Source organism: Peribacillus sp. FSL R5-0717, assembly GCF_038002945.1.
GTDB lineage: Bacteria > Bacillota > Bacilli > Bacillales > DSM-1321 > Peribacillus > Peribacillus frigoritolerans.
In genome coordinates this window covers 2,880,001-2,995,343 of the sequence record NZ_JBBOOF010000001.1, presented here as the reverse complement: position 1 = coordinate 2,995,343, position 115,343 = coordinate 2,880,001, and the positions used below count along the sequence as shown (strand labels likewise).

General features: G+C 38.0%; 91 protein-coding genes and 5 pseudogenes (2 of these 96 only partly in view). 27 read left to right on the top strand and 69 right to left on the bottom strand.

Translation table 11 applies throughout. The features are described 5' to 3' along the window. The 7 genes from NYE65_RS14635 to pbp4b all read right to left on the bottom strand — a co-directional run. A protein-coding gene (locus NYE65_RS14635; protein WP_340861135.1) for a hypothetical protein crosses the window boundary here: on the bottom strand, window positions 1-178 show its 5' portion. 83 nt of this gene lie to the left of the window's left edge; the window shows 178 of its 261 coding nt (coding positions 1-178); the start codon lies at window positions 176-178; the stop codon falls past the left edge of the window. A gap of 715 nt (window positions 179-893) precedes the next feature. Then, window positions 894-2,621 (bottom strand): glycine betaine ABC transporter substrate-binding protein, encoded by a 1,728-nt coding sequence (locus tag NYE65_RS14630; protein ID WP_340861134.1) that lies wholly within the window; start codon window positions 2,619-2,621, stop codon window positions 894-896. Window positions 2,622-2,625: 4 nt separating this feature from the next. Next, complete coding sequence (locus tag NYE65_RS14625; protein WP_340861133.1) at window positions 2,626-3,831, bottom strand: quaternary amine ABC transporter ATP-binding protein; 1,206 nt, start codon at window positions 3,829-3,831, stop codon at window positions 2,626-2,628. A gap of 993 nt (window positions 3,832-4,824) precedes the next feature. Further along, entirely contained in the window at window positions 4,825-6,222 is a 1,398-nt protein-coding gene (locus NYE65_RS14620; RefSeq protein ID WP_082196652.1) for an amino acid permease, read from the bottom strand. Window positions 6,223-6,546: 324 nt separating this feature from the next. Continuing rightward, complete coding sequence (hutH, locus tag NYE65_RS14615; protein ID WP_034306584.1) at window positions 6,547-8,064, bottom strand: histidine ammonia-lyase; 1,518 nt, start codon at window positions 8,062-8,064, stop codon at window positions 6,547-6,549. Window positions 8,065-8,179: 115 nt separating this feature from the next. After that, complete coding sequence (gene hutP, locus NYE65_RS14610) at window positions 8,180-8,629, bottom strand: hut operon transcriptional regulator HutP (protein ID WP_328178528.1); 450 nt, start codon at window positions 8,627-8,629, stop codon at window positions 8,180-8,182. 449 nt (window positions 8,630-9,078) lie between these two features. After that, the gene (gene pbp4b / locus NYE65_RS14605; protein WP_340862131.1) at window positions 9,079-10,452 is read right to left on the bottom strand and encodes a penicillin binding protein PBP4B; all 1,374 of its coding nucleotides are present in this window, start codon (window positions 10,450-10,452) and stop codon (window positions 9,079-9,081) included. A 681-nt stretch (window positions 10,453-11,133) separates the two neighbouring features. On the opposite strand from pbp4b, the gene NYE65_RS14600 reads away from it, so the two are divergent. The 3 genes from NYE65_RS14600 to NYE65_RS14590 are packed head-to-tail and all read left to right on the top strand — an operon-like array spanning window position 11,134 to window position 15,048. Further along, a complete protein-coding gene (locus tag NYE65_RS14600) occupies window positions 11,134-12,708 on the top strand; it encodes a spore germination protein (RefSeq protein WP_187050396.1) in 1,575 nt (524 codons plus the stop codon). Between the two features lie 26 nt (window positions 12,709-12,734). After that, a complete protein-coding gene (locus tag NYE65_RS14595) occupies window positions 12,735-13,838 on the top strand; it encodes a spore germination protein (protein ID WP_340861132.1) in 1,104 nt (367 codons plus the stop codon). Next, window positions 13,822-15,048, top strand: coding sequence for a Ger(x)C family spore germination protein (locus NYE65_RS14590; protein ID WP_340861131.1), 1,227 nt, complete (start codon window positions 13,822-13,824; stop codon window positions 15,046-15,048). Before NYE65_RS14595 ends, NYE65_RS14590 begins: the two co-directional genes overlap by 17 nt. Before the next feature lie 347 nt (window positions 15,049-15,395). On the opposite strand, the gene NYE65_RS14585 is transcribed toward NYE65_RS14590, so the two are convergent. The 6 genes from NYE65_RS14585 to NYE65_RS14560 form a co-directional block, all read right to left on the bottom strand. Next, window positions 15,396-18,581 (bottom strand): biotin/lipoyl-containing protein, encoded by a 3,186-nt coding sequence (locus NYE65_RS14585; RefSeq protein WP_340861130.1) that lies wholly within the window; start codon window positions 18,579-18,581, stop codon window positions 15,396-15,398. 37 nt (window positions 18,582-18,618) lie between these two features. Next, complete coding sequence (locus NYE65_RS14580; RefSeq protein WP_328178675.1) at window positions 18,619-19,311, bottom strand: hypothetical protein; 693 nt, start codon at window positions 19,309-19,311, stop codon at window positions 18,619-18,621. A 1,634-nt stretch (window positions 19,312-20,945) separates the two neighbouring features. Further along, a complete protein-coding gene (gene gnd / locus NYE65_RS14575) occupies window positions 20,946-22,349 on the bottom strand; it encodes a decarboxylating NADP(+)-dependent phosphogluconate dehydrogenase (RefSeq protein WP_340861129.1) in 1,404 nt (467 codons plus the stop codon). A gap of 77 nt (window positions 22,350-22,426) precedes the next feature. After that, the gene (locus NYE65_RS14570) at window positions 22,427-23,773 is read right to left on the bottom strand and encodes a GntP family permease (protein ID WP_328177460.1); all 1,347 of its coding nucleotides are present in this window, start codon (window positions 23,771-23,773) and stop codon (window positions 22,427-22,429) included. Between the two features lie 18 nt (window positions 23,774-23,791). Continuing rightward, on the bottom strand, window positions 23,792-25,336 hold the full coding sequence (gene gntK, locus NYE65_RS14565; protein ID WP_340861128.1) for a gluconokinase: 1,545 nt from the start codon (window positions 25,334-25,336) through the stop codon (window positions 23,792-23,794). Then, window positions 25,329-26,060, bottom strand: a complete 732-nt coding sequence (locus NYE65_RS14560; RefSeq protein WP_098185601.1) for a GntR family transcriptional regulator — start codon at window positions 26,058-26,060, stop codon at window positions 25,329-25,331. Before NYE65_RS14560 ends, gntK begins: the two co-directional genes overlap by 8 nt. Window positions 26,061-27,451: 1,391 nt before the next feature. Here NYE65_RS14560 and NYE65_RS14555 point away from each other — a divergent pair. Both NYE65_RS14555 and NYE65_RS14550 read left to right on the top strand, forming a co-directional pair. Beyond that, on the top strand, window positions 27,452-28,378 hold the full coding sequence (locus NYE65_RS14555) for a cation diffusion facilitator family transporter (protein ID WP_340861127.1): 927 nt from the start codon (window positions 27,452-27,454) through the stop codon (window positions 28,376-28,378). Window positions 28,379-28,498: 120 nt separating this feature from the next. Continuing rightward, a pseudogene (locus tag NYE65_RS14550) lies at window positions 28,499-28,876 on the top strand (substrate-binding domain-containing protein); the annotation flags it as partial. Between the two features lie 370 nt (window positions 28,877-29,246). Here the strand turns inward: NYE65_RS14550 and NYE65_RS14545 are convergent. The 5 genes from NYE65_RS14545 to NYE65_RS14525 all read right to left on the bottom strand — a co-directional run bounded on the left by NYE65_RS14545 (window position 29,247) and on the right by NYE65_RS14525 (window position 33,667). Further along, window positions 29,247-30,800, bottom strand: coding sequence for a YndJ family protein (locus tag NYE65_RS14545; protein ID WP_340861126.1), 1,554 nt, complete (start codon window positions 30,798-30,800; stop codon window positions 29,247-29,249). After that, window positions 30,769-31,380: a DUF4166 domain-containing protein gene (locus tag NYE65_RS14540; protein WP_328177456.1), complete on the bottom strand. Its 612-nt coding sequence runs from the start codon at window positions 31,378-31,380 to the stop codon at window positions 30,769-30,771. Before NYE65_RS14540 ends, NYE65_RS14545 begins: the two co-directional genes overlap by 32 nt. Continuing rightward, the gene (locus NYE65_RS14535) at window positions 31,380-32,294 is read right to left on the bottom strand and encodes a DoxX-like family protein (protein ID WP_340861125.1); all 915 of its coding nucleotides are present in this window, start codon (window positions 32,292-32,294) and stop codon (window positions 31,380-31,382) included. Before NYE65_RS14535 ends, NYE65_RS14540 begins: the two co-directional genes overlap by 1 nt. 384 nt (window positions 32,295-32,678) lie before the next feature. Then, window positions 32,679-32,816: a hypothetical protein gene (locus NYE65_RS14530; RefSeq protein WP_328097986.1), complete on the bottom strand. Its 138-nt coding sequence runs from the start codon at window positions 32,814-32,816 to the stop codon at window positions 32,679-32,681. Next, complete coding sequence (locus tag NYE65_RS14525; RefSeq protein WP_328177454.1) at window positions 32,816-33,667, bottom strand: SDR family NAD(P)-dependent oxidoreductase; 852 nt, start codon at window positions 33,665-33,667, stop codon at window positions 32,816-32,818. Before NYE65_RS14525 ends, NYE65_RS14530 begins: the two co-directional genes overlap by 1 nt. Before the next feature lie 291 nt (window positions 33,668-33,958). Between NYE65_RS14525 and NYE65_RS14520 the strand changes: the two genes are divergently transcribed. Next, complete coding sequence (locus tag NYE65_RS14520) at window positions 33,959-34,609, top strand: TetR/AcrR family transcriptional regulator (RefSeq protein ID WP_328177453.1); 651 nt, start codon at window positions 33,959-33,961, stop codon at window positions 34,607-34,609. 271 nt (window positions 34,610-34,880) lie between these two features. Here the strand turns inward: NYE65_RS14520 and NYE65_RS14515 are convergent, their stop codons facing one another. From NYE65_RS14515 to NYE65_RS14505, 3 genes are all read right to left on the bottom strand, one after another. After that, a complete protein-coding gene (locus NYE65_RS14515) occupies window positions 34,881-35,066 on the bottom strand; it encodes a hypothetical protein (protein WP_034306238.1) in 186 nt (61 codons plus the stop codon). Window positions 35,067-35,554: 488 nt separating this feature from the next. Beyond that, window positions 35,555-35,890 carry an SDR family oxidoreductase gene (locus tag NYE65_RS14510; RefSeq protein ID WP_340862130.1) on the bottom strand — a complete coding sequence of 112 codons (336 nt, stop codon included), beginning with the start codon at window positions 35,888-35,890 and terminating at the stop codon, window positions 35,555-35,557. A gap of 297 nt (window positions 35,891-36,187) precedes the next feature. Beyond that, entirely contained in the window at window positions 36,188-36,637 is a 450-nt protein-coding gene (locus tag NYE65_RS14505; protein WP_328177452.1) for a CBO0543 family protein, read from the bottom strand. A 507-nt stretch (window positions 36,638-37,144) separates the two neighbouring features. On the opposite strand from NYE65_RS14505, the gene NYE65_RS14500 reads away from it, so the two are divergent. Next, complete coding sequence (locus NYE65_RS14500; protein ID WP_340861124.1) at window positions 37,145-38,530, top strand: cytochrome P450; 1,386 nt, start codon at window positions 37,145-37,147, stop codon at window positions 38,528-38,530. A 730-nt stretch (window positions 38,531-39,260) separates the two neighbouring features. Here the strand turns inward: NYE65_RS14500 and NYE65_RS14495 are convergent. From NYE65_RS14495 to NYE65_RS14480, 4 genes and pseudogenes are all read right to left on the bottom strand, one after another. Continuing rightward, window positions 39,261-39,695 (bottom strand): CoxG family protein, encoded by a 435-nt coding sequence (locus tag NYE65_RS14495; protein ID WP_225989259.1) that lies wholly within the window; start codon window positions 39,693-39,695, stop codon window positions 39,261-39,263. A gap of 803 nt (window positions 39,696-40,498) precedes the next feature. Then, window positions 40,499-40,648: a hypothetical protein gene (locus NYE65_RS14490; RefSeq protein ID WP_034306261.1), complete on the bottom strand. Its 150-nt coding sequence runs from the start codon at window positions 40,646-40,648 to the stop codon at window positions 40,499-40,501. 677 nt (window positions 40,649-41,325) lie between these two features. Continuing rightward, entirely contained in the window at window positions 41,326-41,823 is a 498-nt protein-coding gene (locus NYE65_RS14485; protein ID WP_340861123.1) for an LURP-one-related/scramblase family protein, read from the bottom strand. A gap of 86 nt (window positions 41,824-41,909) precedes the next feature. Further along, window positions 41,910-42,206 (bottom strand): annotated as a pseudogene (locus NYE65_RS14480) (penicillin-binding protein); the annotation flags it as partial. A 3-nt stretch (window positions 42,207-42,209) separates the two neighbouring features. On the opposite strand from NYE65_RS14480, the pseudogene NYE65_RS14475 reads away from it, so the two are divergent. Together NYE65_RS14475 and brnQ are read left to right on the top strand one after the other, a co-directional pair. Then, window positions 42,210-42,891, top strand: a pseudogene (locus NYE65_RS14475) (response regulator transcription factor); the annotation flags it as partial. 1,150 nt (window positions 42,892-44,041) lie between these two features. Further along, window positions 44,042-45,406: a branched-chain amino acid transport system II carrier protein gene (gene brnQ / locus NYE65_RS14470; RefSeq protein WP_328177449.1), complete on the top strand. Its 1,365-nt coding sequence runs from the start codon at window positions 44,042-44,044 to the stop codon at window positions 45,404-45,406. 742 nt (window positions 45,407-46,148) lie between these two features. Here brnQ and NYE65_RS14465 read toward each other — a convergent pair. After that, window positions 46,149-46,451: a hypothetical protein gene (locus tag NYE65_RS14465; protein ID WP_340861121.1), complete on the bottom strand. Its 303-nt coding sequence runs from the start codon at window positions 46,449-46,451 to the stop codon at window positions 46,149-46,151. Between the two features lie 239 nt (window positions 46,452-46,690). Here NYE65_RS14465 and NYE65_RS27255 point away from each other — a divergent pair. Then, window positions 46,691-46,779: pseudogene (locus NYE65_RS27255) on the top strand (carboxypeptidase); the annotation flags it as partial. A 90-nt stretch (window positions 46,780-46,869) separates the two neighbouring features. Beyond that, complete coding sequence (locus NYE65_RS14460) at window positions 46,870-47,409, top strand: VanZ family protein (RefSeq protein ID WP_340861120.1); 540 nt, start codon at window positions 46,870-46,872, stop codon at window positions 47,407-47,409. 244 nt (window positions 47,410-47,653) lie between these two features. On the opposite strand, the gene NYE65_RS14455 is transcribed toward NYE65_RS14460, so the two are convergent. The 11 genes from NYE65_RS14455 to NYE65_RS14405 all read right to left on the bottom strand — a co-directional run bounded on the left by NYE65_RS14455 (window position 47,654) and on the right by NYE65_RS14405 (window position 55,485). Beyond that, window positions 47,654-47,878, bottom strand: coding sequence for a helix-turn-helix domain-containing protein (locus NYE65_RS14455; RefSeq protein ID WP_328177447.1), 225 nt, complete (start codon window positions 47,876-47,878; stop codon window positions 47,654-47,656). 10 nt (window positions 47,879-47,888) lie between these two features. After that, window positions 47,889-48,380, bottom strand: coding sequence for a DUF2975 domain-containing protein (locus NYE65_RS14450; protein WP_063595403.1), 492 nt, complete (start codon window positions 48,378-48,380; stop codon window positions 47,889-47,891). Window positions 48,381-48,488: 108 nt separating this feature from the next. Further along, complete coding sequence (locus NYE65_RS14445) at window positions 48,489-48,614, bottom strand: hypothetical protein (protein WP_328177446.1); 126 nt, start codon at window positions 48,612-48,614, stop codon at window positions 48,489-48,491. Window positions 48,615-48,748: 134 nt separating this feature from the next. After that, complete coding sequence (gene nikE / locus NYE65_RS14440) at window positions 48,749-49,570, bottom strand: nickel import ATP-binding protein NikE (RefSeq protein ID WP_328177445.1); 822 nt, start codon at window positions 49,568-49,570, stop codon at window positions 48,749-48,751. Window positions 49,571-49,603: 33 nt separating this feature from the next. After that, window positions 49,604-50,431 carry a nickel import ATP-binding protein NikD gene (nikD, locus tag NYE65_RS14435; protein ID WP_098186328.1) on the bottom strand — a complete coding sequence of 276 codons (828 nt, stop codon included), beginning with the start codon at window positions 50,429-50,431 and terminating at the stop codon, window positions 49,604-49,606. Window positions 50,432-50,449: 18 nt separating this feature from the next. Continuing rightward, window positions 50,450-51,280: a nickel ABC transporter permease subunit NikC gene (nikC, locus tag NYE65_RS14430; protein WP_106028493.1), complete on the bottom strand. Its 831-nt coding sequence runs from the start codon at window positions 51,278-51,280 to the stop codon at window positions 50,450-50,452. Beyond that, entirely contained in the window at window positions 51,277-52,221 is a 945-nt protein-coding gene (gene nikB / locus NYE65_RS14425; protein WP_328177444.1) for a nickel ABC transporter permease subunit NikB, read from the bottom strand. Before nikB ends, nikC begins: the two co-directional genes overlap by 4 nt. Before the next feature lie 17 nt (window positions 52,222-52,238). Further along, a complete protein-coding gene (nikA, locus tag NYE65_RS14420) occupies window positions 52,239-53,864 on the bottom strand; it encodes a nickel ABC transporter substrate-binding protein (RefSeq protein WP_328177443.1) in 1,626 nt (541 codons plus the stop codon). An 824-nt stretch (window positions 53,865-54,688) separates the two neighbouring features. Continuing rightward, window positions 54,689-54,907 (bottom strand): hypothetical protein, encoded by a 219-nt coding sequence (locus NYE65_RS14415; protein WP_340861119.1) that lies wholly within the window; start codon window positions 54,905-54,907, stop codon window positions 54,689-54,691. A gap of 153 nt (window positions 54,908-55,060) precedes the next feature. Beyond that, entirely contained in the window at window positions 55,061-55,258 is a 198-nt protein-coding gene (locus NYE65_RS14410; RefSeq protein WP_268563552.1) for a hypothetical protein, read from the bottom strand. Then, on the bottom strand, window positions 55,258-55,485 hold the full coding sequence (locus NYE65_RS14405; RefSeq protein WP_098865398.1) for a DUF2642 domain-containing protein: 228 nt from the start codon (window positions 55,483-55,485) through the stop codon (window positions 55,258-55,260). The genes NYE65_RS14410 and NYE65_RS14405 overlap by 1 nt, the downstream gene beginning before the upstream one ends. 184 nt (window positions 55,486-55,669) lie before the next feature. On the opposite strand from NYE65_RS14405, the gene NYE65_RS14400 reads away from it, so the two are divergent. From NYE65_RS14400 to NYE65_RS14390, 3 genes are read left to right on the top strand one after another with little or no spacing between them, the layout of a single operon-like run. Next, window positions 55,670-56,371: a glycosyltransferase family 2 protein gene (locus NYE65_RS14400; RefSeq protein ID WP_328177441.1), complete on the top strand. Its 702-nt coding sequence runs from the start codon at window positions 55,670-55,672 to the stop codon at window positions 56,369-56,371. Then, window positions 56,368-57,498 (top strand): glycosyltransferase, encoded by a 1,131-nt coding sequence (locus tag NYE65_RS14395; RefSeq protein ID WP_340861118.1) that lies wholly within the window; start codon window positions 56,368-56,370, stop codon window positions 57,496-57,498. Before NYE65_RS14400 ends, NYE65_RS14395 begins: the two co-directional genes overlap by 4 nt. 5 nt (window positions 57,499-57,503) lie before the next feature. Continuing rightward, window positions 57,504-58,562 (top strand): polysaccharide pyruvyl transferase family protein, encoded by a 1,059-nt coding sequence (locus tag NYE65_RS14390; RefSeq protein ID WP_328177439.1) that lies wholly within the window; start codon window positions 57,504-57,506, stop codon window positions 58,560-58,562. A gap of 3,064 nt (window positions 58,563-61,626) precedes the next feature. Here the strand turns inward: NYE65_RS14390 and NYE65_RS14385 are convergent. From NYE65_RS14385 to NYE65_RS14355, 7 genes are all read right to left on the bottom strand, one after another. Further along, entirely contained in the window at window positions 61,627-62,334 is a 708-nt protein-coding gene (locus tag NYE65_RS14385; protein ID WP_328177438.1) for a hypothetical protein, read from the bottom strand. Between the two features lie 667 nt (window positions 62,335-63,001). Continuing rightward, window positions 63,002-64,333, bottom strand: a complete 1,332-nt coding sequence (locus NYE65_RS14380; RefSeq protein WP_268590030.1) for a peptide MFS transporter — start codon at window positions 64,331-64,333, stop codon at window positions 63,002-63,004. Window positions 64,334-64,739: 406 nt separating this feature from the next. Beyond that, a complete protein-coding gene (locus NYE65_RS14375; RefSeq protein WP_328177437.1) occupies window positions 64,740-65,372 on the bottom strand; it encodes a response regulator in 633 nt (210 codons plus the stop codon). Then, window positions 65,369-66,709: a sensor histidine kinase gene (locus NYE65_RS14370; protein WP_340861117.1), complete on the bottom strand. Its 1,341-nt coding sequence runs from the start codon at window positions 66,707-66,709 to the stop codon at window positions 65,369-65,371. The genes NYE65_RS14375 and NYE65_RS14370 overlap by 4 nt, the downstream gene beginning before the upstream one ends. A 461-nt stretch (window positions 66,710-67,170) precedes the next feature. Then, on the bottom strand, window positions 67,171-67,857 hold the full coding sequence (locus NYE65_RS14365) for a TetR/AcrR family transcriptional regulator (RefSeq protein WP_328177435.1): 687 nt from the start codon (window positions 67,855-67,857) through the stop codon (window positions 67,171-67,173). Between the two features lie 300 nt (window positions 67,858-68,157). Then, entirely contained in the window at window positions 68,158-69,450 is a 1,293-nt protein-coding gene (locus NYE65_RS14360; protein ID WP_340861116.1) for an MFS transporter, read from the bottom strand. A 26-nt stretch (window positions 69,451-69,476) separates the two neighbouring features. Next, on the bottom strand, window positions 69,477-71,519 hold the full coding sequence (locus NYE65_RS14355) for a CocE/NonD family hydrolase (protein WP_340861115.1): 2,043 nt from the start codon (window positions 71,517-71,519) through the stop codon (window positions 69,477-69,479). Between the two features lie 427 nt (window positions 71,520-71,946). Here NYE65_RS14355 and NYE65_RS14350 point away from each other — a divergent pair, with 427 nt between their 5' ends. Then, window positions 71,947-72,147 carry a hypothetical protein gene (locus NYE65_RS14350; protein ID WP_328177432.1) on the top strand — a complete coding sequence of 67 codons (201 nt, stop codon included), beginning with the start codon at window positions 71,947-71,949 and terminating at the stop codon, window positions 72,145-72,147. A 161-nt stretch (window positions 72,148-72,308) separates the two neighbouring features. Next, window positions 72,309-72,635 (top strand): hypothetical protein, encoded by a 327-nt coding sequence (locus NYE65_RS14345; protein ID WP_340861114.1) that lies wholly within the window; start codon window positions 72,309-72,311, stop codon window positions 72,633-72,635. 105 nt (window positions 72,636-72,740) lie between these two features. Here NYE65_RS14345 and NYE65_RS14340 read toward each other — a convergent pair whose 3' ends face one another. Next, the gene (locus NYE65_RS14340) at window positions 72,741-74,900 is read right to left on the bottom strand and encodes a serine hydrolase domain-containing protein (protein WP_340861113.1); all 2,160 of its coding nucleotides are present in this window, start codon (window positions 74,898-74,900) and stop codon (window positions 72,741-72,743) included. A 293-nt stretch (window positions 74,901-75,193) separates the two neighbouring features. Here NYE65_RS14340 and NYE65_RS14335 point away from each other — a divergent pair, with 293 nt between their 5' ends. Continuing rightward, window positions 75,194-76,987, top strand: coding sequence for a hybrid sensor histidine kinase/response regulator transcription factor (locus NYE65_RS14335; protein WP_340861112.1), 1,794 nt, complete (start codon window positions 75,194-75,196; stop codon window positions 76,985-76,987). A 1,716-nt stretch (window positions 76,988-78,703) separates the two neighbouring features. On the opposite strand, the gene NYE65_RS14330 is transcribed toward NYE65_RS14335, so the two are convergent. From NYE65_RS14330 to NYE65_RS14315, 4 genes are all read right to left on the bottom strand, one after another. Continuing rightward, the gene (locus NYE65_RS14330) at window positions 78,704-79,852 is read right to left on the bottom strand and encodes a serine hydrolase domain-containing protein (RefSeq protein WP_340861111.1); all 1,149 of its coding nucleotides are present in this window, start codon (window positions 79,850-79,852) and stop codon (window positions 78,704-78,706) included. A 595-nt stretch (window positions 79,853-80,447) separates the two neighbouring features. Next, window positions 80,448-81,779, bottom strand: a complete 1,332-nt coding sequence (locus tag NYE65_RS14325; RefSeq protein ID WP_340861110.1) for an erythromycin esterase family protein — start codon at window positions 81,777-81,779, stop codon at window positions 80,448-80,450. Window positions 81,780-82,276: 497 nt separating this feature from the next. Continuing rightward, complete coding sequence (locus NYE65_RS14320) at window positions 82,277-82,561, bottom strand: hypothetical protein (RefSeq protein WP_145507000.1); 285 nt, start codon at window positions 82,559-82,561, stop codon at window positions 82,277-82,279. A gap of 47 nt (window positions 82,562-82,608) precedes the next feature. Further along, window positions 82,609-83,970, bottom strand: a complete 1,362-nt coding sequence (locus NYE65_RS14315; protein WP_340861109.1) for an erythromycin esterase family protein — start codon at window positions 83,968-83,970, stop codon at window positions 82,609-82,611. Between the two features lie 472 nt (window positions 83,971-84,442). Here NYE65_RS14315 and NYE65_RS14310 point away from each other — a divergent pair, with 472 nt between their 5' ends. From NYE65_RS14310 to NYE65_RS14290, 5 genes and pseudogenes are all read left to right on the top strand, one after another. Beyond that, window positions 84,443-85,021 (top strand): sensor domain-containing protein, encoded by a 579-nt coding sequence (locus tag NYE65_RS14310; protein ID WP_098865430.1) that lies wholly within the window; start codon window positions 84,443-84,445, stop codon window positions 85,019-85,021. 118 nt (window positions 85,022-85,139) lie between these two features. Further along, window positions 85,140-86,933, top strand: a complete 1,794-nt coding sequence (locus tag NYE65_RS14305) for a hybrid sensor histidine kinase/response regulator transcription factor (protein ID WP_340861108.1) — start codon at window positions 85,140-85,142, stop codon at window positions 86,931-86,933. 247 nt (window positions 86,934-87,180) lie between these two features. Next, a complete protein-coding gene (locus tag NYE65_RS14300) occupies window positions 87,181-87,489 on the top strand; it encodes a tyrosine-type recombinase/integrase (protein ID WP_340861107.1) in 309 nt (102 codons plus the stop codon). A gap of 291 nt (window positions 87,490-87,780) precedes the next feature. Further along, window positions 87,781-87,927, top strand: coding sequence for a BH0509 family protein (locus NYE65_RS14295; protein ID WP_141554917.1), 147 nt, complete (start codon window positions 87,781-87,783; stop codon window positions 87,925-87,927). Between the two features lie 768 nt (window positions 87,928-88,695). Continuing rightward, a pseudogene (locus tag NYE65_RS14290) lies at window positions 88,696-88,872 on the top strand (tyrosine-type recombinase/integrase); the annotation flags it as partial. 707 nt (window positions 88,873-89,579) lie between these two features. Here NYE65_RS14290 and NYE65_RS14285 read toward each other — a convergent pair. The 14 genes from NYE65_RS14285 to NYE65_RS14225 form a co-directional block, all read right to left on the bottom strand. Then, entirely contained in the window at window positions 89,580-90,752 is a 1,173-nt protein-coding gene (locus NYE65_RS14285) for a hypothetical protein (RefSeq protein ID WP_340861106.1), read from the bottom strand. A 109-nt stretch (window positions 90,753-90,861) separates the two neighbouring features. Further along, window positions 90,862-92,286 (bottom strand): PIN-like domain-containing protein, encoded by a 1,425-nt coding sequence (locus NYE65_RS14280; protein WP_340861105.1) that lies wholly within the window; start codon window positions 92,284-92,286, stop codon window positions 90,862-90,864. Between the two features lie 276 nt (window positions 92,287-92,562). Further along, entirely contained in the window at window positions 92,563-92,628 is a 66-nt protein-coding gene (gene rpsI, locus NYE65_RS27250; protein WP_445670451.1) for a 30S ribosomal protein S9, read from the bottom strand. A 258-nt stretch (window positions 92,629-92,886) separates the two neighbouring features. Continuing rightward, window positions 92,887-93,144, bottom strand: coding sequence for a hypothetical protein (locus tag NYE65_RS14275; protein ID WP_340861104.1), 258 nt, complete (start codon window positions 93,142-93,144; stop codon window positions 92,887-92,889). A 219-nt stretch (window positions 93,145-93,363) separates the two neighbouring features. Continuing rightward, a complete protein-coding gene (locus NYE65_RS14270; RefSeq protein ID WP_340861103.1) occupies window positions 93,364-94,098 on the bottom strand; it encodes a hypothetical protein in 735 nt (244 codons plus the stop codon). A 408-nt stretch (window positions 94,099-94,506) separates the two neighbouring features. Continuing rightward, the gene (locus NYE65_RS14265) at window positions 94,507-95,847 is read right to left on the bottom strand and encodes a phospholipase D family protein (RefSeq protein ID WP_340861102.1); all 1,341 of its coding nucleotides are present in this window, start codon (window positions 95,845-95,847) and stop codon (window positions 94,507-94,509) included. 141 nt (window positions 95,848-95,988) lie between these two features. Next, window positions 95,989-96,924, bottom strand: coding sequence for a hypothetical protein (locus tag NYE65_RS14260; RefSeq protein WP_340861101.1), 936 nt, complete (start codon window positions 96,922-96,924; stop codon window positions 95,989-95,991). A gap of 218 nt (window positions 96,925-97,142) precedes the next feature. Then, window positions 97,143-99,776: a DEAD/DEAH box helicase family protein gene (locus NYE65_RS14255; protein ID WP_340861100.1), complete on the bottom strand. Its 2,634-nt coding sequence runs from the start codon at window positions 99,774-99,776 to the stop codon at window positions 97,143-97,145. Next, window positions 99,769-101,658 carry a site-specific DNA-methyltransferase gene (locus tag NYE65_RS14250; RefSeq protein WP_340861099.1) on the bottom strand — a complete coding sequence of 630 codons (1,890 nt, stop codon included), beginning with the start codon at window positions 101,656-101,658 and terminating at the stop codon, window positions 99,769-99,771. The genes NYE65_RS14255 and NYE65_RS14250 overlap by 8 nt, the downstream gene beginning before the upstream one ends. A 367-nt stretch (window positions 101,659-102,025) precedes the next feature. After that, complete coding sequence (locus NYE65_RS14245; RefSeq protein ID WP_340861098.1) at window positions 102,026-102,478, bottom strand: hypothetical protein; 453 nt, start codon at window positions 102,476-102,478, stop codon at window positions 102,026-102,028. A gap of 3 nt (window positions 102,479-102,481) precedes the next feature. Next, on the bottom strand, window positions 102,482-103,357 hold the full coding sequence (locus tag NYE65_RS14240; RefSeq protein WP_340861097.1) for an ATP-binding protein: 876 nt from the start codon (window positions 103,355-103,357) through the stop codon (window positions 102,482-102,484). A 14-nt stretch (window positions 103,358-103,371) separates the two neighbouring features. After that, entirely contained in the window at window positions 103,372-104,208 is an 837-nt protein-coding gene (locus tag NYE65_RS14235) for a hypothetical protein (RefSeq protein WP_340861096.1), read from the bottom strand. Between the two features lie 42 nt (window positions 104,209-104,250). Further along, on the bottom strand, window positions 104,251-104,553 hold the full coding sequence (locus NYE65_RS14230) for a helix-turn-helix domain-containing protein (RefSeq protein WP_340861095.1): 303 nt from the start codon (window positions 104,551-104,553) through the stop codon (window positions 104,251-104,253). Continuing rightward, window positions 104,553-104,747 (bottom strand): hypothetical protein, encoded by a 195-nt coding sequence (locus NYE65_RS14225; protein WP_340861094.1) that lies wholly within the window; start codon window positions 104,745-104,747, stop codon window positions 104,553-104,555. Before NYE65_RS14225 ends, NYE65_RS14230 begins: the two co-directional genes overlap by 1 nt. Before the next feature lie 229 nt (window positions 104,748-104,976). On the opposite strand from NYE65_RS14225, the gene NYE65_RS14220 reads away from it, so the two are divergent. Then, window positions 104,977-105,936: a hypothetical protein gene (locus NYE65_RS14220; RefSeq protein WP_340861093.1), complete on the top strand. Its 960-nt coding sequence runs from the start codon at window positions 104,977-104,979 to the stop codon at window positions 105,934-105,936. 1 nt (window position 105,937) lies between these two features. Continuing rightward, on the top strand, window positions 105,938-107,101 hold the full coding sequence (locus NYE65_RS14215; protein WP_340861092.1) for a site-specific integrase: 1,164 nt from the start codon (window positions 105,938-105,940) through the stop codon (window positions 107,099-107,101). A 116-nt stretch (window positions 107,102-107,217) separates the two neighbouring features. Here NYE65_RS14215 and groL read toward each other — a convergent pair whose 3' ends face one another. Together groL and groES are read right to left on the bottom strand one after the other, a co-directional pair. Beyond that, entirely contained in the window at window positions 107,218-108,855 is a 1,638-nt protein-coding gene (groL, locus tag NYE65_RS14210) for a chaperonin GroEL (RefSeq protein WP_053533467.1), read from the bottom strand. Between the two features lie 58 nt (window positions 108,856-108,913). After that, a complete protein-coding gene (gene groES / locus NYE65_RS14205; protein ID WP_034306337.1) occupies window positions 108,914-109,198 on the bottom strand; it encodes a co-chaperone GroES in 285 nt (94 codons plus the stop codon). Between the two features lie 333 nt (window positions 109,199-109,531). On the opposite strand from groES, the gene NYE65_RS14200 reads away from it, so the two are divergent. Continuing rightward, window positions 109,532-110,257, top strand: coding sequence for a CPBP family intramembrane glutamic endopeptidase (locus NYE65_RS14200; RefSeq protein ID WP_340861091.1), 726 nt, complete (start codon window positions 109,532-109,534; stop codon window positions 110,255-110,257). Further along, the gene (locus NYE65_RS14195; RefSeq protein WP_034306342.1) at window positions 110,254-110,466 is read left to right on the top strand and encodes a YdiK family protein; all 213 of its coding nucleotides are present in this window, start codon (window positions 110,254-110,256) and stop codon (window positions 110,464-110,466) included. The genes NYE65_RS14200 and NYE65_RS14195 overlap by 4 nt, the downstream gene beginning before the upstream one ends. A gap of 28 nt (window positions 110,467-110,494) precedes the next feature. On the opposite strand, the gene NYE65_RS14190 is transcribed toward NYE65_RS14195, so the two are convergent. Further along, window positions 110,495-111,154, bottom strand: a complete 660-nt coding sequence (locus NYE65_RS14190) for a redox-sensing transcriptional repressor Rex (RefSeq protein ID WP_034306345.1) — start codon at window positions 111,152-111,154, stop codon at window positions 110,495-110,497. 33 nt (window positions 111,155-111,187) lie between these two features. Further along, window positions 111,188-111,694, bottom strand: a complete 507-nt coding sequence (moaC, locus tag NYE65_RS14185; protein WP_034306347.1) for a cyclic pyranopterin monophosphate synthase MoaC — start codon at window positions 111,692-111,694, stop codon at window positions 111,188-111,190. Between the two features lie 133 nt (window positions 111,695-111,827). Here moaC and NYE65_RS14180 point away from each other — a divergent pair, with 133 nt between their 5' ends. Next, window positions 111,828-113,747 carry an ABC transporter ATP-binding protein gene (locus tag NYE65_RS14180; protein ID WP_340861090.1) on the top strand — a complete coding sequence of 640 codons (1,920 nt, stop codon included), beginning with the start codon at window positions 111,828-111,830 and terminating at the stop codon, window positions 113,745-113,747. A gap of 279 nt (window positions 113,748-114,026) precedes the next feature. Here the strand turns inward: NYE65_RS14180 and tsaD are convergent, their stop codons facing one another. Together tsaD and rimI are read right to left on the bottom strand one after the other, a co-directional pair. Then, window positions 114,027-115,040 carry a tRNA (adenosine(37)-N6)-threonylcarbamoyltransferase complex transferase subunit TsaD gene (tsaD, locus tag NYE65_RS14175; RefSeq protein WP_328177416.1) on the bottom strand — a complete coding sequence of 338 codons (1,014 nt, stop codon included), beginning with the start codon at window positions 115,038-115,040 and terminating at the stop codon, window positions 114,027-114,029. Further along, window positions 115,037-115,343, bottom strand: partial view of a ribosomal protein S18-alanine N-acetyltransferase gene (gene rimI / locus NYE65_RS14170; protein WP_053533463.1) — the 3' portion only. 146 nt of this gene lie beyond the right edge of the window; 307 of the gene's 453 nt are visible here — the last part of the coding sequence; its start codon lies beyond the right edge, outside the window; its stop codon occupies window positions 115,037-115,039. The genes tsaD and rimI overlap by 4 nt, the downstream gene beginning before the upstream one ends.

Below are 115,343 nucleotides of genomic sequence, written 5' to 3'. Positions count from 1 at the left end.
CCGTATTTATGATCTTGAACACCCCACAGGTAAATAACCAGGAATATTTGTTTGTACCAGGATTCACGATGTATATTCCATATCGTCCGTAAATTGATCCATATCCGCCGAGCAAACCAAGTACGAATCCGACAATAGTTCCTGAAACAATGGAGAGGAGTAATTTAATAGTCGTCATTCTCTCCGAGACTCTTACCAACAAAGCCGAATAGTTGGCTATTCAGCTCTCCCTCCTTTCTTGACTTACTCTTATTTATATAAGCAAAAACCATGCCAACTAATTTCTCCTGTAAAACCGCTTGTTTTTCACACCCCACACTTTATAAATTCTCAATTTTGCCACCATTCCCCTTAAAAAGACCTTCTCATCAAGCTTGATGCCTTCTCAGAAATGGGAACTATTTTTGCACCTGTAATAAACTCAACTTGTATAAAATGGTTCTTTAACATGTCGGTTAACAAGAATTTCTATTTTCGCTTCGGTTACTGAAATAGGATACATAACAAGTAATGTGTTAACTCTAATGAAAGAAAAAATCGCCCTCAATTTATTTGGGCGATTTAACGTCACTGGTAACTGGATGTATACTGTCGTCCTTCAGTTCAATCCTAAGCCACGTTCAAAATTAAGCTGGATAGGTCTTACATGAAAAGAATTTGCGGCTAACTACTGACGTGCTTACATCACGTTTATCTTCAAAAAGCTTTATTGAACACCTGCTTTTTGCGTATCACTTTTTAAACCAAATCGCTGACGATATGACTAATCCTCCTCCAATTTCAAACGTTTGACTTCTCGCATTAATTCTTTGCCGCTTTTTTTCCATAGAAAAATCCCCTTCCCTTTAAAATAAAAAAAGCGGGAATTTCATTTCTGAAATTCCCGCGTTTCCTTATTTCAAGTCTTCAATCGAATCAATATCGACGTAATCAGGAACGACCAGACCATTCTTTGTTCCCTTTAAGTTTGGTCCAAGATCAACCATTTCAGCTTTGTACTTATTATAGTATTCAAGATGTGTTCCCGGGAGCCATGCGGCCACCATGGCGTCCGCACTTCCGTTTGCAACGCCGGCAAACATTGGCCCTACTTCGACCTGACTCAATGTTACATCATAGCCATTCTGCTCCAGTACCTTGCCAATCACATTCGTACTGGCAATTTCAGTGTCCCAGGCAACATAAACCAGTTTGATTTTTTCACCATTTCCTGATTGTGCACCTTGGGTCCATTTGGACACTTTGTCCTGATTTTCCTTTATCCATTTTTCTGCTGCTTCTGAAGGAGACATTCCTTCAGCAACTTGGACCATTACATTTTCCATATCTTTAGTATCCCAGAAGAATTGATCAAGGATTTTATAAGCGCCAGGGGCATCCTGTTCAAGGCCTTTTCTGGCAATCGAATTAATATTTTCAGCCCCGCCAAAGGATTCATTCGGATCTTTTAGATATTTCAAGTCATATTTCGAGAACATCCAATGTGGAGACCAGCCAGTAACGACGATTGGTTCTTTTTTATCAATTGCTTTTTTCAATTCTGCAACCATCGCTGCAGATGACCCTTCAACCAACTTCCAATCATCCAGCTTATAATCATCTATAGCCGTTTTAGTCAACTTCATCAACCCTGCTCCAGGTTCAATTCCGATGATTTCATAATCGGCTTTGGCAGCAAAACTATTTTTATCCCCGTTCACAGCCGTATCCTTTGTAAAAGCACTGAATAGTGCAGAACCCACAACAAGTAAAGCCAAAATCGTAAAAATGATTTTTCTGCTAACGATATGTTCGTAAGCTGGTTTACGAAGGTTTTGCGTGATACGATCGAGAATGATTGCAATGATTACGATGGATAAACCTGCTTCAAATCCTTGCCCAACATTTATTTGGCTGACAGCCCGGTAGACATCCGCCCCAAGTCCGGGTGCTCCAACCAATGAAGCTGTAACTACCATGGATAGTGCCAGCATGATACTTTGGTTAACTCCTGCCATAATAGTTGGAGTAGCCAACGGTATTTGTACCTTGAATAACTTTTGGCTGCTGGTTGAACCAAAAGCATCAGATGCTTCTATCAAATCATTAGGAACTTCCTGAATCCCAAGATTGGTCATTCGGATTGTCGGTGCAATCGCGAAAATGAATGATGCGATGATTCCAGGCACTACCCCTATTCCAAAGAATAAAATCGAAGGAATCAAATAAACGAAGGCAGGCATCGTTTGCATGAAATCCAAGATCGGGGTAACGATATTGCGCACGGTTTTATTTTGGGCACACCATATTCCGATCGGTATCCCGATCACGATCGTCAAGACTCCTGACAATATAACGATTGCCAGTGTTTGGATGCTTGATTCCCAATAACCTAGATTATCAATCAATAGTAAGCTAATTAATGTAAATAATCCCAATGGCCATCTGCTTGTATAGGTAACCAGAAGGGTAAGGACTATGATTAACACGATGGAAGGTCCAGCACTCATTACATCGACCAGGATATCCAGTAGTCCCTCGATCACATTCGTAATAAGTGTAAATAATCCAGCAAATACAATAGTAATCCAATCCACTAAAGAATCTACCCATGCTCCTAGTGGGATTTTCGGCATATTCATTGAATTATTCACTCTCCATTTCATTCAAGGAATCTTTATTTCCGGCTAAAGCACCGATGACGGCACCGCGAAGAAGAATTCCTTTAATTCTGTTCTGATCATCGATCACTGAGATCGGCAAGCTTGAAGTCGCCATCACATCCATGAGGTTTCCAAGTAATTCATCCTCTTTTACAGTTGGGATATCAGTTGTCATCACTTCAGAAATCGATTGGTTATTACTCATTGCCTGACGTGCCTGTTCAGCAGTCACGGCCCCCAATAACTTCTGCTTCCTATCCACAACGAAAATGCTGGAATACCCTTGTTTGCGCATGATTTCCAAGGCAACCCTCGGGCCTCTGTCCACCGCAATCTTCTCTGGGCGTATCATCACATGAGACGCTGTCAATACTTTTGACAGATCAACATCTTCCACAAACTTCTCGACGAATTCATTGGCTGGATTCATCATGATTTGTTCAGGGGTACCCAATTGAATGACGCTTCCATCTTTCATAAGGGCAATTCTATCCCCGATTCTTAATGCTTCATCAAGATCATGGGTAATGAAAATGATCGTTTTTTTGTACTGATCTTGGATTTGAATCAGTTCATCCTGCATATCCTTACGAATCAATGGATCAAGGGCACTGAAGGCTTCATCCATCAGTAGGATATCCGTATCACTGGCGAGTGCCCGGGCTAACCCAACCCTCTGCTGCATACCGCCGCTAAGCTGTGATGGCAGCTGATTTTCGTAGCCTTTCAATCCAACGGCCTCAAGAGCCTTCATCGCATTTTCATGACGTAACGCTGGATCTACTTTTTGAATTTCGAGCCCAAATTCAGCGTTTTCCAATATCGTTTTATGCGGGAATAAAGCAAAGTTCTGAAATACCATGCTTATTTTCTTTTGTCTGACTTCCCTTAACCGGGCAGCGTTCATCTTCACGATATCTTCGTCATCAATTAAGATTTCACCCAAAGTGGGATCGATCAAACGATTGAACATGCGAATCAAAGTTGATTTCCCGCTTCCGGATAGGCCCATGATGACAAAAATCTCGCCAGGATAAATCTCGAAATTAACATTATTCACTCCGACCGTTTGTCCCGTTTCTTTCAAGATTTCCTTTTTCGATTTGCCTTGCTTCAGTAAGTCTGTTGCTGCTTTTGGAGATTTGCCAAAAATTTTCGAGACATTTCTGACTTCTACATACGGCTTCATCAAGTCACCTCATTCTAATAGTTGCCCATATGATATTCAGTTTTGCTGAATTCCCCCGTTTTATGCGAGTAATGATTATTAATGCACAAGTATCTTGAAATAACCGAAATTCTACCCCTTCAAAAAAGCGGAAGTGACACTTATTTAGTGGCACAGGGTGTACGTGTATAGAAAAATAATCTATATTTATTATTTCCAAGAATCCATTCTTTACTTGGATTATATTTTGTGTGATAAATTGAGCATTTCAAGTAGAAAAAAAGAGGTGCAATCACAACTGAGGAAACTAGCAGGCACAACATATACCAACTGTAATATAAACGATTTCCACTTAGAGTTTTGTCCTGATGATGGACTTACGACTACCCTCTAAAGTACTTCATTTCCTTTACCAGGTGGAATGATACTTGCAGTGCAGTATAACACCAAAACGCATAGAAATATGATTATGGGATTCCCAATAGTCTATTTTAAAGCTTTGCAGGGAAAAGAGGTGCAATACAACTGAGGAAACTAACAGGCACACAGCATATATCAACTGAAATATTATGGTTTTTTATTTTAGGGGTTTTGTTCAGTCCCAACACTTGGAATGAACCTGTATCCCTAAAGTACCTCATTACCTTAACAAAGAATGAATATAAGTTCAAATGATGCGGGACGGAATTCTTGCCTAAAAAGCCCATTTACGCCATCGATTCTAAAGGTTACGGAAGATACCAAAAACCTTGATATACCAACACTTCGGCTTCCTATAATCATAAACTCCCAACATCGGCCACAATTTTTTTTCAGTTTTTTTAATTCTAAAATCATCCAAAAAGTGGGAAAGGTGATTTTTCGCTTAAAAATCACATGGCAAGATTGGGATTTCACACATTTTTTTTAATGGTTATGTTTTATGCAGCCATATAAGGAAATGTGTCATATATACAGAGAAAAACCTTGAAACAACCATTTCATTTCAAGGTTCATGCATATTATCGATACAAACTATTTAGCATTCCTATGTTCATCAAAATCAATTTGGCATTCCTCTAGCGGAGTTACTTTCGTTTTCTTTATGAACTTATAACCAAGCCACATCACCAGGAAAAATGGGATGCCAAGATAGGCAGCGAACACACTGGCCCAGTTAATGTCATCGCCAATAAAGGCTTGATAGTTTTGCGCCAATAATACGAAGAAACAAAGAGCAAAGGAAAATATCGGGCCGAAAGGAAACCACTTGGATTTATAGGGAAGATCATCCAGTGAATACCCTTGAGCAATATAAGCCTTTCTAAAGCGGTAATGGCTTGCCGCTATACCGAGCCAAAATATAAATCCAGTGACTCCAACCGCATTCATAAGCCAAATATAAATGACTCCATCACCGAAAATGGAAGCAAAAAAGGCCAACATCCCTACAAGTGAAGTGACAACCAATCCCCAAATGGGAACGCCGCGTTTGTTAAGTTTGCCAAAAATACGCGGTGCCAGCCCTTCTTTTGCCATGGAGTATAACATTCGGCTTGTCACGTAAAGACTCGAATTACCTGCGGATAATACGGCTGTCAAAATGATGGCATTCATCACGGAAGCAGCGAACGCCAGTCCCACTTTTTCAAACACCATCGTAAATGGGCTAACCATGATCGTGTGTCCCTGCAGACTGCCATTCGTATAAGGAACGATCAATCCGATAACCAATATGGCCAGGATATAAAAGAGGAAGATTCTCCAAAAAATGCTGCGAACTGCACGTGGTACATTTTTTGCCGGGTCTTCACTTTCACCTGCTGCAACACCGACTATTTCTGTACCTTGAAAAGAAAATCCAGCAGCAATGAAAATACCCAATGTTGCCAAAAAACCACCGGCAAACGGAGCGTCACCAACTGTGAAGTTTTTAAAACCAATCGCCTCTCCGTTCATGATCCCGAATATCATCAATATTCCGACAACTATGAAAATGATGATGGTCGCCACTTTGATGAGGGAGAACCAATACTCCCCTTCGCCATACCCTTTAACGGATACGTAATTCAATAAGAATATCAAAACTAAAAACAATGAACTCCATAAAAAAGACGAGCTGTCAGGAAACCAAAACTTCATAACCATCGTTGCGGCAGATAGTTCCGCAGCAAGAGTCATTGCCCAAGTGAACCAATAGTTCCAACCAAGCGCAAACCCTAATGCCGGGTCGATGAAACGCGAAGCATAGGTACTGAAAGCGCCGCTGACCGGCATAAATGATGCCAGTTCTCCAAGGCTTGTCATAATAAAATAAACCATTATGCCAATTACGGTGTAAGCGACCAAAGCACCGCCAGGCCCCGCAGAGTGAATGGCCGGCCCGCTTCCGAGAAACAGCCCTGTTCCAATTGCACCGCCCAGCGAAATCATCGTAAGGTGGCGTGCTTTTAGCTTCCTTTGTAAAGTATTTGACGGCTGGTTTTTTTCATTTATGACAGGTGGTTGCAATTGCCGATTTTCCAAATTAGATTCCCCTCCAAAAATGCATGTTTAATCTAGCACGAATAGGTAAAGTCGATCATTCCATAATAGTCATTTCCTGCATTTATTACTATTTCAAGGTCATTTTCTCTAATGCTTAGACCTTTTTTGGATTTCTGGGATCTTTGTAGCATCTACATAAAGGTGTTAGGCTTAAAGCCCAAGTCAAAGGGCTATAAGCCTAACGTTCATTCGGATATTCCGAGCTTCATATTATGTTGTAGGTAAACTCCTATGAATAAATGAATTCCAGTCAATTTGCAGTAACCAGCTTGCCGTTGCTTCAATATCCTTTGAAAAGATACGATCTTGTGTAATGCTTGGAATGAGCTTTCTTGCTTCCGTATAAAACTCTTTTGTAAACGGGGCCATCTTCTCTATTCCACGGTATTCAACCGCTTGTAAGGCACAAATGAGCTCAATCGCCAATACGCGGCGAACGTTTTGGATGATTTGATGTGCGTGCCGGGAGCCAATCGTTCCCATACTTACATGGTCTTCCTGGTTTGCTGAAGATGGAATGGAATCAACGCTTGCAGGATGTGCGAGTGTTTTATTCTCAGAGACTAGGGAAGCTGCACAATATTGCATGATCATCGCTCCAGACTGCAAGCCAGGTGAAGGGCTCAAGAATGGCGGTAAATCATTGAGCTGAGGATTGACGAGTCGCTCAATCCGGCGCTCTGAAATATTTGCAAGCTCGGCAACAGCGATTTTCATGAAGTCCATCGCAAATGCAATCGGCTGTCCATGGAAGTTCCCTCCTGAAATAACCTTTTCCCCATCGTCAAAAATAAGCGGATTATCCGTCGCTGCATTCATTTCAATTTCCAATTTTTCTTTTACATAATCAAGAGTTTGCCATGATGCCCCATGCACTTGCGGGATGCAGCGAAGGGAATAAGCATCCTGAACCCGCAGTTCTCCTTGCTTGGTGATGAGCTGGCTGCCGCTGATCATGCGGCTAATCCGTTCAGCGACCTCTGTTTGCTGGCGATACCCCCGTGCTAGATGAACATCCGGATCAAAGGCATCTTCAATGCCGCGTAATCCCTCTAAAGTCAGTGAAGCAATCGCTTCAGTTTGATGGGCCAGCTGTTCGGCTTCAATGTAATTTACGAGGCCCATCCCCGTCATGGCCTGTGTTCCGTTAATTAATGCAAGACCTTCTTTTGCTTTAAGTGTCACTGGAAGAATGCCTTCTTTCGATAAAGCTGCGATGGCCTCCATTCGCTCTCCTTTATAAAACACTTCCCCTTCTCCCATCAATACTAGCGCCAAATGCGAAAGCGGCGCCAAGTCCCCGCTTGCCCCAAGAGAACCTTGCTGAGGGATGACCGGGTGGATATGAGCATTCAAAAGATCGATCAAACGTTCAATGACGATAGGACGGACGCCGGAGAACCCTTTTAATAGCGCGTTGGCACGGAGAAGGACCATAGCTCTCGAAACCACCTCTGGAAATGGTTCCCCGACTCCGCACGCATGGGAATGAATCAAATTCCACTGTAGCTGCTCAGCGTCCTCTGCATCAATCAAAACATCGCTGAACTTTCCAAAACCTGTTGTGATGCCATAGACGACTTTCTTTTGTTTCACGATATTTTCAACCGCTTCGCGGCTTTTTTCCACTTTCTTTACACTCTCGGCTGAAGCAGAGACAAATGCTTCTCCATACAATACTTTTTTCGCTTCTTCAATCGTTAAAGTTTGACCCGTTAACATAATCATTTCCTGCACCCCTATTCTTTTTTTTAAACACACAAAAGGAGGCCATATTGACAGACTTATCCAGTCTATCAATACAGCCCCCTATTTCACTAAATAACTATAGGCTTTTAATTATTTAAATGTGGTTAATTCCCAAACCGACGGCTTCATGTTCAAATCCCCGAACCGGTGCTCCAATCGTTCCATACACGGCGACAGCAATCCATTCACCTTCGGCCCCGTTTTTAAACGGCCTGCCCCGAACGATTGCAAACCGAAGGCCCGCAGTCCTCAAAAGACCGCCAAGCTCGACTTGGCCGCGTGTCACTCCTTGGAGTGCTTCGATGATCGCATGATACAGCGCATGCATTTCACGATACATATCGGGATTGACCAATCCAAGTCTTTTCGCAGATGTCTCAATGGCCGCGACTATTTTCTGCAGCTCCATTGAACCGACTTTACCTTTTCCATAAAGCCAATCCATCCGCTTAAGTTCATTCGTCAATACGACTTCTTCCTCTTCGTCCGCAAATGCGTACATGATTGCATGGCGCCCAATTCTTCTGTCGAATTCCTTTGTCATGCAGGTACCTCTTTTACAATTTTCTAAATACACTAATAACTAAATATATTGTAAGCGGATACAGGCTGTTCGGTCAATATATTTTTTAAAATAGTTCTTTTAGGGGGATGATTCATCACTCCCGAAAGCAGTCGAACAACCATGGCAATAACGCCCATACAAAGGTCCAGATCGTCCCGGATAACTAGATTAATGCCTTCATGAAATTGTTCGGTTCCAAGAATTAATGACAATTAAACATGCCGTTCGCATCATCGTTGTATAAAATGGGGAAATCATCGAACAAGGTGCCCATGATAATTTGCTCCATCAAGACGGAGCATATAAAAACCTGATCCTTGCCCAAACTGTATAGAATAAAGCTTCCAGACATTCTGATAGAACAAGAAAAAAGGCCTCCCGACATTAATGGGAGGTCTTAAACTTTATGGAGATATCCGTATATCCGTTTATTCATTCGTTTCCAATGCTGCATAAATCGCAGTTACAACACTTCCATAGCTTCCTGTTTTGAAGAGGTCGCCAAAAAACTGATTGGAATTGGCTACAGGATTGACGAGCGGAGAGTGCTTTTTATTAGTTAGTAAAACGATCCCTAAATCTATTTCCGGATCAATGATCGTGACCGTCCCGGTCCATCCAGTATGACCATAGGCACTGTCGCTTGCGAGAGGACTGAACATCCACTCCATGCTAGCATCGCCATTTCGTCTCCAACCAAGACCATATGTAGGATTCATCTCCGAAGGTGCGACGAATTCATCGATTGTTTCTTGATCAAACAACGTATGTTTACCGTATCCCCCGCCATTCAGCATCACCTGCAGAAGGACGGCCATATCTTTCGTATTGGAGAAAAGGCCGGCATGCCCTGAAACGCCCCCCATCGAATAAAAGGCTTTTTCATCATGCACTTCCCCTTGAAGTGTGTATGTACGAATGTTAGGGAAATCTATCACGCCATCCCGGGTGTTGCCAAGCAATTCGGTTGCGGCAAAATCCCTTGGCTTAAAGCCTTTTCGCAGAGGATTGAACTTAGTATTTTTCAACCCAAGCGGCTTGTACAATTCATTTTCAACATAGACATCAAGCTGCTGACCCGTTATTTCTTCAACAATGGCACCAAGCAGCATATAATCCACATCACTGTAGACATTCTGTGTTCCAGGTACATACGTGAGCGGTGTCTTGGAAATGAACTCGATGGTTTTATCCCGCTCCTGGGAATATAGTTCTTTCGAAACCTTTGGATTATGGTATTGCGGATCGGGTCTAAACCCTGCAGTATGATGTAGAACATCAATAACCCTCAGATTGTCCTTTCCTTTGATCACATCCTCCTCCGTGTCTTTGAATTCAGGAATGTATTGCTGCACTCTTGCCTGGATATTCAGCTTGCCTTCGCTGACTAATTTCTGAATGGCAAAATTGGTTGCATACATCTTCGTGTTTGAAGCAAGGTCAAATAACGTGTCATTTCCCATTTTTTGAAACTTCTTAAGAGGTGTATGTTCATTAAACTTCTGTTTATACCCGTAGCTTTCATTTTTAACGATCTTTCCGTCCTTTATGACAATCAAGGCAGCACCAGGGAAACCGGCTGCCACTTCCATTTCAATGAGCTGATCCACTTTTTCCAGCTTTTCAGACGAAAATCCCGCTTCTTCCGGTTTATTTACTTTCTTTAATATTGGATACTGACTGGCAGTCTCCTTACTCACAGCGGCTTCATGATTTGAGTTTTCATTAGCAAAAGACACGGAAGGTGCTAATAAGGAAAGTGCCAGAATTGAACTCAGTGTGCAGCTTGTCCATATATTCATCATTTTCCACTCCTTTGAAATCACTTTAAAAAATAAAGAACAACTTAACCGAAAGCTAATATTCTCATTCATTCCGTCCTTTTTACACCAGACTTTACAATTTGATAATATGTTCTGGGTTGTGATTTGAATCTCTTATTTCAAGTTGATTAATGCAGAAATTTCCCAAAATCGGGTGATATTTACAATAATTCTCAATTTTCAGTATATGTTATTTCGAACATCATTTCAATTTGATCTTGATATTTTTAAAATTATATTTCAAATCTTGAGCTTAAGTCATTCCCCGTTCTAAGAAGTAAAGCCTATGTTCATTAAAGCTCACTACTATAATCAATGAGTCATTCGGATAAGTCCCATACATCGATTTCGCCTCTTCCTTCTCCTCAATTATATTCAAAATCAATTTTCCCACATAATACATACGAAGTATAAAGTATGTAAATACGGCTAATTGCTTTTAACTTCATTGCATAAGAAACGTGGAAGATATTAATACTATTTGAGAATTAAAGGAATTTTAGCGGCTACTTGAAACAAGTATAGGGTGATGAAAATGTGGAAAACTATTGTTTCCTACCTTCCAGAATGGCAGGTTTTTATACAAGCTTTTATTGTGTTTGTTATTCCGTATTTAATCTCCAAATTGTTTAATCGGCTTCGCAACTCAAAGGATGAGTGATGAAAATGAAAGAGTGGATATCAAAGATCGGTAAAAAAGGAAAAGGTACCGATAAAGACAAACAAGAAGCAAATACCTCCCAAGATTCAACTGATCAGTTTACAGATAATTTTAATTTAAATCTAGAAATGGTTAAGCAAGAAATTGGACATAATTGGGATGTTCATTTTCGAGAATTTAATATCGGCCGTACCGGTATTCGGTCAATTATCATTTATGCGGATGGATTATCAGATAAAGAAATCATTGATAAACATATCATGACATCATTGATGGTTGACTTTTCAGCAGAATATAAACAAGACCTTCCTTACATCAAAGGAAGCATTTCAAAAGAATTCATAAAAAATGAAGTGTTATCTATCAGTGAGGTAGAAGAAGTTGGTTCCATTAAAGAGTTAGCATCAAAAGTATTAACAGGTTCTACAGCGCTTTTAATTGATGGATTAGTGGATGCCCTAATCCTTGGTACAACAAAAATAAAAACAAGAACTGTTGAAGAGCCGGTATCAGAGGCATTAGTCAGAGGTCCACGGATCGGTTTCACTGAATCTTTAGTTGATAATACGTCTTTTTTAAGAAGTAGTGGTGAAATTGAAAATTTATCGTTAGTACAATTCCAAGTAGGTAAGCAGTCAAGAAAAGACTTAGTTGTCGCTTACATTAAAGATATTGTTGATCCCGAATTAGTTCAAGAGGTAGAAAATCGAATTAAGAAAATTGATATTGATAATGTGCCGGAATCTGGTTATGTAGAGCAACTCATCGAGGATAATTACCTTAGTCCTTTTCCTCAGGTACAGAATACAGAGCGTCCTGATCGCGTGATTGCTGCTTTGATGGAAGGCCGGGTGGCCATCTTATTGGATGGGACGCCATTCGCTTTGATCGTTCCAGTTACATTAAGCATGATGTTACAATCACCAGAAGATTATTATGAAAGATGGATTCCTGGCACATTCATACGTTTACTCCGTTATCTCACAGTTGTTTTGGCTCTTTTTACACCGTCTTTATATATAGCTTTCATCTCATTTCATTCAGGGTTGATTCCGACCAAACTGGCCGTCTCCATTATAGGAACCAGGTCCGGGGTTCCGTTTCCGGCACTTATCGAAGCATTATTCATGGAAATATCCATCGAAATTCTGAGGGAAGCAGGACTGCGATTGCCTAAGCCAATTGGTCCGGCAATGGGTATCGTCGGCGGTTTAATCATTGGGGAAGCTGCTGTACAGGCAGGGATCGTTAGCCCTGTTTTGGTGATTGTAGTAGCGTTAACTGCTATATCATCATTTTCCATTCCGCACTATAGTATTGGGATTACATTACGGATTCTGCGTTTTCCAGCTATGATTTGTGCTGCCACATTTGGATTATACGGGGTCATTCTCTTTTTTCTTTTAATGACCAGCCATTTAGTGAAATTAAAAAGCTTTGGTGTACCTTATATGAGTCCAGCCGTTCCTTATCGTTTAAGTGAATGGAAAGACCTGATGGTTCGCATGCCGCTTATGATGATGAAGCGCCGTCCAAAGATGATGCATACAAAAAACCCCATACGTAAAGGATAACCTATCGGTGAAAGGGTGGTTAAAGAATGATTCTCAATCCGAAAGACCAAATCACGACTCCTCAAACAGCTGTCATTATCATCAACTTTATACTCGGTACAGGATTACTCACCCTACCCCGTTCAGCTACGGAGAAGGTGCATACACCAGATGTTTGGATAAGCGTTATAATAGGCGGGATTATCGCGATAATCGCAGGGGTGATCATGGTCAAATTAAGCCAACAGTTTCCCGATAAGACCTTTTATCAATTCATCAATGAAATTTTAGGAAAATGGGTGGGGAGTTTACTCAGTTTAGTTATAATATGTTATTTTCTCACAACTTCCGGATTTCAGATCCGTTCAATGGCTGAAGTTATAAGGTATTTACTTCTGGAGGGTACCCCTACATGGGCAATTATTATGATTTTCATGTGGGTAGGTCTTTATCTCATCATCGGTGGCATTAACCCGATAGCCCGTCTTTTTGAAATTATATTACCTTTGACAGTTATCCTTTTTTTGGTAGTTGCCTTTATGAGCATCAAAATATTTGAGATCGATAATCTGCGTCCGGTATTAGGAGAAGGAATCATTCCTGTACTAAAAGGAGTAAAAACAACGGCTCTCGCTTTTTCAGGCCCTGAAATAATATTACTGCTTCTTCCGTTTATGAATCAGCCCAAAAAAGCAGTAAAAGCCATGCTTGTTGGAGTTTCCATTCCATTGATTTTTTACGTGATAACGGTCGTCATGGTTATCGGGGCATTGTCTATTGATGGAGTGGTCATGAGAACATGGCCAACTCTTGATCTGATACGAAGTTTTGAAATCTCCGGTTTGATCTTTGAACGGTTTGAATCTTTTTTGCTCGTGGTATGGATCATGCAAATATTCGCCACATTTACCATAACCTACTTTGCAGCCTCTTTAGGGCTAGCTCAACTTTCGAAAAAGAGCATTCACCCATTCATGTTTGGCTTGCTTCCGATTCTATACATCATTGCCATGGTTCCGAAAAATATGAATGACCTATTTAAACTAGGGGATTTCGTCGGCAATGTCGCATTGTTTTTATTTGGTTTACTTCCGCTTCTCCTGCTTATCATCTCAAGAATAAAGGGAGGAAAATATGAAACAACCACATAACAATAAGCGTCCCCTCTTCATTTCCCTCTCCGCTCTTTTGTTCTTAACCCTTACAGGATGCTGGAGCAGTCATGAAATTGAAGAGCAAAGTTTAGGTATAGGTATGGCATTCGATAACGCCAAGAAGACCTCCATCGAGAAAGGGTTAAATGAACAAGAGGGGGGATATTTGAAAAAAGACCTGATTACTGCAACCTATCAAGTTATCACTCCACAAGTAGCAAGTTCAACAACGAAACAAGCCGGTCCACAAAGTAAATCTTATATTAATGTTTCTCAAACGGGAGATTCCGTCCTTCAAATGACTCGTGAATTATCATTGAGAAGTGAACAACCCTTAACCGCGAACCATATGAAAGTGATTGTTATCAGTGAAAAGCTTTCAAAATTGTATGGTTTGGAACAATTACTTGATCTTAACTTTCGTGATAATGATTTTAGACCAAGCTGTCTTTTGCTCATCAGTAAAGGAAGAGCGAGCAACACACTGGAAACAAAGACAGCAGGGGAAATTCCAGCGTTACGTCTGGTTGGTATTGTGGAAAATGCCTATCGAACAACAAGGATTTTACCTCCCATGCCGCTTATTAAAGTAGAAAGTAAGCTCAAATCAGAATCTAGCTTTCTGTTGCAAAATGTACTATCAGTGAATGGGGAGGTCAAATTTGCGGGAGCTGCCGTGATTGATGGAAAGACACACAAAATGACTGGTACTTTGAATGAGGAAGAACTGGAGGGCGTCACATGGATAACAGGTAAGGGAAAAGGCGGTGTAGTGAAAAGCTATGATAAAGAGACTGGTCAGCAGATTGTGTATGAGGTCGACTCCATGAAAAGCACTATCATTCCTCGAGTTAAAGGAAACAACATCTCTTTTGATGTAAACATTGAATCAGAGGGAAGGCTGTCTGAGAATTGGGTGGTTTCGGGAAATTCTTTCAAAAATGAATTTCTCAAAAAAGCAGAAAAATCCTCTGAAAAAGAAGTGGAACGCTTGGTGAGAAATGTAGTAGAAAAAATGCAAAAAGAATACCAAGTGGACGTTGCCGGCTTTGGAAATCAATTGAGAATTGAGCACCCCAAAGTATGGAAGAAAGTCAAAAAGGATTGGGGCCAAACATTTAGTGAAACTCCAATCAACTACGATGTAAAGTTAACAATTAATGATTATGGCACATCAGGAGGATTAAAAGGTAAAACCTCAGAATAACACCTAGAGTATCTAGCATTAAACGTTGAAAGTGAAAACTTCTTCCATTGCAAGCACCACGGGAAGCTATTAAACAGTGTCCATGGAAATACAATATATGAGCATGAAAAGGCCTCCCACAGTAAACTGTGGGAGGCTCTAAACTTAAAAGTGAGTTATTTTCCACTCAAGGCGCTTTTTTCATAAAACCTTAACCGATGCAACAGGTGAAGACATCTTATATTCAATTCAATTCAATTCCATTGAATCAATCAACCCACAAATGCCCATACAATTGAATTATCTGTTGTGTGTTCACGAAAATATTTTTTGTTTAAGACATCTTCCTGAATTCACCAACAAAAAGATTAACTTAATTCCACTTTAGTAATTTCACTTAAATAATTCCCGCTTATAATCGAGCCTTCATCTGCAACAACATATTCAATGACATTCGGGCTTATGGTTCGAATATAAACAAAAGCTGAATCATCTACATGCTCAATTCGAAGCTTTTTCCTCTGTGCCTGCTTAATATCAAGCTGGTTGGTACTAGCTTCCGGCAGGCTTGTGTAATAAATCTCAAAATCTTCTTCTGATGCATCAATGAAAAGATGCCATTTGTTATACTCTTCTTCTTGATCAATCATTGTTTTTAATTTCCCTTTTCTCCCGATGCCAAGAAAATACTTGAACTTTGATTCCCCATTCACCATATCGCGGTCAATAACTTTTATACTTCCGCCTTTTCTGCTTTGTACAAGCCCAAAGGCAACGCCTGTTTTTCCTGTAGGGGCTGTTATTATATCCCGGTTAACCACTCTGTTTCTCTCTTCTTGCTTTAAATAAGCGCCTTCTGTCCCCAGTGGCGGGAGAATCTCAAAAAGGGCACTAGACATTTCTCCCCAGTTTTGAGTGTTCTGCACTTCCCTTTCAATCCATTTATTAAATAGATTCATGACGACCGGGGATTTACTTGAATTACCCGCAAGCAGTATATTCACTTTATTAATTTTGCTGTGTTCTGACCGGGCAAAAGCGCGCCGTAGAGACTCAAAGAAATTTTTAATGCCTTTGTCGATTCTTTCCTCAATCAACTGTTCCATTTCATCTTGGTCGATCAATAGTTCCACATTGAGTTTAGCGTGGCCGGCTTTGTCAAATAAATCTGCCCGGATCATGCCTTTTCCAAACTCTTCTTCATACCGTTCATGTCTTTCCCAAAGCGGCCTTAATTTTTCCACCAATTGTTTCGTATTTAAATATGATTCTTGTGACTCATTAATCAGTGTTTCACTTCCGGGAAACTTCACACATTCCGCTGGGAGGGTAAAAGGAATGTTTAGCTCACGCATTGTTCTTTGGTTGTTTTTAAACACTTGGAACGCCAAAAGCTCCAGCATGTTCTCACCGCCTAAATACCGGTCCCCGCCCGCTGCAAAATGCTCAATGACATAATCATATCTGCTTTCTTTCAAGCCCGCTTCACGCCAAATCCCAAAATCAAAATCTGTCGTTCCTCCACCAAAATCAAATACTCCATAGTACGTTTTTTCATCTTCTTCCGGTTCAAACCCGTATTCCTGTAACGCACAAACAGCATAGGCTGCAGGTTCACTCGCCCCAGCGGTGACACGGAACTTTTTCATTAATTCTTCATCCTGCTGAATCGGCATAGGAAGTGTCTTTTTTAAACCACGTTCAAAACACGTTAGAATTTTTTCCCTTACCTCTTTTTCATACGTCACCGGGAAAGAAAGGGTGTAATCGAGGTAAATCCCATTGTTCTGGTTATTGATGTACAAACCGAGGTAGTAGGCGTATAACTCGATTGGGTTGATTTCCTGATCGGTTAAGTCCAAAAAGGAACGCAGTACAACGGCATATCCCCTCTTGTCTTTTAATCGGAGTTCGTTATTCTTTTCTCCAGCCCACTGCTTTAGATTATTCAATATGGAATAATAATGGTCACTCTTTCCATTCATCAAGTTGTTAAGAGCATTGTGGGAAACCGTCACATCTTGCCACCTTGTATCTGGTCTTCCTTCTTTTTCTTGATATAGCTCCAGGAAATGTTCTAAATCAATAAATTCAATCACGGTTGGATTTTCATAATGCCAGTCTTGTACTTCCGTGTTTAGGTAGCCAACCCCAATACGCATGGGAAGAGTAACATCACTTTCTTCTTGATGAACTACAACTGTACTTTTCGTTCCAAAATCAATGCCGACTATGCCGTCCTCCCTAATATCCATTTTAGGGTTTCTGGCCATTATTTCTTCGTTCAGTTTTATCGTTAAAGGTTTTTCATCAGAGTTGACAGTCCATAAATCCCAATGTCCCCGGTTTGGATCTGTTAACATCTTTTCATCATATGTATCAATATCAGCCCTTACTTTTTCAGAGTTTAAAAGCTTCTCATAAAACGTGTTGGAATCGATAGCGATCGATGGCAATTCTTTAAGAAAACTTTCATGATCTAATTCCTTTAATTGATACAATTCCAGCAAATAATCATACTCCTTCTGGCGTTCTGCGCTTAATCCGCTTGGAACTAACCGGTTTTCCAGCCAAAGATGGAGAGCCTTTCGGTCATTGATTTCAAAAGCATTTTCCCCATTTAAACGGAAGACGGGAACGAAAAATCCTTTTCCCAGCAAATTGTTTTTTTGATTTACTACATCGTAGCTTTGAATATCGTACCCGTTGGATTTAAACGCTATCGATTTAGAAGAGTTAGCCGTTTGATTTGCAAATATCCTTGAAATGGAAGGATTTTTACTCGCGGAATAATCGTCTAAAGATAGTATTCTCTTATATACAGGGTGATCGGTTGTATTGAAACTTTTCGCAGCCTCTTCCCGTGTCATGACATCACCTTTAAAATCGGAAACGTCCAGATGCTTTTTGTAGTCAAAATCCTCGTCCATTAATTCATAGTATTTACTATAAGGAAATACCGCTGCGATGTTGTGATCATATATAATATTCCCATCATTCATGTAAACCCATCTGGAACGGAGCATTTTTTTAATGTCTTGAAAGAAGCTCGCCTCATCCTTGAAGAAGGTTTCTTCTGCACTCTGATATAAATGGCTGATTAACGATCTCACTTCTTTATAAGTCATTGAAATGGCAGAGACCTGAACGGTTTGGGAATCCGTTGAGAATAGAATCTGCTCTTCGTTCTTATTCATTAAGTATATGGAACTGTCTATGTTATTTTTTTCGGCTAAGCTTGTTACGTTCTCAATCAGCTCTTCATCTTCCATTGTTTCTTGTTTTTCAACTTCTTTTAATAATTCTTCAGAAATTGCATCACCAGAATCCAAATAACATATCAGGTCACCAATCTTGACTATAGTGTCCTCCGCTACGTTCAATTCTTTAAGGGTACCTTCTTTTTCTGAAAAGAGGTCAAATTCGATGCCCTCACAGCTGAATTTGGCTAAGCTTTCGCCCACCGTAATATAATCGCCTGGCTGTTTATACCATTGCACAAGAAGGATTTTTTCAATGCCTTCTTCAATCTCTGGGATAATAATCGATGTCATTGTATTTCTCCTTTACTATCATTCACTTTTTCGCCTGCTAGATTCTCACAACGGATTTTTTAATGGTTTTACCATTAATGCTTATATATCCTGGCAGCAGGACTTCCATGATGTTCCCGGATATTTTGCTATTGAGGGCCCTTATGTACAAGTCCTCCCTGAAGACCTCATTCATTTTCACTTCCTGTATTTTATATAAAGGGGTATCGTATGTTTTACTGTACTCTTGAAAGAAATACAGAAAAAGGGCGAGCAAAATCTCTCTTTCCTGCTCCCGCCCTTCCATAATCTCGTTTTTGATAAAATCCCACAAAGATGAAATGTTTTCATATTGCACGCCACAGACTATAAATTCCTGCACGGAACCGCCCTTGAAGATTCCTTTCAAGGAACTTTTAGTGGTTTCGGATAATTGTTGAACAGCTTCGTAAAGTTCTTCTGCTTCCCGATAGTCCGCTCTTCTCTTTTGCAATTCATTATAATAGGATTCCATTTTCTCATTCAGATGGTGGATCATTATTTGGTACTCACTAATTTCTGCTTTTTTCGAGGCAAGCTCTTGTTGAAGTTTTGCTATTTCATTTTCTTTTTCTTTCAGCAGCTCCTTATGCTCCCCCAATTGACTATACGAGCCCGCTTCTGCTATTGCTTGTATCTTTTCAATGACTCTTTCGTCTTGTAGGGAAACCATTAATGCCTCAATAAAACCATCATCCCATTCCTTATTCATCTTTACACTCCTTTCAAAAGTGTTAACCAACCATACTCGCTCTGTATATGTATGAAAATTTTTTCCTTTTTTCGCCATAGAAAAATCCCCTCCCAGATAGACTGTTAGGAGAATACAACCATAACTTATATTCCTAGATATCAGTAGTGAGATTACTTATTTTTTATCAAAAATACGTATATAACGTATTAAAGATGTATGAATAATATGATGCTTACTTTCACTTTTCACTATTAAATACTCACAGTGTTCCATCCTTTTTAAGACTTCTTGTAAAACATCCTCTTTTTTACTACTCAATCCTTTTTTTATTTTCTCCCACTTAACATCAGCGTCAAGAGTATAACAAACATGGAATTCCTTTAACAGGTTAATCTTCCCCTTAAATGCTTAGTTTCTTTAACTGTTTTTATTATTTATATCTAATCCGAATTCATATTTTTCCTCAATCCGATATACTACCTTATGAGTACCACTTAATAATATTCGGTATGATCATGTTGTTTAAGTGGGTTGAAATGACTAGGGTAAACCTCCGGATTACTTGATAAGAAAAGGCCTCCCCTCAGTAAACTGTGGGAGGCCTCAGACTGCAGACAAACTCGATGAAAATCGAGTTTGTCTACAGTTTTTTTGCTTGTACAAATTTAGACGTTGATTTCCACTTCAGGCACTCGCTTTCCGCGGGCGGTCCGGGAGCCTCCTCGGCGCACTTGCGCCTGTGGGGTCTCCCATGGACTCGCTATTCCCACAGGAGTCTCGCACCTTCCGTTCCAATCAACTATGTTTAAAAATTTGGATAGAACTCCTTTTGCCTACAGTCTTTTTTGTTTTAAAATAGATCTATTAAAACTTGAGGTGATGAGGATGCTTTCGAAACATCATTCTATTCAACGAGATCAACTTGAAATGATTACATATGCTCCCCATTCATCTTTCAATAAAAACCCGAACAAAAAAAAGCCCTTCTCGTTTGAGATGGCCTTTCATTATGCTGTTCCAGCACACTCGCTTAACTATTAAATCGCACATCTTGATACTAGTGGATTCTTGATGGTTCGCATGCATGTTTGTATGGGAGCTTAAACAAGTTATCCATAACAGCATTAACACAATCTTCACAATAATAATTGACGAACTCTCTACCTTGTTCAAAAATTGGTGTCATCGTATCTATGTCAGCCCATTTAAAACAGTAAATACACATTTGCCTCATGATATATCACTCCTTTTCCACGCGGAAATAATTTGGTAATATCCAAAAGAAGAATATGTGCCACTTGCTGACATTATTCAAGAAACTTTTGCGAACTCCTACTGTAAAATTAAGGTATAAAGGGAATTGAATTCTATAAACCGATATCATTTATATACCACTTAACCTGAGTATTAAACCTCCCCCAAAAATATTATTCGTTGCCCCTCAATCTTTTCCACCAAGACTTTTTCCATTTTGAAGTTCATCCATGGTTCGAAATAACGCAATCAATCTTTTTTCCCTCACTAAAATTCCTTTATCCGCTAGTTTGTTATATAAGAAAAAAGAGCTGCCAAAGCAGCTCTTTTTGAAGTAAAATACCTGTTTCAACTTCATGAACGGTATTACAAATGACTATTTCTTTTGTCACTTTCCATCACTGCCAGTTCGTGTGGAAAACCCCTGCTAAATCACGTCGTTCATAGGTATGCGCACCAAAATAATCACGTTGTGCTTGCAAAAGGTTAGCATTTGAGATTCCTGTTCGATAACTATCGTAATAAGTAAGTGAAGAGCCTAAACATGGAAACGAGATGCCGGAATTTATTCCCTCACAGACTACCTTTCGCAATCCCACCTGGTACTTTGCAACCTTTTCAGCGAAATATGGTGAAATCAATAAATTGGCCAGATTTGGCTGCTCTTGATAGGCTTCGCTAATGACGTTTAAAAATTCTGCCCGAATGATGCAGCCGCCGCGGAAAATAAGCGCAATATCCTTCAAAGGCAAATCCCAGCCGTTAAGTTCAGAACTCATTTTATATTGAGTGAAACCTTGCGCGTATGCACAAATCTTTCCCATATATAAGGCTTGCCTAATATAGTCAATCCACTCATTTTTATCTAATTTTTGCTGAACGTTCTCAGGCCCTGTTAGAATGTTTTCCGCATGAACCCGTTCTTCTTTTAGAGCGGAAATGTAGCGCGCAAACAAAGACTCTGTAATGATTGATGCTGGTATTCCGTTATCAATCGCTTGCATGCTGGTCCATTTTCCTGTGCCTTTTTGTCCTGCTTTGTCGAGAATCATATCGATCAATGGTAAGCCCGTTACTTCATCTTTTTTCCTTAAGATTTCGGCCGTGATTTCGATTAAATAACTTTTCAGTTCGCCTTGATTCCATGTTTCAAAGATGTCAGCAATTTCATTAACCTCTAAATGTAATTTTTCTCTTAAAAATGTATATGCTTCGGCGATTAATTGCATATCTGCATACTCAATCCCGTTATGTACCATTTTCACAAAATGACCTGCCCCTTTTGGACCGATATAGGTACAGCAAGGAGCATCATTTACTTTGGCTGCGATTTTTGTCAGGATTGGAGCTACTTTTTCATAGGCGTCCTTATCTCCTCCTGGCATGATTGAAGGTCCTTTTAACGCACCGACTTCCCCACCGGAAATACCAATTCCTACATAACTGAATCCTTTAGATTTCAATTCACCATATCTGCGTTCAGTATCTTCGTAATGGGAGTTACCGCCGTCCATGATAATATCGCCCGATTCAAGATGAGGAAGTAATGAAGTGATCACCGAGTCGATCGCTTTACCCGCAGTCACCATCAGAAAAATCTTTCTTGGAGTTTCCAGTGACTGAACGAAATCTTGGATTTCGTAATACGGATGGATTGACTGACCGTCCAATTCAGCAACAAGCTGATCTGTTAAATCTCTTGTGTAATTATAGACAGCCACTTTTTCTCCTTTATTAGCCATATTTAACGCGATATTACTGCCCATTACCCCTAAACCAATGACACCAATTGTATTGAACATTATTTCTGCTCCTTCTTATGTAAGAATAATAGGCAGTAAATCCCTGCCATAAGTCGGGGATTTACTGCCGGGAAAGCCTATACAAATAAGCTTAGTAATAGAATGAATCCTAATCCAGCCACTGATATGATCGTCTCAAGCAAAGTCCATGTTGCGAATGTTTCTTTCATGCTTAAGCCAAAATACTCTTTAAACATCCAGAAACCAGCATCGTTAACGTGTGAAGCGATTAAACTTCCCGCTCCTGTAGCAAGTACGACCAGAGCAAGGTTAACGTCCGTCTGACCTAACATCGGAATAACCAAACCAGCTGTCGTCAAGGCAGCAACTGTAGCAGATCCCAATGAAATACGCAGGATTGCAGCGATGATCCAGGCAAGCAGGATTGGTGATAATGATGTTCCTTTGAATAATTCAGCTACATAGTCACCTACACCGCCATCGATCAATACTTGTTTGAAGGCTCCGCCGCCCCCAATGATCAAGAGCATCATTCCGATATTCAGGATCGCTGATGTACAAGATTCCATAATATCCTTCATTGGAATCTTTCTTGCCACTCCCATTGAATAGACCGCAAATAATAAGGAAAGCAACATGGAAGTACCGGCTTCACCAATAAAACGGATAGCGGCCAGTAAACCATTATCTTCAAATCCCATCGTTTTTTGCATCAAAGCGATGATTGTAGCAATTGACATTAATATAACCGGAAGTAATGCAGTAAATACACTGATTCCAAATCCAGGTGTTTCTTCAAGTTTAAATGATTTTTGTTCCCCTAATGAGGCAATGCTGCCTGTTTTCGTAAATGATTCAGGTACTAATTTTTTAGCTATCTTCGTAAATATCGGTCCAGCTAAAATAACGGTTGGAACCGCAATGATGAATCCGTAAAGTAAAACCTGACCAATGTCTGCTCCATATTCACCAGCGATGACGGTTGGTCCTGGGTGCGGCGGTAAGAAACCGTGTGTTACGGATAATGCCGCCACCATTGGAATGCCAAGATACAATATCGAAACTTTTAATTCTCTTGAAATCGCAAATACGATTGGAATCAATAATACTAATCCCACTTCAAAAAATAATGCGATACCGATAATGAATGATGCTGCCACGACTGCCCATTGAATATTCTTTTCACCGAATTTCTTAACAAGGGTCATGGCAATGCGCTGCGCTCCGCCCGAATCTGCGATCAACTTACCTAACATCGCCCCAAGTCCAAAGATTAACGCTAAGTGGCCGAGTGTTCCGCCTAATCCAGCTTCAATGGTTTTAACAATTCCGTCAAGCGGCATCCCAAGTGCTAAAGCCACTCCAAACGATACAATGATCAAGGAAATAAAGGTGTTTAATTTTAAGCCCATTATTAAAATTAATAAAGCGACAATTCCTAAAGCGACAATGACTAATGGCATTGTAATCCCCCCATGTCTTTACTTTGCAGCATTTATTAAGTTTCTTTGATAATTCGCAATCTGTGTATATTCGTTTTCCAATACCCTTGATAGGTTAATGAAAATCGGCAGCAGCTGCCTGTATTCATTTACAGAATCAGCTTTCGGTGTGTGCTTGTGGGTATTGCCTATCATTTCAGAAACCACATCGAAGGAATCAATTTCCCCAGTTGCATATAACCCTAATATACAAGCACCCAGGCACGAACTTTCGTAGCTTTCTGGAACCACAACTTCCGATTCGAAGATATCGGACATCATTTGCCGCCAAACAGCCGACCTTGCGAATCCTCCCGTAGCTTGAATTCGGGTCACGGGACCGTCCATGCATTCGGTTAAGGCCAAAAATACGGTGTATAAATTGTAAATGACTCCCTCTAGAGCCGCTCGAATCATATGTTCTTTCTTATGCGACAGCGTTAATCCGAAAAATGAACCCCTTACGTCCGGATTCCATAATGGTGCACGTTCACCTGCAAGATATGGATGGAATAACAATCCATCAGCGCCCGGTCTTACCCGTTCGGCAATCTTGGTCAATACTTCATAAGCATCGATTCCGAGTCTTTTAGCTGTTTCCACCTCGGAAGAAGCAAATTCATCGCGAATCCAGCGAAGGACCATCCCCCCATTGTTTACCGGCCCGCCAATCACCCAATGCTTTTCCGTTAAGGCATAGCAAAAGATTCTTCCTTTTTCGTCTGTTTTCGGTTCGTCAATAATTGTCCGAATCGCACCGCTTGTCCCGATTGTGACAGCGATTTCACCTTTCTGGATAGCGTTTACACCTAGATTTGAAAGGACACCATCACTTGCCCCAATGACAAATGGCGTTTTTGGGTCAATCCCGATCTGTTTGGCTAAATCCGCGTCACAGTTGTTAAAGGTCTTTGTTGTTGGTACGAGTTCAGATAATTGATCACGCGTTACTCCAGCAATTCTTAGGGCTTCCTCATCCCAATTCAAGTTTTTGAGATTCAACATGCCCATGGATGAAGCAAGGGAATAATCGACAACGTATTGATCAAAGAACTTTTTAAAGATATATTCTTTAATCCCGATATACTTTTTAACATTGGTTGCGATCTCCGGGTGATCATTCACGATCCAGGTAATCTTGGATAATGGTGACATCGGGTGAATCGGTGTTCCGGTTCGCTTGTAAACTTCATGCCCATCTAATTCATCCTTTATTTTATGGGCCCAAGCTTCACTGCGATTATCTGCCCAGGTGATGCAAGCGGTTAGCGGCTGGTCGTTTTCATCCATAGCTATAACACTATGCATCGCACTGCTAAATGAAATAAATGATGGTTTTTTATCTGGATGCTGCTTCGTTATATTTGAAAAGGCTTTCAGAACAGCCTGGAAAATCTCCTCAGGGTCTTGTTCCGCCGTTGTCATATCCGGTGTGTAAAGAGGATAGCCAATATTCTCTTGCTGGATGACATCGCCTTTTTTCGTGAATAATACAGCTTTTGTACTTGTTGTACCGATGTCTACTCCTAACATATAGCTAGTCATTTTCTTGTTCGACTCCTTTTGAAAGCATCTGTTGAGCCATCCATAAGTCTTCAACTTTTCCTTGAACATCATCAAAGTTTTCATGTAACGACTTAATCATGATGTCTCGATCTTTTGTTTTGATCGCATCAATATACAGCTGATGATTATTTATGATCCGTGTAAAGTCTTCATACTTTTCTTTAAAACGGCTGCGCATGGATAGAAGAATCAAACTTTCCATTACAGGTTTTAAATTATCCCAGATCATCAGAATGTAGGAATGATCGATGGAGCGAATGATCGTTTCGTGGAATAGAACATCCTGATAGGAAAACTCATCCGCATCCAGGTATTTTATGGACACTTTCATCATTTCCAATATTTTACTAAGTTCCATTACTAATTCATTCGTGTTCATCCTCACTAGACGTTCAAATACAAACGTTTCAATGAGAATACGTACATCATAAATTTCTGCATACTTTTTTTCTGTTAAACCAATGACAACCGCACCCATTCTTTCTAATCGGATGATATTTTCAGAGGCCAGTATTTTTAACGCTTCACGAACGGGTGAGCGGCTTACACCGAAATCAGCAGCTAGTTTATTTTCAGAAAGGATGGCACCGCTTTCAATCAACCCCGAAATAATACGCATTCTAAGCTCGGATGTAACGCGATCACCAGCTGAAGCTTTTGAAAGCCATTTTACAGGATAAAGAAATTCCTTTGATTCAGCCATAAATTCACCTTCTTATAGAGTTCAAGTACACTTGTATACAAGTATTTTATAATAATAATAATAAATAATGCAAGCTTTTTGAATTCAACCGGATTTTCGCCAATATAATCAAAGTCGAACGTTTTAAAAGTATTTGACTTTAGCGATCGTTGGAATAAAACCTTTTTCATCATAAAAATCCCCGTTCATAAACGTGTACTTTTAATCCACTATTGAACTGAACTAAACAAGACAGAGATTAACCCCCTATTACAAAAAAAAAACACCACTTTTCCTTAACAAGGTGGTGTACATTCTATTTTATCCTCTCAAAAACTTACACAAAGTAATTCTATTTTTATTTAAGGGTGACCTCAGGTAAATATCCTACATGATGTACCGCCAGCATTATACAGAACAACGCCATTAATTATCTATATGGTCATTCTACTTTCTGATGGCCCCATGCCTGTCACCTCTTATTCCGATTAAAAGGTACGTTGTACATAGGAGAATAGAAAAATTAACATAGCCTTCCAACCGATAACGATAGCAAATAAAAAGAAAAATCTCTCTTGTACCACAGCATTAATCCAATTTAGCATTCATAACAATGCAGAATACACCGATCGCTTCAGCATTATCGTCAAAATTGCCCAGGTAAATGTAACCTGATACTCAGAAAATACTCTTTTCATCCACTCCCACATAGTTATTCACAATGATTCAATCTCTTTTTTGAACCTGCCCCGTTATTGCCATATGAAAAGAAAAAGGCTGCATATGCAACCTCTGTTATTAAGAGCACCGCTAATTTGAACAGTTAGTAATATGAAGCTTTTTACTAAAGAATTAAGGACACACGCGCCTACTTAGTTTTAGTTAAATTATTTTAATTTCATTGCCAACTTCAAGATTGCAATCTTGACGATCCTTAACTGGAGTTTGAGTTAAATCAAACTCCATTCATGATACCTTAACTCCTTTTATTAATTCGTCTTTTAATTTCATAGGCTCAGCTAATTCAATGCTCCAAGGCACTTTTTGCATACCATGTACCTTTTAGTCAACCAACTCTTCCACTCTATGTCCACTTATGTAATAATTTGTGTATGACAAATTGGCAATCACTGTTAAATCAATGGTTGCACATCGTTTATCATATTTAAAGTAGTTTTAAGTTATCTCTGTTCGAGGCAAATTAGACTAATCGATTTTTATAAACCAAAAACCAGTCAAGAACACGAAAGTTTTAGGGTGTATAAACTCTGAACCTTAAGACAAAAATGATACTTGAAAGGTTGGGAGATTATATTAAAGAGCAGATAATGGCGATGTTTTCACTTTAAGTAGGCGCCCAGTAGAGGAAACGCTACTACGGCTATTCTGGCGCAATCCTAGGGGGAAAAAAATTGAATACCGAACAAAGAATACTTCGAGTCTCCATTGGCGTTACCATCTTCGTTGCTTGCTTTGGGATCATTTTCGGCCTGCTATCAGGTTCGTTCTCTATCACCTTTGATGGGTTCTATTCTCTGACCGATGCAATCATGAGCGTCTTGGCGCTCATTGTCTCAAAGTTGATTACCTCGTCCACTGCACCGAATAGGCAGAATGGTAAATTGAGTGAACGCTTCACAATGGGATTTTGGCACTTGGAGCCAATCGTCCTTGGTCTCAACGGTGTCATGCTCATGGGGGCGGCCGTTTATGCATTGATTAATGCAATTGGTAGTCTTATGACGGGCGGCCGCAATCTCGAGTTCGGGTTCGCCATCGTCTATGCCGTTGTGACGATGATCGCATGCTGTTTCATGGCGATTTTCGAAACACGCTTAAACAAGACACTTAGCTCGGATTTTGTTGCCCTTGACGCTAAGGCCTGGATGATGACCGGTGGCATAACCGCTGCGCTCTTGATCGCGTTTTGCATCGGATACGCTTTTGAAGGAACGAATTTGGAATGGCTTACACCCTATATTGATCCGGCAGTACTTGTACTAATCTGTTTGGTAATTATTCCGCTGCCGATTTCAACGGTAAAGCGGGCCTTGGCGGATGTCCTGCTGATCACCCCTCACTCACTCAAGCAGCATGTGGGCGAGGTCGCACTGGACTTTGTGAAGCGCTACGGCTTCGTTTCTTACCGAGCTTACGTCGCAAAGGTTGGCCGGGGAAAACAAATTGAACTATACTTTATTGTGCCTGGCGGGTGGCCGGCTAAATGTCTTGAAGAGTGGGACGCAATCCGTGATGAAATCGGTAATGCCATCGGCGAGGAAAGTACTGATCGATGGTTAACAATTGTGTTCACGACCGATGTTGAATGGGCGGACTAAAAATAGGGTAGTGTGCAGGCGACCAGGCCAAATCGCAGCGGCGAGCCTGGCGATTTGCTCGTACGGCGGCAGAATGTTTGTTTAAAGAGCCACGGACCTCATGTGCATTAGGGGTAACCACCAGCAAACTTAAGAAGAAAAGCGTATGAGGATGTTATGAAGGAACAGGGTAGACTTCCAATTACATATGAAGTTTCACCTCTTCAAAGTCATAAAGAAGTAATCTCTAAGCTTTTTGATGAACATCCAGAAGTAGATGGGATCTTTGCAAGTGATGATTTAATCGCGGCATCTGTTATAGCTGAATCTAAAAAACGCGGAAAAGAGATACCAACGCAATTAAAAGTTGTCGGTTATGATGGAACAGAAGCAGTTCAAGTTTTACTGCCAGAATTGACAACCATACAACAACCAATTGATTTAATTGCCAAGTCAGCAATTGATATTTTATTAAAACAAATTGAAGGTGAATTTAAAAATTTTCCGTTAGAGACATAATTTAGAAGGTGGAACGACTTAATTTATTGTATTTATATGATGGGTTTTGAGGTGTCAAAACCGATTTTGTTGCAAATGCAAAGACGAATAGATAAATTATTGTAGATTCGCTCTAAATAGATGGGTATATAAAATAAACTGTTTTAATTGGGGAGTCAGTTCACGTACTTTGTCTGAAAATGTGTACTTTTAAAAAATATATGTAAAACCCCTTAGGTCTCAAGGGGCGATCCTTATTAAAGAATCGCTCCCTATAATGGAATAAGTCGTATCAATGATTGTATAAATAATTAGAAAACTATTATCCTCCAATTCATCCAATTATTGAATTTCACGTCTTTAAATCCCCCCAAATAAGCATTAAACACCATCATTTTTGATTTATGGTGTAATCAATATGTAAGAAAGGCATGCCAAAAATTCGCATTTTGTGATGGGCTGTGAGTATCCCCGCAATTGTTTCATTAATTAAAAAGTGCTCGGATAATGGAAGCTTGAAAAGCGCTTTGCCAGCTGCTAAATAAATACCAGAGTCACTTTCTCCCTCGCTCGAAAGAATAAGAGAGCCATCTATAGCGTCAAGCTGTAAAATACCAATCATTGACGAATAAGGAAGAGGAAGTGCTATATTCATATACGTCCTGCCCTCCGTTTTATGCTGAGAATAAATGGCCACAAATATGGTATTCTCCTTCACCTGGCGAATCCATGCGCGTGGATTTTTCCTCCCATCAAGCGTTTGATCAACTGTACGTATTTTATATGTCATTTCAGTACGTTTACTTGAGATGGGCAGGTTTAATTGCTGTAGTTTTGCACTTATCAATTTATAGCACACCGCAAACGGTATAAACCAAGTTGCCCATTTTACAGAAGCAAATAACCGATACTGATCTGTGTTCTCATAAAAGTGGACGATTGTTTTTGGTAAAGTTTTGATATCAACAAAATCACTTAGCTCATCCACTAGTCCTGGGTGTTGCTTGCCTGCTCCTTTTAACGCACCTCGAATTTGGCTCACTGGGAAATTCCAGACATCCTGCTTCGTTTTAGGAGGCACAAGCAACCAACCTAGTACGCCTAACATGCCAAAAATTAAACAGTTAAATAAGCCATGAAATTTTAGCATAAAATCAATGCTAACAAACCAAAGTCCAAACGAATTATTTGTCGCATAAAGCAATGAAAATAAGATTGTGATGCCTAGTGCACTGAATGATAGCCGTATCAATATCGTCTGCAAGTGTGAAAGGAAGCGTGTTCGGTATGCAAGTACGATTAAGGTGTAAATGGCAAATATGTATAGCAACACAGAGATGAATTCCAGTAACGGCGAAAATGAAATGCCAATGGCGACGAGCATGGGACCCGATAAAATAATAGGCACAATTAAACGATACCATGTTGAATCGTGTAAGCGTCCAAAAAGCCCAAGAGATATGGGCAATAAGAAGGCAGAGTAATGAAAATGAATAGCTGTTAACCAAGTGATTAGTGGACTAAAACCTGTATCAATTCCCGCAATATAAGCAAAGAACCATAGTCCCCCTACAAATAAATACATCATCCCGATATCAATCGATATTTCTGCCCAGTTTGTAAAACCACGCTGAAAAAACCGTTTTAGCCCATAACACGCCACAAAAAAGGTTAAAATCATATAAATGAAAGCGAGTACCATCTGTCCTGTACTTGATGGGATAACTTGCAATAAAAAGATGGAGAGCATAGCAATCCAATTGAAAATAATATGTTTCCTCTTTGTTTCTAATAGTAGCTGGAGCATAAGTGGCACGAAAATCAACTGTGCAGCTGTCAGCATTAACAAATAGGGTTCAGATGTCAAAATGCTGCTTGCTATGAAAAAGAACACACCTGCAATGGTGATTGAACTAAACAGTCTGCTCCTTAAATTCGCCTTCATAAGCCATCAACCTTCCTACGATTCGGTTTCGTATACCGACTTGAATCGTAAATACATCTCGGGCATCATCATACCCTTCCTCAACGTTCACAACTCCTTCTAATAACCGAAGAATTGGAAACTCTAGGTTACCTATAACGATACGTTGAGGCCCAGAGCGAATGTTTATGCGCCCTTCAGGTGTCACCGTAAACTTTAAATCCGAATAAAATAAGCTCGGCTCCCCTAAATAATCCTTCACAACTCTACGCTTTGTATCAACCGTCATAAATGCATTAAAATGCCGAGTAATCTCTTCAAAATAAAAAATACGCTCCCAATATATTTCTGCCTCACCAGTCGGCAATGATCTACAGGTATTTTTGATTGAAAACGGCACATCCTTCCCGTTTTCGGGAAAAAGAAATTTCCAGCGTGTTGCTAATTTAAAAAAGGGTTTTAGCCAGAAAGCCCCCGTTTCAATCTTCGACATCGTTCCGACCCCATTAAACGGTTTATCAATTGGTAGGGCATAACGCTCTTGTAGCTTAGGATGAAGTCTTTGAAAATCCTCACCTAAGAGGTCTTGGTAGATTGTCATTATGATTCACCCTTTCTCGTACGCTTGCAACTTGTTGCCGATGGCAAATCAGTTGCGAGTAAGAAGCTAATAATGGAAAGAACCCACAGACTAGCATTAAATGTAATAGGGTTAAACGGGTGTAATGAGAATGAAGGACTAGCGATCAAGGTACTAATGGTCAATACTGGAAAAACAATCATCTGCAGAACAAGTAAATGTCTTTTCTTACGATAAAGAAGCCATACCACTGCAAATAATATCTCGAGAACGCCTATTATCCCTACACCCTTTACAGCAGCAGTCCCCTCCAAGGAAGTTAAACTAGATAGCATCGATACTTCCTCAGGATGTTTGGCAATCATCTTCGGTATTAGCCCATGATAAAGCCAAACAAAGAAAAAGAGCATTGTTACTATAGTGTTAATAATGAAACGTACATACTGTGATCGTGGCGATTCCCCCTTTTCGATCCAGCGTTTTAGCACATCAAAGCTTAGAGCTGTTGCCCACCCCATGATTGGCCGAAAAAAGATGTCTAAAAGCCGTCCAAATAAACCATAACGTACATCATAGTCATATTGGGTGAGAAATGTGGTTCCGTTATCCGTCGGAATATACTGCCAATATCCTTTACCTTCACAAATTGGCGAAATTTTTTGTTCGGTACCAAAGTGAAGAGAAGATGTCTTAGAACCATCCTTCTTATTATGCGTACCGATACTTTTACCCCAGCCAACGACTTTTACCCAACATCCCAATTTCGTTTCATATAAAAAGGATTGCGGATCATCTTCTGATTTTTTCGGTAAATATGTAATAGAAGAAAAACGCAAATCCCATTGTTCATGTAGTTCAGGCTTTTGAGTCATACGCCATACCTCGTCTATAGTTGCCTGAATTGGAATTTCCACATAGATCGGTTTGTTTTTCATAAATGTCACCTCCATTAATAAAGTAACATAAGTTTCATTACACAATGTTAAAATTTATGAAATCACTGTATGAGTGATAGAGTTTGAAAGACAATCTAATAACTTATTTTATCTCTCAATTATCTGGCCCAATTGCTGAACAGAGGTTAAACATCACTCTCTAACTATCCTGCCCCGTTCGTACAATTGGTTACTCGATGTACTTCCACCTCTTTATCCTACTATTAATTCAATCAAACTCCACCCTCTTTCGAGGTGTAGCTTTTAAATAAAGTTTAATCAAAGATATCTCGCAAACCCACATTTTACGATAAATAAAAAGAATCTATTTTGAAAAAAGATTGATCAAAATAGATTACTATTCAGAATATTCCAGTTCAAGTTTTATAAAATATTTTTATCAATTTCAGTGTATCTAAAGTTTATTCTGCCTTCTCGAATTGAATGTGCCAGCTTTCCATGACTTTCCCGGATGGGTTGATGGACAGAAGCATTAGCTGAAATATTTGCCGATTTAGCCATCAGTGCACCTCCTCGATCATCCATTCTGCAAGATCGGACGGACCGGCCGACTTCTTATTGTTGGCGGAGCCGTCGCGTGGACGAAGCATGCCGCCAACGAGACGAAGTCCCTGTTTCCTCGTCATGAATCGTCCGATCTGCGTACCTATATAATTCTGTGTACCCGGAACGACATACAGTTTCCCGTCCTTCAATGCCCGAAGCGCAACTTCCACTACCCGCTCCGGTGTGTCTTTCTTACCGATGGCGGCTTCTTCCGCGCCTACGACGTTAAAGAAGCCGGTGTCCGTCGCTCCTGGACAAAGCGTGAAAAATTGGACGCCACTGTTGCGGTTTTCCCACCACAAGGCTTGGGTAAACGACAAGACGAAGGCTTTCGTTGCTCCGTATACGGCCATATAGGGAAGGGGCTGAAATCCGGCGGTCGATGCGACATTGATAACGGCCCCGGAGTTTCTACACAACATATCCGGCAGGAACAAGTGCGTCATATCTACAACAGCGGCAACATTGAGCATGACTTCCTCATGCTGGCGCACGCCTGACACTTGTTCAAACAAACCGTGCGTGGCAAAGCCGGCGTTGTTGACTAGCAATTCGATCTCTAAATTCAGAAGTTGACATTGCCGATATAACTCGCCTGGCGCGCCCTCTTTGCCAAGATCGGTAGGAATCACCTCGACCTTGACGCCGTATTTCTTTCTAATCTCCGATGCCAGGTTCTCCAGCTTGTTTTTCGATCGGGCTACGAGTACAAGGTCACCACCCTCTTTGGCCAATTGTCGGGCGAATTGCTCTCCGATGCCGGATGAAGCTCCCGTGACAAGCGCCCAATTTCCTTTTATGTTCATTGTGCAACTCTCCTATCCACTTTTTTATAATTAGGAAACAGTGTTACTTTTTTCTTAAAAATAATTCCTGACTCTCTTAAGAGTCAAGAATTATGATACCTTTCGGTAACACTGTTTCTAATTGAAATCATTGTAACTAAGCTTTTTAAGAAAGTCAACATCGTTTTTGGAATCGTTGGTTTTTGGCATCCCTTGCAACATTGACAACGCTCCGACAATTATATTAAAATTCCTGTTAAGAGCTGGAAACATTGTTTCTTATTAAAAATGTATTAATTGAGGGTGATATCGATGACAGACCAAAATAATTCCTTCGATGCAAATACGAAAAAGTTGGAAACGTATCAGGAGGCTCGCTTGAAAAATATTGAAAATCTTCGAAAGCTCGTCGTCGATGCTGCGGCAACGATTTTGTACGATGAGGGTCCTGAAGCTGTGACGGTGCGTAAAGTTGCGCAGAAGATGAATTGCTCAACCAAAATCATATACAACCTGTTTGTCAATAAAGATGGACTGGCTCAGCAGCTTTATCTCGACGGCTGCAAGCTTCTCGCCAACGAATTCGAGAGAACGCCGCGCGCTGACGATTCGATGCAGCAGTTGTTTAATTTAGGTGAAACCTTCTGGCAATTCGGACAGCGATACTCCGGTTATTACAAGCTGATGTTCGGAGGAGCCTTCGCGGATTTCAAACCAGACGAGGAGAGCATACACGGCACCGTAACAGCCATGCGGCAATTGTTGACGGTAATTGGTAATGCGCAAGAGCAGGGACTGATTACCGGTCCGTATGACACGGAAACCGTCGTCCGTATCTTCTGGGCGTCGCTCCACGGTGTTATCCATCTTTACATGTGCGGACATTTTGGTGATGTGCAGTCCGCACATGCCGTTTACGAGCAAACGTTGTCTTTGGTTGTCGGTTCGTTATTTTCGAGTTGAGGCTTCTAGAGAGGGAAAAGCACCTTAGGGTGTCTTTTCTTTATTTTTTAACACGTCGCAACTTTATTTCAAAACGACACGAGGGTATTTTTTTAATACAAGCAACCTTGATAAATGAATAAATAGAAAGGGCATGTTTTGAAAAAGATTAATCAAAACATGCCCTTATACTATTTAATTGGATTCTTCTTTTATAAAAAAGATTGAACATTTTTATGTTCCTTATTCGCTGGTGTATCAGTTATAATAAACTCCAAGATTTTACCGATTTTCATTTAGTACGCTCACGGGAAAACCAATACTTTGTTTTGATATTTCGATAAGTCCCAATGTCTTTGATCAGCTCGGCAATAAGATCATAACCGCAATATGTGTGCCTCAGCGTGCTAAATTCATCCAATGTGACATAATCATCACTCTTTAATTCAACGTGACACTCTCCACAACAAATCCCCATATCCAACACCTCCAAAAAGTATATTAATATATTCGTCGAAACTTGGTGGCCATCCTTCTTTCGTACAAAAAACAGGTCTATTGACGGTCCTTTAATGTTTGTTAGTTTTTCAAAATTATCTATACCTATTTATAAAAAATCTTAATAAATAAAGGAGAGTACCTATTAGCCATGTATAATAGGTACTCTCCTTTTTTCTTTTAGTGAACTAACGCAACCGTTAGTTTAAGTACAATGCTTCACAAACTTAAAATTTAATCTCTTTTTTAATTTTATTAATGAATTAATTTCCATTTAAACATTAAACGTTCAAATAAAAGTATATTGTTCAGAGGAAGCATGTTATCTAATCACGTACAATGGGAATAAGTCCTATTGCAAATGTATCTGCATATAGCATTTTCTCAACCTTTCATTATTTGCAAAGTATAAGGTAATAAAAAAGCAGCCCCCAAAAAAGTGGGGCTGCCTCATTACAAAAGTTTCTTTTAGAGTTCTTGAATGGTTGGACGAACAATCATCTCATTAATCGCTACATCTGATGGTTGTTCGATTGCAAATCCAATGGCACGAGCAATGCTTGCAGGTTCGATTCCAATTTTAGTATCTTCCACAATGGCAGATTTCAATTCTGGATCTGAAATAGTTTCAAGCAATTCTGTAGTAATAGTTCCAGGCGAAATAATCGTTGTACGAATATTGTTGCTAGCCTCTTCTATACGGAGACCTTCAGTGATAGCACGTACAGCAAACTTTGTACCGCTATAAACTGAGCTCGCAGGGAAGACTAAATGACCAGCGATAGAGGAAACGTTAAGTTTAATACTTAGAGTATGCTCTAAGTCAAGAAGTTTTAATTCTTCTGCATATGATGATTAACGATCTTTTAGATTTATTTCGTTAAAAAAATTTTAAAAAGGAGACATAAAGAGTAGAATAAAAAAAGTCACTTATTTGACTTCGTTATTTTCAAATAAAAAAGCAAACTCGCCGCAGTTTTGGCGAGTTTGCTTTTTTATAGCTATCACGTTCCTTATGCAACTAGACTGCCCCGTTAGTGTTCAACAAGGGTATTTTTTTCTAAAGTAGGATAATGCTTTTATGTAGAATTAAAGGACCCTTCATTTAAATAAAATCAATTTTCGGACTAATTTGTAATAACCATAAAGTATTAAATATGCCATCAGATAACTGACCGAAGACCAATATATATTCCATTCATTCCGGTATTCTAATTTACCTAATAATACAATTAAACTTTCCAAAAAACTTGTTCCTAAGGTATAGACTAAAAAAGTAATTAGAGTAGACATTTTTTTATAATGAATGCTACAAATAAATAAACAGCACAGTATAGGATAAAGACCTAGATTATAGGGAATTGAGGGTAACGATAAATCTTTAAAATCTTTATCCATCTCCCAAAAATAGTTAAATCCAATATCATTTATTAAAGTGGCTACAGCCACACCAATAGGAAAAAAAGTAATAAAAAGCCTTGTCTGATTTCTAAACAAATAAACCCCTAGGACCCAAGGGAGTATAAACCCAACAATAATATGAAAAAGCATATTTTACCCCTTTTAAATCTTTATATAATTATCCTGTCCATTTAGTTGTAGATGAAAACAACACAATCACTAATTAGAGAGGGGCTTATTTAGTGGAAATTTATGAAGATCGCATAACAAATAGTAATTCTTTAACTTCGGATTCAAATCCTTCTTCAACTAACCTGCCCCGATAGTTGCATAAGAAAATGGAGCTGTTTCCAACCCCATATTTGTTAGTTCAACAAGATAATAACTTTTGTAAGGTAGTTCCATACATACCTGCTTTCATTAGTAAAAGAAAGTGACAACCAGGGATGGGTGCCTTTACAATTTCATAAACACTTTGATTTCGTTTATTAATAGTATTCCTTTATACACACTTATAATTTCATTCAAATTGATTAACTTTCTTTTAAAAAAATATTGTATTTGTTAGTCTTCTTATTAACAACTTGTCCAAACCAATCAATACTTTCCTCATAGAATGAATACAAGTAATTATACCGAAATGGAGGAAACAACCCAATGAGTGACACAAATTTTTCAAATGATTCTCCAGGCCCAAAAGGAAAATTAATTACTGGCCATTCAAAGGAGTTTATTTCAGATACACTTGGCTTTCTTACCCGTTTAGCAAAAGAATATGGAGAAGTTGCTAAAATTCGTTTTGGACCTTTCCATAATGTTTACCTTATTTCAAATTCAGATTTAATTAAGCAGGTACTTGTAACAAAACAAAAATCCTTCTTGAAATCAAAGGACTTCTCTGCTTTAAAACCAGTACTCGGAGAAGGCCTTCTTACAAGTGAAAAAGAAATTCACATGCGCCAAAGAAGGCTTATTCAACCCTCTTTCAAAAAGTCTCATATTAGCAATTATGGTCAGGATATGATTGATATAACAATGGACTATATTTCCACTTGGAAAAACAGAGAAGAAAGGATTATTACGGAGGATATGATGAGCCTTGCACTGGGTATTATCAGCAAGACCATGTTCAGCATGAACCTCAAAGAAGGATATGGCATGCTCGGGGAACCTATAGAAGCCTTCATGAGAATGGCCGTTAAAAGAATGCGAACACTTCAAATGCCACTATGGGTTCCAACTAAAAACAACCGTGAATATAAAATTGCGAAACAGAGACTTGATAAGGTGATTTATAGCTTTATTGAAAAACGTAGAACAGAGGCAGAGAGACATGAGGATATGCTTGGGATTCTAATGGATGCTCGAGATGATGAGGATGGCTTAGCAATGACAGACAAGCAGTTACGTGATGAGTTAATGACCATTTTCCTTGCCGGTCACGAAACAACAGCAAATGTGCTTTCCTGGACCTTATACTTGCTTTCCCAACACCCTGATGTGGAAACTAAACTTTTCAATGAAATAGATAGCGTAATCGGCAACCGTAATCTAACAACTGGCGATTTTATGAAATTAACATTCACACAAAATGTTATCTATGAATCAATGCGCATATACCCGCCTGCCTATATCATACAACGGGAAGTGGCGGAGGATGTGGTAATTGGAGGGTATCTTTTTAAAAAAGGCGATATGATCCTGTTGAGTCAGTATGTGATGCACCACAAGCCTGAGTATTTTGATAATCCAGATTCCTTTAAACCTGAGCGATTTGAAAACAACTTTATGAAAACCCTACCTCCGTTCGCTTACTTTCCATTTGGCGGTGGTCCGAGAGTTTGTATCGGTAATCATTTTGCAGTGATGGAAGCTGTGCTTGTCCTAGCATGCATTGCTCAACGATATCGAATAAGGCTGGCGCCTGACCATCATGAAGTAAAGCCACTTCCGTCTATTACACTCAGACCGAAGCGTGGATTGCGCATGGTAGTCGAAGATAGAAATATAGGAGGTTTCCAACCAGAAGCTTCTGAAATTTAAATGAATATAAGTTGTATTAATGAACAAAATTGTCACTCTACACCTAAGGTAGATCCCCCCTTTAGTTCCATAAAAAAGACTGCAGCATCAACCCTATTTTTTGAAGTAAACCAGCTAATAGGATGTCAATATCTTTCTCTGAAATTTTCATTTCCCTTATGATATACTATTTTTGGCCATGCCAGTAATAAAACCCAATAACAAAGATACGATAGGAATAATTATATACTGTGGCCCAAAAATAAAGGATGCTAGACCTAATAATAGAGTTAGCATCCCATAAGATTTTGTCCTTTTATAGTATTTAAATGCACAATATCCTCCGGGGTCCGACCTTCGTGTTCGTACTTAGTTATTATTCGTTTATGTATCCCTTGCACCATCACTTGAAAAATGATGTATATAAGAAAATTAAGCTTTCTATTATTGTGAATTATTGGTTTATCTTCATTTGTAAAAAAATTGCAGCACATCACCATACCCTCTTACAACTTCCCTTATATTAAAAAGCCAGTTTTCGCCCTGTAATTCAACTAACGCACCTGTTGGTTCATTAAGAAAAGCGATTCTGGAATATTGAAAAAAGGAGGCCATCCTTTTGGACAGCCCCATTTCCGCTAATTATAAAATTTCTAGTAGAGCTCATCATTATATTGGTTACTTCAGAATGTTACCATCTATACTTCAGAGAAGGTATCTCCAAAATGAATTGGCTTTCAATCTTTGAAAACTATGAGAATACTGCAATTTTACGTGCGATAGATTCTGTTAAACGAGATGCTACTTTTGGAACAGCCCATTTAATAATTGGTGTTAACACCGCACCAGATAATCCACCTGCATGGATTTCCACCGTACAAGTCATTATTGTTTTACCATTAACATCTTCTGCAGTAAAGTGACCGCTTCCTGTAAAATTATCTGATAAACCTTTTAGTTCAAACTTAATGTTTGAAGGTTCATTCCATTCGGTAATATCTACCTGCGCTTGTATTGTTTTTTTAATACCTTTCACACTACCTTCAAATGTCCAAATAGATTGCTTGTCATTTATGATTTCATGTTCTTTATAGGCTGGTACTGTCGTTGCCCATTTTTCGAGATCACTGACATAATCCCAAACTGCTTGTACATCCACTGGAACTACTACAGTATGCGTTCCCATTGCCACTATGATCCCCACCTTCACTATGTATGAATTGTAACTTTTCATTTCTACAAAATAATTATTACATAAAAAAGCATAAACTTACATCTCTAATTATACATAGCTTTCCTTATTCTAATCCTCCAATTATTTTCAGAATCAAAATTTTCCAATCCTACAACATCCGGCCCTTTAATGGAATAACAGGACAAGCGTTTTTAACCGACCTTAATGTCACTTAACAGTATTCCTTATTGAACTATCCTGCTCCGTTAGTTCTATAAGGAATACCTTAAAGAATTCCGTATAGACCCAAAACAACACACATTAATCCTCCGAAAATAAATAAAACTTTAAGAAACCAATAATTAACTGTTTGTGGTAAGGGCGTTATATATTTGATGTGTTCAAAAAACTTGCTATTATCAAACCGAAAACGAGTCGTATAAATCAAACCAGTCCAGGTTGCGATAATGCCAAATATAGTTGTAAATATAGACCAAAAAAAGTCTTTGTCCACTCTATTAACCCCACCTAACTTAACCTCTAAATTCCATAAGAAAACAAAGATTTAAGAAGCATCCTAAGCCTAGTGAGTATCCAAATGATTAAAAATTTCTGCTGGAGATTACTGGTGTATCCAAAGTAACGGCTGCTCTATTGAATTTTCAGTGAAGAATGGATATCTGATGACGAGTTTTTTGTTACCGAATCTGAAATTTATGGAATGGAATAATAATAAACTGTGTCATCAATTGAAATAAGAACTTCGAATAAAAAAAACATAGGGAGATTTTAGTCTTCCTATGTTTTAAATCATATTATTTATCTGTTTGTTTTTGCTTCTTTTTCAAATACTCCGCACGGATTTTTTCAAGTTGCTGCTTTTTATCAAATTTGGCAGGCATATGTTTTTCATGAAACTTTGTCACAGCTACCTTACCTTTGGTATCCAATTGATATTTTCCCACTTTGTTCACCTACTTTTCTTGTCTTTTAAAGAGAATCTATTCAACCAATATAATATACCTTATTTTACTGAAGTAAACCTTATTACTTTTTTAGTGTACCGCTAACTTTGCATATATCAGTAAAAACATTAAAAACTTAGTAAAATAATTCATCGCCAAATGGTATTCATTTCATTGTTATAATTAACATAAAATGCTTTTACATTCTGCATAAGCCTCAATAATTCTATTTCTTGTTTGTTCAGCTCTTTTCTAAATATCCAATCGTTCGGTAAATAAGGTTTAAAATATTAAAACAATCTATGTCTACTCCATCTTTAAATGGTTCATAATGCTAATAACCATTACGATCTCCATGATTTCAAATTTAGGTTTCTGAGGAGAAATATTGTTAGTCCTTTTCTACTTGTTTAACATCCCCAATATTTTTCTCCAAAAAATCACCCTTTATTAACTTTTATCCTAATTAAATGACAAGGCCATGTGGTGGAAAAAGGTAAAACCTTGTTGAACGAACAGGTGTGTTAGCTGAAGATAGTTCACCGTACCTGTTCAAGTCCTGATTTCACAAAAGCTGCCATCCTTTTCTTTTTCTTATGGAACTAAAGGAGCAGGTTAGTTGAACAAGGTAATATTTGGATTAAGATAGATATAAGTAGAAATTTTACACTTCTATTTTAAATCGAAGCTGCTGAGGAAGCAGCTGCTTGATCAGCCTTCACACAATCAATTGCAACAACAAGTGCCGTAATAATCGTTTCCATCTCTTCATCTATTATTTGAACCTTGTAGCTATCGCCCCAAGTGAACCACTCCTTGCACACTTTACCTACGATTTGACCATGCTGTAAAACTTGAAAATCCATATCCCACCAATTGCCATGTACTTCAATGCCTGCCGCATCAATTGTATATCGTGCTTTTAAGAAGGAAAATTCCTTCTTTAATGTTAATACCTCTCGGCCATTCACCTCAACCAAAAACTTTGGTAAAAAGCTGAACACCTTTTTCGTAATGAGTGCTACTTCATCTCTTGCTGTATTCATAATGGAGAAATTCTTTGGAACTTGCATAAAACTTCCTTCCACGTAATATATATCCTTCTCCTGCTGATCCTTTACTGTAAATTTCCCACTAAGACTGAATACCTTCTGTTTAATATAAAGCTGCCTCATACTAATGCCTCCCAACCTTAAGCCTTTACATTACTTACGATTAAAATGGGCATTGGTTCCAATCTTATGCATTAAATTCCAAATAAATACACGTCTTTACTCATCATAATGGCATCATTATTGTAAGACATGAAAAATGCGGTTATCTGTTCAGGAACCAAAACCATCAAAGAAGAATATCCCGGCATATTCCCTCCCTTTAATGCCACGTGTTGACCGTTAGCAAAATCATTGAAATACGTTTCAAATCCAACTGTCGCAATAGGAATCGTCTTATCTGCGAAAAATTGGTAGGCATGCATCATATCCATGCTTCTTTTACTTACGATTTCTTTACCTCCAAACTTTCCATTCTTTAGCTGTTTAATCATGTACTTTGACATGGTGTGTTACCTAAACTGGAGCAATTATCCAACGAACGAATCCGCTTGTGTATCGTCGATGTTCATTCGTTTATTCGAGAAAGTCTCTATACAATCTTGGATGAACAGAAGGACTTGCAGGTAGTGGGCATGGCTGAAGATGGAGAGCAAGCTGTAGAATTGTGTGGAAGGCTGAATCCAGATTTGGTATTAATGGATTTGGAGATGCCCAATCAGGATGGGATTCGTGCCACCAAAATAATCAAGGATAAATGGCCTGACATTCGTGTCCTCATCCTGTCAACGTTTCAGGATATAGAAAGGACGAAGGAAATCATACGAAGCGGCGCTGACGGCTATCTGCTAAAATCCATAGAGTCACGTGAACTAGCTGAATCGATTCGCCTCGTCTATCGGGGAGCCACTATGATTGACCAAGATTTGTTCCATAGAATGTGGGATGGAAATGATGAGGCAGAGCCAGCCGGATTGAAGTTAGATGGAAAAGAGTATGGCTTAACGAAACGCGAACTAGAGGTTTTGAATCTTTTGTCTCAAGGAATTCGTTATAAAACAATTGCCTTCGGAACTTTACTTATCAAACGGCACTGTAAGAAATTACGCTTCCACTCTCTATGATAAATTGGGAGTCAAAAATCGAGAAGAAGCCGTGCAAAAGGCAAGAGATACAGGATTACTTTCATAAGAGGGATTACTTTCATCTTCTAGGGGTGTGTGAACGTTCAAGGTTTCAGGGGACCACATGTCAAAAATATGTGTTATAAGCGATTTAATAGCTTCTATAAATAAAATATTTAAGTAATTCATGATTAATTTTCAATGAATCATATAAAGACAATCATATAAAACCCAACATAACCGATCTTATTTTGGGTTTTATAATGTAGCATAAGAAAAAGCGATCCTTCTTATAAAGAATTGCACACATTTGAATTAAGTATTTGGATTACGGTCATAAACTCCTCGATTCATCTGCTTTTAGCCTATAGACCAGGTCGAAATAATCCTCTTCTGAAAGGGAACCTTTGGTTCTCCACTTATGCATTACTTTATAGTGAACTTGCAAAATAGTTTTCCAAATCCCTTCTTGGAAACCCTGTTTCTTTGCCATTTCAGCAATAGAAAGACCTTCTTTCCAGTATTGGTCATATTCCTTCTGATTAACTTTTAGCTAATTATAGATTGATTTATAATCATAGTGGACTTTATAAACTACTTTCCCTTCTTTTTTATTATTTTCTTCCGTTTGAACACTTTGTGATAAAGTTAGATACATTGAAAATAAAAAAAGTACACTTTTCAAGGTTACCTTTAACACCGATATAAAACCTTCCCTTATATAGTTCATTATTTATTGTGTCGGGTTCTATTTATTTTATGTCCCTTATTTGAATTGAATAGCCTTCTGCAACTAACCTGCCATAGTCCGTAATCCACTTTATACCTCCTAATGACAACTTTATTTCTTGTTTTTTCCTCCTTTTTATCCTTTAAAGAGTAAGCAGTATATATTACAATATATTAATATCAATAAAATGGTATTTCAGTTAATAATTACACACCACTAGGGAGCTAAGGGGAATTCCCTGTAATTCACACCGATTATCATTTAATCGTTATCATGGTAGTAATAATTCTTCTTGTCGTTAAAATTTTAAAGAACCTATTGCATATTAAATAAGGCCACCCAAAAGGAGAAACTTAAAATTTATTTTGAAATTAATTTTTATCTAGTCATAATACGATAAAATCTTATGTATTTAGTTTATGAATAATTTTTTGAAAATTACTTTTTTTCAAAAAGTGAAATTTAGTTATTTCATGGAGGGTTTAATTTGCCTACTAAAGTACCATTTTCATTTATAGTAGTTATTGGTTTAATGTTATTTGCTCTATTTTTTGGGGCAGGAAATTTAATTTTTCCACCAATGCTTGGTCAATCAGCAGGAATGAATATCTGGTCAGCAAATGCAGGGTTTTTAATAACAGGAGTCGGCCTACCGTTACTTGGTGTGTTAGCACTTGGTTTTTCGGGGAAAGATGATTTACAGTCGTTAGCAAGTCGGGTGCATCCTGTATTTGGTATTGTATTCACAACCGTTCTTTATTTAGCCATTGGTCCTTTATTTGCTTTGCCTAGATCAGGGAACGTTTCTTTTGAAATCGGTGTAAAACCTTTTTTGTCCGAAAATTCAGGCTCTACACCTTTACTTATTTTTACACTCATCTTTTTTAGCATTACGTGCCTTTTTTCGATCAATCCCGCGAGAGTTGTCGGAATTGTCGGGAAAATACTAACACCAATCAAGATAACGTTCATTGGAATCCTAGTAGTAGTTGCTTTTAAACATCCAATCGGAGATTTTCAAGCACCTATTAAGAATTATTCAGTTCAACCATTTTTTAATGGATTTAGAGAAGGTTATTTAACAATGGATACGCTTGCATCTTTTGTTTTTGGCATCATCATCATTAATGCCATTAAAGAAAAAGGTGCAAAAACAAAAAAACAAATTATGGTTGTTTGTACAAAAGCAACTGGAATTGCTGCTTTTTTCCTAGCAACCATGTATTCAGCTCTTTCTTATATGGGTGCTTCAAGTGTAGAAAAACTTGGACACCTGGAAAATGGAGGTACCATCTTAGCAAAAGTCTCGGATTATTATTTTGGAGCTTATGGCGGGATATTATTAGGGTTAATGATTACAGTTGCTTGTTTAACAACAAGCGTAGGACTTGTTACATCTTGTTCTTCATTCTTCCATAAACTATTTCCAAAGGTATCTTACAAAACAATTGCTATTAGTTTATCTATTTTTAGTGCAATAGTTGCCAATATTGGGCTAACACAGTTAATTGCAGTTTCAATTCCTCTCCTAACAGCTATTTATCCATTAGCTATTGTATTAATTTTCTTAACATTTTTTCATTCTTTATTTAAAGGGAAAGCTGAAGTGTATCAAGGAAGCTTACTTTTAACATTTATCATTAGTTTATTTGATGGATTAAACCGAGCTGGTATACGCTTTTCATCCATTAATAATTTCTTTCATGAAATTCTTCCTCTGTATGATGTAGGACTAGGGTGGATTACCCCAGCAATTGTTGGAGGATTTATAGGGTTTAGCAGTAGCATAATACGAGTGAAATTCGGTCTTAATCATCCAACTAGAATAGTTAAAAGAAAAAAAATTTCTTAAAAAATGTCAACCCTTTTTTCTATTTGTTGACATTTTAATCGAACAGCACCTGTTCGTTCTATAAGGGGTAGCGTCAGGAAAATGCAGATTTACAACGTTAAGGAAATTTCGATATTAAAAAGCCCAATTTCTCAGCATTAAAATTGAGAAATTGGGCTTTTTTCGTTATTCAACTAACCTGCCCCGATAGTTCCATTAGAAAAAAGCTGCCTAATTTTTTTAAGTAACTTTATTAATTTCAAAGTGGATAATAGTTGATTTGCATACGTTAAGATCGTTTCATATAGGGTCTAATTGATACTTTGATTTTGGAAAACCTATCAGTACTGATATTAGCCTGGATTGAGTTTAAATGCATCAGTACTATAAACGAACGTTTTTGATAAGTAGCAACAACCCACTGATCTATTCGAGGCGTTTTAGACTGTACCGAAACCGTGCTAAACCCCTTAAAATGGGAGTCTAGTAGAAGCTTGAAATTCGATCATTTGTAAGTGGCTTCATTCTTTTCTTTAAATCGTTTAACAAAAAAGCTAAATAAAATGCTCGTAAATAAATAATATAACCCTAAAATTGATAAAGAATCAGTTAAAACCAACCATAGATCATTACCTTGAATAACAAATCTCCATAAAAAAATGCTAATCATAAAAATTATTGGGATTAATAGATAATACCCCAAAAAGTATAAGATTTCCTTTGCCATTGTAATCACCCTTTTCAGACATATAATATCTTATGGTCAAACTATACTATAAAGTTCTTTATTTAAAATTGAATCATTCATTTCAACCGTATTAATAGCCCAAGGGCCTACACCCTCTAGACATCTAGTTCCATACCAAGTAAGATTAGCAGCTAAACCAATTGCATTTCCACCTATACCAATTTTAATTAATAGCTTGGCTGCTTCTTTATACGCCTTTTTCTGTAAATAAGCCCATAAGCCTCCAGTCATAGCTACTTCAATAAGGATAAGGGCTACTCCAAAATGGTTTCCTTTCCTTTTAAATGGTCTCTCCATTTTATAAAAAAGTTTAATCAAAACTCACTTAGAAATCTTTGATTGAAAAGATAAAGTATCACAACTTTATACAAGACCTCGCATCTATCTTCAAACATCGCAATTTTATTTCATAGACACAATTACCAATGGCGGATTTCTAACAAGAGTAATAATAAAATCCAAGTAAAAATTTAAGAAAAATTTAATATTTACCCCACTTTTTATTTTAAAAGTTTTTCCTATCCTATATACAAGTTACTTTATGGAGGAGAATAAAAATGAAAAAGTGGGGATTTTATTGGTTTTTGCATTAGCTTTTATTCTTAAGATATTACCGGTATCCCAAGATAAAGTAGAGGATCAAATCTGAAAAATTTTCGGAGATGATAGCATAGTGTAAAGTAGGTTAAAGCATAGGTTATTAATTTGAAAATAAATTCCGGAATTGAGGATTTATATGGAAAAATCAAAAAAACAATCAAAAAAAATAACTGCTGGCTTGTTGGCCGTATATTTATTTGCATTAACATGGATTATAGTCTTTAAAATGCAATTTTCATTCCAAGGCTTGCCGGATTTTAGGGAAATCAACTTAATCCCTTTTGCTGGTTCAGCTAATGTTAATAACCAAATAGATTTTAATGAAATAATCTATAATGTACTTGCATTTATCCCATTTGGAATTTATATCAATATGCTAAAACCAAATTGGTCTTTCTTGAAAAGGATTACAGTAATAGCAGGAGTTAGTTTGTTATTTGAAGGATTACAATTCATCTTTGCTATAGGAGCTAGCGATATAACTGACTTTATGGGAAATACATTAGGTGGAATTATTGGAGTTGGAGTTTATATTGTATTTTATAAGCTGTTCAGTACTAAAGCTACTAAAATCCTTAATGTTTTAGCTTCAATCGGAACGATTTGCATTGTTGCATTATTGCTGTTATTAATATATCTCAGAATTAGTGGCGTTATTATTTATAAAGTTTCCTAAGTAATTGGAGAATTGCTGTTCATGAAAACTAACAGAGGGTTTACAGCAGATTCATTATTTATAAAACAAGAATGACAAATATCACAAGCCACCTATTTTGGATGGCTTTTTTAAATTCTATTTCTCTAAAAACAGAAAAACAATCTGGCCCAATAGTTGAAGAAAGGTCAAAGAGCACTATTCAACTATCCCACCCCGTTAGTTCCATAAGAAAAAGGCTGCCGCAGCAGCCTACCTAAATGATTTATTCTCCTTGAGTTCCCTCTTCACTTTTGTATTCCAAAAGATCTCCCGGCTGACAGTCCAAAGCCTTACAAATCGCTTCTAACGTGGATAGTCGAATCGCTTTTGCCTTTCCATTTTTCAATATAGAAAGGTTAGCCATCGTTATTCCAACCCTTTCCGAAAGTTCCGTTACGCTCATTTTCCTTTTAGCCATCATCACATCAATATTGATTATTATTGCCATGTTATTCACCTCAGACTATTAAGTCATTCTCTGATTTTATATCGATAGCTTCTTGTAAAAGTCTTTGAAGGACAGCCGCAAAGACAGCAATCACCATGGGGGCAAAAATCATGACCATTCCGATTAGTACGAGACCCGGTGCGTCATCTACCTCCGCCATGATATAGACGAATGGCAGGGCCACCATATACAAGCCACTGATTATGATGGCACATTTTTTGATTTTCTTTAGAGCTCTTACGGATAATTCCGAGAAAGCTTGATTCTTGTCAATATAGCTTAATAGGTTAAACGATTGATACAAAGCGAAGTAAAAGGGGATTGCCGACACATACATAACCATTAATAGGCCATATACCATATAAGCCAAATCTGAACCTCTTTCTGCTGCTTCATTTGCTTCATTCGCTATCTGAGGCAACAAAAATAGACACAAAGCAAGAACCGGAATGCCGATAAAAATGACAGCTACCTTTAAAAAGAGTGTTGAACTTCGTTTCATGAAAAGCACCTCATTTATTTATTGTCAATTTGAATTTAACACGTTTTTTATTGTTTTACAATAAAATATTATTGAATTAAATTACATTATTATTGTTTATACATTTATTCAGACAAAAGAAAAAGCATTCCCCATTCCAGCGAAATGCTCGATAGCTTGTGCAACCAACTTCCCCTTTAGTGGCATAAACAAAAGGAGCTGCCAAATGGCAGCAAGATATTCAACGTTAGTCATAATAACGAAACGCCCAAATCGCTAAATCGTAAAAAATGAATAACCAGTATAAAGTATGCTATTGCAACTCCTCAAATATGAGATAAACAAGGGCCTCGATTTTCAAACGGAAACCGGCAAAGATATATTCTAAACTAGGACTTGTTAATCCTCATTGGAAGAGAACGAAAACGCGGATGCTCAGCGAGTATAGAACATCTCATCTGTTTAACGACAGGATGTTCTGACGAAAAAAACTGATCTTTTGAATTGTAATGCTCGATTAATTCCCCTTTTTCCAGTACACCCAAAGTATCAGAGATTGAATAAGCCGCTTTAATATCATGTGTAATAAAAAGATAAGATAAGCCGAAGTCTTTTTTCAACTCACTTAATAATTCTAAAATCAGTGTTTGATTAACCATATCCAGACTGCTTACGGATTCATCCAAGACGATTAACAGTGGCTTAAGAGAGATTGCTCTAGCAATATTAATTCTTTGCAATTGTCCACCGCTAAATTGGTGTGGGTATTTTTTTAAATCCTTTTCACTTAGGCCCACTCTTTCCAATAACTCAATAACCGTTCTTTTTTGTTCGGCTACGGTTAGTTTTTCATAGTTTTCCAATGGCTCGCCTATAATACTTTCGGCGGTCATTCGTGGATTGACAGCTGAATATGAATCCTGAAAGACGACTTGTAGATCTCTTCGTATCTTTTGCCGTGTAAGCTTATCAGCGGTATAGATATCATGCCCTTGAAACAGAACCTGTCCTTGCTGTGGACGTTCTAAGCCAAGGATCACTTTTCCTAATGTACTTTTTCCAGCTCCACTCGTGCCAAGCAGCCCTAAACATGTTCCTTCGTCAATGGAGAGGGAAATGTCAGTGAGTACTTTTTTAGAAGGCTCTTTCCATTTTAAAAACGTATGAGCATTATAGCTATGAGTTACTGCTTTTACTTGTAATAAACTCATTTGTTCACCCCTCAAAAAAATACAGTCCATATATCACAACATATGGGTGATAGGCTCTTCATGTTTAATGCTAAGGCGGGCATTTAGCAGTTTCTTTGTGTATTCATGCTGCGGATTATCAAATAGTTCATACACATTTGCTGTTTCTACAATTCTGCCATGTTGCATAACGACTACATCATCTGCCATTTCAGAAATGACGCCAAGATCATGAGAAATGAGTAAAATGGATGTTCCATATTCAGAACGGATTTTATCCAAGTGGCGAAGTACCTGTAATTGGTTATGTACGTCGAGTGCAGTCGTCGGCTCATCAGCAATAATAACGGAAGGCTGTAAACATGCAGCCATCGCAATCATCACGCGTTGAAGCATACCTCCACTCAGTTGAAAAGGATAGCTTTTTAATAGTTTCGCGGGATTTGGCAGGTTTACATTTTGCATCGCTTCGATGGCAAGCTCTTTTGCTTGTTTTTTATTCAATGCGGTATGAGACCTAATCGTTTCGACAAATTGATTGCCAATTGTAAAAACAGGCGTAAATGAATTCATCGGATTTTGCATAATAAAGGCAATATCCTTGCCGCGAATTCCACGTATTTCTTTATCGTCCAAACCATTTAATTCTCGTCCTTGAAGGGTAATGCTCCCTTCAATTGTAGTTGTTTTCCGATCAAGAAGCTGTAGAATGGACATACTCGTAACGGTTTTGCCACTTCCACTTTCCCCAACAAGGCCCAATACCTTCCCTTTTTCCAGTTCGAAATTAATGTCCTGAACGAGGGTGGAAGCACCTTCCTTTGTTTGTACTTTTACATGTAGATCACTCACTGTTAATACATTCGACCGTTCTGTTCTCAATCTTCTCATTCCTTTTTATTAACGACGTTTGACTCCAAAACGTTCTGATAGCGCTTCGCCTAATAAATTGAAGGTGACGACAACAAGCATAATCATCAAACCTGGATATAGCATTAATTCTGGATTCGTCCGAATATAGGATTTCCCTTCATGAATCATTGCTCCCCATTCAGGTGTAGGAGGTTGCACGCCCAAACCTAGAAACGACATGGCCGATATATCCATGATGGCCCAACCCATTTCTAATGTACCCATAACAGCGAGCGGAGGAAGAACATTTGGAATAATATGTTTCTTTATTATCTTCCATTGAGAAGAACCGCTTATTTTAGCTGCCGCTATATAGTTTTGTTCTTTTAGACTAAGTACCATTCCTCGGAAAATTCTCGCATAATACACCCATTGCACAAGCATCAATGCTATGATGACCTGTTTAAGGCCAGGTCCCAATATACCAACAAGTCCAAGAATGAGCAAGAGGTTCGGAAATGCCATAACACCATCACACAGTCTCATTAGCATCTGGTCCACCCATCCGCCTTTATAACCGGCAATGGTTCCGACAATCAAACCGATGCCTAAAGATGAAATAAAGATTAATGTAGCAAATCCTAACGAAATGCGAGCTCCATATAAGATGCGTGATAACGTACATCTTCCTAAATGATCCGTTCCCAATGGATACTCAAAGGAAGATGGCTGTAGTTTATTAGCTAAATTGACAGCAATAGGATCATTAGGTGCAATCCAAGGAGCCAAGATGGTGATGATAAATAGGAAGCTTAATATTATTGAACAAAGGACAATCACTTTCTGACTTTTCATCATAATACGAAGACTTGTTATCATTGACGTTGCCCTCCTTTTCTGGAGATGCGTGGGTCGATACACATTTGGATTAGGTCAACAATCAAGTTGCTAAAAATGAATAGTCCCGCAGCTAAAAGCACATAGCATTGAATGACAGGAATATCACGATTAAAAATAGCTTCAATGAAATAACGACCGAATCCTGGCCAGGAAAAGACCGCTTCGACGATAATGGTTCCCGTCAGCAGCTTTCCTAAATTCATCCCCAGTCCAGTAATCATGGGGGATATGGCTATTCTCAATACATGTTTTCCCATAATGACTTTTTCATGAATCCCTCTTGTGCGAGCAAAAAGGACATAAGGTTCCTGTAAATTTTCAAGAACGCTAGCACGTAATAGTCGAGTATACAAAGCTATTAATGGCAAAGCTAAAGTAACGGAAGGAAGAACCAGATGTTGCCAAGTCCCGATTCCTTCGACAGGAAATAGGTCGAGTTTAACAGAAAAGAAAAAAATCAATAAATAACCAAGCCAAAAAGAAGGGATGGACGCCCCGAAAAAAGAGAGAAGGCGACTAAAATGGTCAATACCACTGTTTTTCTTTATGCCTGCCAAAAACCCAAGAGGGACACTGACCAGGATAGCTAATATGATGCTACCTAAAGCTAACTGAATGGTCGCTGGCATTCGATAGGTTACCTCTTCCCAAACAGGTTTATTCGAAAGATAAGATATGCCAAAATCAAATTGGCATATCTTAATAATAGAATTTACATATTGAACATGGAGGGGTTGATCTAAGCCAAACTCATGTCTTTTCTGAGCCAATATCTCATCAGTAGATTGGATATGTGCTGCAGATAAATATGCCTCAGCTGGGTCCACTGGTGAAAGGTGAATCATTCCAAACGTAAGAAGAGTGGCCAAGAGAAAGATGGGAATAATGGCCATAATTCGTTTCAAGATATAAGTGCCCATGAAAACCCTCCTGTAACTTACTTCTCGATGCTAATTCCTGTGAATGGATGTTCATCCCGGTTAGCAGGGAATGTAAAATTAGATACATCTTTTTGGTAAACAGCTATTTTCTTAATATAAGAAATGGGCACAATCGCTCCTTGGTCTTGCAGTGATTCCAAAATAGTTGAGTAAAGTTCTTGACGTTCTTTTTCATCTGTTGTTCCAGGAACATCTGCAATTTGTTTTAACAACTCATCTCTGTTCGGATAAGATGAAATGGCTTCGTTAAAACCAAAGCCTTCTGAACCAACGACATTTACGAAAGTATGTGGATCATATGGAGCGCCATAGTTACTAAAGAAATTCAATTCAAAATCATTAGCTTTGAATCTTTCAATTTGTACCGTAAGCTCAACTCCAACGATATTCAATTTAACACCAAGTGCCGCCCACTCAGATTGTAATGTTTCGGCCATTGCTTTTTGAATCGATTCTGCAGAGTCGTACATTAACTCGATTTCAAGCGGCTTTCCGTCTTTCTCACGAACGTTTTTTCCTTTTGGAAGCTTCCATCCCGCTTCATCTAATAAAGCTTTTGCTTTTTCGACATTATAATCAATTGGTGTTACATCAATGTCTGAAGTATACGGGAAGTTTGTCGGTAAAATGAAATCTGCCTTCTCTTCCAAACCTGAAGTAACTCCGTCAACCATTGCTTTTTTATTAAATCCATATTGTAACGCTTGACGAACACGTAAATCTGAAAGTTGTTCTTTCTTCGTATTCATAACTAGTTGTCTTGTCGCAACCGGATCAGAAATACTAGTCTCATAGTTACCTGTTGTTTCTAATTGTTTGAAAGCATCCAGACTGATAGCACCTTCACCATAAATTAGGTCCAGGTCACCTTTTTCAAAAGCAAGAACACGGGTTTCCGCATCAGGAATGACCTTGACTTTGATTTTCTTAACTTTAGGGAGTTCACCCCAATAATTTTCATTGCGTTTGAAAATAGCATATTCATCTGCTTTATATTCTTCCAAAACCCATGGGCCTGTACCGACTGGTTTTGTAACACCTTTAGAAGTGTCACCATCTTTAGGGAATCCAGCATCACCTAAGAATCGGACTGGACGAACAACGGCTAACTCTTGAATAGTAGGATAATATGGCTCCTTTAATGTTAGTTTAAATGTGTTTTGGTCAATTACTTCCGTTTGATCGACTTTCGTAATAAAGCCTAACCAACTATGTAAATCAACATTTTTCAATATAGTATCAAAGTTCTTTTTCACAATTTCAGCATTAAAGGTTGTACCGTCAGAAAATTTCACATCTTGACGGAGGTTGAACGTATATTCCTTCCCATCCTTGGAAATTTCCCAAGATTCAGCTAAATGCGGTTTCAGCTTACCTCCATCTTGGTAGCTGACCAAAGGTTCATATATCATTGATGTAGCGAATAATTGAGAAGGATTATAGACATGCGGATTCATTTCACCTATATCCCTCGGCCAAGCCAAAGTAAGCATGTCTTTACTGTCTTTGTTTGAAGTTGAATTTTCTTTTGATTCATTTGTACATCCAAGTAAAAGCGTTGATAGAATTAAAACGATTGCCGATATAAATAACACTTTTTTGCTGTTTCTTCGTTTTGACATAACCATTGGTGCCCCCTGTACCATATTGAGAATTATTTTCAATTGTAATGAGTAACTATATTATTGTCAATATAATGTCGAAACTCTCAAAAAATATAATTATGTTTATAAGAAATCATATGTAGATACGTAGACCCCCAATATCCTTTTCAGCCATGAATGATGATGCTACTCCGAATATTTATACGTTCGCCCCCTTTTAAAACCCGTATTGTTCGTGAAAAGTTAGGAACCTGACCAAAATGAATTACATTCCGTTGAGGAAATAACCATCAATTCACCTGTTTTTTTTGATAACACATTCATCAATTGCAATCCTCTAAACCTTATAAGAGGATAAAGCTGATGATATTATTCTTATATAATTATTTGTGCGTAGAAGACATCGGAAGGTGGACATTAATCGTTGTATAGATTTGTGAATGTACCAAACGCTCTTGCTGAGAATGCCTAAACATATATGGTGTTATATGATTTTTTTCCTTTAAATTCTTGAATGATTATTATGATATTCCATCACGTTCCTGGACTTTCGCCAGCGGTTTATTAAAAACAAAGTTATGACCCGATTATATTCATCAATAAATCATTAATTCCTGGGAACCATCCATATTCCTTTTCCCTGTTTTCCAGCTGTTTTAGATATGTAAATTAGAAGTTAGGTCCATAAAGTAATACGTTTGAACAAAAAATATCGAAGAAAAGACCTCCCATAAGTTCAATGAACTTACGAAAGGTCTCCTCTATGGTGAAATAAGATTGATTCAAAAACTGAAAGTTAGCATTTCACTAAGCTCCATCTTACAAACCCCTATTTTACGGATTCAAGCGATGATTACTTCATGCCATCCATTCAATTGATAACTTAATAGGAAGTAACAAGGTATTAAATGTGTCCCCAGTAATGGAAAACAGAGTGCAGCTGCAAACAGTCCACACTCCCCCTCGTCTGGATTGCCAAACCAAATCAACAATGGCGATATACAAAAAAATGAGAAAATGTCAGTGACACATTCCCAGTCCTTCATCACCTTCCTTTTCACAATCAAATTTCCCTTCGGTTTCATCTGAAAAATGCAAGGTGAATCTTATATGAACCCCCCCACTAGTAAAGTTAGGACCAGGTTTTTATCTTATATACACATTGAGGTTTATGTGGGAAAGTAGGAAAGCTTATAGAAGGCATATCTTTTATTCTAAGCTTCAACTCTCACAAAATTAATGGAAACTATCGGTATAATGACAAGCCTTGTTTGATTTTCATACCCTGTTATTGATTCAACGATTTCAATCAAACCAGATTGGCTCTTCACCAATAGTCCTTCCACTAAAGTAGTGTCTGTCGCCACTTGTATATTGTGAGTGATTAGATTGTTCAGCACTTCATTAAACATTAAATTTCCTCCTCCTCAACGAGTGTTACCAGTTCTATACTTCTAATCGGGATGTATACTAAGCTATTGCCCGTTTCCCGCAATACGGCATAGTCATCCTTTACTTTAATCAATTGTCCTGTTACTCCCGAGAAATGTGTCGTGATGATAATATTTCTATTGACCAAACCTTTAAGGGACTCTTTTAATGACCGAAAATGCCCTAAGATTAAATCTGTATATAGCATGCTTTTCATCCTTTCCATGTTCTTAAACTTTTCTTGCACTCTAAAGGATATGCAGTAGACAAGTTATTGACACAACTAAATAGAATATTTTGAAGAAAGGTAGAATTACCAATTTATTTATTTTGCTTGATAAGTTTCACCTTTGATACCAATTTCACATATAGTATGTCCGAGGTGATGAAAAATGTTATACGAAAGATTTCCCGGGTTAGTAAGTGTGGTCATGACTTGTCATAATGTAGCCCCATATGTTGATGACTGTTTAAATAGTATACTTAACCAAACTTATAAGAATATAGAACTTATTATAGTAAATGATTATTCTACTGATCACACTGCTGAAATGATTGATAACTGGATCAAAAAAACCAATCCTTCATTCCCAGTTGTAGTGGTGGACCTACCCAGGAATGTTGGTTTTTCAGGGGCATTGAATATTGGGTATTATTTATCTTCTGGTGAGTATATTGCTGTACAGGATGGTGATGACCTATCTCATCCAAACCGGTTTGAACAACAAGTGAACTTCTTAAAAATGAATCCGGACCATGTTTTGATTGGGACAAACTATAAAGTCTTTGCAGATGGTGAATTTGAAAACCAGAATAATGTACACTGGCTTAAGTACGGTCAGGATATAAAGGAAATGTATTGGAATGGAGGGCATTGTATTTGTCATGGAACGATTTTATTCCGCGGTGTGATTTTTGATGAGTTAGGTGGCCCTACCAGAAGGATAAAGGGTGCTGAAGACTATGAATTTATTGCAAAATGTCTGAACTCCAATTACCAGATCGAAAATTTAAAAGAAGCACTCTATTATTATCGTCTCCATCCTATGCAGCGTTCCCGCGAATTTTTTGGGGAAGGCAGTAAAGAGATATGAGTGAATCTACCATGCGTGTTCTTATGACACTTGATGGAATTGATGTAGGCGGTACTGAGACACATGTTTTAAGTCTGGCTGAGGAAATGATAAATAAAGGCATAGGGATTGTCATCATAAGCAGGGGTGGTTCATTATTACAATCCTTCAGTCGATTACAATGTCCCATTTACCAAGTCCCATTCCCCTACTCTCTTCCAATTCCAGCGGATTTACAGGAGAAGTTATGTAAAGATATCAAACAAATTATCATGACTGAAAAAATAACACTTATTCATAGCCATCAAACTCCTTCAGCTTTCTTAACCTTCCAAGCAGCAAAAGAGCTTGGTATTCCTTCAATATTTACAGCGCATGGAACTTATTATCCAAAATCCGAACTATTGCGGGTACTGCCCCTGGCAAATAAAATCATCTGTGTAAGCCCGCCAATCCAGCTATTCATACAGCAGCTTACAGATCAACCGACAATAGTCATCCCTAACGGAATAGATACCACTCGATATTCCCCATCAGACTCCTTCGATCTGAAAGTCCAGCTTGGGATCCCAAAGGATTCATTTGTTCTTTTATACAGCAGCCGAATAGCATGGACAAAGGCAAACATCTGCATGATTTTTCTGAGAGCCTGTAAAGACTTAAAGCTTTCGGACATTCCCAATTTATATGTTGTAGTTGTTGGTGACGGCCCTCGATTTAAAGAAATAAAAGACATAACGGATACAATACATCGCTCATCAACAGATAACTTCATCAATTTAGTGGGTGAAAGACTTGATTTACAGCATTATTACTCATTGGCTGACTGTGTGGTTGGAACGGGCAGAGTCGCCCTGGAGGCTATGGCCTGCGGCAAACCTGTTATCGCGGCTGGAAGCCATGGATATTTCGGTCTAGTGGAAGAACATAATTTTGAAGATGCTTGGCATTGTTATTTTGGGGACCATGGCTCTCTTAAACCCTGCAGCCGCTATACAATGGCAAATGACATTCGGTCTTCACTATCTCCATCTGACCGTCTATTAAAGGCAGGGTCGGCTTCGCGTGAATGGATGTTAAAAAAGTTTAATATTAAATCCAGTGTAGCCAATCTGCTCGAGTGTTATAAAACTCTAATTAAGGGATGAGTGTATTGAAGAAAGTATTATATATTGGCTGGATTGGTTTTGGCAACTTGGGGGACGAGTTATTATGGAACGTGTTTAAAGAGTTAAACAAGCACTATAATTACTCTACCAAGATTGAGATTGTTCCTTCCCTGCCTGGCGTGGATATCAATCATACGGAAGAATATGACACAGTTATCTTAGGTGGCGGTTCCCTATTACTCCCCGGTTATATGGCAGCACTAAAACAGGCAATAGACCTTGGAAAAGACGTTTTTATATGGGGTAGCGGCCTTGACTGGATAACTAAAGAACAGCTGGACATTATAAACTCAGGACAATCACTATCATTAGAAAAGACTTTTACAGAAAAAGATATAATCTTGTTTCGTGAGACCCTTGAAAAGGCAGCATTTGTTGGTGTAAGGGGACCTATTACCAAGAAGGTTCTAGAGACATTTGGAATCAACAGTGACAAAATTAAACTGATTGGAGATCCCGGGGTCTTGCTTAACCCGCCCGCAGTGATTAGGAAAAAGGAAAAAATAGCAGCAATAAACTGGGGTACAACATTCAACCGATTGTACGGCCAGGATGAAGCTGCTATTGAAAATGCGCTTCTTCAAGTATCCAAAAAATTAATAAAGTCGGGTTATAAAATTTTATTGTACGTTGTCTGGGGCAGTGACCGGGAGGCCTCCAAACGACTTTACGATAAATTGAATGACCCGTTGAATGTGACTTATGATCCATCACTATACTCAGAGGAAGAGCTTATTGAAAAACTCTCTGTCTGCAGTTTGAGCATTAACTTTAAACTTCACGCCAATATCCTTTCCTTAGCAGGAAATGTCCCCTGTATCGCCCTCGGATACAGATTTAAAGTATTTGATTTGTTTCAGTCCCTTGGGCTGGAGAATTTAGTCGTTTCAACCGATTCCGATACACTAGCTCTCGATATTATGGAAGGGATCCGGGAAATTGAACTAAATAATGAAAAGATAATCGAACAATACAAAAATAGAAAGGAACAATTCAGTCCCTTAATAATTGAACCTATAAAAAATAATTTCACAGTAGACTAAGTTTTAGATTTCAATACCAAAATTCCAAATAGTTTCAAATATATTTTCTAAATCCTTAAAATTCACCTCCAGACACAAGTTTCGGGGGTGAGTTTTTTTCTGCGGTTAACTCCAACTGTTTTGGAATAATGAAAATAACAAATAAGAGGACAAACCCGGGGACAAGGAAAACAATTAAGTTATTGCTTGTCCACTTCGAAAAAGCTTCAAAATTGGGCAATTGTTTCTTTTACTTTGACCCAACAAGGTTTAGATAGCTTTAGTATGTAGATTTTAGTAAATTACCAGATAGTTATCACTCTGAAATTGTATAACAAGAAGGCACTCCTTTTAAAAGGAGTGTTTATTAAGTATGAACATAAAAAAGCACCTGTTTAAGGTGCTAAGCTTGTAACGTTTTATATAGTGGATTTTCTAAACCAATTAGAGATTGCATAGTACTTGTCAACTATCATAGGTTGCTACTCGCGGGGATCTAGCTGCCTTCCTTTTTTTAGTTTGATGGCTCCCATTTACCTATAAAAAACGCTATCATTGTTTACCTGCTTTGACTTGGCTTCGCTACGAGACATTTGTATCCCTTGCCTTGGGACCTCCTTTTGTCTTCGGCATTAGCCTTGTTCTCTTTGACTTGCTTTTAGGTCTTTTTGTGGTGTTTGAGCTAGCACAGGTTGCTACTCGCGGCAATTTAGCTGCCTTCGATACTATCCGTAGGTTGTCCCTCATTCCCCCCTTTATATTTCTTTAATCCTGAAAGGTGTGTTCTTCCCAAGCACATACGCTTTCATTCAAAAAAGAAATAATTCGTCTACTTCTCCATACTCAATACCACATAAACGTTTTCAATCAGTTTTTAACTCAATCAACCAAGCTTCCTATCTGATTTCCTTGTTAAAAAAACTCAATTAGTCATAATTTCCACCAATGTTTCACTACATCTTTTAGAACCTTTTAATTTTGTCGATATTTACTCAGAATTTGTAGTTATTTCTCGGGAAATTGTTGAAATTTGAAAATAGTGATTCTAAATAGTTAGAACAAAAGAATTTCTACTATTGATTTGATTGCCTCGGTTTAAATTGTTAACACCTCAATATCGTAAAAGATTCTAAAAAAAACATTAAGAAACCTTTTTCTTATTTTGAAGTAATGTTTCTTAATGGTTTTTTTGTTCAGTTTTAAGTTATGACATATCGTTTGTCAGTTAAATGTTCATCTCACCCGTAGAGCAGCGAGTGTATTGGTTGGAAATTTCTTTAATCCTGAAAGGTGTGTTCTTCCCAAACATATACGATTTCATTCAAAAGAGAAATAATTCGTCACTTCTCCATACTCAATACCCATAGACGTTTTCAATCAAGTTTTTAACTCAATTGGTCATAATTTTCACCAATGTTTTACTACATCTTTTAGAACCTTCTAATTTTGTCGATATCTACTCAGAATTTGTAGTTATTTCTCGGGAAATTGTTGAAATTTGAAAAATAGTGATTCTGAATAGTTGGGAAAAAGGAATTTCTACTATTGATTTGATTGCCTCGGTTTAAACTGTTATTTAACATCTCAATATAGTCAAAGAGACTAAAAAAAGTAATGAAACCTATTTCTTATTGAAGTAATGTTTCTTAATGGTTTTTTGTTGTTCAGTTTTAAGCTATGACATATCGTTTGTCAGTTAAATGTTCATCTCACCCGTAGCTGCGAGTTTATTGGTTAAAAATTAAGCTCTCTTTTAATTGAATGAGAGCATGGGTTAAATTGTCATATGTATCGGGTATCGCTATCTCTGTTTCATTGGTTACTTCTAATCTTTCTTTTTCTTGATACAAGGGGGCCTTTAGCTCTATCGTTTAGGGAGTTCCCCGTATAGCGTATCGCTTTAAGCGTTTCGATGTCGGATTGAAAGAAGGTGTGTAAATTCCCACATTTTAATAATGGTTATTCATTTCGTTCTAAGTTTTAGACATACTTTCGAGCATTGATTTTGCATTTCCACTTCCTTTGAAGAGGATGCTCATTCATTCAGAAGTCAATCCTGTTTCATATCGCCCTTTCTATTTAAAGATGAAGAATCTGTGGACTTATTTTCATGTTATATCGCACACCGATACGAAACATAAAAAAGAACCGATAAGCCCCTTTCTTGAGGAACACTATTGAGGACATGGATCTTGCTGGAGCTGGGAAACCCGTTGTTTTAAGCTGAGCCATATCCTTGTCAGTGGATTGTTCATTTCAAGCGTAGCTGCGAGTTGTTCATTGGTTAGAACATTTAAAATCTCATTTATTTGTTTGGAATTATGGGTTAAGTTGTCTTTATACCGGGTATCGCTATCTCTGTTTCATTGGTTACTTCTAATCTACCTTTTTATAGATACATAAGATCTTTAGCTGTACCCTCCAGGGACATGCCCCTATCACGTATCGCGTAACGCTATGTGCGCTTCGATGTCAGATTGAATAAAGATAGCATCTTAAAAACTCATGTCCTTTTCGTTCTAAGTTTTGACCATACTTTTGAATAGTGGGTGTGCATTCCCACTTCTTCTGCCACTTCCTTAGAAAAGAATACAAAGAATACTCGTTCATTCGGATGTATATCATGTTTGCATCAAACGTCACTTTTCTATTAAACCTAAAGATTCGAATTTATTTGCAAGTTATATCGCCCAGCGATACGCAACACACAAAAAAGAGCCGATCAATCCCTGTCTGGAGCACCTCTATTAAGGATGACTTTTGTTTTTGAATGCATGTTTTCAACCCCCTCAGCTCCCTTTTTATCAAACATGCCTTTTTTGCTTGCTTTAAATTGTGCATTTTGTTTTAGATGCATATCGCTTAAACAAATCTCCAATGAATTTCAATTAAGCCTTCGCTTGCCTTTGGTAGAACGTCCGATACATTGGAATCGCCGAGCTCTTACATAACAGGTGCCAAACCTGTAAAGTTGAAATATTCTTTCTTCATTCTGTTTTTTCAGCTACGCGAATCATATATGGCACTATGAATTTTTTTAAAGTTTTTTGGATTCGCATAGGCAAAAAACCTTAACAGTCATCCCTTATTTTCTGAATATGGAGAAAAGTCCCCGCCATTTTTCGGAACGTTTTTGTATAGCCTCTTCTAAACGTTTATTAAATTCATTTTGTGAACTCCATTCTTTTTTCTGTTCGTCCCGCATATTTTGTATTTCTTTTTGTAAGAGTTCACTTTTTTGTTTTTCTTGTTCCAGCAATGTTTCGTAATGGGTATTTTGTTGTTCAGTTAATTGTTCAATTTTAGTATTAGTTCTTTGCGCTGAATTTCCTATACTAGAACTTATAACATGATGATCTTGCTGGAGCCGGGAAACCTTTGTTTTAAGCTGTGACATATCGTTGGTCAGTTGGGCATTCATTTCACGTGTGGCTGCGAGTTCATTGACTAAAAACATTAAGACCTCGTTTAATTGATTGGGGTCGTGGGGTGAATTTTCATATGTATCGGGTATCGCTATGTGTGTTTCATTGGATCCTTCTAATCTTTCTTTTTGTTGATACACAAGGTCTTTAGCTGTATCGTCTAGGGGCTTGTCCGTATCGCGTAGCGCTATAAGCGCTCCGATGTCAGATTTAACAAAGATACGCCGATCTCCATCTTTCAAAAACTCATATCCATTCCGCTCTAAGATTTGACCATACTTTCGAACAGTGGGAGTTGCAATCCCCACTTCTTCTGCCACTTCCTTGGAAGAGAAAGCTCGTTCATTCAGTTGTATATCGCGTCGCATATCGGACCTCTTTTCTATAACTAGTTGTATCTGTAGTCTACCCGACCTTAAATTTTCTGTCTAGATAAGTATAGCCTATCCAGAAGTCGTTAGGGATAGCGATAAGATTCCCTTATCCTTTCTTCTGTTTCCATATAGGATTAGATTACCTATTCACTTACCTTCCTTCTCTTGCATAGCCTCCATCTCCCCTTATAATTGGGGATGTTACATCTGGTTGGGCCTGGCGCCTGGTCCCGTGCCTTTGGAAAACTGGCCAGCCTTATCCTCAGGATTCCCCCTTTTTTTGTTGCAAGTTATCACTCGTACAAATTTCATATAATCACTTAAGTGGAGTGGAATTACATCCTAATTCATAGGCTCTTTTACATAACAAGCTCTGAGTGCTTTTCTAATAAAAGTGGCTGGTCGATTATTGAAACCAAGTTTATTAATCCACCTAAGTGTTTATTATTGTTTCTCATCTAATATAGCTTTGACTTGTTTTATAAGAACTTCCCATTGATTTGCTTTTGTTTACTTATGTTCCGTACCATTCAAATTGATGAAGGACTCGTGAAAATGCTGAAACACACAAACAGAAAGGAACAATTCTATTATTTTCCCACTAAAAAAAGCTCGACCCAAATGGCACATTATATGCCTTTTGGGTCAGCTCATTTTTTCATTATTTCATCAGCTTTGCAACTGGCTTCGAAAGAAACAACAATACAATACCTAAACCAATTGTTACAAAACCAATCACACTAAAGATTTCCAGGTAACCTAAAGACTGCGTATATGCAGCTAATTGTCCGGCTACCATATTGGCCACTGCGGAACTTGCCAGCCATACTCCCATTAGAAGAGAGGCTAGCTTGATTGGAGCAATTTTGCTTACCATTGACAAACCAACTGGTGAAATCATTAGTTCGGCTAATGTATGAAGGAAATACGTTACAATCATGAACAGGATGTTCACTTTCAGCGCTGTATCGTTTCCTGTGTACATAACGGCAGGAAGCAGTACTAAGAAACCTAACCCAACAGTGACTAAACCAAGAGCCATCTTCGTTGGGGTTTTTAAGTCACCGCGTTTTGAGCTGCCAAGCTTGTACCATAAAGCAGACATAATTGGCGCTAAAATCACGATGAATAATGGGTTCAATGATTGGAACCAGGCAGTTGGAACCTCAAAGCCAAATACATTCCGATCAATTTGGTCATTGGCATACAATGTCAAAGAACTTCCTGCCTGCTCGAAAGCGGCCCAGAACGCAATGACGAAGACTGCCAAAATAACGATAGCCGCTGTACGTTTTTGTTCTCTTTTCGTTAACTGTGCAGCTGATTTTTTACCAGCTGTAACTTCCGGTTTGCCAGTAGGTCCTTTACCTATATCACCTAAATAGCGATTGCCTAATAAGTTGAAAACTAACTGTCCTACAATCATGCCAATTGCTGCTGTCAAGAACCCATATTTATAGCTCATAAGCCCTACCACTAACGGTGCGAAGAAAGCCCCAACGTTAATACCCATATAGAAGATGGTGAAAGCCCCATCACGACGCGGATCATTGTCTTCATAAAGATCACCAACAATTGTCGAGATGTTTGGCTTGAAGAAACCATTACCGATAATCAATAAACCAAGACCAATGTAAAGCGCTGTTAAACTCTGACTTGCGAATAGCGAAAAGTTACCCAGCGCCATTAAAATACCGCCAATCGTGATCGCCAATCTTCTGCCTATGAAACGGTCAGTCAAGTATCCGCCAATCATTGGCGTAATATAAACGGCACCAGTAAAGAATCCGTATATGCCCATAGCCGCAGATTTGTCGACTCCAAGCCCGCCGTTTACAACCGTTGCTGTTAAGTAAAGAACAAGGATTGCCCTCATTCCGTAATAGCTGAAGCGCTCCCATGCCTCAGTAGCGAACAGCATATACAGTCCTGGAGGATGCTTTTTCCTAGACTGGTTTGGCTGCTGAACTTCTTCTTTTAATAGTGCTTGCATAATAAAGTCCTCCTCAATATGGTTAACCACCAATCGTTACATTCACAAAATAATTGCATGGTCTTTATTTTAATAGACAATTGATTGGTACGATGATGGCCACTCATTCCATCCACCTCACCATCAGTAAGCGTTTTCATTTTTAATCTTCGCTCTGGTGCAAAAAGAATCTGATAGCAAAATCTACATGGGCATAAACTTATAAATTCATTCATTTAACTTGAAGACATTCAATGAAGGTATTTATATTTTAAAGAATCTTTAGTGTTGTAAAATAATTTTATATTATCAGAAAATATAAAAATACAGAAAAAAAAGAAAAAAAGTCTTGTTGCATTAATGGTCTGTGCAGCAACGGAGCCCCCCCCCATCATAATAAAAAACTGCCTTGTATTAAGGCAGTTTCTTAGTCAACAATCCATTGATATAAATTTTTGGGTCTTCCTATTTTTTGATAACTCACAATAGTTTCCACTTTTCCTTCATCAAGTAAATGCATAATATAGCGATAGACGGTCGGATAAGCCAATCCAACTTCTTTAGAAATTGTATCAACAGAAAAAGGCTCACGATTAGAATATAGAAAATCACTCACGTGACGAAGTGTTCTCTTACTAATTCCCTTTGTTACAAATACATCCTTCTCTTCACTGGATTTTTGCTGCGAAGATTGGGTTAATTTTGCTAGGCGGGCATGGAGTTGAATTCTTGAAATCAAATCAGGCGCTTTTACAGGCTTTAAGGCAAAATCCGTTGCGCCTGCTTCAAGAAAGCGATCAGCAATTTCCTGTCGTTCATCGACTGTTAATACAAGAATCGGAACATCGGCATTAAGTTTACGAAGCTCACCCACTGTTTTTATTCCGTCCATTTCCGGCATATGATAATCAACTAAAACAACATCCGCTCCTTTTTCTGCAAACACATTTAACCCTTCTTTTCCGTTGTTAGCCGTATCTGCATTCCAGCCGGCAAATTCACAAATTTCACTTAGCATATATTGAATTGATGCATCATCATCAATGACTAAAATGTTCATCTTGACACACTCCCCTCAGCAAGTTTAATCCAAATTATTGTCCCGTGCCCAAGCTTGCTGTCAATTTCCACAGATGCACCATGTCCTTCAGCAACTTGTCGTACGAAAGCTAATCCCATCCCTGGATGCGATTTCGTACTGAACCCAGCTTTCCATATTTCCACCTGCTCTTTAGGTGAAATCCCTTTCCCGTTATCTGATACGCCCAACCAAAGTTCATTTTCATAGGTTTTTACCTTAAGCAAAATCTTTCCATCTTCCACTCCATTCACTGCATCATAAGCATTGTCAATTAAATTCACCAATGCCCTTGTCATTCGGATTTTATTAATGAAAATTTCAATTTCAGGATCTGTTTGAAAGTCTACCTTCAGATTAAGATTTGTCCCGCTCAGTCTGCTTGCTTCGACATATTCAACTAAATCTTTTATACGGCACCAATGTTTTTTATCATCATATAAAATCTCGGAAATCATGTCGCTAACGGAAAGAATCGATGCTGAAATCCTTTGGCAATATTCTTTAATTTTAGAATCGTCCACTTTCATACTAATTAAAGAATTCAACCCCTCAATTGCTGTAAGAGGCGTTTTTAAATCATGGACCAGATATAGTGCTTCCCGTCCTGATCTTGACTGCATTGCTTCTAACTGCGCATAATGAAGCTCTTGCTTTATCCGCCATCTTTGTTCAGATAAAGAAAAATACACAGCTAAAATAACAGCATTAATAACAAAAATCAAACACAAAGTTAAACTGTACAATGTTAAAGATTGCTCAAATCCAATTAGAACCGCTATATCTTTTAATTCCTTTGAAATCGATCCTTGGCCAAATCCATATTGGGATAAAGAAGGAATCTCATTCAGCCATTCAATCCCAAAGATTAATTGAGAACAAATAATCGTTTTAATAATGGGCTTTAGTCTACCCTTTTCAAAGGCTTGCAATAATAAGATGGCTAACAACAATAACAACGCATATGCGCTAAATGAGTATGTTAAAGAATAATAAGCATTTATCACGATATAATCGAGAGGAATAACAATAAGAGGAATGACGACTTTTAACCATGGACGGTTTAAACGAGCACCGATTTCGTCTCCCAACAGCAGTGCACCAATATAATGAAACAAAGCTAAAACTGTATTTAAAGAAATTAACAAAAAAACGGCAAGCATTAGCTTATTTCCCGTTTCTTCACCTTCTCTTAAAGAAATAAGCAAATCAGTAAGGCCAATTTCGTCAGGACCCAACCACGACAGTAAGAATACCCCGAATAAAATTACTCCAATTTTTATCCATATTGTCCAAGACCTCATAAGACTAGCTATCATAATCATTTCACCTTTAATCGATTATTTGCTTCTAGAATAGAATGATAACCATTCTTTCATTTCGTATTGATTTAAATGTATGTATACCCTTCCATTCTCATTATACGCAATTCATCATTATTATGAAAATTGATAAAAAAATGGGTTCTAATGCTCGAACATCTTGCAAGTAAACTCTAAATCTTGAACAAAGATTATGTACTTGAACTGTTTTGTAACGTTTTAACTGAGGTTTTATATCATTCACGGATGGCTAATATTCTATAGGTATGTCCCGTTTCAACGACCTAAGTCTTTCAAGGAAAGGGTGCGTTTCTGGGGAAAGAAATGTGCTCCAAGAGCCGGTGCCTTCGCATTAGGAAGATTATCGAAGGTAGACAAGAAATAATAAAATATTATCCCAAGCCTGTCGCTAGGAAAACAAATGTATAGTAAATTTTATTTGTCAAATGGAGAGAATGCTACTGCCGATTGGCATGATCCTTTTTAAAATGAAAGAGATTTGCGTTGTGTACAATCTCTGTTATATAGTTCATGGTGATTTTTGCAGCCGTTTGAAAATCGTAGCTTTTGCGATTATTTAAAACATTCGTAAACATTCCCTGCCATACTAAAATGGTCAATTCATTAATTGCATCAACGTTTTCCTCTTTAATGTAGCCCTCTCTTAGTGCAATTTCTAAAAAGGATCGCCCTCTTTTTGACACATTACGTTCGAAAAGGATAATCTTTAATTCTTCAGGGATGTTAATCAAATCAGATGGATAGATTTTGTAATAGTCTTCAAGCAACTTTTCAGGTTGATCGGCTAGGTCCATAATAAAAACCGCATGGAAGATTTGTGGTTGCTGAAAAGAGTGATTACAAAAACATTCCCATGCTAATAAGTACTTTTCAATTGGATCTTTTCCTTTTTCAATATAAACAGCTACCTCATCTGTGTAGCATTTCAAGAATTTCATTGAAGCGAAAAAAATCAAATGGGAGACTTCAGAAAAATAGTTATAAATGGTTGCGCTATTATAACCCGCTTTATCCGCAACTTTCCTTATTGTTACATTCTCTAAACCTTCCTCTTCGATAATTTCAGCTGTTGCGTCCACAAAGTATTTCCACATGCGGCCCATTTGTATTTCTTTTTTTTTCATATCTATTCCCCTCACATTTTTAAAAAAGATATAGGTCCATTTCAATCACTGAACCCTATAAAACATAGCTTTCTGTATTCTTATCTATATTTTATTGGGGCATGCTAATCAATTAAGTGCTTAAGGTTAAATTATACCAAACTATGGCATGGAAGCCGAAAGAACATTAGCCCACAATAGAAACGTATAAAAATAAAAAGCTGGCAAAAAACAAAACGTTTATCGCCAGCCTTTTTACATTTTGGGGGATCTTTAAGAAAACCTCATTATTCTATCACTTGGGTACCCTCTTGCCTTTTGCTAACTTGCTTTCATTTCTCTCTTAAGGAGCGAAATCTCTTTTCGTTTTTCTTTCGTTACTCTTTGCCAAATTATAGCCGTAATCAACCCAACAATCGTCAAGCCTAATAAAATTGTAAATAATACCTTATAACCGTCTGTACCACTCCAGTGGTCCAAACAAGCACCTGCAACAATTGGCATAAAGATTTCTCCGCTATACCCAATAATCATCAAGGGCATGGCAACTGTTCCTGTTGTTTCGACAGGATAGTCTCCTTCCACCAAAATAGCGAAGTGCGTTGCCTGTAATGCATACATTGATATATAAATAATCGCTATAAAAACTAACAGTAATAAGATGAAAGAAGGCTTTCCGGGTAATACGATGAGAGCAGCTAAACCGATTGCCAGAACACAATAGCCAATTATGACCATATTCGAAATACCAATTCGATCCCCGATAATGCCAGAGCCGAAACTTCCGATTGGGCGACAATATTGTGAAAAGTAACCCAAAGCAGCGGCAATTATTGTTGAAGCACCAAAGGCGGCCGTTGCATAAGGCGTAATATAATAGAAACTATTAATCATCGCATAAGACGTTAATATAAGAATGGCTGCCAACCAGGTTGTTGGCATTTTGAGTATCCTCAAAAGTATTGCCCAATCAAATTTTTTATCTTCCTTTTCTTTTATTTCACCACTACTTTTGTTACCATCTGGTTCCTTATAAAGTAACATAATCATGAACCCTAAAAGAATACACATCACGGAATAGAAAATAATCACAGAAGACAATGCCAGCTTGTCACTCAGTTGCTTTGCTAAAATGGCGAAGAGTCCTAATACCAAAGCAGATTCGATAACTTTGGCAGCACCGCGTCCGCCTTCAAAAAAGCCGAATGCTTTTCCTTGTTCATTTTCAGATGCTAACGAACGGACGGCTTTTATTAATGCTACCCAAAAGGTCATGATGGATGTTATTCCCCAAGCTGCATAGATTAGCAGCAACACAGGGTAAGGGGGATACAATAGTAAAGCAAAGCCTAGGATCCCTGTCGCAAATAAAGATATGGACAACAAGTGCTTCGTTCTCCATCGATCTGCCACATACCCTCCAAAGATATAGGAAATCAAACAGCAAACTCCATAAGCACTGCCAAGCGTACCCATTTGTGTATTGGTTAAGTGAAAGGCATTTAAGAATACATCATAATAATAGTTTCGAAAATAAGGCAATGTATAAATCATTTCACCTGCAATGATTAATATGACTAGAGTAGGTATATTTTTCCTTAGTTTACCTTTCATCTCTTTTCTCTCCAATCCCTGGCTTTTTAAAGTCCTAAACGCTCAATCTTTTGATCCCAATTCTTATGGAATGCCGGTCGGCTGTTTTCTTTAACATCCATTTCCCCAACAATCATAAAGCTTTCTGCATCAGAAGTTTGCGTAACGGTAATGTCAGCTTCAATCCACCAACCCTCACGCCCAATTCTCATTTTTTGACAAATGGTATATTTCGCCGAAAGAGGATTAGCATTACTTAATGTCAACTCTCGTCTCAAATTGTGTTCAACCGTAACATCGATGTCATCAAAGCGATAGACCCCTTCACCAAATACCCCTCCTACACCATCGGTTATGCAAGTCCATGTATCCGTTAAAATATCGTAAGAAATGGAACGATCGACTTTTCCCTCTGAAAGTATAGTTGTCGGAGTTAATGGCGCGCTTTGAGGACTCATATTCGGTCCAGATACCCGGCTTCCTTTAAAAATTGGTAATGAAAACTTTGCGGTTTCAAGATTCAGAGTAAGTGTTGCATCCTCAGGCATTGGCCAAAACATTGGCCAAAAAGTTGTTGCAATAGACAAACGTATCCGGTGTCCGGCTTTAAATTTATGCCCGCAACAGTCTAAATTAACAAATGCATTTACTTTTTCACCAGGGGTTAACAAGTCTACTTGATCATGTCCATTTAAATGGGTTAAATTCATTACTCCATAAGAAACACGGGTAACGGCTCCATCTGGTGCCACATCTGATAGTTGTGCGAAGAGCATTGCCTTTGGTTTGTCACTTGTCATTTGCACTTCAAATCTTGGATAACCAACTATTTCTAATGGGCTTTCTAAGACATCCCCTTCAAATACCATCGCCATACCATCATCCAATCGTTGATCTGACGGACTTTCCCCCGGTACTCCTGCACCCATCCATTCACCTGATAAAAGGCCATGATTTAAAGGTGTTTTTAATAACACTCTCTCTTCTGTTTCATCTCTTTCTTCTAGCAATTTACCATGAGTCAATTGATAAGTTTGCGTTAGAACTTCATTTGATGGCCAGGAATCGAGTTTAACCCACTCTCCTTTACTTACTGGTTTAATGGAAGAAGGAGGCATACTTTCCTCAAGCCATACATTCACCATTGGTCCATCCATCGCATCGTTCTCTTTTCCTTTTAGCCAATGGTCCCACCATTTAACAGCTTCTTGCAAAAAGCCCATTGCTGGTCCTGGAACTCCATCATGAGGGTATACGTGTGCCCAAGGACCAATAATCCCCTTTCTGGGAACTGAAAGCCCTTTCATTAAACTTAATACGGTATTCGTATAAGAATCTTCCCAACCATCGATGGCTAGAACCGGCACTTCAATGTCATCGTAATTTTCACAAACTGAACCATGCTTCCAATAAGCATCTCTCGTTTGGTGCTCCATCCATTGCGCCATCCATAAAGGCATTTCCTCTAATCTTTCCAGCCATTTTTCACGCCAGCTACCCCCAACAATATGAGGGTCAAGCGGACGCACCTGATAAGCCAGCATAATGGCCCCCCACCAGAAATTATCATTTAAGAGGCAGCCGCCTTTATAGTGGATATCATTGTTATACCGGTCATCGGTAAACCCGAGTGTAATAATTGCTTTTAAATTTTTGGGTCTTCTGGCTGCAACCTGAAGCGAATTAAAGCCCCCCCATGATTTACCGATCATACCGATATTTCCATCACACCAATTTTGTTTTGAGATCCAATCAATAACTTCCAGAGCATCATCTTGTTCTTGCTTTAAGTATTCATCCCTTAACAGACCATCTGATTCTCCCGAACCCCTCATATCCACTCTGACAACTGCATATCCATGCCCGGCAAAATAACCATGCATCGGTTCATCTCTTGCCCTTGTACCGTCTGTTTTTCTGTAAGGAATGTACTCTAAAATGGCAGGTACTTTTTGACCTTCCCTAATCTCAGGCAACCAGATACGACTTGAAAGTCTAGTTCCATCTTTTAAAACAATCCAAGTGTTTTCAATGGTTTGAACCGCATAAGGAAAATTAGTGATAATTTCTTTTTCTTTATACTCTGACATTTCCCAACCTCCTCTTAGTCATTTTCATCCGCCATAAAGTAGTCATTATCTTTATTTTTAACTCACTATTAGCGCTTTGTATAAATTTTTAATCGTAATTATAAAACAATCAAAGTAATTTTATAATCATGATTATATTTGTGGAATTAGTATATCACCCGAAGATATGTTAAACAACTTAAAATTTTCAGAATTCTTATATTGGATTTTTACTTTACATAAAAAGAAAAGGCCTCCCACAGTAAACTGTGGGAGGCCATCAACTTTAAAAATATTTACATGTTAGGTGAGCACTCATTACTGAATCGTCGTTAAACCCCTATATTAAGGGATTTAAGCGATGATTACATCATGCCGCCCATCTAAGAGGTGGTTTTTTACTCTTATATGGGTTGGCAGAACCTTTGTATCAACTTGGGTTATAAGAATGGATATTGTATACGTTGGAATGAAAAAGAAAAAAACCTTAAATCCAAATCAAACTGCGTTATTAAAGAAACATATAAAAAAATTTGAAGAAAAAGATGGTGTTTTAACTGAAGCCTTCACGATTGATGGTGATGCAGGCATGATTTTATACGGATTTGTGTCTCCGAATAAAACTGTAAAAGGCGTGGTTTTTATATAGATCAATAAATCCAAAGGAGTTTTGTAAATGAATTTAAAAAAGGTTTCTAGTGGCTGTCTTGTTTTTTTGCTTGTGTTGGTTGTATCAGCTTGTGAGAGTAATGGCGTAATGGAGGGATTGGAAAGGCTACTGAACTCAACTTGAGAGAAGTTAAAGCATTTATGGATGATGAAAAAACAGGGTTTTTATATGTGAAATCAGCATTTGATTCTGATTCTGATAAAGAACTCGATCGAATGCAGTTAAGCGAAATTGAACGAGTTGCCGAGGCTGAAAAGATTGATTTTTATGTGTTTGATGCAAAAGAACTGCCTACTTCAGAACTTTACGAACAGAATACTTCAAAACGTACTCTTGTGCAATATTCAGGAACCTTCGCCTTTTATCAAGAGGGTGAAATCAAAGTGGAATTGGATTTTAAAGATATTTCAGTAAATGATGTTTCTGGCGAAGTTGAAAAATTTGTTCAAAATATGAAGCATGATTAATCCAAATAAGGTTAACCACAATAGTGCAGTTAACCATTGATAAAGCAATCGTAGCAAGAAAACCGACACCGCACTCAAATAAAGGGCACGATGTCGGCTTAAAACTTAACGGCCAAACTCCTTATTGAATATTTTATCGCGAGCCCCTATGACTTCCGGGGCCACCGAGTTGATGGCCGTTACCAAAATATGCTTTCCGCCTATAGGTCCGCCAACTCTCGTTTCAAATCCGAAAGTACCGCCGGCATGCCCCCAATAGGATTGCCCATCCGGTGTTTTTCCTTCATAAATCCCTAGTCCGACTTTACCCATAGGTGAATCCACTGCTGTGAGCATCTGGTCCATCATCTCTTGATTCAGAAGCTTTCCACCCAACAGCGCACTGAAGAAGGTGGTCAAATCATTGACTGTTGAAACCATATCTCCGGCTGCATTTGCCCATGATTGATTCACTTCTGTCAAATCATACAAATGACCCGATCTGTCCATATTATATCCTGTGGCATGCTCACCTGGGATATAGGAGCTATTTCCCATTACGAACGTCTCTGTCAGCCCAAGCGGTTCGATGAACCTTTTCCTGATCTGCTCCGCATACGTATCTCCTGTTACCTTCTTAATAATTTGACCGGCTAGTACTGTATTGATGTTGGAATAATTCCATCCCTCCCCTGGTGCAAATACAGGTGGCTTTGCAAGTGCCAAACTGATAAGCTCGTCGGCGGTATAATAACGGAATGGATTTTGAGGCAAGGTAATATCTCGCATATTCGAATCTGTATAGCTCGCAAGCCCGCTTGTATGGTTCAATAACTGACGAATCGTAATTTTATTGCCGTCATACCCGTTACCCTTTATGACCCCCGGCAGCCACTTTTCGACCGAATCATCCAGGTTCAATTGTTTCTCCTCAGCCAACTGCAATACAACGGAAGCGGTGAACGTCTTCGTGATGCTTCCAATACGGAATGAAAAGTTCGGTTCCACCTGGCGAGGTACTTCGTAGCTGGCTGTACCTGTAGCGTAGGACCAGCGTTTCCCGTCCTTTAGCCCGCCAGCCACGACACTTGGTACTCTTTTGTTGGTTATCACCTCATCCATGACGCATTTGACTTCTTCCCGATGCTTGCTTTTCTTTTCCTCCTCCTTGAGTTCTTTTTTGGCTTCTCTTGCGAATTCCGACGCTAAAATATTGTTGATATGTTTATCCGCATTTCCTAGTACATTGATATTTATAGAGATGACATGTTGACCGTCTTCCGTTCCGCCTGCAAAGTTGGTAAATCCGGGAATACCGCCGCCATGTCCCCATACGATGGTGCCGTCCGGCAGCTTTGTTCCGTGTATGCCAAGTCCATACTTTCCATATGGGGAGTCGGCTGTGCTGGTCATCATTTCCTTCTGTATCTCTGGTTTCAACAGCTTTCCGCCTAATAAAGCGCGGAAAAACGTCGTCAAGTCTTCCCCTGTCGAGATCATTTCCCCGCCGGCGTTAGCGAATGATGGGTTAAGCACAGTAATATCTACTAATTTACCACCAATGTTCAAGTAGCCTCGTGCATTTTTTTTCGGAATATCTACCGAGCTGCCAGGGAGGAACGTTTCTTTAAGTTGAAGCGGTTCAATAATTCGCTTCTTAATCTGTTCGGCATATGTTTCCCCGGTGACCTTCTGGATAATGAGCCCCATAATGGCCGCATTCGTGTTCGAGTATGCCCACCCCGTTACCGGCTCTAGCTCCAGGGCCTGGGCAATTAACTGTTCGGGTGTATAATTTTGGCCTGGATTTTCCAGTAATTTAGTCTTGAGCTCTGGAGTCAAGTAGTCTGGAATTCCGCTTGTATGATTTAACAATTGACGAATCTTAATGTTATTGCCGTCGTAACCCTTGCCCTGCACAAGCCCCGGCAGCCATTTCTCCACCGTATCATCGAGACTCAGCTTCTTCTCGCCAGCAAGCTGCAAGGCAACCGTAGCGACAAACGACTTCGTTGTACTTCCGATCCGGAAAGCGGAGTCGGCGTCCACCTTATGGTTTCTTTCAATATTCGCTTCACCGGAAGCATATGACCAGCTCGCCTCTCCTTTCTTCACCGTATTAATAACGCCTGGAATATTGTCGGCATTGGCAGCTTTATCGATAGCATGTTGGGTTGGCGTCTTACACGTCGCTTGTACAGTTCCATAAGCAGGGTATACCATTGTACCCGCCAATATAGCTGTTAAGGTAAATGCTGCTCCTTTTTGAATGATGAATGATTTCATAACGCATCGCTCCTATTATTTTGGAATGTTGTGTTGCTTCACTCCCTGACCTTACCCCCGAAGTTGTTAAATCGGATAGTGATGAAACCGCCAAACTTTTGATGACATCGTGCTCGAACCCTTCACATATATCGCATGACAAACTGTCAACAGTCTCATGTGACGTGTTGACAGCCAATTTCTAAACCATTACCCCCTCCTTCGCTTGACGTATCGGAAGTTATGGTACAAGATAGCTCTGAATCATTCGGAAATTGGTTTGCAAAAAAAAAAAAAGTAGGTGTACATAATCCGTGTTCTCCATAATGAAAAAATGGTTCTGGTATGATTGGATATTTTTGGCAATACGAACGCTTTGGCTGGTCATAATCGCAAGCGCTGATTTTATCAACTCTTCATTAATCGATGCGTCGCTTTGGATTGTTCTTTCTCTTGCTTTTGTCGTTTACCTCGTTCCATTAATCGTCCGCTATAAAAAAGAAGACCGGTATCTTGCAGTCGATGTCACGGCAGCGGGCATTTTTCATCTTTATTTGGCCTACGCAGCGCCAGGTTTGCTTTGGTCTTTCGTTTTACTCGTGATGATTATCGGCTTGGCGAGCAGTCGAAAAACCTATATGTGGACAGGTGTCCTCTGTGGAATCGCATTCCCGGCATTGAATGGTTGGATCGCTGATCGTCTCCCGTATGAGTTTATCGTTAGCTGCACCCTTGGTTTTGCCATCGGCATCGCGTTTAATATATTAATTCAGTCCCATAAGCAAGCTCAAATTATTCAAGAGCAGAAACTGTTGCTGGAGCAGCATATTAAGCGGATTGAGGAGCTTACACTAATTGAGGAGCGCAGCCGGCTTTCACATGAGCTGCATGACACGATTGGCCATGCACTTACCTCGCTCATCTTCGGTGTCGAATCGCTGCGATCTTCCGTACCTGCTTCGCAGATCGAGAGGGTCGATTCGCTTGTCGATATTGCCCAGCTCAGTCTGGATGATATCCGAAAGCATCTGCACCAGCTTTCTCATACTCCGTTATGCCATTCGTTAAGTGAATCTCTGCGGCAATTAACCGGAAAGTTTATGAAGTCGACAGGTATAACGGTCAAATTTCGTGTGATCGGCAGTGAGACTCTCGTTATGCAAAAAATAAACTTTTGTCTGTATCGCTGCCTTCAAGAGTCTCTAACAAACGCGGCTCGGCATGGCCAGGCGAACGTGATATCCGTTCAGCTTCATTTCGATAGTCAGCAGCTCCGGTTACAGATCGAGGATAACGGCATCGGAATGGAAGAAATCCAATTCGGATTTGGGCTCAACGGGATGAAGGAACGGCTTGAACTATTTCACGGCACGCTGTCCGTTCATTCCGGGTCTGGGCAAGGAACTTTAGTCATATGTAATATTCTGTTACAGACAGAGCCAGTACATGACACAATCCGCCTGTTGATCGTTGATGACCAGGCGATCATTACCGACAGTTTGAAGCAACTTTTAGATCAGCATGCTGATTTTACCGTCGTTGGTAAGGCGGGGGACGGGTGCGAAGCATTGGAACATTGTGAGCGATCGCAGCCGGATATCGTGCTAATGGATATTCGCATGCAGGAAATGGACGGACTTGAGGCTTTACTTGAGATGAAACAACGATGGCCTGATATGAAGATTGTGCTCATGACAACGTTTGAGGATACCTTGCAGGCGGCAACTGCATTGGAGCGCGGGGCGGAAGGCTACATGCTGAAGTCGATTCATCCGCGGGAGATGAAGGAAGCCTTGAAACTTATTTATAACGGAGGAACCTGGATCGACCAATCGGTCGCTACGCGAGTTTTCGAGGAGATGAAGCGTCAGCGCGAGCAGTTGGAGAAGATCGGCTCAAGTAAGGAAAACTACCCGTACGGGCTTACGAAACGTGAAATGGAGATTCTGGAGCATCTGTCAAACGGGCTGCGCTACAAGTCAATCGCCGCAAAGCTATTTTTATCGGAGGGAACGGTCCGCAATTACTGCTCGAAACTCTACTCGAAGCTCGACGTCAGCAACCGTGAAGAAGCAATAAAAATGGCGCGAACGGAGAATATCGTGTAGGAGCAGGAGAACTTTTCCGATATTTCTCTTGTTTTTTTCAAATGCTTCTTCCGCGTAATAATAAAATCGTTTATCAATCTTAACAAGTTAAAGTCAGTAGTTTGAACCATTATAGAAATTTAAACTGTTTTTCAACAAATAAAGCGCATTAATCCTCCTTGGATCAACACACTAGTTAAATTTATAAGCGCCTTGTATGACGTTTCTTATTAAACTAAGTCTCATAAGAAGTGTTACTCAGTTAAATGGCCCGATTGTTAAATACAACTTTATTTTTCTGTTACAGGAATACCGACCGTTCCCTTCAATAAGAAAAAGCTATTCTTTTTTTGGAGAATAGCGTCTTTTTTATGAAATTACAAGGAAACCCTTTTTATATGTATCTAAGGCAGAATGTTTAATAGATTAATGCTATCCTGGCCCGTCAGTTCCTTAAGAACTTCATAAAAATCAACGATTTCTGATTTTTTATATTAATATTTTTCTACAATGGCACCTATACTTGATGCCTTTACATAAGGATGTCCTTGTAATTATAGTAAATTTTCTTTTGTTCCAGTAACAACTGCACCTATAATCAAGCCATCTTTTTGGCGTTTACTTATGAATTGGTAGTCCTTCTTATTAGATTTCTTTAAACGTTAAAAAGTCTGATTCACTTTTCACATTAGATGTACTTAATGCTTGTCCTAACTTTGAAGATGGTTCTGATATTCCGAATAACCATTGTCCTGATTCAGGTTCATCTCTAAAATCGGATTTTTTCGAGTAGTTATTTACCCAAAACCACGTTGGTTTGATTGAATTAGGAATCATTTTTTTAACTTCATAGTAGTAAAGTAAGTAATATGGAATGGGTATATACAATGAATAATTAGCATCCTACTGTGTGTTTTTTAATGCTGCCCCCCTTCCCTAAAATTGATACTTATTTACAAAATATCAAATAACTCTTTACTATAATCCCATACTGCTGTAAGCGTGATGAGGTGTTCGAGTAGGAAGGATACACATTAAAAAGAAGCGTAAGCTATTACTTACGCCTAGGTTTTCAATTTATTCTTAGCACTGATCAGCGTACTCTTAGAGGTTCCCTCATATCTACTTCTTTGTATGAATGACTTTCTACAACTTTAGAGCATAGTCAATTTACTTCATACTGAATTTATTCGGTCTGTTCCCTCACGCTTAGCGATAACTTTACCTTTCTGAGTAAGCACTACAATCCCTCCCCTTTGACCTTCTTAATTCGCTAACGCACCCGTTAGTTTAAGTACAAACCTTCATAATCTTGCTAACCTGCCTGTAACTTCGGCGTTATTTTGCACTAATTTTGAGTGCTATTTTGCACATCCAACTTCAAAAATAGGTCATCCCCCAAAACGAAGATTGAGCTTATAAGTTACTAGAAAGTCCAAAATTTCGTTCTGGGATTACTACAAAACTTTAACTTGATGGCAATGGGGTCCTACAACACATCCATCAACTTAAAAAATTGCTTTATTCCCAAGTGAAAAAAACACCATCCTTTCCTATGATTCTAGAGAAAGAATAGTGTGTTTTTTTATTTTAGGGAGGAATTTGTTTTAATAGATTATTAGCATTTGTCACCGTAATTCCAAAATCCCCCAATTTTTTTGAGTAAGTTTGTTGGACCAAAAAGGCATATTTTTAACTATAAAACTATAACAAAATTTATCTTGTTTTCCTTTTTGCCTACTTGCTAAATTCAGCAAGTAAAATATTTTTAAAAGGATCAGGGCTATTGTTAAGGCTGTTCAAATTGACGGCCAATGTATGCTTGCCTCCAAGTGTGCCACCCGCAAAAGTGGAAAACCCTAGAACGCCACCTTTGTGTCCCCATATCGAGACGCCGCTTGGAAGCTTAATTTCAAAGATTCCAAGACCAAAACCAGTTCCTTCTCTTCCTGTAGGAACTGTAGTAAGCATTTGTTTTAGTTGCTGTTCCTTCAGTAATTTGCCACTTAGTAAGTAAGAGAAGAATTTGTTTAAGTCGTCAGCAGTAGAAATCATATCTCCATCCGAGCTACCTGGGTTAGCATAAGTAACGTCTTTTGGCTCACTTGCTCCATCTGGTTGGAAATATCCACGGGCATGCTTGGTGCCTGGAATAACGCTTGAATTGCCAGGTAGGAATGTATTTGACAAATCAAGCGGTTCAATAATCCGATTTTCAACCTCTTCCGCATAGCTGTTTCCAGTTACTTTTTCAATAAGGATCCCCAGTACTACGTATCCTGTGTTTGAATAAGACCAACCCTTTCCTGGAGCAAAGTCTGGGGGAAGAGAAATCCCCATCTTTACGAATTCTTCAGCCGTATATGATTTTTTTGTATCTATAATATCAAAGTCTTTTGACTTTACATAGTCAGCGATACCACTTGTATGATTCAATATCTGCCGGATAGTAATCTGGTTACCATCATATCCGTTTCCTTTAATAACACCAGGCAACCATTTTTCAATAGGGTCGTCTAGATTCAAACGGTTCTCTCCAGATAATTGAAGTAGAACTGTTGCAATAAACGTTTTCGTCACACTGCCAATGCGAAAGCGAAAATCTGTTTTCATTGGTTTCTTGGTTCTCAGATCAGCTATCCCAGCGGCATAACCCCAAGTTTTACCACCTTTGGAAATTTTAGCGAGTATTCCCGGGTATCCAAGTTGCAGTGTGTCCCGCATTGCTTCCTTGACGGAAGTACGATCTCGTTGAGTACTTGTTTGTAGCGAACTAGATACATTTTGCATGGGTTCTGCCTTTGAGGTTGGTGTTATGTATAACAGGGAACTTCCAGCTATTAAAAGTGCTAGACTTCCACATGTAATTTGACTACGAGTTTTCATAAGGCATTCCTCTCCTCTATTTAATTGTATAGATGGTTGATAGCTCTAACCACACAGTCATCAACTCTACCAATGGCAAACTACATTGAATTTGCAATTATCTTACTAATTATTATTTTCACAAACATCATTGTGTCCTAACCAACGGTAAATCCCTCTTTTTCCACATGCATGTTAACCATAGAAATTACTTCTTTTCCTAAAAACACACTTTTTTTCCATATATAGGGTACCTATTTCCTCTTTTATCAAATACAATGAGAATCTCTTTTTCCTTACCTATTCCTTACATTCGAAATCGCTTCTATAAAGGGTTGAAGGAGCATCTGTGCCCGAGAGCCAAAAAAAAATCCCAAAACAAAAATGAGCTGACTCCTCAAAATAACTAAATGTAAAGACAGAAAATTTCCATTTAGGGGGTACTTCAAAACCTTAGTTTGATGGCGATGTGTTTCTACCCCACATCCCCTTTAATTTGAAAACACTTATTCCATCTAATGACTCTTTAATGGAATAACATGACTGACATTTTCACTCTATTGACACTCAACACTACCATCAGTACTACACCTCGTTGAGCCACATTATTACAAATTTATTGATGTAGTTGAGATGGACTCACTTTTTGAATTTGAACAAGTATATCAAACGATTTACCTAATGATATATCAACAGTCTTTGGTATATCAGGGCCTTCCATAGTTATTCCAGCGAAAATTGGATGTTGTTCGTTTAACCAAGTTTTTGTCACTCCGTTCGCCTTACGTAAATCAATAAAAAATTGATCTTTTTTGACCTGTCCAAAGATGTAGTTATAACTGTTTGGATCATCTGATTTTAATGTTCCATATGGGCCAAATTCACCGTCATTATTATAGACATTATATTGCCCTTCGTAAACTGATGTTCCAATAGATACATACTGTTTTCCATAATATTCTGCTAAATGCTGCCCAGCTACTTTAGGGTATATAAAAGGAATCATGTTTGTTTTCGAAACGTGTCCATTATGTCCCCAAACAATGGTTTTTCCTAAATGTTCTTCAGTCCACTTCGCATTTTCATACATTGCAATATCATGTTTTAAAAAAAGGTCCGATGGTTTATCAGGTGGTGACGCTAACATTGTAGTAAATTGTTCAATAATACGGGCATTTTGTTTTATCCATGCGAACTCTTTTGATTTTCCATTTAGAGAACTTTTATTTTGTTCTAATAACGCACTGATTTGTTTAGCATCTGAAATATACTTTTCTTTTTCTTTTTGCGGAAGGCTGCCAAAGGTATCCATATCCTTTGTTACAGGAATAAGACCTTTTATCTTCTCTTCTACTTTAGGCACAAGATCTGAATTGTTTCTTTTTATATATTCTATTATATTATTGTAAACATTCTCGTTTACTGATTGAATATCCATCCCAATGACACGCACTTTAGATTTATGTTTTGGATTAGCATTATATTGCTGAATCCAACTAAGTAGATATAACATTTCTTTCGTCTTAAATGCAGGTGATAGATGTTGGCTTGGGTTTCCCTTACCAGTAAGAACATATCGATCAAGTTCCAAAGCTCTATCCCATCCCTCTTCTAAAACTAAATTGATAAAGCCCTTTTCAGATACTAAATAATTAACAATGCGGTGTTTCATAGTAAAAACTTCATGAGCCCCATGCGTAGCTTCACCTAAACCTACAATTGAAGCTGAACCTACCATATTCTTAAGTTGTTTTAAATCATTAAGAGGTGCAGTTGGATTAGTTGTTTTTAAAGGCTTTGCATGGGCTTCTAACCATTCCGCCATTTGATTTGTATTGTAGGGAGCTGTAACAGGAACTTCTGTTTTCGAATCTGCATAAGTACTTCCTACAAAATTAGCCAGTATTATAGCAGAAGCACCAAGTGCAATAATCACTTTCTTTTTCATAAAAACCTCCTGAAATACTTACTTATTAGTTTTTTTGACATGGCCTAGGGATTTCCGTTAACCATTAATTTTCTTATTACTTTTAAGATGAATTTATTCTAGCCCTAAAACTCACTTATTTCTTAATAGATTCTTAAGATTCAAGTGGTATATTCGCACTTAGTGGGTCTAAATTAACTCTTATTACATAATTGTCTTTACTAAAATCACTAACTGTACCGATATCAAATCTGCTTCGGAATCTTAATTCTTTCTCATCTATTACTTTGATTGAATGTTTCATCGGTTCTTTATAGACTCTTTAACTAAAGTTATTTCATCACGTGCAAAATCTTTAAAAAACGAAAAATTCCAATTTCTCATATCGCCATGGTTATATTGGAAATCGACGGTTAAATTATCTTTATTTCATTTTTCCCAATGTTACGGATAGATTTTGTCGATCAGACTGTATTTTAATAGGAGTCTGCTGTTCCAATGTAACAAACTGATTTTTTTCATGCAGTGCTACTTTTGGGTGAATTTCCAAATAACTTGTTTTTTCTTTTTCGAGACTGAGGAATTATCGTTCTTCCTTTTACAGTTATATGATTTTCAGATTTATTAGTCTCTAAATCAATGCTATCTGAAAACAAGGGAATTTCCTTTCCTTGGTCGTTGTAAACCTCTAACCTGACTTGATCATATTTTCCTTCATTTAGAAATGTCACTGTGTAATTAATTGCGGTTGATGCTTTCCCTTTAATATTCGAATCAAAGTGAACTTTTACGTTAGCAAGCAATCCCTCATCCTGGTAACAAGTTAAGGGCTAGTCTTTTTTATTTCATATTACTTGATATGCGAAGGGGTCGTTTTTTGAATATGAACCATAATGTCGAATTGCTCTTGAAGGGAAACATCATCATCATATTGCGGTACGTTAGGGTTGATCTGTGCACCGCCATCAAAGAATGGCTGCTTTTCTTTTGCCCATTGCTGCGCGGATCCATTCAAGTTGCGAAGATCTAACAGGAACTGATCGTAATGAACTTGTCCAAACATATGATTGGAGCTGTTCTCGTTCTTCTGAATGGTATCCGCTGCAATCTTATTTTCACTGAATGATTTATATGCTGTAAATTTGCCTTCCGTGGTGGAGGAGCCAATTGCTACATATTGATTACCTACACGTTCTTTCAGAAACTCCCCGGCGACTTTAGGATACATCTTCTCAGTGATAACACCTTTAGCTATGTGAATATTGTGCCCCCAAACCATCGTTTTGCCGCCAAATTTTTCTTGAGCCCAAACAGCGTGCTCGGCTAGATACTGATCATGCAGCTTCACCATGCTCGGATAGTCAGCCGGAATCCCCATCTTCGTAAAATTCTCTATCACCTTAGTCGTTCCTTTCACCCAAGCTAGCTCGTGTGAATCAGTCTCATTATTCGACTTCGTTTTGTCTTCAAGTAGTTTGACTACTTTTTGCGCATTAGCCATATGCTTTTCTTTCACTTCAGTAGTCAGCTTCATATATTCCTGTAGATTACCTGCCACAGATGACAACTCGTTGTAGCTTTGCTCGACTTCCGGCAGTAAATCAGGATGATGTTCCTTTACATAGTTGATCACTTTATCGAAGACACTTTGATCCAGCATTTTTAAGTCGAGTCCGATGAATTGGATTTTCTTTTTATTTACAGGATCAGAGTTGTATTTTCGCATCCATTCTACCATAGCGACGATCTCATCAGTTGGGTACAACAGCTTCAAAAACTCCCTAGGGTCGCCTTTTCCCGTTTGGATATACTCGTTCAGTTTTAAACCGTTGCCCCAATCCTCTTCAATCCCAAAATTGGTAAAGCCTAGCTCAGTGACCAAATATTTCACGAGGCGATGCTTCATCATAAAAATCTCCGAGCTTCCGTGAGTAGCCTCTCCTAAACCAACATAATTTGCATTCCCTATCATGTCTTTTAGCGGTTTTAAATCATCCAATGGTTGTTTCGGATCTAACGTCTTCAGTTGCTTCGCCTGCAATTCAAGTGATTTTGAAATACTATTTTGAGATATTTGAGCTGTCTCAACTGGTTGGGTTGCTCCTATTAGATCCGACTTTTCAGCTGGTCTCGTACTGCAACCTGTAGTTAGGATCGCTGCACTTTGCATTAAGGCAACTCCACCGTAAATCATTTTCCTTCTTTTGTTCATGGTATTCACCTCATGGGTTTTTTTGAAGTACGACTTTCTGCATACAAGCATATTGCATCGTCTTCAGTAATCCAATTGTCACTCACTAACTATCATTTAAGCTAGTTACAAATCTTCACTATTTCATGTGACATGCAATGCTCTCTAACGTGTTGATCAGCGCCAACATGTCACAAAGAAAAGATGACATGTTGTCACTGGTGGAGATGACAGCTGTGCGGTTAGTATGGAGCAGTAGGCAACCGCACCAACCTATTTTTTAAAGAGGAGCTGATTCACCTATAGAAAACCGTAGTCAAATCATTAACAACTTCAGAACAGTGTTCCTTCTATGGCGTTTACTTTTTTTGCTGAGGTTGAGCAGGTTGGATATATTCCGAAAATGTCACATAACACTTTTTCACTGGTGTGGTTGACGGAAGAAGCCAAACCATACAATACCGCTAATAAACGGAGAGGAGCGATGAACCTTATGAAATCAGGTTTCATCCAAAATGGTTATTTTTTATTATTAACTTTCGTTACAGGCTTGTTTTACTTTTGCTTTTATATGGTAGCTCTGTCGTTCAGTTTAAGTCTTTCATTTATAGTAATCGGCATTCCACTATTTACACGAGTATTGCGAACTACGACAACCTTCATCCAATTCGAACGAACGCAGACGAAAATTTATACAGATATTACGACAGCACCTTACGACAAAAAAATAACAACGGATGCATCGATTTGGGTTCATGCCAAATTAGAACTTACGGATCGTCGCAATTGGCTCGCCGTCTTTTGGTTAATGCAGAAGTTGGTGATCGGACTCGTCAGTCTCGTCAGTGTAGCCGTTCTCTATTTAACACCGCTTGCATTCCTGTTGGCACCAATTTTGTATCGATACATCGATATGAATGTCATTTTCATCCAAGTAGATACTTTTGCGAAATCACTCCTTATCATGGTTCTGGGAGCGGTGCTTGCCGCAATAAGCGTCAAGTTGGGTGACCAGTTGGCGAAAACATTCGGAGGTTATACGCGAACCATGATTCAACAGCTAGACCGATAGCTATTTTTTCCGACCTTTGTGCAGGTGACGGAGCGTAAACAGCCAATTATACACACTGCACAAAGGTTTGGTTTATAATACTATAGGGGTCAAACAGATAGACTTAGGGGGGAAAGAATTGTTGGAAATGGTCAAAAAATGTTTTTGGTATGATTGGATTATGCTTGGGCTCCGCCTTATTACTAGCGTTTCGCTCATTCTCACGACGATCAGATTTCAGGAAGGTTTAGCGCTGCCTTTATGGATCGTTATTTTTTGGGAGATTGCCGCTTTATCCATTCCCTGGGTTTGCTTGCTACTCGACTACAAATATTATTTATTCACCGAGATACTGCTCTTTGGCGGGCTATCCGTACATTTAACCTCGTTGTTTCCGGAAGCTTTCCCTTCATTTCTTGTATCAGTCTTTCTGATCGCAGCGAATAGCGCTCGTCTTTCTTATCATTGGACGGCACCGGCAACGGTCCTGGTAATACCCGGAATTTTTTATGTTGTTTCTCCAAATAACAGCTATTGGTTAATGGTAATCTACTACGGACTTGCTTATGTGATGGGATTCGCTTTTCATTTATTGACCGTCAATCATCGGCAAAATGAAACGATTCGCAAGCAAAACGCGGTCCTTGAGCAATATATGTCCCAAATCGAGCGTATTACGCTGGCAGAAGAGCGAAACAGGATGTCGAGAGAACTTCACGATACTGTCGGTCATGCTTATACTTCCATCATCATGGGAATGGAAGCGTTCCGCTCCGAGCTTGCTACTGAAAAGGGTATACAGAGACTGGATTCCTTGCTTGAGTTGGGCCGCAAAAGTATAGAGGAAGTGAGGAGCTACTTGCATCAAATGGAGTCTCCACAGCAGTCGCTTTCCTTGGTCCAATCTCTGCAAAAGCTTGGAGATGAATTTCAGGAGCATGCCCGGGTCGAGGTAAGCTTTCGTACGTTCGGCGAGGAGTCCCGACTGTCCCGACAAGCGAAAATGGCGTTCATTCGCTGCTTGCAGGAGTCGCTTACGAATGCGGTTCGTCACGGTCAGGCGACGGATATCACCGTTTCTTTGAAATTTGGGCACCAAGATATAAGATTGGAGGTGCATGACAACGGAAGAGGGATGGAAGAATGGCAGGAGGGCTTCGGCATGAGCGCGATGAAGGAGCGGGCCATGAATTTGCAAGGTCAAGTGTTCGTCTATACGAAACCAGGGGCCGGTACGCTTGTCACCTGTACGTTGCCGCGACAAGCGGAAATGGAGAACGACCTTATTCAGCTGTTGATCGTCGACGACCAACCCTTTATTCGGGAAAGTCTGCAGGTGCTGCTCGACAAGTACCAAGACTTGAACGTAGTCGGCTCGGCAGAGGATGGCGAACAAGCCGTCGACCTGTGCGGACGCCTCCAGCCTCACGTAGTGCTAATGGATTTGGATATGCCACGCATGAATGGATCCGAGGCAACCAAAATGATCAAGCAGCAATGGCCGCATATTCGCGTATTGATTTTCACGACGTTTCAGGATGCGGAGCAAGCGTTGGACTTACTGCGCAGTGGTGCGGACGGCTTCCTGCTAAAATCAGCCGAACCGTTAGAGCTGGCCGATACCATCCGGCTTATTCACAGAGGAGGCACATTAATCGATCGAGGGATGTCCCATAAAATATTCAAGAAGCTTGATAAGAGCGTCAAATCTACGCAATTGAAAGCCACCAACGACTATGATCTGACTAACAGGGAAATAGAAATATTGCAGCTTGTTGCCAAAGGGCTCCGGTACAAGTCGATAGCGTCCAAGCTGTATTTGTCGGACGGCACGGTCAGAAACTACGCCTCCTCGGCCTATATTAAGCTAGGAGTACACAACAAGGAAGAAGCCGTCCAGAAAGCATTGGAGATAGGAATCATCGTTAGCTAGCATTCGAAGGACAAAACTGAAAGACAGGCAACTGATTCTGAGAGAGCAAACAAACGCGGCAAACCACTTATGCCGTGCGCATCATAAAATCCAATTCATAGAATAAGGGTTCTGCGAAGTAAGGGGCTGTCCCAAAAGGTCATGTTAAATAGACCTTTTGGGACAGCCCCTTCATCATAAAGGGAGTGTAATAAAAATATGGGATCAATAGAACTTTGTGAAGGCGACTTTATTGAATTTCTTGTAGATGGAGAATGGAGTCCTATTCAAATTTTCGATTTTCTCAACCAAACAAGGATTATATCTAGACTATCTATGTTTTGCTACTTTTGCATATACCGGTATGCGCTTAGGCGAAATGTTAGCATTAAAATGGACAGACCAGGACCTTACTAAGAAAACTATAAGAATCCCCAAAACATACTATAATCCAAATAACAAAAGTACAGGTTATCAGCTCCTAACCCCAAAAACAAAAAAGTCAATCCGTACAATCATGATTGACGATGGACTTGTCGCCTTATTCAAGCACACAAGCGTGAGCAGATGGTATTAAATGAAACAACGGTTAATTGAAAAGCAACATAATCCCCACTTTTTTGTGTCCAACTTTTGAATCAAATCCCTAATCCTTAACAAAACTCAGGCTTTGGCAATTCGACCTTGCCTCATTAACTACTTCAAAGTAAATAGATAAATACCATTTCTATATTATTTCCTTAAAAATCATCTATATTTGATATTTGTTTAATCTCACATTGAGATATATAATAAAAACAAGAAAAAAAGAAAGCGTTTTCAACATTTAAATACTTCGTTACTTCTCATACTATAAGGAGGATTTAAGATGAGCCGGGTAGAAAGAAATTCCAAAGTGCAGAAATTAATTGAGCAACAAAAATTCAATGAGAAAGACATTTCCAAGATGACAGATTCACAGATTGAATATTATCACTGGCTCTATTTTGATGACTCTGTTTATGATTATATGTAACTCAAATATAAAATGATAAAAAGCGGGAAAAACATTGATAATTCAGGGTTTCCCGCTTTTACTTTTATCACTTTCGGAAATAATTTCTTGCAAACCCGTTCTTTGGTAATAAGTGGGTTTCAGATGTTTTTTGTCCTTGCTGACTTTCAGCTTCCTTCCTTTTCCCTCCATTCACTTCCTGGCGGCTGGGCACCCGTACATAAAAGAAGGGAATGAGCTCTACAAAACAGTCGAGGGAACAAAGCTCCCACTCAATCCAAAACATTTTCTAAAGAACGTTTTATAATCCACGTATCACAGTACACTGCATTCAATACTAATCCTACGTTCATCCTTTTTTCACTTCAATGTTGCCTATTCAACATATCAACATTTATTAGGTTAATAGGTATTACCCGTTCAACAATTACTCATATAAAAAAGCCCTCCTTGGCTGTTACTCAAAGGGGGCTTATATTTCTATATTTGGCACACCATCACATCTCAAAATTTACTGTTTCCTATACAAAAAATGCAGTTTTTATATCAAATTATTAGTCACTTACTGGTAACATTTTGGTCACGCACTATAGAAAACTACCATAAATCACATTTCATTTCAACACTTCCAAACACCTTCCAAACCTTGATATAGAGAAGTATCCGGACCCTTTAGTAAACTATAGGATAGGACATTACACTTTACCACGCTGGCAGTGTAGAGATCAGTAATTGATTTTTCTTGTTTCCAGATGTTTTTGTAGCTGAACCTAAATGCTAGCTGGAACCAGGCATACGCATACATCCTTACTGATCGAAGCAGGGGTGGGGTTGAAAGAAATTCAACAACGATTAGGACATACAGATATTCAAACAACGATGAATATCTATGCTCATATGACTGACAACATGGAAGAAAAGGCCTCCCATCAGTTCAGTAAACTGATGGAAGACCTTCAACTTTAAAGATATTCACATGTTAGGTGAGCAAATAGGTGAGCATTTATTTCTAAATACTCTTTAAACCCCTATATCAAAGGGATTTAAAACTCTATTACATCATGCCGCCCATTCATCAAGGTATAAAATAGAAGATAATAGATTTATAATATCATTGATATATTAGGGTTTTCATCTCTTACTTAAAATATTTCAAAACAGAAGAAAAAAAAACTATGAGCAAAACTATGAGCATTTTTTATGATCATTGGGTAAGGACTTTTCCTTACCCTTTTCCAAAATTAAAAAGCTTTTAGACCGTATTTTTTACGTTCTTAAATGTGTGCATATAATATGAAGAAACATGAAAAAAGAAAATCGTATAAAAGCTAATTTGAAAATCTTTTTAAAGAAAAATCACAAATGAGTTACTATACCCTTCTATATATTTCAGGGTCAAAAAGTGGTCATAAAATCCACTGAAAACCTCTGCATATAGTTGGGTTCATTTATATTAATTATCATGCTTTCGCTCTAAAAGAATCGCTATCGTTAGTTTAACGATAGTTCCCTTTTGTCTAAATAAAAAGCTTATATTAGATAGTTTTCATTTTCCATTTGATTACATAATCTGATTAGTTCTTCTGTACAAACTGTTTCTGTTTCAAAATTATAAAGAACTTTATCTAATTAAAAATATAACTATTGAAAATACTCTTTTTATAGCATAATTATCATTTGATTACTTTTTCTTTTAAATAGTTAGTGATTGATCGATTTGAAATAAATGATATAAGTTGAAAATTAGGTAGGATTATCTCAAGAATTTTTAAATCACCGTTTTCGTTTCTAATCACTGTATCACCATCAAAAAATCTATTATGACTATTTGGATGCTGATGGGGTGGATTTTCTCCTCGATGAGTAAAGTTTGATCTATGGACGTATAAATCCTTCAATAGTTTACTTATTTCATCATCAGTTAAGTCTTCAGGATAAATCTCATACCACTGCTTCTTTGTAATCCACTCATGTTGTCTATTACCTGTCAACTCTTCAATATAGCTTACGGAGTTTTCTTGAGGATGCTGTAAATCATTCCATTGGTTTGGTGGACAATATTTTAATATGAATTTTTCAAACCGTTTACCAATCAACTTGTTTTTTCCTTTCTCAGCAATATATTCATGAAATAAATCAGCAAAATCAGCGTCATTTTCCGCTACTTTTTTCCAAACATCTTCATTAGGATGTTTATTAGCAATCGTTTTACTTTTAATCGCTTTACCTGCTAAAGACTCCATAGATGATACTAATAGATAATATGCTAAACCAAAGTCATCCCGCTTATTCAAATGAGCTAAATGAACAAGCCTTATTGATTGCATGGCAGTGATATATTGTTTATACGAGACACTAAAAAGCACTTCAGTGATTTCTTGTAACCTCTTATACAAGTCATCTGAACTCTTCTTAGAAATTCGAGTATCATGTGCACCGGGACCCGCAGTTATGACAGGAAATTGAACAGCTAGTTCACCTAAAGAATCACCAGTTAATTGCTCACGATTAGTTAAACCATCTCTCGGTGCCTTAACTGGTCTTCCTGATACAAATGAAAAAATAGCAGCGAGTGCAATGGTAAATAAGTGAGCATTATGAGACCAGTTACACCATTTTGGTAATTTTACTGGTGCAACGAATGCAGAATATGCTCCTGGGAGCGTCACTTCAATTGATGGTTCGATACTAAAATACCGAAAATTTAGAGTTTCATTTAAACGGAAGTCTAATAATAGGTACCCATTTAACTGCTCTCCATCTTCCTTTATCTCAATATTTTCTGGACGAAACATCGTAATACATTCATTAAACAAAACGTGATCACCAGTTACTGCTCTTGACATAACAATACCTCCACATACAATATGAATTTCTTAGAATTTCCACTCATACCCGTTTTCACATTAAAGTTCTGATGATATTATCGACTGAACTGTTCCTTATATCCTTACTTTACTTTTCAAATTCCCTAGTACATTTTATACAAAAACCATTACCTGCATCATTAAAGTGATTAATACCACCACCGCATTGTCCACATTCACTATAATAACTATTCTCCTGACCACTCTTATCATCCATATCAAAGTCATTTTCATCTATATCAAAGTCATTACCCCAACTATAAATTACATCTTCAAAACTTGCCATATAATGATTGGGCTTTGAACCAATCCCTTTATTAAATCCTTCGATAAACTCTTTTTCTTCCTCATTGTATCCTCTTGCTATTTGAACATAACAAATTACATTACAATTAATACTTCCATGTGAAGCAACTCCATCAAAATAAGAAGCACATGAAAAATGGACCTCACCTAATAATTCCAAATTATATATGTAAGCCTCCCCTTCTTTTTTTACGCTAACACCTTTTATTTTTACCGTATTTAGCTCATAATTAAAAATTTCATTTATTTCCTTTGATGCCTTAATTGATAGATCGTCAATCAAACTTTCTTGATTCAGATCATCTAGAAAATCTTCTACTACAGAATGTAACGGGATAGAAAGTTTGTTAACAACTTTAGTCTTTCTAAGGTCTACTAACAAATCCTTATCATCATCATCACTAATTTCGTCAATAAAATTACTCATTGAAATAATTTGTATGGACTTATCTTGGGTAACGCTTTTAAATTCTTCCAGCAACTCTTCCCTTGCTTCTTCTGAAGGAGTATCGTCATTTTTTATAAACCAATCTTCTTTTGTATCACTTAACACAAAAATTATATTTTTATTGCTAACCAATGAGGCTTTTTTGATTATTTCTTTCCATATAAATAAATCGCCAAATTTTCTTATACCGCCCTCTTTTCCAGAGTCTTCATATCCTGGAGGAATATTGTACCTATATCTAAGCTCTCCTTCTCTAATAATTTCAATCATTTCGGTAAGTCCTATTTTCTCACCCACTTTATCACTTGATAAAATTCGATGAAGGAAATTATCAGCTTCTTTAAATATATACTCCTTGTGAATTTCCTCTTCCTCTTTTAAAGATTTCATATAATCTTCAATCATTGGATTAAACTCATCAAACTTTTTCTCAATTTCCGTTTCAAAATCACTTATACCTGCAAAATTATATTTTTTGTAATTGGATAGTTTATTTATGAAAGAGCTCTTCATAACATTAATTTCACTCTTTAAACGTTTGGGTAAATTTTTGTATTTATTCATATGTTCAGAACGAACTTTTGTCATATTCCTAGTCACTTCTTCTTTTACCTGATTAGGAATCCACATAAGATCATGATATTTAACAAGATAGTTTAAAATTCTTTTGCTGCTAGTAAGAGAATATCTATAAACATCTAACAAGGAACTTGAATCAAATATAATAATCGAATCTTCCAATATAATTTTTTTACTCATATACACATAACCTCCACGATATCCCAATTTTAATATTTACTATAACACATATAACATAGGCATACGCATCAACCTCCAATTCCTAATCCCCTCCACAAGCTCCCGTCAATATTAAATGAGTATAATTTCCCATAATTTTCTGTTGGTTCAACTAATTAGTTTTTGTTCTATTGATTTGCTTGATATTTAAGTCATCAGTAAGGACGTTTAACAAATTGAAAATCACTTTAAAAAGACCCCCAACCAAAATGGTTGAGAGCCTTTGAAGTGTGTAAATTAATGCGTTGAGAACTGAGGTGCACGACGAGCGCCTCTACGACCGTATTTTTTACGTTCTTTTATTTATATATTAAATATGAAGAAAGCGGAAATAAAATGATTTACTGAAAGCCTGATTTATCAGGCTTTTTTCGATTTAATGAAAATCAGAAAAAATATCGGTAAGTATGTTTGGCGGTCAGAATGTGGTCAAAAATAACCTATGCTTGTTTAACTAAAGCCCCCGTTCACTCAATAAATAAGTCTTGTTAGGTTTTAGGCTCTTCCTCAATAGGTAAACTATAAGATCTATCAAAAAAAATTCTTTTAGAAGAATGATGTTTAATAATTTTTTATAATGACTTCTACTGGAATAACCGAACATTTAACAATATCTTCAGGTTCAGCATGTGTGTTAAGCCAATCTTCAATCTTTTTAGCGTGATTCATTGCACCCTCTTCACTTATTGCTTGATAGACATCTGCATTTTCAGCTATTCTGGTCAAAAAAACTCTTTGAATGTCATATTTGCTACCTTCGATATTGAATGGGTATCTCACCTTATGTTCACTTTCTGCTTTAACAATGTATCTAAGCATTGTATAACCCCCTTTTTCTATAAATTTTACCAATATTGGATTGAACATACAATGTAATAAAACTCGAATGAATAGAAGTAAGCTCATGCATATAAGTTACTCAAAACTCCTCAATACTGCCCCATTAGTTAAAAAAGACAAAATACCCTTAGATACAAATTGTCTAAGGGAAAAACATCGTAACTTTATTTCAAACCCGATACCTAATAATATAAAAAATTAACTTTGAATAGAGACTTGCTTATTATTAAGTAGATTAGGTCTACTTGAATGGTTTTCGATATTTACAAACATATCAAAACGTGCATGATTTTTATTTAGATAGGTTGTATTTAATTCAGGCTTTAAATAATAAATTAAACCAGCTTCTAAATTACTTAATAGACTTTTGGCATCTTCAAATGGTTGTATAAATTCTAAAGGCATATATTTTTTTTCATGGTCTAAAAAGACAACTGTACCAAAATATATATGTTTGGAAAGATCCTCATATTCAGGTGCATGAAGTTTCAGTGCAGCACTATGGCCGCCTGTGAAGCGATGTGTTTTTGCGGAAGTTATCCCAACGTAAACAAGTCGTTCTTCTGTATCATCACCAACCGATATAAAATAAATAGGATAGCAAGCAGCGGGAGGTGGTGTTTTTTGCTGATACTCAATTTCATGAATAATTTCCCTATCAACATCCCTTAATTTTTCTGCTTCATCAATCTCTAGTTCTTCACCATACTCATCAGTAATAATTCGGAAGGCATTAGCAACATAATCATTTACTTCATTCCATGTACCATCTAAACTTTGAGCATCCATCTCTAATACTTTATAAAGCGGAAAACATACGTCTAAACCTATAGAACAACCATATTCAGAATTAATATCCTTTAATCGATATCTATCTAGAAATGGTAAGCATCCTATACTTAAGTAATATTCTAAAGAATGATGTATAGTCATTTATTTACCCACCTTTTAATGTATATATAGTAAAAAAATTAATTAATAAAAATGGAAAAGGAAACGCTTTTTTCTTTTTAGTTTAGCATACCTTGCTTCTTCAACCCCCCCCCCCGTTAGCCATCCATGCCACAGTATGGCAACACAGAAGATGGAAGATCTACCGTTCTCCCATGGTAGTTCAACAAGGAAATTGACATCATTGTTTAACAGAGCCTACAATAAAAGCCCCCTCTCGGATAAGAAGGGCAAATTTATTGCGTTCTTTTATTTGTGTATATAATACGAAGAAACTAGGAACAAAATGAGTTACTAAAAGCCTGATTTACCGGGATTTTTTTGTGTTCCTTGTAAACTAGATAATATATAGCCTTTTATATGCTTGGTGTTCAGAAAGTGGTTAAAATGTTATCGCATAGAAGTTGGTATTCTAAAAGTCATTGCTTTGTATAAAGTCATCAATACCTCATATATCTTCATTGCCTCTTTTAGGATGCCTTCTTTTGTTTTTATCCTCTCGTCATCTGATTCAAAATGGCGCATACAAAAACTTTCCAGCCCATCTTCATCATATTTAGTGTAAAAGTCAAGAAACTCATCAAGGGTTCCTTTATCAATTTCAAATTGGTACTTAAACTTATCGTTTTTTGCATCATAGAAATGCCATAAAAGTTGGTTTCCAACAAGACTGTTATAATTCCGAGAGATTTCACCTTTGATCTCATGCCATCTTTCACGGACATGATAACGATCAATTCCATCATGCGCAGTACTATGAAACATCCCCAAATCAATTCCATTTGAAACGAAGGATACCTGAAAACATGCATGTTTGTGGAATTGTTCAATTGGATCTTTATTTCCTCGTCTGTTTTTTCGTTCAACACTACCATAAGGATTTAATTCATCTTTATGCTTACCGTACCTGACCCATATCGCTCCTACACGTCCATGATTAAAGACAGACGGAATAATTCCACTTGAAATATTATCTTTATTGTAATGAGGATGTAAATCCCATTTTTTAACCCTTGGCTCTATATCTTTATGAAGTGCTAACAATTTATCTTGAATGACTTTCCTTCTCTTAGTTGCTGTAGAATTAGAAACCTTGTACCATTCCTTTGAAACGGTAATATAATCGTCGACATCAAAATAAAATCCACTTAAGTCAGGATATGCTTTCATTTTGTATTGCTTTTCTTTGATTTTTTCAAGATCAGTCTGAAGTTTTCCTGCATTCTTTTGGATCTTTAGAGGAAGTGTTTTTTGGTGTAATTCATAAAGAGCTATTACTTCTTCAGTTACTTCAACAGAATTAACAGAAAGGTGCTCCCAAAAATCACAGACCGGTGAATGCTCTAGAACATCTTTTGACATGCATTCATAGTTTCGAGAAATACCACCTTCAGTCAGGTTAGCAGACCCATGGTAAAAGATTATATTATCTTCAAAATGAAGTTCATAAATCTTACTGTGTAGAAAAGGATTTACGACCAAAAAGGGTTTTGCAAATGAGCACAGTACTTCTAAGATGTCAGCTGGCTTTGTGTCATTAAAGTCAATACTACAGTAGACAATGATATCCTCCCTTTTAAGGTTACACTCTTTGCATAGATCTCTTAAATACTCAACACCTGTTAGTGATAGATATGCGCTAGAAATAACAATTTTTTTTGGCTTATTTATCAAAATTTCATATTCGACATCATTCCAAAAAGCCTGTTGCCTCCAAAAGTATGCACTCATTTTAACCCTCCATTATCGAAAATAGTGTATAAAATTACTTTAATGTCACCATAATTAATTAGTATATTATACCATTTTTATATTAACATGACATTTTAAAAAAGACTCCCAACCAAAATGGTTGAGTGCCTTGATATAAGTTTAGTTATTTTCATCATCTTGGATTATTTCAACTATTTTTCCTATCAGTTGACTCTGACCTGCTTTATCAATTGGTAAATCTAATCTCCAATCTCTACCTGCGTATAGATTCCCAACATCACCTAAAACTTCATCAATTAAAATGTAATCGAATTCTTCCCTAGTCGGATAATAAATAACTAGAAACGGGATATTCTCTCCTAATGCATCACGGAGTATGGCTAACCGATTATATTTTCTTTTATCACTCCTCTTTTTTTTATAATACACCTCAAATTTATGCTTCTCAATTTCATCATGCTTGTTATGTTTTTTGAACTCAAGAATGGCTATAGGTTTCTTTTCATTATCTAACAAAATTAAGTCTACATCACCTGGCCAAGCTGCATCAGTCTTAGATAAAAAACATTCTAGATTTGTATAAGAGTATTTGAGACCCTTTGTCCCAACACCTACGGTCCCACCAGAAAGTATTTGAATTTGTCTCATTAAGGTACCAAGTTTCTCTCTTCTTACTGCACTTACTCTTCCTGTTGCATCAATATCTACTGATAAAATAGGAGATTGATCATCCGTTTGGTTTGCCCAATCTACAGATTCTCTGAAGAGCTTATATTTAAGAGAACCCTTCGCTAATAAGGCTAAATCTTTTACAAATTCTTCTGAATCACATGAATAAATCAAATCTTGTATGACTTCAGCTGAAACTGATTTTATTTCGTCTTCGCTTACATTTCTTTTTACCCAAAATTCATTAGATATCTTTCCATGAGTCCAACTAGTCCAATTAACAAAGAAGTCAAAATTAACTCCTGATAATTGGTATTCGTTTAACAATTCCCATGAGAACCATTCTTCCGCATCACCTGCAACTTCATGTCGCTTGGATAGCTCCTCTCGATCATCACACTTTGCATGCTTTGGTTTTAATAACATTAAGATCCCCCCATTTTATGAAACTATAGGATGATTATACCATTAAGGTATTTTTTTAGGATTAAAGAATGGTCTTAAAACCTAAATTAGCAAGTGGTAAAAAGAAAGAGGAAAGCGAGCAAATCTTTAGAACGGGCAAAAAAAATAAACTAATACCTTACCCTGCATAACAAAAAGAATCTCATGCTTTAAAGCATAGAGATTCTTTTTGTTAATTACTAATAACTCCATCTAAATTCTTGTATGGGTGCTTTGATATTCAATTTTTCCACAAAGTCTTCACGGAATTCTTGTTTATCTACAGCTGTATCCGAATAGAACTTAAAGCCAATAAGTCTTACCTCTTTCCCTTCATGCAAAACCTCAATATCCTCTCGTTCTGTTAACGAAAGCATAAACTTTTCTTTCCATTCATCTTGGGCTTTTAAATGACTTCCTTTTGGTTCAATGAACAGTTGATATGTGAACTCTTCATCCTCCATAAAAAGAAGGAAATCCGGCATAAATCCTCGTACACCATCAATTTCACGAAATTTAACTCTCCGCTCGTTCCGCACTAAATAAATATTCTGGTACTTTTCTTGAAGGCTTTCTAAAAATTGATGGATTTCCTCAATTAACGCCCATTCAAGCGGATTTCCTATGGCTTGATCATAGATATACCAATCTTGCCCTCTCATGCTCCTGGAGGATATCACTTGTGTGTTAAGAGTTCTACTATTGGTATTTACACTATTTGTTTCTATAACGTAACTTTCTTCAATATAACTTGCAAACGACTCTCCAATAAATTCAGGTGTACCTTTTTCCTTAGCATAATTGAGCTTCATTTTTTCTTCAACGTAACGAAGATATTTATCGATAAATGTTAACTGCTCTTTTTTGGATAAATCATCAATAGTCATTCCTCTTGGAATTCGTACAAAGATTTGGCATCCTCCCATAAAAGATGGACTTTCAATAAATTCTCGTATACTTTCTAAAGAAGGTATGTATTCCCTCAATGCAGAGAAACAGAAAAAAGGATTTCTCTGTATTGCTTTTTGGATTATCCTTTTATTGAGTGGAAGTTGAACCTCGGTATATAAATCTGAAAGGATAGTATTACTCTGTGACCGTTTCCCATATTGTTCTTCTTCCGTTCGTTCAAAGTTATAAGACACTCGAGTGTCAATAGAATATTTTTCAAACGAATTGTAATCTTCGGGTGTAGTTTTGACCCGTCTGTTTATATAGATTTTTCCATTCTTAAATAAAGGTTTTTCTTTAAATTTACTTTTTAATTTTGCTTCATATCGGTTATATTTTTCTTCTTTTGTTTGGATACCAGCCGCATCTAATGATTTTATCAGATTCTTAATATATGCACTCTCATTCATCGTGTGATAATGAAGGCTTTCAAGTACTGACAATTTTCTTCCTGATAGATCAAATCTCCTCTGAAATGACTTTTCCCCATTAAATTTAAAGGGGTAATTTCTTGCGCCACGTCCAATAAGTTGAGCTTCTGAATCAGTGGCTTTCTGGGTGATAGAAGCATTCTCACTTAAACGTACTATATCAAATAAATTTAGGACGTCCCAACCCTCATTTAGCTTCGCGACGGCAAAAATAGCCCGTATTGGGTTATTCATGTCCTCCAATGAATTCAAAAGTACAGCGTCTTTTTCCGAAAAAATCTCTTGAGAATTGACGACGAGAATAGTGTCTTGCGTAAAATCACTTCTCAAGTCACGAATAACTCTTAATAAATCCGTACTGTCGTAGTAGTTAAAAACTTCTTCCCATACCGTAGCCGTACCTCTATGAGCGTTTATTTCACGTTGTACCATTTTCTTCAGCATCGGTTCAGATAACCCCTGAATCATTTGCGTAAAAACTTCTTTAGCGCCTTTCGATAAAGCAATGGTATTTGATTTAAACATTATCACGGGCTTTAGGTCGATTCCATTTTCATTGGCTACATACTTGCGGTACTGATTTAATAGAGTCGCTTTAAGCATTTTGCTCTGATCATCTTCATTGTGCTTAGCCAGGAGTACATTCTTTGAATACCCATCATTCATAAATCGAGGGAGATCGTATTGGAAAAGAACCCTGTCCTTGTACTTATCAAAAAGATGGTCGTTGTTCAAATTAAGTGTAGCAGTGAACTCTAACATCCGATTTTCAGGATTTGCTTTCATTATGTTGGAGACTGTAATTTCCCAGTTCTTTTCTTCAACTTCCTCTTTTGTCTCTTTTTTCTTACCCTTTTTCTTCGTTTGTACATTAATGTGGTGAGCCTCATCGCTTAGTAGGATTAGCTTTTCTTCAGCTAGCGACTGATAAGTCAAGCCATTTTCTCGCGGCTGGGTCAAGTCAATATGAAGCTTCTGAATAGTAGTAAGTTTCAAATAAATAGTTTGGTTATTTTTCTCTTTTGGAAAAACGTCAACGACTTGAATAGAGATTCCTTCACCATCGATTTCTATTCCTTCAGGATTAAATAAATACTTAGTCGAATTGGGGTTTAGAAGGTTTTCTTCGGTCTTCCTTATGATAGAATCGCTATTCACGAAAAATAAAAAGTTTTGAAATCCTTTTTGCTTATAAAAATACAATATAGAAGCAGCTAAAACATTCGTTTTTCCTGATCCTGTTGCCATTAAAAATAATAAATGATTGGATGACGGTTTCCCTTCCATAAAGAGTAAATGTTCTAGAGATGCTTGTTGATACGGCCTTAGTTGGTGCTTCAAGTTCTTTTGTATATAAGCAGGGACTATTGGTCGTTCAATCAATTCATTGTTTTTCCCAATAAACATTCCTAATATATTTTCAATCTGATGATGAAGTGTTTCCTTATTCATTTGCATCACCTGTTTCTTTACTGTAAAAAGAATAATTAAAAGCTTTGGTCTCATTTGAAATGCCATATAAGATATCATCTATTTCCGAAAAAGCAACATAATTTTGATTGTGATCCAAAGATTCCAAAACAAGATTCCTTTTTTCTTCTAAAGAAAGCTCTTTGCTTGGTAATACCTCATTTAGAAGCTTGTCTAATTCAACTTTATAATTAAAGAAGGCTTTATCTTCCATCTTATTGACCACATCTAACAACGCTTCTTCTGTTAACACTTTACTTACTTCTTGTATGAATACCTTATTGGATTCAAGTAATTCTGCATATACAAAACTTCCTCCCCCCTGCCAATTAACTTTTTTTGAAATTCCACCTTGTTCTCCGTCAACTACCTTTTTTAATCGAGGAATAGAGACTCCATTAATGTAATCCATTTGTTCAATACCTATAAATTGACGATTCATTTTATGGGATACAGCTTGAGTAGTAGCCGAGCCCATAAAGAAGTCCAAGACAATATCACCTATATTTGAACCAAGGTGGATGATTCTTTGTAATAATCGTTCAGGCTTAGGTGTTGCAAACCCTTCTTCTAAATTTAGGGCTTTTATTTCCTCACGTGCTTCATGATTATGTCCAACTTCGTCAAATCTCCAAATAGTTTTAGCTGGCGTGCCTTGATTTTTTAATTCGGATAAAAACGTTTTTCTTGAAGGGATAGCCTTTCCGTCTTTTCCGAACCATATCTCATTATTTTCATCCATTCTTTGCAAAGTTTCTTTTGAGTATCTCGAGAAGGTACCAGCAGGGGGTGTAAATGTTACACCATTTTTAAATGTATATGTGAACTTAGCACTGCTCTCTGAACCGCTTTTTGCATGAAGCGGGGTTGCTTTCCAATGCCCTTTTGGGTGATTATCGGGATTTTTATATGCATTATTCATTTCCTGGGTACGCGGTAAGGGATTAGGTCGCCAAATTTCTTTATTTTTTGCATAAACGATAATATGGTCGTGATTATCGGACATCCATTTTACATCATTTGCAATAGTGTATTTTTTCTCCCAGACCACATTATTAATAAAATTCCCCCGCCCAAACACTTCATCAGCAAGAACCTTTAAATAATGAGATTCATCATCATCTATATTAATCCATATTGACCCATCATTTGCTAAAAGGTCTTTCGCTATCTCTAATCGATTCTTAATGAATGTTAACCACGTTGAATGATTAAAACGATCATTGTATTTAAAACTATCTCCCCCTGTATTATAAGGTGGATCTATATATACTAGTTTTACCTTTCCTGCATAACGTTCTTTTAAAGAATGCAAAGCAATTAAATTGTTCCCTTTAATAATTAAATTATCCGTGTCTTCTAATTTACTAACTACATGTTCACCATTTCCATCATATTTTTTTGCATTTGTAAGTATTTTGGGTGAAAGCATAATATCAATTTCTTCTTTAGCTAACACAGTGTGATAGAACACTTCATTTTTTCCGACTTCCTCTTTTGTCATTCCACCTTCTAATACGGTGTCTTTGAAAGGAAAATCAAGGACTACGTCAGAGTTATATTTGAGATACTTACCCTCACTGGTTAACCCAATCTCGTTACTGAATCTCGTATAGCTATTATCCCAGTAATCCTTGTAACGAAAAAAATCAGTAAATTCCTGTTGCTTAAAGATCACCGTACCTCCTATTTCTATTGAGTACGTTGATCGAATCAAATCATCTGATAAAAGTAATTTCATCAATTGGCCATCGTAATTTAAAATTGCTTCAATTACTTTTGATTTGTTCAGTTGGTTACCTTCCCAATAAATTGGAAGTGATTTCAATAATGTTATTAATCGATTTTCAATAGTTGTATTCATATTATCCCCTCATCATCAGGTCTTTACTTTATTGTATAGATATCTTTATCTTAAGGAAAGAACTGAATGTTACCAGTGCACTACACTCAAAAATTAAACCGGATGCCTCAAAAACATTTATTTACCAACATAACTTTAAAGTACGGGTAATTCATTTATTTTTTCCCCTATCATGTAGAAACCGCTCCTTTTCCATTTTGAAGCCTTCCTTGTAAGGAAAGCTCTGTATCTTGGTAAAATAACGGTAAACTTTTGGTCAACCCGCTATACGGGTTGCTACTCAAAGTCTGCCCTTTCCATGCGGGTTACTCCCTGCGACCCTACACTTGAATTTTTCTATAACCAGCGTATAACTCCTGTTCACCTTTTATGCCCGCCATTCAACCACGGTTTCATCAAAGGAATCCATCAAGGAATCTTCCATACTCTTTTTTTCTTTTAAGCTAATTGATGTTTCTTCCTGTTTTAAACTAGCCATTGTTTTCATTGTCAAATCAAGTAATTTTTCTGTTGGAATTTCCGCTAAATCACGTTCCTGCAATTCTGCATACAAGCGGTTTAACTGTTCCCCGAAAAACTCCACCCGCTTCTTTTTGGAGACATAATACTTATCTTGTAAGGCTTCCAGTTCTAACGCCCTGCGATTGCTAATCTCGATTTCCATGTCCTTTCCCCATTTAATAAGAGTAGGTTTACTTACCCCTAATTGCAAAGCAATCTGCTCATATGGTACTTCTTTGGCTCTTAATCCAATAAACTTATCTTTTTGGTCTAGTTTGGCAATCTTAGTCATTATTCCACGTCCCTCTTCATTTTTCATTCACTATTTAATCTGAAAATTTTTTCTATAATCATCTGTAAATAAATCAATAAATTTTGTATTATAATGAAGACGGCTATAAACTCTTTTTCCCATGGCAACGGGTAAGTCTACATCCGTTAAATTACTTGTGTAGATCGTTGGTTTACCAGACCGACTTTCTACAATTTCAAAAATCATGCCTTTTCTCCAATCATCGTTTCCTCCTATTGCTTCAGATCCAACATCATCAAGAATAAGTAGGTCAAGCCTTGAAATATCACTTAAAATCGCTTTTTCTGTTTTAGAAGCTCCCTTTTGGTAAGTTTCTTTAATAATCGAGAGCAATTTCCCCGTGGTTAAAAAGCCAACGGTAAAACCTTTTTGTTTAATGTTCCTGGCCATTGCTACACACAAATGTGTTTTACCTGTCCCTGGATTTCCCATAATCAAAAGATTGTAAGGTTTCTCTGGAAATTCCAAAAAGGATTTCGTGAATAAAATGACTCTTTCCTTAGCTCCAGCAGTAATGATATCTGTTTCCTGGTAGTTACTGAAGCCAGCATTCAATAAAGATTCGGGAGGAAGAAAGTATTCTTTGGCAAGCCTTTCACCTATTGATGTTTTTAATTCCTGTAAACTTCTTTCTTGATAAACCTTAAAAGCCTCTTTTTCCCTACAAGCGTGACAATTCATCATTTTCTCGACTGGAAACCAGTCCTGCTGATTAAATATACGATAAAATAAACGGCTGGCCGATTCATCTCCGCAAACTGAACAGGGTAAGTTGAATTGACCTTTTACTTCGAAGTCATCACGATCAGCTAATATTAAATTTATCTTTTTAGCTGCATCTTTTAAGACATCTTCAATATTTAAAAAGCGATTGATACCTTGCACTTCCAACCCTCCTATCAAAGCAATTCAGCTTCTGATTTTTTCATACGGGTATACTCCTCTGATGTTAAAGGTTTTGGATTCCCCCAATGACTAGGGCGTTCTGTTGAAAAGTCCTGGCTACTTCTCTTGTGAACCAACTTAGCTTTGATTGCTAATTGATCAAATTGCTTTCTTAATTTAGCTGGAGAAAGTATAGTCGACTTCCAAAAGGAATCCTCCTGACACCAATCTATTAGATATGCAATCTGTTCTTTCGATCGTTTATCTCTTTCCATTATTAAACGAAAATCATCTGACCATTTTTGAAGGTTCGGCTCTTTAAAACCAGGTGAATTAACCTTAATTTTATTCAATAGCCTCTGGGACAACTTATATGGAACACTCTCTTCGTCGTAGTTTTCCGACTTAAGCTTTTTGATTTCTTTTTCATTCTTCATTTTTTTATCATTCTTGTTAGGTGTTACCTGATTGTTAGGTGCCTGTTGGCTCCTTGTTAAAGTGTTTGTTAATTCGTTCTCATTGTTTTGATAGAGACTCCAATTAACAATAGTTATTAGCCTGTTTCTATTTGTTGATTTGTTTGTTAAAAATCCAAATTTTTCAAAACGTTTTATCGCCGTTCTTACATTTTGTAGTGAAATGCCTTTACCACATTTATTAGCGATAGATTCCAAACTTGTTATTACTTGTCCAGGAGCAACTCTATAAGGCTTACCTTGCCATTCCCAATCCCTTTCTTGATGATTTACCATCATTAACAGCGTAATTAATATTATTTTTTGTTCCGGTGTGGAATTAATCCAAATCGGCTTATCTAGTAACTTTCGATGGACCTTTACCCATCCAGTCATATCGCCTCACCTGCTTCTCCAAAAGATCTTTAATGCATTCCCTTATATATTGACCTTACCACCCAGTTGTCGTATTTCATCTGTCCAAAGATTAATGTATACTTGTACTTCTCTCCTATTAAACACCCATTTTTTACCAACCCGTATTTTGGGAAATCTGTGGTCACTCAGAAACAATTTTTCTATAGTAGGCCATGAAAGACTTAACATCTGACACAATTGCTTGCTGTCCATGAGAATAGTATCCATTTCGATTTTTTCAAGATGCTTATGAACTTCAGTGAGATATAGTTCTTTTAATCCTTCTTCATTCAATGAAAATTGAATTATATTTTTTTCAACCATTATAAATCACCTTTTTTTTCAATTTCTTCCTTGATTTCAGCTATAGCACTGTTGACCATTTCCTTACGTCCTTCTGACATTTCACTTTTCATCCAATTTCGAAAAGTATTTTCATGAACCCCTAGTCGCTCTGCGATTACCCAAAATGGAATAATTCCTTTAGCTTCCCTAATTTCTTTATTACGTTTGAACATATGGTGATCCCCTTTACACATAAAATAAATATTTTTTGTTGTATTTCATGTTGTTATCGCTTTAAGGATAATGTACAATAAAAGGGAATTTATATCAACACTTAAAATGTCATTAATCAAACTATTTTATGTAGTTTTTTCAATGTCCTGCATTTTAAAAGTACAAAATAACTCCGAATAAGCAAAAAAATCCCCCCTTACGGAGGTTATCAGAGAAGGGAAACGACAAATGAAAAAAAATTTTTTAACTGAAATGAAAGTAGATAACCCATTTTATGTTTATCAAGACTATGAAATAAAAGAGGAATTATCTTTTTCTGAAAATAATATGAATGCAATTCCTTATGAAGGTTTTGCCCCCAAAAAAATAATTCCTTTGCCTACAGATGTTCCTATTAATTTTAATGGGCATCTTTACGGGGAAAACACAAATGGTCAAATTGAACGTATTGATACTGAATGTGAATTAAAAAACTATAAGTATAAGGCGGCTTATTTAGTTGCAAAAAAGGCTGTAACGATTATTGAGAAAGAAGATTATTTAGGTAAGTTGTTTCCTGACAAAAAAGTGACAAATGAATATAATTTGAACGCATTTGGAAGAACTCTTTACACTGAATTTGCCAAATGGGACTTTAATTGCTTTCAAGATTTAATAAATTTTTGTAGGACATGGGGGCTTCCAACTGGTGTAACCATTTCATTCCTTGAAAAAAAAATACCTGAAAATGATATTAATATCATTTGGATGTCTATTGAAGACTTCTACACAAAGATTCATGAATACCAAAGGATTTTTTCTTACTTTAAAGCTTTAAATACCAATGACTTTTCTAAACTTCCAACCGCTCCCAAGAAAAGAGAAAATATAAAAGTACATGCACAACGGATGTTAATCAAAGAAATTGAAAAAAAGTCCCTCTTCTCCTATAAGATTAAAAGACAACAGGACATACCTACACCTATATCGATATTTAGAGATTTATTCGAAGCAGCATATTTTTATTTAAATTTATCTATAAACAGTTCCACTGAAATGCGACTTTGCGAAAACTGCGGACAACTCTTTGAAGTAACTCACCAGCGTCAGCGGTTTTGTTCGGTACTTCCAGGTCGTAAAAGGTCTAGTTGTGAAATGGCATTCAACAACCGACTAAAAAAAGAAAAAAAACAAAAAGGAGAAATTTAACATGGCATATATACGAAAAAGAAGTAATGGAAAATGGGCTTATACAGTCTCTCTTGGGATAGATCCACTTACCCAAAAACAAAAACAAAAAACCAAATCGGGGTTTGCTACGAAAAAAGAAGCAGTTTCAGCCGCTCGAAAAGTTGAGGCAGAAGTCGAAAACGGAGCATTTGTAAAAGAAACTAAACTGACATTTGAATCCTTTGCACAAGACTGGATAATGGTATACGCCCAAAAATCAAAAATAAGTAGTGTAAGGGCACGTAGCAAGGAAATGAAACACTTTATATCCGTATGGGGGCCATATCCAATTAAGAAGATCAGTAAACAAATTTACCAAAAGCGAATAGTTGAGTTGTCTGAAAAATACAGTCGGAATTATTTAAGTGGTATTCATGCTTGCGGCCGAATGATCTTTAATCATGCAGTTGAACTGGGACTCATTAAACTTAATCCGACTGAAAATACTCATTTGCCTAAATATCAAGTTAAGGTAGAAGAGATTGAAAGCCAAGAAGAGGAGATAAAATTTTTAGAAAAAGAAGAGCTTGCACGATTCTTACGTTTTGCTGATTCAGATGGCTTAGAAATGGACTCTTTGATTTTTACCACACTTGCCTATACTGGTTTGCGTATTGGAGAATTACTTGCACTTAAGTGGACTGATTTTGATGATGAAAGAGGTTCAGTGCGTGTTACAAAGACTTTATACAATCCAAGTAACAATATTAAAAAGTATGAGTTACTCCCACCTAAAACTTCAGGCTCAATCCGAACCATTCGAATTGATGAAAGACTCGTAAAAATGTTAAAGCGACATGCGACCAATCAAAAAGAAATAAAATTGCAGAAAGGGCCAATTTATGTAGATAACCAGTTTATATTAGCACGAAATGATGGATATCCTCAATTAAGAAAGGTAGTGGAAACTAGACTAAAACGGATATTAAAAAAGGCAGATATCTATAAAAACATTACTCCTCATTCATTCAGACATACACATACATCTCTCTTGATTGAAGCGGGTGTGGGAGTAAAAGAGATTCAGCAGCGTTTAGGCCATACAGACATAAACACAACAATGAATATTTACGCTCATATGACTGCCAATATGGAAGAAAAGGCCTCCCACCAGTTCAGTAAACTGATGAAAGACCTTCTCTAATAAAATGAGCTTTTAGTTTGTTAAATGCACATTTTTTTCACTCTATGAGCAAAAGTATGAGCATTTATCTTTCTTCTACCTAAAAACCTCTATATTTCAAGGCTTTATGATGTTTATTACATCATGCCGCCCATTCCGCCCATTCCGCCCATGTCAGGCATGCCCATGCCGCCAGCGCCTGCTGGTTCTGGTTTGTCAGCAACGACAGCTTCTGTAGTTAAGAACATAGCTGCTACAGAACCAGCGTTTTGTAGAGCTGAACGAGTTACTTTAGTAGGATCGACGATACCTGATTCGATCATGTTCACCCATTGTCCAGTAGCTGCGTTGAAGCCAGTGCCTACTGCTTCGCCTTTAAGGCGCTCTACGATTACAGAGCCTTCAAGTCCAGCATTGTGAGCGATTTGACGAACAGGCTCTTCGATGGCACGAAGAACGATTTTCACGCCTGTTGCTACGTCGCCTTCCGCTTGGATTTCAGCGATTTTATTGTATACGTTAAGAAGTGCTGTACCACCACCAGCTACGATACCTTCTTCAACAGCGGCACGAGTGGAGTTCAATGCATCTTCAATACGAAGTTTACGTTCTTTCAATTCTGTTTCAGTAGCTGCACCGACTTTGATTACCGCTACACCACCAGCTAATTTAGCAAGGCGTTCTTGTAATTTTTCACGGTCGAATTCAGAAGTTGTTTCTTCTAATTGAACACGGATTTGGTTTACACGAGCTTGGATTTGAGCTGTATCCCCAGATCCTTCAACGATCGTTGTATTTTCTTTCGTAACAACCACTTTAGACGCACGGCCTAATGAATCGATTGTTGCAGATTTAAGGTCAAGTCCGATTTCTTCAGTGATTACTTCGCCGCCTGTAAGAGCTGCGATGTCTTCAAGCATTGCTTTACGACGGTCACCGAATCCAGGAGCTTTAACCGCAACAGCATTGAATGTTCCACGAAGTTTGTTCACAACAAGAGTTGCAAGCGCTTCGCCTTCTACATCTTCAGCAATCAATAATAGCGGTTTTCCTTGTTGTACAACTTGCTCAAGTACAGGAAGGATTTCTTGGATATTCGTGATTTTTTTATCAGTGATCAAGATATATGGATTCTCAAGGACAGCTTCCATTTTATCTGAATCAGTAACCATGTATGGAGATGCATATCCGCGATCGAATTGCATGCCTTCTACTACGTCCAACTCAGTTGTGAAACCTTTAGACTCTTCGATTGTGATGACGCCGTCGTTACCAACGCGCTCCATTGCTTCCGCAATCAGTTGGCCCACTTCTTCATCAGCTGAAGAGATGGCAGCAACTTGTGCGATTGATTCTTTGTTTTCAACAGGTTTGGAAATGGCTTTCAATTCTGCAATTGCTGAATTGACCGCTTTCTCGATTCCTTTACGGATACCCATTGGGTTCGCACCAGCTGTTACGTTTTTAAGACCTTCACGGATCATCGCTTGCGCAAGAACCGTTGCAGTAGTTGTACCGTCACCAGCTACGTCGTTTGTTTTGCTTGCTACTTCAGCAACCAATTTCGCACCCATGTTTTCGAATGCATCTTCCAATTCGATTTCTTTAGCGATCGTCACACCGTCATTTGTGATAAGCGGCGAACCGAATTTTTTCTCAAGAACCACGTTACGACCTTTTGGTCCAAGCGTTACTTTAACTGCATCTGCAAGTGCGTCCACACCGCGAAGCATGGAGCGGCGAGCTTCTTCACTAAATTTAATTTCTTTAGCCATTTATAAGTACCTCCCTAAAATTTAAGAAAATTTTCGTTCAGTTAAGTATGATGTATAATTAGCCGATAACAGCTAGAATGTCGCTTTCACGTAAAATTAAGTATTCAGTGTCTTCGTATTTAACTTCAGTACCTGCATATTTTGAGAAGATAATTAGATCGCCTTGGGCAACCTCTAAAGCAACACGTTCGCCATTTTCAAGGACACGGCCAGTACCAACTGCTACTACCTTACCTTCTTGTGGCTTTTCTTTAGCAGTATCAGGAAGAACAATACCGCTTGCAGTTTTTTCTTCAGTTTGAACTAGTTCAATAATAACGCGATCACCTAATGGTTTTAACAAGTGAAACAACCTCCTCATATTCTCTTGATAATTTGTTTCATGATTATTAGCACTCATCATCATCGAGTGCTAACACATTTATAATATTAAATAAACCGAGCCTTTTTTGCAAGTATCTTATTGAAAATTTTTTATTAATTTCTGATAAATTACGGGTAAACTACTTTAGCATAATGATTTCCTAAACTTAGTCATTGAAATGTCATGTTAGGGGTACCTTTAAGTGGTGTTCTGCCCCAATTTTTGATACCATTTTGTAGTATGCGTTTATAGATTGTCCCCACGTCAGTAACGTTCCAAGCGGATGGGTGACTATAAAAGGAGTTTTCATTTTTGAAAAAAGAATATTGGTTCGTCATCATCACTTATATTGCCATGCAATTATCCAGTATTGTCGGGTTACCCATTTTCATGCTGATCGGGTCTTATACCGGAATGCCGGCTGATGAACTCGAAGTGAAATCTGCAGCATACTGGATAGTTTTCAGTTTTCTCGCTGCTTTATTCTTGATTCTTTTTTTAATGAGAAAAGATATGAGGGAAAAGCTGGACACGAGAAACCAAACTTCCGTATCCATGTCCATATTATGGGCAATTGCAGGAGTGTTCATGGCTCTTTTTGCGCAAAGCATTGCCGGAAGCATTGAACAAATGCTTGGGGTGGAGTCTGAATCTGAAAATACGCAGCAACTCATTTCACTCATTTACAAAGTCCCCATGGTCATTTTCGTCACTTCAGTAATTGGACCTATATTGGAAGAATTAATTTTCCGTAAAATTATTTTCGGATCACTTCATAAACGCTTTAACTTCTTTATTTCAGCTTTAATCAGCTCAGTTATTTTCGGCTTGGCGCATGGTGAATTTGAACATCTTCTTTTATATACGGCAATGGGCTTCACTTTTGCTTTCCTTTATGCGAAAACAGGCCGCATTCTCGTTTCCATGAGCGCTCATATTGCGATGAACACGCTTGTTATCATCCTTCAAGTGGTATATCGGGAGGATATTGAGAAGATGCTAGATACTGCACAGGCCTTCATCGGAGGTTTATTATGAAACGTCAATCACCATTATTCATGGGCATCATTTATGCAGGCTTAGGAGCTCTTTTTACCGCTATCGCAATTCAAACCGTCAATTCTTCTGGATGGGGACTCTTTGCCTACATACTTGTCCTTATTGCGACTCTTGATTTTGGATCGGGATTACGCATGATCATGCTGCACTTTAAGATTAAAGCCGCACAAAAAAATAAGAAAAAATAAAAAAACGCTGCATAAATGCAGCGTTTTTTCATTCCTCCAAAGCCGCTTCTTCCACTACCGGATAATGTTTCAGGAAGTAGATGAGCGACTGAAGTTCCACGGCCAGGTCAATGTGGTGGACCCTTATGGATGGCGGCACGGTCAGCCGTGCAGGTGTAAAATTCAATATTCCTTTTATGTCAGCTTTGACTAGACGATCGGTTATCGTCTGGGCTACCTGTGCAGGCACTGTCAATATCGCTGCCGTAATATTATTTTCCTGCAATAGTGTATCGATTTGATCCATATGGTAGATGGGCACATCAGCTATTCGCTTGCCGACCTTTTCTTCAGATACTTCGAAAGCCATTTCAATTTTTGTATTATTATTTTTCATGAAATTGTAATTTAAAAAAGCGGTTCCTAAATTTCCCACTCCGATTAAAGCGACTTTGGTCAATTCATCTTGATCAAGTGTTTTTCTGAAGAAGGATAATAAATAATTGACATTGTAGCCGTAGCCTTTTTTCCCAAGCGCGCCAAAGTAGGAAAAATCACGGCGAATGGTAGCAGAATCCACTTTTACGGCTTCACTTAGCTCAGCCGAGGAAACTCTTTGTTTGCCTGAGGAATGTAAGTTCTTTAAAAATCGATAATACAATGGCAACCTTTTGGCTGTTGCCTGCGGTATCTTTGGGTCATGGTTCATTGTTCTTCCCCGCCTTCACACATGCTTTTCAACTTAATCTCTATCTGTTCGTTTTACTTGCCTTTTATAATCGCTACTAGACACTCCGCCTGTTTTCTCCACTAAGAATGTAGGCCCGATCACCATTCCCTTATCAATGGCCTTACACATGTCATAAACAGTCAAGGCAGTCACGGATGCAGCTGTTAACGCTTCCATTTCCACACCTGTACTCCCTTTTGTCTTAGCTTCCGTTTCAATCCTAAGCCTATATCCTTGTTCTTCTTTTTCCCAATCAAAGGCTATATTGACCCCTTGCAGAGCAATGGGATGGCACATCGGAATTATATTGGATGTATTTTTACTGGCCATGATTCCTGCAACTTGTGCAACAGCCAGTACATCACCTTTTTTCATTTTATGGTTCGTGACCAATTCATATATTTCATCATTCAATAAAATGCTCGACTGAGCCACTGCCGTCCGGGTTGTTTCAGGCTTAGCACTCACATCGACCATTTTGGCCCTGCCCTGTTCATTAAAATGCGTTAAGTCTCCCATTTAAGTAACCCCTCCTAAATCATACACTATTATTCCACTTTATGTAATAGCTTTTCTTTCAGCTTGGAACCAAGCTGTTGCCGATAATAACTAAAATACGTTAAACTAACAGTAATCAATTGAGGTGAAATCTATGATTTTATTACAAATCAATCAACTATCGAAATATTATGGAGCTGAACTTATTTTATCAAATATGAAGCTCGAAGTTCAAAATAAAGATCGAATTGCCCTTGTCGGCCGAAATGGCGCCGGCAAATCCACTCTGCTAAAAATCATTGCCGGGCAGCTTTCCCATGATGGCGGTGAAATAATCAAACCAAAAGGCGTCACCATCGGCTATATGGCCCAGGATACTGGATTGGAATCCGCATTGACCATTTGGGATGAAATGCTTACTGTATTCACTGACCTTATAGAGCAAGAAAAGGAACTGCGTCGCCTTGAGGCTGATATGGCCAGACCTGACATCTTTGAAAATGGAACGGTTTACCAAAAAGTGCTGAATGAATACGACACTTTGATGGTGGCATTCAAAGAGAAGGGAGGTTATCAATATGAAGCGGATATCCGTTCCGTATTGCATGGTCTTCAGTTTGCCGACTTTGACTATTCTACCCCAATTTCCACTTTAAGCGGCGGGCAAAAAACAAGGCTTGCCTTAGGTAAGCTGCTTTTAAGGAAACCGGATATATTGATTCTGGACGAGCCGACGAACCATTTGGATATCGAAACCCTCTCTTGGCTTGAACAATATTTACAAGGCTACCAGGGAGCTGTCCTCATTGTTTCCCATGACCGCTATTTTTTAGATAAAGTAGTAAACCTGGTATATGAGATTTCCCGGAATAACATGAAAAAATACCATGGTAATTATAGTTCTTACCTAGAGGGAAAAGCGGAAGATTATGAGCGGGACATGAAACTGTTCGAGAAACAGCAAGGGGAAATCGAAAAGCTTCGCGATTTTGTCCAACGTAATATCACAAGGGCTTCCACAACGAAAAGAGCACAAAGCAGACGTAAACAGCTCGAAAAGATGGATGTACTGGACAAGCCGCAAGGTGATGAAAAATCCGCGAATTTTTCTTTCCAGATTGAAAGGCAAAGCGGAAATGAAGTACTCCACCTCCAGGACCTGGCTATCGGATACGAAGGGGAAACGGTATCAAAGAATATAAATTCCCGGATGACAAAAGGAGAGAGCATAGCTCTTGTCGGCCCAAATGGAGTTGGAAAATCAACTTTATTGAAAACGATCATTTCCAAGCTGCCTGCCCTTTCTGGGGATTTCCGTTTTGGAACGAACGTAGAAGTCAGCTACTACGATCAAGAACAGGCTAACCTTGTTTCCAATAAACGCGTACTCAATGAATTATGGGACGACTATCCCCTTAAACCGGAAAAGGACATACGCACCGTACTCGGTAATTTCCTATTTAGCGGGGACGATGTTTTGAAAACCGTTTCCACACTAAGCGGGGGCGAAAAGGCCCGGCTTGCTCTAGCCAAAATGATGATGCAAAAAGGTAATTTTTTAATTCTTGATGAACCAACGAACCATTTGGACCTCGATAGTAAATTGGTGCTTGAAAATGCATTAATTGATTATCCGGGAACTATTCTATTCGTCTCACATGACCGTTATTTTATAAATCGGATAGCAACGAAAGTGATAGAGCTCTCCAAAGACGGCAACGAAGAATTCCTCGGTGATTATGATTACTATCTAGAGAAGAAACAGGAGCAAGCGGAAATCCAAGCACTTGAACAGCAGGATCAGGCTAAATCTTTAGATGCGGTTGCAGAAAAAACAAATTACAAAATTGATAAAGAAGCAAAAAAAGCTGAACGCCAGCGAAAACGGCGCATTGAGGAAATCGAGGCAGCCATGGAGCTTCTTGAAACCGAAATAAACGAATATAATGACCTCCTATGTGATCCAAATGTTTTTCAGGACCACGAAAAGGTAATGGAAGTCCAAACAAAACTTGATCATGCACAAGAAAGTTTGGATCTGCTTCTCGAAGAATGGGCTGAACTGGAAGAATGAAAAAGACCGAGTCAATTGACTCGGTCTTTTTCTTTTCCAATCAAAGTGTCGCTTGAAAGTTATCCACAAACTTGTTAACAAACCACTTACCGATCATTAGCCATTAATTCGAGTTATACACATTATCCACAGAAACATATCCGCTTATCCACAAAAATACCCCTTTATACACATGAAGGATGATTATCAAAAAAACTTTATCCACAGAATATTCTATTATTTTATTAACACGATAAAAAGACAGGATGCCAAAGTGACGGATTCCTGTCTTCTCGTCCATTAAAATGCTTCTATATCCAATCCAGGATTTCCGTTCAAATCCAAACCGGATCGCTTTCCCTTTTCAAACATGACACTGCCAGCAGCACCAATCATGGCAGCATTGTCGGTACAAAGATAGAGGGGCGGAATGGATATATCCATAGGTAAATCCTTAAAAGCTTCCGTTAATGCTTCCCTAAGGCCTTTATTTGCCGCAACTCCCCCAGCAAGTAATACCTGTTTCACATTATATTCCTTTGCAGCCTTCACAGCTTTCATTACAAGCACTTCTATCACGCTTGCTTGGAAACTTGCCGCTAAATCTTTAGGTTCAATTTTTTCCCCGCGCTGTTCTGCATTATGCAAAGTGTTGATTACCGCTGATTTCAACCCGCTGAAAGAAAAGTCATAGCTGCCATCCAACCATGCCCTAGGCAGTTTCAAAGATGGTGAGCCTTCTTGCGCAAGCCTGTCGATATGAGGCCCGCCAGGATAAGGGAGCCCCAAGGTTCGAGCCACTTTATCATACGCCTCTCCTGCTGCATCATCCCGCGTCTCCCCGATCACCTTGAAAGAACCCGGTTCTTCTAAAAGCACCAATTCCGTATGACCTCCCGAAACGACTAAAGAAAGCGCAGGATATTCAATCTCCTGAATAAGCCGATTTGCATAGATATGACCAGCGATATGATGCGTACCGACAATTGGTATTCCATGTGCGAAAGCTACAGCCTTCGCCGCATTCACACCTATTAATAGTGCCCCTACAAGGCCGGGACCTTCTGTAACGGCAATGGCATCCAAGTCTTCATATGTCACATCCGCTTGCAGCAGTGCTTCTTCAAGAACAATAGTAATTTGTTCTACATGATGACGGGAAGCTATTTCCGGGACGACACCGCCAAAACGTTTATGACTTTCTATTTGTGAAGCCACGACATTACTCAGTATTTCCGTTCCATTTTTTATGACGGCTGCCGCAGTTTCATCACAGCTTGTTTCAATTCCTAATATAATTTGATCTTTTTTCATGAAAAATTCACCCACATAACATAAGCATCCTCTTGATTGTCTGTATAATAATTCTTTCGGATTCCGCCCTTTTGGAAACCAAGTTTTTCATAAAGTGAAATGGCTACGGCATTACTGACACGGACCTCAAGTGTCATCCTCACCACACCCATTGAAATGGAGATTTCTATCATCTTCCTGAGCAAAGCTTCTCCAAGCTTTTGCCCTCGGTATTCTGGTAATATCGCAATATTGGTGATGTGCGATTCATCAATGACGATCCAGGCACCGCAATAACCGGCAATTTTCCCTTCATCCTCTATC

Bases quoted from the DNA above. Each gene is read 5' to 3' on its own strand.
- NYE65_RS14630 (WP_340861134.1), bottom strand. From the start codon at position 2,621: ATGAATATGCCGAAAATCCCACTAGGAGCATGGGTAGATTCTTTAGTG.
- NYE65_RS14625 (WP_340861133.1), bottom strand. From the start codon at position 3,831: ATGAAGCCGTATGTAGAAGTCAGAAATGTCTCGAAAATTTTTGGCAAA.
- NYE65_RS14620 (WP_082196652.1), bottom strand. From the start codon at position 6,222: ATGATTTCGCTGGGCGGTGCAATTGGAACAGGGCTGTTTCTCGGAAGC.
- hutH (WP_034306584.1), bottom strand. From the start codon at position 8,064: ATGATTATGTTAACGGGTCAAACTTTAACGATTGAAGAAGCGAAAAAA.
- hutP (WP_328178528.1), bottom strand. From the start codon at position 8,629: ATGACAAAGGAATTCGACAGAAGAATTGGGCGCCATGCAATCATGTAC.
- pbp4b (WP_340862131.1), bottom strand. From the start codon at position 10,452: ATGAATATATGGACAAGCTGCACACTGAGTTCAATTCTGGCACTTTCC.
- NYE65_RS14600 (WP_187050396.1), top strand. From the start codon at position 11,134: ATGAAAATGAAAGAGTGGATATCAAAGATCGGTAAAAAAGGAAAAGGT.
- NYE65_RS14595 (WP_340861132.1), top strand. From the start codon at position 12,735: ATGATTCTCAATCCGAAAGACCAAATCACGACTCCTCAAACAGCTGTC.
- NYE65_RS14590 (WP_340861131.1), top strand. From the start codon at position 13,822: ATGAAACAACCACATAACAATAAGCGTCCCCTCTTCATTTCCCTCTCC.
- NYE65_RS14585 (WP_340861130.1), bottom strand. From the start codon at position 18,581: ATGACATCGATTATTATCCCAGAGATTGAAGAAGGCATTGAAAAAATC.
- NYE65_RS14580 (WP_328178675.1), bottom strand. From the start codon at position 19,311: ATGAATAAGGAATGGGATGATGGTTTTATTGAGGCATTAATGGTTTCC.
- gnd (WP_340861129.1), bottom strand. From the start codon at position 22,349: ATGTTCAATACAATTGGTGTCATTGGTTTAGGGGTAATGGGCAGTAAT.
- NYE65_RS14570 (WP_328177460.1), bottom strand. From the start codon at position 23,773: ATGCCATTAGTCATTGTCGCTTTAGGAATTGTCGCTTTATTAATTTTA.
- gntK (WP_340861128.1), bottom strand. From the start codon at position 25,336: ATGACTAGCTATATGTTAGGAGTAGACATCGGTACAACAAGTACAAAA.
- NYE65_RS14560 (WP_098185601.1), bottom strand. From the start codon at position 26,060: ATGGCTGAATCAAAGGAATTTCTTTATCCTGTAAAATGGCTTTCAAAA.
- NYE65_RS14545 (WP_340861126.1), bottom strand. From the start codon at position 30,800: ATGAAGGCGAATTTAAGGAGCAGACTGTTTAGTTCAATCACCATTGCA.
- NYE65_RS14540 (WP_328177456.1), bottom strand. From the start codon at position 31,380: ATGACAATCTACCAAGACCTCTTAGGTGAGGATTTTCAAAGACTTCAT.
- NYE65_RS14535 (WP_340861125.1), bottom strand. From the start codon at position 32,294: ATGAAAAACAAACCGATCTATGTGGAAATTCCAATTCAGGCAACTATA.
- NYE65_RS14530 (WP_328097986.1), bottom strand. From the start codon at position 32,816: ATGGCTAAATCGGCAAATATTTCAGCTAATGCTTCTGTCCATCAACCC.
- NYE65_RS14525 (WP_328177454.1), bottom strand. From the start codon at position 33,667: ATGAACATAAAAGGAAATTGGGCGCTTGTCACGGGAGCTTCATCCGGC.
- NYE65_RS14520 (WP_328177453.1), top strand. From the start codon at position 33,959: ATGACAGACCAAAATAATTCCTTCGATGCAAATACGAAAAAGTTGGAA.
- NYE65_RS14515 (WP_034306238.1), bottom strand. From the start codon at position 35,066: ATGGGGATTTGTTGTGGAGAGTGTCACGTTGAATTAAAGAGTGATGAT.
- NYE65_RS14505 (WP_328177452.1), bottom strand. From the start codon at position 36,637: ATGCTTTTTCATATTATTGTTGGGTTTATACTCCCTTGGGTCCTAGGG.
- NYE65_RS14500 (WP_340861124.1), top strand. From the start codon at position 37,145: ATGAGTGACACAAATTTTTCAAATGATTCTCCAGGCCCAAAAGGAAAA.
- NYE65_RS14495 (WP_225989259.1), bottom strand. From the start codon at position 39,695: ATGGGAACGCATACTGTAGTAGTTCCAGTGGATGTACAAGCAGTTTGG.
- NYE65_RS14485 (WP_340861123.1), bottom strand. From the start codon at position 41,823: ATGAGGCAGCTTTATATTAAACAGAAGGTATTCAGTCTTAGTGGGAAA.
- NYE65_RS14460 (WP_340861120.1), top strand. From the start codon at position 46,870: ATGGAAAAATCAAAAAAACAATCAAAAAAAATAACTGCTGGCTTGTTG.
- NYE65_RS14455 (WP_328177447.1), bottom strand. From the start codon at position 47,878: ATGGCAATAATAATCAATATTGATGTGATGATGGCTAAAAGGAAAATG.
- NYE65_RS14450 (WP_063595403.1), bottom strand. From the start codon at position 48,380: ATGAAACGAAGTTCAACACTCTTTTTAAAGGTAGCTGTCATTTTTATC.
- NYE65_RS14445 (WP_328177446.1), bottom strand. From the start codon at position 48,614: ATGACTAACGTTGAATATCTTGCTGCCATTTGGCAGCTCCTTTTGTTT.
- nikE (WP_328177445.1), bottom strand. From the start codon at position 49,570: ATGAGTTTATTACAAGTAAAAGCAGTAACTCATAGCTATAATGCTCAT.
- nikC (WP_106028493.1), bottom strand. From the start codon at position 51,280: ATGATAACAAGTCTTCGTATTATGATGAAAAGTCAGAAAGTGATTGTC.
- nikB (WP_328177444.1), bottom strand. From the start codon at position 52,221: ATGGGCACTTATATCTTGAAACGAATTATGGCCATTATTCCCATCTTT.
- nikA (WP_328177443.1), bottom strand. From the start codon at position 53,864: ATGTCAAAACGAAGAAACAGCAAAAAAGTGTTATTTATATCGGCAATC.
- NYE65_RS14410 (WP_268563552.1), bottom strand. From the start codon at position 55,258: ATGTTTAATGAAGTGCTGAACAATCTAATCACTCACAATATACAAGTG.
- NYE65_RS14405 (WP_098865398.1), bottom strand. From the start codon at position 55,485: ATGCTATATACAGATTTAATCTTAGGGCATTTTCGGTCATTAAAAGAG.
- NYE65_RS14400 (WP_328177441.1), top strand. From the start codon at position 55,670: ATGTTATACGAAAGATTTCCCGGGTTAGTAAGTGTGGTCATGACTTGT.
- NYE65_RS14395 (WP_340861118.1), top strand. From the start codon at position 56,368: ATGAGTGAATCTACCATGCGTGTTCTTATGACACTTGATGGAATTGAT.
- NYE65_RS14385 (WP_328177438.1), bottom strand. From the start codon at position 62,334: ATGCGACGCGATATACAACTGAATGAACGAGCTTTCTCTTCCAAGGAA.
- NYE65_RS14380 (WP_268590030.1), bottom strand. From the start codon at position 64,333: ATGCAAGCACTATTAAAAGAAGAAGTTCAGCAGCCAAACCAGTCTAGG.
- NYE65_RS14375 (WP_328177437.1), bottom strand. From the start codon at position 65,372: ATGAACATTTTAGTCATTGATGATGATGCATCAATTCAATATATGCTA.
- NYE65_RS14370 (WP_340861117.1), bottom strand. From the start codon at position 66,709: ATGATAGCTAGTCTTATGAGGTCTTGGACAATATGGATAAAAATTGGA.
- NYE65_RS14365 (WP_328177435.1), bottom strand. From the start codon at position 67,857: ATGAAAAAAAAAGAAATACAAATGGGCCGCATGTGGAAATACTTTGTG.
- NYE65_RS14360 (WP_340861116.1), bottom strand. From the start codon at position 69,450: ATGAAAGGTAAACTAAGGAAAAATATACCTACTCTAGTCATATTAATC.
- NYE65_RS14355 (WP_340861115.1), bottom strand. From the start codon at position 71,519: ATGTCAGAGTATAAAGAAAAAGAAATTATCACTAATTTTCCTTATGCG.
- NYE65_RS14350 (WP_328177432.1), top strand. From the start codon at position 71,947: ATGGATATTGTATACGTTGGAATGAAAAAGAAAAAAACCTTAAATCCA.
- NYE65_RS14345 (WP_340861114.1), top strand. From the start codon at position 72,309: ATGGATGATGAAAAAACAGGGTTTTTATATGTGAAATCAGCATTTGAT.
- NYE65_RS14340 (WP_340861113.1), bottom strand. From the start codon at position 74,900: ATGAAATCATTCATCATTCAAAAAGGAGCAGCATTTACCTTAACAGCT.
- NYE65_RS14330 (WP_340861111.1), bottom strand. From the start codon at position 79,852: ATGAAAACTCGTAGTCAAATTACATGTGGAAGTCTAGCACTTTTAATA.
- NYE65_RS14325 (WP_340861110.1), bottom strand. From the start codon at position 81,779: ATGAAAAAGAAAGTGATTATTGCACTTGGTGCTTCTGCTATAATACTG.
- NYE65_RS14315 (WP_340861109.1), bottom strand. From the start codon at position 83,970: ATGAACAAAAGAAGGAAAATGATTTACGGTGGAGTTGCCTTAATGCAA.
- NYE65_RS14310 (WP_098865430.1), top strand. From the start codon at position 84,443: ATGAAATCAGGTTTCATCCAAAATGGTTATTTTTTATTATTAACTTTC.
- NYE65_RS14300 (WP_340861107.1), top strand. From the start codon at position 87,181: ATGGAGAATGGAGTCCTATTCAAATTTTCGATTTTCTCAACCAAACAA.
- NYE65_RS14295 (WP_141554917.1), top strand. From the start codon at position 87,781: ATGAGCCGGGTAGAAAGAAATTCCAAAGTGCAGAAATTAATTGAGCAA.
- NYE65_RS14285 (WP_340861106.1), bottom strand. From the start codon at position 90,752: ATGTCAAGAGCAGTAACTGGTGATCACGTTTTGTTTAATGAATGTATT.
- NYE65_RS14280 (WP_340861105.1), bottom strand. From the start codon at position 92,286: ATGAGTAAAAAAATTATATTGGAAGATTCGATTATTATATTTGATTCA.
- NYE65_RS14275 (WP_340861104.1), bottom strand. From the start codon at position 93,144: ATGCTTAGATACATTGTTAAAGCAGAAAGTGAACATAAGGTGAGATAC.
- NYE65_RS14270 (WP_340861103.1), bottom strand. From the start codon at position 94,098: ATGACTATACATCATTCTTTAGAATATTACTTAAGTATAGGATGCTTA.
- NYE65_RS14265 (WP_340861102.1), bottom strand. From the start codon at position 95,847: ATGAGTGCATACTTTTGGAGGCAACAGGCTTTTTGGAATGATGTCGAA.
- NYE65_RS14260 (WP_340861101.1), bottom strand. From the start codon at position 96,924: ATGTTATTAAAACCAAAGCATGCAAAGTGTGATGATCGAGAGGAGCTA.
- NYE65_RS14255 (WP_340861100.1), bottom strand. From the start codon at position 99,776: ATGAATAAGGAAACACTTCATCATCAGATTGAAAATATATTAGGAATG.
- NYE65_RS14250 (WP_340861099.1), bottom strand. From the start codon at position 101,658: ATGAATACAACTATTGAAAATCGATTAATAACATTATTGAAATCACTT.
- NYE65_RS14245 (WP_340861098.1), bottom strand. From the start codon at position 102,478: ATGAAAAATGAAGAGGGACGTGGAATAATGACTAAGATTGCCAAACTA.
- NYE65_RS14235 (WP_340861096.1), bottom strand. From the start codon at position 104,208: ATGACTGGATGGGTAAAGGTCCATCGAAAGTTACTAGATAAGCCGATT.
- NYE65_RS14230 (WP_340861095.1), bottom strand. From the start codon at position 104,553: ATGGTTGAAAAAAATATAATTCAATTTTCATTGAATGAAGAAGGATTA.
- NYE65_RS14225 (WP_340861094.1), bottom strand. From the start codon at position 104,747: ATGTTCAAACGTAATAAAGAAATTAGGGAAGCTAAAGGAATTATTCCA.
- NYE65_RS14220 (WP_340861093.1), top strand. From the start codon at position 104,977: ATGAAAAAAAATTTTTTAACTGAAATGAAAGTAGATAACCCATTTTAT.
- NYE65_RS14215 (WP_340861092.1), top strand. From the start codon at position 105,938: ATGGCATATATACGAAAAAGAAGTAATGGAAAATGGGCTTATACAGTC.
- groL (WP_053533467.1), bottom strand. From the start codon at position 108,855: ATGGCTAAAGAAATTAAATTTAGTGAAGAAGCTCGCCGCTCCATGCTT.
- NYE65_RS14195 (WP_034306342.1), top strand. From the start codon at position 110,254: ATGAAACGTCAATCACCATTATTCATGGGCATCATTTATGCAGGCTTA.
- NYE65_RS14190 (WP_034306345.1), bottom strand. From the start codon at position 111,154: ATGAACCATGACCCAAAGATACCGCAGGCAACAGCCAAAAGGTTGCCA.
- moaC (WP_034306347.1), bottom strand. From the start codon at position 111,694: ATGGGAGACTTAACGCATTTTAATGAACAGGGCAGGGCCAAAATGGTC.
- NYE65_RS14180 (WP_340861090.1), top strand. From the start codon at position 111,828: ATGATTTTATTACAAATCAATCAACTATCGAAATATTATGGAGCTGAA.
- tsaD (WP_328177416.1), bottom strand. From the start codon at position 115,040: ATGAAAAAAGATCAAATTATATTAGGAATTGAAACAAGCTGTGATGAA.